This window comes from Brevibacillus agri, from assembly GCF_004117055.1.
Classification (GTDB): domain Bacteria; phylum Bacillota; class Bacilli; order Brevibacillales; family Brevibacillaceae; genus Brevibacillus; species Brevibacillus agri.
Genome location: NZ_CP026363.1, coordinates 3471213 through 3586555, shown reverse-complemented (window position 1 = coordinate 3586555; position 115343 = coordinate 3471213). Strand labels below are relative to the sequence as shown.

Here is a 115343-nt window from a genome sequence, read left to right as displayed (position 1 = left end):
GCGCACTGGAGCTTTTGTACAACCTGCAAGAAGAGCTGGCTGAAATCACCGGAATGGACGCAGTTACGCTGCAACCGGCTGCGGGGGCAGCAGGCGAGTGGACAGGTCTGATGATGATCCGCGCGTACCACGAGAGCCGCGGCGAAGGCCACCGCACAAAAGTCATCGTGCCAAACTCCGCGCACGGTACGAACCCGGCTTCTGCAGCGGTAGCAGGACTGGACACCGTCACGATTGCCTCTGACGAGCGCGGCCTGGTCGATATTCAGGCGCTGCGCGATGCCGTAGGCCCTGATACAGCGGCACTCATGCTGACCAACCCGAACACGCTCGGTCTGTTCGAGGAAGACATCGTGGAAATGGCGAAAATCGTCCACGAAGCAGGCGGCCTCTTGTATTACGATGGAGCGAACGCGAATGCGATCCTCGGCATTGCCCGTCCAGGCGACATGGGCTTCGACGTGGTGCATCTCAACTTGCACAAAACGTTTACAGGCCCTCACGGCGGCGGCGGACCAGGTGCTGGCCCTGTCGGCGTGAAAAAGATTCTCGAACCGTTTTTGCCAACGCCGATCGTGGCGAAAAAAGAAGACGGCAGCTTCTACTGGGACAGCAACCGTCCGGCTTCCATCGGCCGCGTAAAAGGCTACAACGGAAACTTCGGCATCCTCGTGCGCGCTCACAGCTACATCCGCACCATGGGTCCGGAAGGCTTGCTGCAAGTGTCGCAAAATGCGGTGCTCAGCGCGAACTACATGATGCGCCGTCTGGCTACGGCTTACCATCTGCCGTATGACCGCGTCTGCAAGCATGAGTTTGTTTTGTCTGGCGTGATCCAGAAAAAGCTGGGCGTACGCACGCTCGACATCGCCAAACGCTTGCTCGACTTCGGTTATCACCCGCCAACTATCTACTTCCCGCTGATTGTCGACGAGTGCCTGATGATTGAGCCAACCGAAACCGAAACGAAAGAAACGCTCGACGAGTTCATCGACGTTATGCTGCAAATTGCCCGCGAGTGCGAGGAAACGCCTGAGCTTGTACAGGAAGCGCCGCATACAACCGTGGTCAAACGTCTGGACGAAGCGACAGCGGCGCGCAAGCCGATTCTGCGCTACCAGCCGCAAGCACAATAGCTCTCTTTTGGAAAAGCCGCCTTTTTACAGGGCGGTTTTTCTTTCCGAATGATGCTATCATGAACAGATGGGATTGATCCGACATTTCGGGGAGAGAGAACCAATGATGAACAAACGGATCGTATTTACAGGCGGCGGCTCCGCGGGGCACGTCACCGTCAACCTCGCGCTCATCCCGCGTTTTTTGCAGCAAGGCTGGGAGGTCGCCTACATCGGCTCGACGACAGGGATCGAGCGGGAGCTGGTCAGCAGGCTCGACGGCGTGCGCTACATCGGCATTGCGACAGGCAAGCTGCGCCGTTATTTCGACTGGAAAAACTTCACCGACCCGCTGCGCGTAGGCAAAGGCGCCTGGCAAGCTTACCGCTTTCTCGCAGCCTGGAAGCCGGCTGTCGTCTTTTCCAAAGGAGGATTCGTCTCCGTGCCCGTCGTCTTTGGCGCCTGGCTGAATGGGCTGCCTGTCGTCCTGCACGAGTCCGATCTGACGCCGGGACTCGCCAACAGGCTGTCGCTGCCTTTTGCCGCTAAAGTGTGCGCGACGTTTCCCGATACGCTCCAGCATTTGCCCAAGGGCAAAGGGACACATGTAGGGGCGATCGTTCGCGACGAGCTGAAAACAGGCCGGAAGGAAGCGGGGCTTGCGCTGTGCGGCTTTTCCCCGGACAAACCGGTGCTGCTCGTCATGGGCGGCAGCCTGGGGGCGAGGCGGTTGAACGAAGCCGTTCGCGGCACGCTCGACGCGTTGACCAAGCGTTTTTCTGTCGTGCACATTTGCGGCAAAAATCAGTTGGACAACAGCCTGAAGCGGGACGGTTATCGGCAATTCGAGTACGTCCAGGACGAGCTGCCTGACCTGTTGGCGATGACCGACCTCGTCGTCTCGCGCGCAGGCTCCAATGCGATTTACGAGTTTTTGCAACTGCAAAAGCCGATGCTTCTCGTGCCGTTGTCGCGGGCGGCGAGCAGGGGAGACCAGATATTGAACGCCCGCTCTTTTGAGCAGCAAGGCTTTTGCGAGGTGCTCGAAGAGGAAGCGTTGAGCGCAGACAGCCTGATCCGGGCGCTGGACCGTTTGCAGCAAAAGCGTCCGGCGATTACGGAGAAGCTGCGCGCCGCAAGCGAAAAGCAGCAGGACGCGCTGGCGCAGGTCATGGCGATCATCGAGGAGACGGCTCGTTGATGCAGCCGATCCAAGCCTTGCCGTCCTATGGGGAGAAGCGTAAAATGAAGGTGTTGTGAGTAGGGAGGTACATACGATGGAACAGTGGCGCTATATCGTGACGGAAGCGATGTCTCCGGCGATGAACATGGCTGTGGACGAGGCGATTTTGCAGTTGCACAGCGAGGGCAAGGTGCCCCCGACCGTTCGCTTTTACACGTGGGACCCGGCTACTTTGTCGATTGGCTATTTTCAAAAGGCGATCAGGGAAATCAATCTGGAGGAAGTGCAAAAGCGCGGGCTGGGCTTTGTCCGCCGCGCGACAGGAGGACGTGCCGTTTTGCACGATCAGGAGCTGACCTACAGCGTGATCGTGTCGGAGGAGCATCCGCGGATGCCGTCCGGCGTCACCGAGGCGTACAAAATCATCAGTCTCGGCCTTTTGCACGGCTTTCAAAACCTCGGCCTGGCAGCAGAGATGGTGTCGCTTGCGAGCGAGGAGGAAAAAGAAAAGTACACCTCTCCAGGCTCGTCCGCTTGCTTCGACTCGCCATCGTGGTATGAGCTGGTCGTGGAAGGGAAAAAGGTCGCAGGCAGCGCGCAGACGCGCCAAAAGGGCGTCATCCTCCAGCACGGCTCCATTTTGCTCGACATGGACGTCGAATTGCTGTTCTCGCTGCTGCACTTCCCGTCGGACCGCGTCAAGCAGCGGATGATGGACAGCTTCCGCCAAAAAGCGGTGACGATCAACGAGGTAAGCCCGCGGCCTGTGAGCTTGCAGGAAGCGATTGAAGCGTTTTCCAAAGGCTTCGCCACCGGACTGGAAGTGGAGCTGGTGCCGTCCGCGTTGACAGACGAGGAACTGGCATTGGCGGAGGAGCTCGCCCGGACGCGCTATGCGACGGATGAGTGGAATTTGCGCCGCTAGGCTGTTTGTTGGCGAACATACGCGAAAAGCTCTCCTGGGCGTACTGCCAGTCAGGAGAGCTTTCTTTATGGAATCAATCGAATTAGACGAGCACGCTGTCGTGAATGTGCTGTTCAAACAAAGCTTGCAGCCTCGCTGTGACAGGACCGGGCTGTCCGTTGCCAACGGCCTCGCCATCGACGGATACAAGCGGCATGATTTCCGCTGTCGTGCTGGTGAGGAACAGCTCGTCGGCTTGCTTCAGGAAGGCGATGTCAAAAACCGTCTCGTGGGCGACGATGCCGTTTGCCTTCGCCAGATCAAGGACGACCTGGCGGGTAATGCCGTGCAGGATCAAGTGGTCAGCCGGATGCGTGTACAGCTCGCCGTTTTTTACCGCAAACAGATTGGCCGAGCTGCACTCTGTAATGATGCCGTTGCGGTGCAAAATCGAATCTTGCGCTCCGGCGTCCTTCGCGTACTGCTTGACCAGTACGGCTCCCAGCAGGTTCAGCGTCTTGATGTCACAGCGCAGCCAGCGGATGTCTTCGACGAGTTGGGCTGTCCAGCCTTTTTTCAAGTCCTCTACAGGTCGGGCTTTGGGGCGGACAAAAGCCATGATGACAGGCTTGATGCCGCTCGGGATATCGTGAATGCGCGGAGCTGCGCCGCGAGAAATTTGCAAGTAGAGAGTCGCATCGTCCTGCTCGGTGATGTTGTTTTTCAAAAGCAGTTCTTTGGCCAACTGGGTCAGCTCTTCAGCGCTCCACGGCAGCGCAAGCTTGATCTCGCGGGCGCTGCGGAACAGCCGCGTCAGATGCGCGTCCCACTGATACAGGCGCCCTTTGTAGATTCGTACGACTTCGTAAATGCCGTCCCCAAAGTTGTAACCGCGATCTTCCGGTTGAACGGCCGCTTGCCCCTCTTCAACCCATTTGCCATCGACATATAGCATGGTGAGTCCTCCTCTAGTGGTTCCATCCGCTTTTTTCCAACGGTTTTATGATTTTGATACAACAGTAGCAAATCGCACCGCGCAGGGTCAATTTGAAAACGGAAAATCCGCTATCAATTATTTAGCGGGGAGAAGCGCTACTCTATTAAGTTTTCATATAGGCGCCGCCGTCTCGACAAATCGACGCGTTCGGCGAAGACCAGATGTGCCTGCGAGCCGATTTGGGCAGAAGGAAAACGAAAGCTGTCCGCCGCTGACGGCGCGTGCCGGTATTTGACTAACTATTCTGACTAGACGCTGTTTGGCAGGGCGGCCCATAATAAAGGCAAACCGCATCAGGAAGAAGGGAGAATGCCATGCGATCCGCCGGTCATTACGCACTAGGAGCACTGCTTGTTTGGGGAAGCCTGTTGCCGCTGTCTTTCGCGCTGCCGCAGGCATATGCGAATCAGGCGCGCACAGGGATGGATGCCGAGCTGTTGTACAGCCATGTGGAGCGCCTGGCGAAAACAGCGAGACCAGCCGCGACCGAGACGGAATTTGCCGCAGGGGTATATGTGGAGAATGCCTTGCGCTCATACGGTTATGAGACTGCCTTGCAGCCTTTTTATTATCATACGTACCAAAAGCCCGCGAGCCTGTCTCTGGCGATCGAAGGCTGGGAGCGGAGCTGGGCGGCGCTGCCATTGACGTTTGGACAAAACGGCGCGCAGACGGCAGAGTTGGTCGATGCGGGCTATGGCCGGGCCGCTGATTTTGCCAGCGGCGCGGCGAGGGGGAAAATTGCACTGGTCAAGCGCGGGGAAATTCCGTTTGGCGAAAAGGTCAGACAGGCCGCTGCCGCCGGAGCCGTAGCGGTCATCGTCTGGAACGATCGCGAGGGGGAATGGCGGGCGTCGCTGGGCGAGCCGCTGGACATGTCAGTTCCGGTCATCGGCCTGTCGCGGGAGGAAGGGCAACTGCTCCGGCAGCGGGCGCTGAAACAGCCGCTGAGAGCCACTGTGAAGGTCGAGGGCGGCGTGACAAGGCGGCATACTGCCTACAACATCATCGCGACGAAAAAGCCGACAGAGGCGGCAACAGGCCAGCGCGTGCTCATCCTCGCCCACCACGATTCAGCCGCTTCGTCGCCAGGGGCTAATGACAATGCCTCCGGCGTGGCAGTCATGCTTGAGGTCGCCCGCAAGCTGTCCGAGAGCCAGCTCGATACCGAGGTGCAACTGGTCAGCTTTGGCGCCGTGACAGCGGGCCAGCGCGGGCAGCGGGCCTTTAGCGAATCGCTGACCGAGCAGGACAGGCAAAAAATCGTCGCCGCCTACTACGTCGATGCGGTGGGGCGGAGCGGAGACGTAACGGCCTTCGCCGGGCGCCGGGAAGCCGTTCTGGCGACTGGCTTGCTGGCGGAAGCGGGAGCACAGCAGTCTGCGCTGGAAGTCGCGCGTGCAGAGCAGCAAAGGGAGCTTGCGCCGTTGACCGTGGCAGGCATTCCCGCTGTGCTCGTCACGCGGCAAAAAGCGGCGGGTGAGGCAGACAGAGCGGGAGATGTGCCCGCCACTATAGAAAAAGAGCAGCTCGCCGAAGCGGCGCAAATGATTTTTTCCGCGGTCGGAAACATAACGGACACGGCGACTCCGGCCTATCCGATCCGGTCAGGACAGACGACCGGACAGGGCGAGCCGGAGGAAGATTTTCAGTAGTGCGCTGCTGCGTGTTGAGCGATGGAACAAGTGCGGGAAATGAAGAGGTGGAGCGTCCTCGGGAGGGCGCTTTTTTTGCTGAAGAGCAAGCGAACACAAGGGGATGTGCCCTGAGATTTCTGGCCGCACCGCGAACTTTAGCCATGAAGGAGTGTTTTGTTGGGGTTTTGCCTGCGTTTTGTCGTAATATGTCGAATGACAAGGAATAGCCACACATTGGAAAAAAGTTTATAATTTTTAAGAATCCTAAAAAAGTTCGTCCAGTCTATATTGTTGTTTTTACATATTTCTGAAAATTATATTCAATCCAATCCATGCTAGTTACGACAGTCCATACTACTCAGCAAAGAACAGCGGAGGTTGTGATGATACCAATAGGCTCAAGTAGTTTTATGCTTTCGTTAACACTCATCATCGGCTGGATTCCAGTCAGCGTACTGTTGCTGCGCCACTATCCCGAGAGAATTGATTTGTGGTCTTTCTTTTCGCTGAATTTACTGTACGCGCTGCTGCTGACGATTCCGTGCTACCGCATGTACAAACAGGCGAGGGAAGGAGGGCAGCACACGCGGGAACAGGAAGAGCTGGCGCGGCTGAGAAGAGAGCTGGATAAAGCCAAGGAGCTACTTGATGCATTTTTGCAGCAGACTCCGGATGCAGTCTCGATTCTGGATCTGGACGGAAAATTCATTCACGTGAACCAGGCGTCCGTGGAACAGTTCGGCTACAGTACGTCTGACCTGCTCGGCAAAACGATTCCGTGTGTGCCCGAAGAATATCGCGCGGAGATGGAGCATTACCATGCGGAAGTTTTGCGGGGAAAGGCGATTGTCGGCTATGAAACAGTCCGTCGGCACCAGAACGGCTCGCTCATGCATGTCTCGCTGTCGTACGGCCCTGTTTTGGACAAGCAGGGACGAGTAACAGGGATCATTTGCTGCTCCCGGGACATTACCCAGCGAAAACAGATCGAACAGGAGTTGCAGGAGAGCCAGGCCCATTTTCGCCTGATTACGGAAAACATGAGCGAAATGATCTATTTGGTAAAGCGGGACGGAAGCGTCGCGTATGTGTCCAATGCGCACGCGACGTTTTTGGGGTATTCGTGCGAGGAAATGACCAGAATGGGTCCTGCCGTCATACATATGATTATTCATCCGGAAGACCAGAAGAGAGTCACCGAGCTTTTCAAACAGTGCTGGCGCAAGGAAGAGGAAGCGACGACCTTTTATCGGCTGAAGCACAGCCAGGGGCATTGGGTCAATGTGGAGTCGCGCTTCAAACCTGTGGGCAACAGTGACGGAGTGGGCGACAGCATGCTGATCGTCTCGCGCGATGTGTCTGAGATCACGAAGACAAAAGAGATGCTGCGCCAATCAGACAAGCTGTCTGCCATCGGCCAGTTGGCGGCAGGCATTGCGCACGAGATCCGCAATCCGCTGACGTCGCTGCGCGGATTTATCCAGTTGCTCGACGCTTCGGTGGGAGGCGCGCAGCGCAACTACTGCCAGATCATGCTCTCTGAGCTGGACCGGATCAATCTGATTGTCAGCGAGCTGTTGGTTTTGGCCAAGCCGCAAGCGGTGCGTTTTCAGCCAAAAGATTTGTCCGAGCTGATTCGCAATGTGCTCTCGCTTCTGGAAAGCCAGGCCAATTTGAAAAACATCCAGATGCACGCTTCGATTGACGAGCAATTGCCGCTTATTTCGTGTGAGGAAAATCAGATCAAGCAAGTGCTGCTCAATCTATGCAAAAATGCGATGGAGGCGCTCCCCGACGGAGGCGAGATTTACGTGAAGGGCCAGCAGGTGAGCGCGGAGCACATTCAGATCAGCATCAGGGACAACGGCTGCGGAATTGATCCCGAGCGCATCCCGCGTATGGGCGAGCCTTTTTACACGACGAAGGAAAACGGAACGGGCCTCGGCCTGATGGTCAGCCAGCGGATTTTGGAGGACCATGGCGGAAGCCTGCAAATTGAAAGCGAGCGGCAGAAAGGAACGACGGTCAGCATCGTGCTGCCGGTATGCGTGAAAAGCGCAAGTCAGGTCTGACGCTTCCAGACGAACCAGACGATCAAAAATAAGCCGCAGTAGGTGGCTCCGCTCGCCACGACAGAGACGCTCCACGGAAGAACGATCGACAGGACGGCAAACAGGCTGACCGCAAGCAGCATGACCAAGAGCAGCGGCGCCATTTGCAACTGGTGGCGCTCTGTGACAGGGTGGGCGAGCGAATAGAGCAACAAGGCTGACAGCACCCCTCCCTGAATCAGCGCGAGCAGCGCGAAAACAAGTTCGCCGCCGGACAGAAGCTGTACGGAAATCAGCTTTACCGGCAAGAGCGAGGCGTGAATATCATGCCAGTGGGAGAGCAAAACAGCTTGACCGAGCAGCCAAAACAGAGAGACGGCAACCGTACCGACGCCAAGCCCGAGCCGAAACGATTGGGGCTGGCTTGCCCGTCCCGCGAAGGGCAGCAGTACAGCGAGCGTAAGCAAAAAGTGCAGAGCCAGGAAAAAAACGGCGTGAATGAGCCAGTTTCCATTCATTTGATAGCCGAGATTCGGAATCGGGACATGTGGCTGCCGCAAAAAAAGCAAGCCGAAAAACAACAGACCGGCCACGAGGCATATTCCCGTCCCAGTGAAAATCCATTGCCAGCGCTTGAACAGAAAGCTGATCGTGACGATGAGGGACAATAAGAGGACCCAGATCGGAGACAGCCCTGCAATGAGAGATGCGGACTGCTGGCCGAGCATGACGCCGACATACCCAAGCAGGAACAGATGCGTGATGACCGACAGGCTGGAAGCAAACGCTTCGCCGAACAGGCGCAGGTAAAGCTCATAGAGCGAGCGGATATGATGGCGGTGGCAAAAGCCCAACAGTTGCAGGCTGAGCCACCCGATCCCAAGACTAGCGAGCACGATGCCGATTGTCCCCCAGGAGCCGAAATAGGTGAAGAAACGGAGCCACTCATAACCGCCCAGATAGTGTCCTCCGAGTGCGGACCCGGCAAAAAGAATGGCGATTTGCCAAGCGACTTTGTCCATAGGCATCATCCTTATTCCCAACTTGCTACATGTGTATGTCCAGGCAAGGCTTGTTCAGAACAGGGAATATTAAACAGACTTTTTCGTTTACAAAGTATGACGATATGGATTATAATGAAAAACATACCAGTAAAAGCAGAGCGCATGAGGTGACTTCAGAATGAAAATTGTAGGAATCGCAGGAAGCATGAACAAGAGCTCCACGACGAAGCAAGCGGTAGCGATTGTACTCGATGCAGCGAAGGCTGCAGGTGCTGATATTGAAATGATTCACCTGGCAGACTGGAAGCTGCCGATTTACGACGATCGGGAAGACGCGTCGACATATCCGGAAGTAGTCCATCGCTTCGTGCAAAAAATTTCCGAAGCGGATGGCCTCGTGATCGGTTCGCCTGAGTATCACGGGACGATGACCGGGGCATTGAAAAATGCGCTCGACTTTTTGGAAGGCCGCCATCTGCGCGATAAGCAGGTAGCGTTGGTTGGCGTCGCCGGAGGAAGCATGGGAGCTACCAACACCGTCAACACGCTGCAACTGATTATGCGCAATCTGCACGCATGGCCGCTGCCAGCCAGCCCGAGCATTCCGAGCGCGTACAACGCCTTCACGCCGGAAGGCAAGCTGAAAGACGAGCGCTTGCAGGCGCGGATGGAGACGCTTGGCCAGCAATTGGTTGAATTTGTCAATTTGATGAACCAGAAAGCAGAAAAACAATTACAATAGGCAGGTTTCTCTTGCTAATCGTTCTCATTTAAAGGTATTATATTTCTACGTGCCTTTTTTGGACGGAAGAAATATGGTTTGAAATGAGGGGTTCACATGCCGACGCCGAGTATGGAAGACTATTTGGAACGTATTTACAGCTTAATTGAAGAAAAGGGCTATGCTCGTGTCTCCGATATTGCTGAAGCGTTGGAAGTACATCCCTCTTCGGTCACGAAAATGGTTCAAAAGCTGGATAAAGACAAATATCTCGTGTATGAAAAATACCGTGGCCTCGTGTTGACGCCCAAAGGGAAAAAGATCGGGAAGCGTCTGGTGGATCGCCACAGCCTGCTCGAAGAGTTCATGCGGGTCATTGGCGTTGACGAAGAGCACATTTACCAGGATGTCGAAGGGATCGAACACCACTTGAGCTGGGAATCCATTACTTGTCTGGAATATCTTGTGCAATACTTTCAGGCTGACCCGAACCGGATGGAGGAGCTTCGCCGGATTCGGCTGGAAGAGGAGCAAAAAGAAGAATAGGCATCTACAATGCGCAAGCGAATCAGGCTTGCGCTTTTCTTTTGCCTGAAAAACGGACGCGGGCAGGACCGAGTTTGCACAAAAAAAAAAAACGAAAGCGAACCCTGTTTTCTAATCCTAACGGATGAGCTGTCGCCCTATATTTGGTAGTAGAGCGTTTTTGGGGAAGGGGGCGACAGGTTGAAGGCGGACGCGGTTTTTGAAGGCGGAGGCGTAAAAGGGATCGCTTTTATCGGCGCCTTGCGAGTCATGGAGGAAAACGGATATGTGTGGGAGAAGCTGGCCGGCACGTCGGCAGGCTCGATCGTGGCCGCCCTGCTCAGCGCAGGGTACAACAGCCAGGAGCTGAAGCCGATTTTTGACGAGCTGGATTACCTTCACTTTTTGCATCGGGCGGGGATCGGCAGGCTTCCGCTCATCGGGCCGATTTACGAGCTGATCGTGCGGGAAGGGGTGTTTCGCGCCGACCGAATCGAGCTGTTCATTGAAGAGTTGCTGCTGCGAAAAGGAGTGCGCACCTTTGGCGATTTGCCGCCTGGAAAGCTGAAAATCGTCGCTTCCGATGTCACTGCGCAGAAAATGGCGGTGCTGCCTGACGATCTTCCGCGCTACGGCATTGATCCGGACAGCTTTTCGGTTGCCAAAGCGGTGCGCATGTCTTCCTCGATTCCGTTTTTCTTTCAGCCGGCCCAGTTGAAAAGCGGCAACGACACGCACTATATCGTGGACGGAGCGCTGCTGAGCAACTATCCGGTCTGGCTGTTCGACGTGCCGGGGATCCCGCAGTGGCCGACGATCGGGTTCCGGCTCTCGGACGACCAGGACAAACGGGAGCAGAAAAAGATCACCGGCTTGTTTTCCTTTTCCCGCGGATTGTTGGCGACGATGCTCGATGCCCACGACAGGCTGTACGTCGACAAAGCGCACGCGGTCCGGACGGTGTTCATTCATACGCTCGGCGTGCGGACCACGCAATTTCAGTTGTCCAAAGAGATGCGCGAGCGGCTGTACGCATCGGGAGAAGCGGCAGCCCAGCAGTTTTTGCAGCGCTGGGATTTCGAAGAATACGTCAAAGTCTTTCGCTTTTCGTCCCCGAAACACCTGGTCTAGCAAACGGGTACAAAAAACAGGTCGCCGCTTTGGCAACCTGTTTTTGCTTTCAGTGAGAAATGTTGTTTTGCGCTTTCTCGTCCTGTTTTTCTTTCGATTTTCCTTTGTTGCCGTCGATCACGCGGAACGGATGCTCTTTTCTGGAGGCCGTCGATTGCTTTTTGTGCGCTTGTCGCATCACCGGAGGTTTTGCTTTTGCCTTTTGTTGCTTCGGCTTGCCAGGTCCTGCGCTTTTCGGAAAAAAGGAGCCCGTGCGCAAATAGTTGCGGACGATCAAAAACAGAGCCGCTGACAAGCCAAGAATAATCAGCGTATTGATCGGGTCACGGATGAAGGTCAACAAAAATCCGTAAATGGCGAGCAGCACAATAATCAAAATCACGGGTGGAATGCGACGTAACATAGGCCTCACCTCAATGGGAATAAGAATGCCTCACGTTATCCGGTCGTAGCCATTTTCCCCTGAACCTGCTGAAGATCCAGCTCCCGCATCTTCTGGAAAGAAGCGATGGCTACTTCGACCTGACTGTCATCCGGTTCACGTGTCGTAATTTTTTGCAGCCACAGCCCCGGATAGCCAAGGTAGCGCAAAACAGGCGTGTCGCGGAGCTTGTTTGTCCACTGCAGGACCTCGTAGGAAACCCCGATGACGAGCGGCAAGAGGACGATGCGCTGCACGACCCGCTCAGTCAGGGAGTCGTAGCTGAACAGCGAGTAGATCACGACACCGACGAACACGGTGAAAATGAGAAAACTGCTACCGCAACGGTAATGCAAGGTGGAAAATTTTTGCACATTCGCTACTGTTAATTCTACCCCGGCTTCGAAGGCGTTAATCACTTTATGCTCCGCTCCGTGATATTGAAAGAGCCGCTTGATGAGCGGGGCTTGCGCAATAGCTGTGATGTAGCCGAGCAGCAGCAAAATTTTGAAGCCGCCTTCTGCCAACGTTTGCGGAACTCCATCCGGCACCCATCTGCCCAAAAGAAAATCGGCGAGAAAAACGGGAACGAGTGTAAAGACGAATTTACCGAACAGGAAGGAGAGCACACCGACAAGGGCGACCCCCAGAATCATCGTCAGTTTCGAAGGGCCCTCGCTCACTTCTTCTCCGGATTCCATGTTGTAGCGTTCAGAGGCGAAGTTCAGATGTTTGGCCCCGTTGGCGCTGGCTTCGATCAGGCCGACCAGGCCGCGAATGAACGGAATTTTTTTCAGCGGAGTAATCCATTTATATTCCGTGCGCGGGGCTTCAAAATACTCAATCTCATGATTTTTTTTGCGAACAGCCGTTACGGTCATCGTTTTGCCGCCGAACATCACACCTTCGATGACGGCCTGACCGCCGTAGCTGGGTACTTTTTGCTGAGCCAACACAATCACCTTCCTTCCCCTCCATTTTAACGGAAAGCGGGCCTTGAAGCTACAAGGAGTTCAAGCATCGCCAAGAAATGTAAACAGTTAGTGAAAAACATGGGAACAGCACATACTACGTGTGAGGTGATAGGAAATGGTAGCAGGCAAAGCTGCACGAAGGCACAAGGAGCTGTGGGGCAAGCCAAAAGAGCGCGGCAAAGAGGGGCGCAAGCCGGCGGCGGGCGCGAAAATTGTGGAGCTTGCTTTTTGGGGAACGATTGGATGGGGAATCATTCGTCTGCTCGCGCACTTCCTGAATTTGACGCCGTACGGGCTCGGCGCGTTTGCCCGGCCGCTGCTCACCGGGTTCGAGGAGGACAGCCTGACAGGTGTAGCGCTCGGGGCGATTGTGCTGTTTGTGGAAACGGTTCTGGCAAGCTTCCTGTTTTCCTTATTGTTCGGGCAAATGCGCGCCTGGTGGACCGGACTTCTCTACGGCGCGATCTTGCTTGCGATTGCAGGATTCTTCTTTCGCATAGGGAATTGGGAAGTAGGAACCTTGAGCACGGAAGGTGCCTGGTATTTGTCTTACGGGTTGTTCATCGGCATGACACTCGTCCTGGAGCATTCGGACGAGGAGCAGTGACACGGTGTAAAACGCTAGGGGAGCGGATCGCCCCCTCTCGTTTGCCAGAGTCGGAAGATTCGCAATGTTAGCCGATTTTTGCATCCTACTGTTGTGCAGGGAATGGCTTGTGGTAAAATGTTTCATTAGTAAAAAAACTTTTTGCGAAAAAACATATGGGGAGGGATGACAATGACTTCCGTTCTGCTGTTGAACGGTCCCAATCTCAATTTGCTGGGAACGCGGGAGCCAGAAATTTACGGAAAGGAAACGCTGGACGATCTGGTAGCCAAGCTGTCTTCTGTCATGGACGAACTGGGCGGCAAACTTGCGCACTGCCAGTCCAATCACGAGGGAGTCCTGATTGATGCGATTCACCAGGCAAGAGGCGTTCACGACGGCATTTTGATTAACCCTGGCGCATTCACGCACTACAGCTATGCCATTCGCGATGCGCTCGCCAGTGTGGCGCTCCCGACGATTGAAATACATATTTCCAATATTCACGCGCGCGAGGAATTTCGCCATCACTCGGTCATTGCGCCCGTTGCGATCGGCCAGGTGGTCGGCTTGGGCATGGACGGATACGAGTGGGCGCTGCGGGCGCTCGTCCGCAAAATCGAAAAAAAATAACGGCTTCGCATAGACGAAAGGGGAAACGGATTGCCATGAAACAACGTTTGGATAAATTGCGTGAAGCGCTTGCCCAAGTGGGAGCGAATGCGTTCATTACGGAAAAAGCGGAAAACCGCTTCTATCTGAGCGGCTTTACCGGCTCGACCGGCTGGGTGGTTGTCACCGAAACAGAAGCGTTCCTCGTTACAGACTTCCGCTACGTGGAGCAAGCGCAGGAGCAGGCGCCGGATTTTACGGTCGTCAACAACGAGCGCAAAGCCGTCGAGGCGATCGCCAAGCTGCTGCAGGAAAAAGGCGTCAAGCGACTGGCGTTCGAAAGCAGCATCTCCTTCGGCACGTATCAGGAGTGGAGCAAAGGCTTTGACGGCGTAGAGCTCGTCCCGACAAGCGGCCTGCTGGAAAAAATCCGCATGTTCAAAGACGAGGCGGAAATGGTCATCATCCGCGAAGCGGTGGGAATTGCCGAAGCGGCTTTTGCGCATATTCAAGGATATATCCGCCCAGGCGTGCGCGAGGTGGACGTCGCGCTGGAGCTGGAGTATTTCATGCGCAAGCAGGGCGCGACAGGCTCTGCCTTTGACATGATCGTGGCGTCCGGCGTGCGCGGTGCGCTGCCGCATGGACGAGCCAGCGAAAAAGTGATCGAGGCAGGCGAAATGGTCACGCTCGATTTCGGAGCTGCCTACAAAGGCTACAACTCGGACATTACCCGCACACTCGCTGTCGGAGAGCCGAGCGCGAAAATGAAAGAGATTTACGACATCGTGCTGCGGGCGCAACTGGCAGGTCTGGAAGCGCTGAAGCCAGGCGTGACGGCAAAAGCAGCGGATGCCGCAACGAGAGACATCATCACGGCGGCAGGCTACGGCGAAGCGTACGGACACAGCGCGGGTCACGGCCTTGGCATCGAAGTGCATGAGCTGCCAGGTCTGTCTACCGCAAGCACGTTCGTACTGGAGCCAGGCATGCTCGTGACGATGGAGCCGGGCATTTACATTACCGGACTGGGCGGCGTGCGCATCGAGGACGACGTGCTGATTACCGCAGACGGGCATGAGAACCTCAACAAGTCTACGAAAGAGTTGCTCATTTTGCCCGTGTAATTTATACTATTCTACGTTATTGATTGATTTGGGAGGACAACGATGATCTCTGTAAACGATTTTCGGACCGGTTTGACGATCGAAGTGGACGGCAACATCTACACCGTGCTTGAATTCCAACACGTAAAACCAGGAAAAGGCGCGGCGTTCGTACGCTCCAAACTGCGCAACCTGCGCAACGGCAACACCACAGAAATGACTTTCCGCGGCGGTGAAAAAGTAAACCCTGCCCGCATCGAAACCAGCACCATGCAATACTTGTATGCGAGCGGTGACGAGTACACGTTCATGAACACCGAAACCTATGAGCAACTGACGTTCACTCGTAGCCAGATCGAGCGCGAGCTGCGTTTCCTCAAGGAAAACATGAATGTGCAAATCATGCAGTACAACGGCGAAACCATCGGTATCCAGTTGCCAAACACAGTCGAACTGGTTGTAACGGAATGTGAGCCAGGCGTTAAAGGCGATACCGCTTCCAACGTGACCAAAAAAGCAACGCTGGAAACTGGCTTTGTCGTCAACGTTCCCCTCTTCGTAGAAGAAGGCGAGCGTCTGATTATCGACACGCGTACAGAGGCATACGTTTCTCGCGCGTAAGGCGTAACCGACAGAATGGACAAGAAAAAGCTGTGCCCGCTCGGGTGCGGCTTTTTTTTGTACGGACAAGAACCCCCTTTTTCGCCTGAGAAAAAGGGGGGTGCCGTTTACTTCCGATCTTGCCGCTTTTATTGGGGCCAGCGCCCGCCAAACCATTCCCACAGCTTCAGCACGAAAGCGGTAATGCCTGCCGCCATGAGGGGGCCGACGGGAATGCCGCGAAAAAACACGATGCCAATGATCGACCCGATGACGAGGCCGATAATCATGTGCGGCTCGGTGCGCAACAGGTCAAGCCCCTTGCCGTTCATCCAGGTGGCAATCGCGCCACCTGCGAGTGCTGTGAAACCGACGACTGTCGTAAACAGCGGCGTGACATCTTTCCACGATATTTTTTCGCTGGCAAACGGGACCAGTACGGAAATCGTCAAAAAAAGCAGGCCAAGTTCCAGGCCGCGACGCTCGACCGTGGGGAAAAAGCGCTCCAGGGCCGTCAGCTTCAGCACCAAAAGAATGCTCGCTGCCGTCGCGATAATCGGTGAACGGCCAATTAACCCTATGACGATCAGGATGACAAGCATCACTTCTCCAGACATCATCATTGGCATCAAAACCCCTGTCCCTGTTCTCCTTTCACTCTATGAGACAAGGTGGGGGAGTATGCGTTTGTCCTTGACGTAGGGAACGAGCTGGAACTGGTCGACCTGGGAGCAGAAGCGCAAATCCTCGGCAAAATGATGCGAGACGAGCCGCTTTCCCGTCGTCGTTTGCAGCAACTGCTCGCTCAATTTGTCCGCGTAATACAGGTAGCTCGCTTTCAAGGCTTCCCCCAGATCGCAAGTCTGGATGTTGGCCAACGCTTTTTGCGCCTGCACGATCATCAGCCCGGCGGCAAGCCCATCCTCGAGCGCGAACTCGGAGCGCGTGCCCGCGCAGTACAGCGTAATATCGAGATGATAGGTGAGCGCGTGATTGATGCAGGCCGTCGCGTTTAAAAAGCAGCCGATCAGCAGCGCAGAGGCTCGCTCCGCCTTTTGGATCGCGCGCGTTCCGTTCGTCGTCGTGAGCACGAGGCGCTTGCCTGGCTTTTTGGTCGCAGAGATTTCCGTCGGCGAGTTGTTGCAGTCAAAATCCGGAATTTTGCGGCAGTGCCGCTCGCCAGCCAACAGGCAGTCGGCAGCGCGCAACGAGTTTGCCTGCCCGATCGTCTCGACGGGAATGACGCACACAAAGCTGTTTCCGAGCGCGGTGACGATCGTGCTGGAAGCGCGCAGGACGTCGATGACGATGACGACGTGGTTGCTGATCTGGTCAAAGCGAATTTCCTCGACTGTCGGCACTACTTCTATTCGCACGGAGCCGACCTCCCCTCTTCCATAATCAGGGCCGTATCCCCGCGCAGGCCCCGGCGCAGCGTCTCGACGGACAAGACGTCCGTGCAAGCGATGTTGCCGAGGTTGACATCGCTGCCAAGAGCCTGAATCAAGCCCACTTGCTGATCTTTTTGTGGCGCTTCCCAGATGAGCCGCTCCGCGTTGGCCTGCGCTGCCCAGACAATGTCCCGAAGAAACGTGTGATCGACCTTGCCGTTTCCGTCGAAGACGCCGACTGTCCCGCTCTCCCGCGCTTCGACGATGACGTAACTGGCGCCGGCCGTCAGGTCAAAGTCGAGCGTTTCGAGCAGCTCCTGGCGCTGGGCGCGGTAGCCGGCAGCCTTTTTGCCCACCTCTGTATAGACGACAAGCCCGGCGTCCACGCCCAGCGCAATCGCCTCCTTGCGTTTTTCAAAAGGGAGGGGAAAGGTGCCGTCGGAAATTTCCACAGCGGAAAATCCGAGCGAACGAATTTGCTGCATGTACTCCTTGATCGTGCTGTGCCGGATGGCGACCTCGAAAAAGGTTCCGCCAGGCATGATGTGCAGTCCGTGAGCCTTCGCGGCATCGAGCTTTTGCCGGAGCACTTTTGGCGGATAGAGGGCAGTCGTGCCAAAGCCGAGTTTGTATATATCCATATAAGGAGAAGCCAGATCCAGTAAATCGAAGTAAGCAGTAAGTCCCAGTCCTTTGTCAATGACCATGGTCAGCCCCTTCTGGCGGGGCTTTTCGCGCATGCGCCCGGACGGATTCGCCCAGCTTGGGGGCAAAAACGGATGCTCACAGTCTACCATCGCATTTTCCTCATTTCTTCTAGGCGTATGGTTCAGTGTATGCCCATCTGACAACAGGAGTGAAGAAGAAAGGCGGTAGGCGATCGCCCAGCGCAAGTGCTGAAATGAGCGGGTACAGGCATAGAGTGAACGGAGGGGAGGACGAGACGGTATGTGGGAAAAAGCGATTATGGGCATGGCCGCCCTGCGGGTTTTGTCAGGCAGCATCGAAATTTTGGCCGCCCTGCTCATTTTGAAGGTCAATCAGGTCGAAAAGGCGCTGCTCATCAATTCCGGGCTGGCGATTGTCGGACCTGTCATTTTGATTACGACGACGACGATCGGCCTGCTCGGCATGTCGGATCGGGTCAGCTTTGCCAAAATCGCCTGGATTTTGCTCGGCATCTCCTGCATCCTGATCGGGGTGCGCAAGTAGCGATTCGACGATCCAGTTCCTTCCAATGGTAATCCGCGCCGCTCTAGGGAATGCTAGTGTCAAAAGACCAATGGGAGGGAATGGGATGATCGAAGCGATGGCGAATCGAATCGCCTATTTGCGTGGACTGGCTGACGGCCTGGATGTGGGCGAAAAGAGTGCGGAAGGCAAAATCATGGCAGAGATGATCGAGATCATGGACGAGGTGTGCGCCCAGTTCCGCGAGCTGCACGCCCGCGTGGAAGAGGCGGAGGATTATGTCGAGGCGCTGGACGAAGACCTCGAAGATGTGGAACTCTATCTTTTCGAAGAGGACGACGACTTGTACGAAACGATAGAAGACGACGACATAGAGTACGCCACCTGCTACGACCTCGACGATGACGAGGACGCGTATTTGTACGAAGCAGATGGCGACGCATATCTGGCGGGCGGCTACGAATTTTCCTGCCCGCACTGCCAAAAAGAGATTCACTTGCGAGAGGGCCATGATGAGGAAGGCTACACCCACTACGTCATCGAGCAGTCTTCTGGCGAGCGTGAATACCAGCCGATCAACCCTACGTAAAAAGCTTGTCCCCGCGTGCTGCCAAAAGCGCCGGGGCAAGCTTTTTTTGTTTGCAGCGGCACGCGAATGAGCCTGCTGCTTTTTCGCATTTTGCCAAAAGAGTCTTAGCATAAATCTCGTCCATCCGCGCATAGGATGGAGGTAAGTCAATGTGGACAAACGAGAGTCAGCCACAAAAAGGAGGGTACCAGATGTGAGAGAGATCATGGCGATCTTGCCGGAAGCCATACGCTCGATTTTGACTGCTCTTCCCTCCGCAGTCAAAGAGCATTTGGAAGAGATACGGCTTCGGCAAAATCAGCCGTTGGAAGTGCGCTTTGGCCAGCAATCCAGCTATGTGACGCCGACAGGCCAGCTTACCTCCACCGCGAGTAAAGGATGGATTTTTTCCGCAGAGCACGCAGTCAAGCTGTTGAATCAGGTCAGCCAGCATTCTTTGTACGCGCTGGAGGAAGAGCTGAAGCGGGGCTACATTACAGTCGTAGGCGGCCATCGCATCGGCATCGCAGGAAAAGTGGTGCTGGACAAAGGGGATGTCAAAGGCATCAGGGATATCACCAGCTTCAATATCCGGATTGCCCGGGAGAAAAAAGGGGCTGCGCAAAAAGTAATGCCCTATTTGTTTGAAGGCGGCAAAGTGCTGAGTACGCTGGTGATCTCTCCGCCGCAATGCGGGAAGACGACGCTTTTGCGCGATATGGCCCGCTCCCTCAGCTACGGGAGTGAATGGTCGTCCAGTCGCAAGGTAGGGATTGTGGACGAGCGTTCCGAGCTGGCCGGGTGTCTCCAGGGAGTGCCGCAGCGAGATGTCGGCCCCAGGACAGATGTGCTGGACGCTTGCCCGAAAGCCGCAGGGATGATGATGCTGATTCGCTCCATGTCTCCCGATGTGCTGATCGTGGACGAGGTGGGGCGGGCGGAGGACGGGGATGCCGTCTGGGAAGCGATTCATGCCGGAGTCGCGGTCATCTGCTCCGCGCATGGCGCCGACATCCAGGAGGTGGCCCGGCGCCCGATGCTCGGCAACCTGGTGCGACACGGCGTGTTTGCCCGCTATATCGTGCTTAGCCGGGCGAAAGGCGTGGGCACGATCCAGGCGATCTACGACCAAAGCATGAAGCCGCTCGAAAAGGAGAAGGTCGCATGGTCAAGCTGATTGGTGCGGTGCTCATCCTGTTCTCCGCTTCCATGGTCGGCTGGCAGATCGGCAGGTACTACGCCTATCGCCCGGTTCAGCTACGGGCGCTCCTGGTCGCCTTGCAAATGCTGGAGACGGAAATCGTGTACGGCATGACGCCGCTGCACCGCGCTTTTGTCAAAGTGGGTCGCCGCGTCTCCGAGGAAGTGGGCAAAGTGTTTCTGCACGCCGCAGAGCTTTTGGTCAGCGAAAAGGCGCAATCGGCCGAAGATTCCTTGCAGCAGGCGATGGGAAAGCATTGGGCGCAAACGGCCCTGCGCCGGCAGGAGCGGGAGGTGCTCGCGAGTCTCGGACAGGTTCTCGGGTCATCCGACAGGGAAGACCAGCAAAAGCATCTGCGCCTTGCGGTGACCCACCTGCGAGGACTTGAGGAAGAAGCGCGGGCGGAGCAGGCAAAATACGAACGCATGTACAAAAGTCTTGGCTTCCTCGGCGGGCTCTTGGTCGTCATCCTGATGTTCTAAAGGCGAGGTGTTCACAGTGGATTTTGATTTGACACCTGTTTTCCAGATCGGAGCGGTAGGGTTCATCACAGCGATCTTGCACACGGTCCTCAAACAGGCGGGAAAGGAAGATATTGCGCACTGGGCGACACTGGTCGGATTCATCATCGTCCTGTACATGGTGTCCCACTACCTCGGCGACCTGTTTTCTGAGGTGAAACGCGTCTTCCTGTTCAACTGAGGAGGGGCTCTCGATGGAAATCGTACAAATCGTTGGACTTGGACTGGTCGCAACCATACTTGCCCTGGTGATTAAAGAACAAAAGCCGATGTTCGCTTTTCTTTTGGCGATTGCGAGCGGCGTCATCATTTTCTACTTCCTGGTAGGAAAAATCGCCGAAGTCATTCGCATTCTGGAAAGGCTGGCGGTCCAGGCAGATTTGAACCTCGTGTTTCTGGAAACGATTTTAAAAATTATCGGAATTGCCTACATCGCAGAATTTGGGGCGCAAATGACCCGCGATGCCGGACAAGGGGCGATTGCCTCCAAAATCGAGTTGGCGGGAAAAGTGCTGATCCTGGTCATGGCCGTGCCGATTATCCAAATCATCATCGAAACAGTGATCGACTTGCTGCCGGCGTAAGGGAGGGGGGATGTCTGTGGCGCGTACTGGCAAATTGATCCTGTTATGGTTCGCACTCTTTTTCTATCTGTCGCCGGGAATGGTCGATGCAGCCGGGGCACCCGCAGCCAACCCGATCAACCAAATCGTCGAAGAGCAAGTCGATCACCTGCACCTGGAGCGTGTCGAGCAGTATTGGCAGCAGCTTCAGCGGGAGTACAAAGGCTACTTGCCGGACTTGAAATCCCAGGGCTTCATCCAGATTTTGATGCAGCAGGAGGAACTGACGATCTCTGGCGTCCTGCAAGGGATGGGCAAATTCATCTTCCACGAAATCTTGATGAACGGCAAACTGCTCAGCTCGATTATCATCATCACGGTGTTTGCCATGATCCTGGAGACGATGCAAAATGCTTTCGAACGAAACGCCGTTTCTACCGTGGCCTATTCCATCGCTTATCTCGTTTTGATGGTGTTGGCTATCAACAGCTTTCACCTCGCCATCACTTACGCCAAGGACGCGATCAGCAGCATGACGGATTTCATGCTCGCCATGATCCCGCTGGTCATCGCCCTCCTGGCTTCAGTGGGGAACCTCGCGACAGCGACCATGTTTCACCCGCTGATTATTTTCATGATTAACATCAGCGGCATGATGATTACGTACGTCGTGTTCCCGCTCCTGTTTCTCTCGGCGATGCTGTCGATTGTCAGCCTGTTTTCGGAACGCTACAAGGTCACGCAGCTTGCTACGCTGCTCCGAAATATCGCGATGGGCGTGCTCGGTTCCTTCCTGACGATTTTTCTCGCGGTCATCTCGATTCAGGGAGCCACCTCGGCTGTCGCAGACGGCGTCACCTTGCGGACTGCCAAATACATTACCGGCAACTTCATCCCGATCGTCGGACGCATGTTCTCCGATGCGGCCGATACGGTCTTAAACGCATCGCTTCTGGTCAAAAACGCAGTCGGCCTCGCTGGAGTGGTCATCCTCATCATCTTGTGCGCTTTCCCGGCTCTCAAGATACTGGTGCTCGCCCTGATCTACAACGTGTCATCCGCCGTGCTGCAGCCGCTCGGCAACAGCCCGATCATCAGCGCGCTCGGCACGATCGGAAAAAGTCTCCTGTTCGTCTTCGCCGCGCTGGCGACGGTGGGCTTGATGTTCTTTCTGGCTATTACCATCATCATTGCGGCAGGCAACATCTCCATGATGGTTCGGTAGGTGATGACATGACATGGTTAACGCTTTGGCTGAAAAAAATCATCCTGCTCGTCCTCCTGGCAGCCTTTCTCGATCTGATCCTGCCCAATACGACCTTGCAGCGCTACGTGAAAATGGTCATGGGGCTGATCCTTTTGTTGACGATCATCTCCCCGGTGTTCAGCCTGTTCAGTCTGTCGCAGGATGATCTCGCCCTCCGGTTGGATCGCTACCAGCAAGAGCTGAACAAACCGGCCTCTGTCGAATGGAAAAAAATGACTGACAAGCTTCTGGGACAGCAAAACGAGCAGATGACCGCTTACGTGCAGGCGCAGGTAGCAGCCGCTGTGAAGGCGCAAATCAAGGCCGATTACGGTGTGGAGGTCGCGGACGTGGCAGTCGTGATCGAGCAGAAGCAGCAGGGAGAGCCGACCTTGTCCCGCATGGAGCTGGTGATCGGCGAAGCGGACAGCGCCCCGGACCAGAACGGGTTGCAGCAGGTCCAGCCGATCAAGCCGATTACGCCCATCGCCCCGGTGGAGGTCACGATTGGCGAGGCGCAGGAGCCCAAACAGGAAGTCGAGGTGGCGGCGCGCGAGGACAATCCGCTGATGAGCCGGATGGCGAGCGATCTGGCCGCACAATGGGGGCTTTCCAAAGAGCAGGTCATTATCAAAGACGAGTCCAGGGAAAGAGAAAAACAGTAATGGCGCTGTCGACACAAGCGAGGTGAGAAAAATGCTGGAAAAGCTGAAAAAACTGTGGGAAGGAAACGGCAGCAACAAAAAGCTCAAGCCGTTGCACTATTTGATCGTCGTCCTTGGCATCGGGATTGCTGTCATGATCTTGACGGATTTTCTGCACGTCGAAAAAGATCAGCCGCTCGGATTCGCGATAAACTCCGGCGAGACGTCGCCGCAGCCATCAGGCGATGCGACGTCTCCGGTGCTTGGCGGGTCGCCCGCGCCGGACATTATCGCGGAGTACGAAAACATCTACGAATCCCAGCTTCGCGATATCCTCGCGAGTGTAGTCGGCGTGGGAGAGGTGGAAGTCATGGTCAATCTGGAATCGACACCGGAGCTGGTCGTCGAGAAAAACACGAATGTCCGCTCCTCGGTCAACCAGGAGATGGATAAGGAAAAGGCAACCCGGAATCAGAGTGACCAATCACGCGATTCGCAGGTCGTCATTGTCCAGGGCGGCAAGCAAGACCAGCCCGTCATCGTCAAGACATTGAAGCCGCGCGTCCGGGGGGTGCTGGTCGTGGCCAAAGGGGCCGACAACATCCAGGTAAAAGCGTGGATCACCGAGGCCGTGCAAAAGGTTTTGGATGTTCCCGCTTACAAGATATCCATATTGCCCAAAAAAGGGTAGGAGGTAATGGCGAATGATTCTGCGCAAGCAAACAGTTTGGTTGTTGACGATGCTGGCTGTAATGGTGGTACTCTCCGGCTACTATTTGGTGAAGGGGCCGCAAGAGCAGATTCCGACCTCGGGACAAGAGCAGGCAGTCCAGAAGCAAGAGCAGATTTCCGGCGTGGAGGTGGAGACCAAGCAAGTCGAGCAGGCTCCAGGCGCTACTGCGGTCGATGCCAAGGATGGCAAGCAGGAAGCAACGACTCCTGTCGGGCAAACGCCAGCTCCTGAAGAAGCGAAGCAAACTTCTGGCAACGCGGTCGTTCCGGTAGCCGAGACGGCGGCCGAAGTTTTCCAGGGCTTCAAGCTGAATCGGGAAGCGCAAATCCAGCAGCAAAAGGATGAGCAGCTTGCGATTATCAACAATGCCGATGCTACTCCGCAGGCGGTAGCCGAAGCCAAGGCCAAGTACGACGAGCTGTCCACGTTGGAGACGGCTACGATGAACGTGGAAGAAATGCTCAAGGCGAGCGGCTACCAGGATGCGGTCGTCCTCATCAAGAACGACAAAGCCACTGTGATTGTGCAAAAAGACAAACTGAGCGCAAACGAAGTGGTGGAAATCATCGCCCAGGTCAAGCAGCATTTGAACATGCCGGCGACGAACATCAACGTCCAGTTCAAGGCGTCCTGACTGGCGAAAACAAGCTGAGCTACCCGTTATAAGCGGCCCCTGTAGTGGGCATGCTGGTAAGGATTTTCTCGCTTCCTCTCGGCAGGAAGCGGGGAAATCCTTTCTTGACGTGGTATGGGCAACAGGCTACCATGGATTTATGGTTTGCCAAAAAGGATACATATGGGACTCCCTGTTCCGCTATTGAAACAAACGAAGGAGTGCTTTTTCGTCATGAAAATTCATGAAATCCGAGAAATTATTAAGCTGATCGATCAATCTTCCATTAATGAATTTAAACTGGAGACCGAAGGGGCAAAAGTGACTCTGAAGAAATCCAGCGGTACAGAGACAGTAGTAGTGACACAACCAGTCGTACAAGCCCAGGCGGCGGCTCCTGTTGCGGCTGCGCCAGTAGCGGCGGCTCCAGCGCCTGTGCAAGCAGCGCCTGTTGCGGCGGAAGCGCCGAAAGCTGCTCCGAGCGCTCCTGCTGTTGACGACGCGAACCTGCACAAGATCGTCTCGCCGATGGTCGGAACCTTCTACAGCGCACCAGAGCCTGGCAAGCCTCCTTATGTACAAGCTGGCGACAAGGTCAATCCGAACAAGGTCGTCTGCATCGTGGAAGCGATGAAGCTGTTCAACGAAATCGAAGCAGAAGTACATGGCGAGATCGTCAAAGTGCTGGTCGAAGACGGCCAGCTCGTTGAATACGGTCAAGCACTGTTTTTGGTGAAGCCAGAATAAGGTGGGGGAGAGCGAAATGTTTCAAAAAGTATTGATTGCCAATCGCGGGGAGATTGCCGTTCGGATCATCCGGGCATGCTGCGAGCTGGGCATTCGTACGGTCGCTGTCTACTCCGAAGCGGATCGTGAAGCGCTTCATGTGAAAATGGCCGACGAAGCTTACTGTATTGGTCCAAAAGCATCTAAGGAAAGCTATCTGAACATAGCGAACATCATGAGCGTGGCGACCAAGGTGGGCGTAGACGCGATTCACCCGGGCTACGGATTTTTGGCGGAGAACGCTGACTTTGCCGAGATTTGCGCGGCATGCAACATCACCTTTATCGGTCCTGATCCGGAAGCGATCGTGAAGATGGGCGACAAGTCCACGGCAAAAGATACGATGAAAGCGGCCGGAGTGCCGACAGTACCTGGGACAGAAGGGCTGATTGAGGATATCGAGAGCGCCATCCGGACAGCCAACGAAATCGGCTATCCGGTGATGGTCAAAGCGACTGCGGGCGGCGGCGGACGCGGCATGCGCGTAGCGGTCGACGACGAAGATTTGGAAAAGGCGATCCGCCAGGCGCAAAACGAGGCGAAAACCGCTTTCGGCAACCCGGGCGTGTACCTGGAAAAATTCGTCGAAGGTCCGCGTCACGTCGAAATCCAGATCATGGCCGACAAGCATGGCAACGCGGTCTACCTGGGCGAGCGCGACTGCTCCATCCAGCGCCGTCACCAAAAGCTGATTGAAGAAGCGCCATCGCCTGCCTTGAGCGAGGAGACGCGCAAGCAAATGGGCGAAGCGGCTGTCGCGGCGGCCAAAGCGGTTTCCTATCACGGAGCCGGTACGGTCGAATTTTTGCTGGACAAGCACGGACAGTTTTACTTTATGGAAATGAACACGCGGATTCAGGTAGAGCATCCGGTGACCGAGCTGGTTACGGGCTTCGACTTAATCAAGGAGCAGCTCACGGTAGCAGCGGGAGAGCCGCTGTCCTTTACGCAGGAAGACATCAAGCTTGACGGCTGGGCGATCGAATGCCGGATCAACGCAGAGAACCCGGCGAAAAACTTCATGCCGTCACCTGGACGCATCACCGAATACTTGCCTCCGGGCGGTTTCGGCGTGCGGGTGGACAGCGCTGCCTATGCGGGCTATTCCATTCCGCCTTACTACGACTCCATGATCGCCAAGCTGATCGTCTGGGGCAAGGACCGCAACGAGGCGATCGAACGGATGAAGCGCGCACTCGGCGAATTTGTCATCGACGGCATCACCACGACGATTCCGTTCCATCAAAAAGTGCTGGAGCATGAAGTGTTCGTGAGCGGCCACTTCGACACCAAGTTCCTGGAAAACTACGAATTGAACCTGGATGAAGAATAATCAAGGCTGATTTGTAAAAAAACGGTGCGCTTGGTATAATGAATTACAAATCTAAAGGGAGGTGCGAAGCATGGAAGAGTTTACTCCGGATTTAGATAGAACAGAGCTTGGAAAGGTCCAGATCGCTCCCGAAGTACTGGAAGTGATCGCCGGCATGGCTGCGTCCGAGGTGGAAGGCGTAGCACAGATGAGCGGCGGTTTCGTAGGGGAAATAGCTGAACGATTAGGCCGTAAAAATATAGCTCGCGGCGTTCGCGTGGAGGTTGGCTCCCGCGAAGCGGCAGTGGATGTCTCCATCATTGTCAAGTACGGACACCGGATTCCAGACGTCGCTCGTAATATTCAAGATAGTGTGCGCAATGCGATCGAAGGAATGACCGGACTTTCGGTGGTGGAAGTAAACGTACATATCGTCGATGTAGAGCTGAAAGCCGAAGAAAAAGCTCCGGCGACGCCTGTAGTCGAAGATTACCAGCGTGTGCGCTAACATGCACCGGATGGATGCCCCCTACTGACAGGGGGCATTTTCCTCATTCCAAGTCAGTTGTTTTGCCAAGCCTTGGCTAAGGCGGGGAATTAGCCTTTGACCTTGCCCTGTTTGTCTCCTTTCAAACACGGCGAAAAGGAGAGATGCATGTGAATTTGTTTGACCGCTTTATTTTGACGATTTACAGCTTTGCGCTGATTATTTTGTCCTGCATCGCGATAACTGCCACCAGCGGTTTGATTTCACCCGAGTTTTTCCGCCCTTATGTCGAGCAAATGCTGGCGGGAACGAACATCACGTATCTCATCGTCGCGATTATTTTCCTCGTTGTGAGTCTTCGCTTCTTTTTCAGTTCTTTTCGTTCCACGAAGCCAAAAATTGATCGTGGCATTCGCCAGCGCAGTGATCTTGGCGAAGTCCACATTACGATGCAGACGATCCAGACGATTGCCGAGCGCGCTGCCCGGCGCGTAAAAGGCGTGCGCGATATGAAAACGGCAGTCAAAGCGCTGGAGAGTGGGAACATCATCACCTTGCGCGTTTCCGTCGATGGCGAGACCCCGTTGCCGGAGCTGACGCAAAAGTTGCAGGCAGACGTGAAGGAGCAAGTCGAAGGAATTGCTGGCGTCGTGATTTCCGAAGTGTCGGTTGTGGTAACGGAAGTGGCTCAGCAAGAAAACTACGCGGCTCGCAAGCGAGTGGAATAGAAGGTGAAGTCCATGATGTGGGAGTTATTGTGGGAACACAAGGGGAAGCTAATGGGGATTTTGGCCGGAATTTTTTTCGGCATCATCTACCTTCTCGTCGGTTTTTGGAATACACTAGTCTTTGTTGTGTTTGTCGGGACCGGCTATTACATCGGTCGCAAGCTCGACCATAAGGAAGACTTGCGCGAAATACTGGATCGGATTCTGCCTGGCAAGTTTCGGTAGCAGATTAAGAGGGGAAGGAATTTGCTCCCCTGCTGACTTTAATTAGTAGGTGAATGGAATGAAGCGTAGAACAGCACGAGAAAAAGCAGTCCAATGTCTTTTCCAGATCGACATGGCCGAGGTGCCTGTCAAGGAAGCGGTTGATCTGGTCATGGAAGAGTCCGAGGAAAGCTCGCAGTATTTGCGTTATTTACTCGATGGGGTTTTGGCGAACCTGGCAGAGATCGACGCAGAGATCAAAAAGTATTTGCGCGGCTGGCAGTTGGAGCGTATTGCCAACGTAGACCGCGCCATTTTGCGCCTCGCTTTTTACGAGATCATGTTTGAAGCGGATACGCCTGACAAGGTCGTCATGAACGAAGCGATTGAAATTGCGAAGCTGTTCAGCGACGAAGCGTCCCACCGTTATATCAACGGCGTACTGGCGAGCTTCTTGCAGGCAAGAGAAACGCAAAAGGCATAAAACAGGCAGGAGATACAAGCATGAGTAAGGTAATGTTAGGCATTGATACGAGCAATTACCGGACATCGCTGTGCTTGGCTCAGGAAGACGGCCGAATTGTTGCAGAAGCAAAACGCCTTCTCAAAGTGAAGGAGGGCAAACGCGGGCTGCAACAATCCGAAGCCGTCTTTCAGCATGTGATGAACTTGCCGGAACTAAGCGAGCAAATGAAGTGGAACGAATACGAGATCGAGGCGATCTGCGTCAGCGAAAAGCCGAGGCCCGTCGACCGTTCGTACATGCCGGTGTTCAAGGTAGGGGAAGGGCTGGCCAAATCGCTTGCGACCTACTTGCGCGTTCCCTTGCACCTGACCACCCACCAGGAAGGACATATTGCGGCAGGGGAGTACACAGCCGAAGAACGCCCGCAGCAGGACCGCTTTTTGGCCGTCCATCTGTCTGGCGGAACGAGCGAGCTGCTCTTGTGCGAGCGGCAGGCGGCCGGGTATGCGATTGAAAAAATCGGCGGCACGATCGACTTGCACGCAGGACAACTGGTGGATCGGATCGGAGTAGCGCTCGGGCTGGCTTTTCCGGCGGGACCGTATTTGGAGCAGTTGGCCAAGGAGTCGACAGGGGAATTTCGCATCGCCTCTGCGGTGGACGGCTTGGCCTTCAGCTTTTCCGGCCCGGAAGCGTCGCTGTTGCGGGCCATCGAGCGCGGCGAGACGAGCCATGCCGATATCGCCCGCGCAACCGAACAGTGTATCGCCAACACGTTGGAAAAAGTATTGCGTCACGCTGTCGAACAGGGCCATCCACGGGACATCCTGATCGTAGGGGGAGTCGCTGCCAATCAGTACATGCGCGAGCGGCTGATAAAGCGGCTGGAGCACCCTGCGGTCAAAGCCAAGCTGTATTTTTGCGACCCGGTTTACTCCGGCGACAACGCCTACGGAGTGGCGATGCTTGGATGGATGAAGCAAAAGACGAACATTAAATAATGATAAACTTTTTATGATTCGGCTTTACAGTTGCGAGCGAAATCGGTACACTAATGGTATCGACGTTTAAGAAGGAGGCTTTTTCTCCATGACTGCAACCATTCTCCAAGGAAAAGAAGTGGCAAAAAGCATTCGCGAAGAGCTCGCGATTGAAGTGGCGGAACTGAAAAAACAAGGCATTGTCCCTGGTCTGACTGTTGTGCTTGTGGGTGACGATCCCGCATCGCATTCGTATGTACGCGGAAAATCAAAAGGCTGCGAGGAAGTCGGTATCCACTCCGAGCTGATCCTCAAGGAAGCTTCGACGACAGAGGAAGAACTGCTCGCGATCATCCACGAGTTGAACGAAAATCCGAACGTTCACGGGATTTTGGTTCAGCTTCCTCTGCCGGCGCATATTTCGGAGAAGGCAGTCATTGCAGCGATTCATCCTGAAAAAGACGTGGATGGCTTCCATCCGATCAGCGTAGGCAACATGGTACTCGGCAATGAGACGATGCTGCCGTGCACTCCGCATGGCGTCATCGAGCTGATTAAGCGGACGGGAACAGACATCGCAGGCAAGCACGCTGTCGTCATCGGACGCAGCAACATTGTCGGCAAGCCTGTATCGCTTTTGCTGCAGCAGGAAAACGCTACGGTGACCATGTGTCACTCGCGTACGCAAAACCTGGAAGAACATACGAGAAGGGCAGATATTCTCGTGGTGGCGACAGGCCGCGCGCACATGATCGGCAAGGAGCACGTAAAGCCGGGAGCGGTCGTGATTGACGTCGGGGTAAACCGGATCGAAACCGGGAAGCTGGTCGGAGACGTCAAGTTCGACGAAGTGAAAGAGGTCGCCAGCTTTTTGACTCCGGTACCTGGCGGTGTCGGGCCGATGACGATTACCATGCTGCTGAAAAACACGGTCGTGGCAGCACGCAAGCAAGCGCAACTGTAGAAGAAGCATCGCAAGGAATGGATAGGGCCTGTGCTTTATCCATTTCTTTTTGCATCGGAACAAACAAGGGACTGAAAGGAGGAGGAGTGTATGGCTGCACCCAACATTTTGTCTGTCAGCGATCTCAACCGTTATATCAAGCTCGTGCTGGAAAGAGAGACGAATTTGCAGGACGTCTGGGTGAGGGGGGAAATCTCCAACTTCACGCACCATTCCAGCGGCCATATGTATTTTACCTTGAAGGACAAGACGTCGCGGATCAAAGTCGTGATGTTTGCCAGCTACAACCGCTTCCTGCGCTTTTTGCCCAAGGACGGGACGAAGGCGATTGTGCGCGGCTCGATTTCCGCCTTCGAACGCGATGGCGCCTATCAACTGTATGCAAAAGAGATGCAGCCGGACGGCCTTGGCTCGCTCTACTTGGCTTTTGAACAGCTCAAGGAAAAGCTCGCGCAGGAAGGTCTGTTTGCAGCGGAGCGAAAGCGCGTCCTCCCTCGTTTTCCGAAGCGGGTAGGAGTGGTGACCTCTCCGACCGGAGCGGCGATTCGCGATATTTGCACGACGATCCGCAGGCGATACCCGCAGGCGGAGATTGTGTTGTCGCCAGCAGTCGTGCAGGGGACGGACGCTCCGGCTTCGATCGTCTCGGCGATTCGCATTATCAACCAGCAACCCGACATCGACGTGCTGATCGTCGGCCGGGGCGGCGGCTCGATTGAAGAGCTGTGGGCCTTCAACGATGAAAGCGTAGCGCGAGCCATCGCGGCTTCGATGATTCCGGTCATTTCGGCGGTGGGCCATGAGACAGACGTCACGATTGCCGATTTCGTGGCCGATGTCCGTGCGGCGACGCCAACGGCAGCGGCGGAGCTGGCCGTGCCGCACTATCTGGAATGGGTGGAGCGCGTTCGGCAACTGGACATTCGCATGCAAAGGGCGGTGCGCAATCAGTTGGCAGAGGAACGCACCCGCCTGAACCGCCTGAGCAACTCGTATGCGATGCGTCAGCCGCAGCGGCGACTGGAGGAAGCGGCGGAACGGCTGGATCGGACGCATTTGCGGATGCGCCAGGCGATGAAGCATTTGATGGAGCGCAGGCGCGAGCGCTACACGCGGTTGGACGAGCAGATCAAGCGGTATCGGCTGGCGGATCAGGTCGGGGAACGGCGCAAAGCGGTTGCGACGATTCGCGCCCGGCTGGACGAGCGGATGCTGGCGCGGCTCAACCAAAAGCGGATGGCTTTTGCCTCGCGCATCGCGACGCTGGAGGCGCTCAGTCCGCTCGCGGTCATGAAGCGCGGTTTTTCGCTTGTGTACACGGGTGACAAGCTGGTAAAATCCGTGGAACAATTTGCTCCTGGCGACGAGATCGTGGTACGATTAAGTGATGGCAGTGCTACTGCACGAGTGGAACAGTTGAATCGGGAGGAGAAGCGCAATGGCTCGCAAGAAAACGGACCAAGAGACTGACATGCAGTTCGAAGAAGCGATGAAGCGGCTGGAGGAAGTCGTCGGGAAGCTCGAAGAAGGAGACATCCCGCTGGAGGAAGCGATTACGCTGTACCAGGAAGGGGTCACACTCTCGCGGATTTGCGGACAGAAGCTCGATGCAATTGAAGCCAAGATCATTCAGTTGGTAGAAGAAGACGGGCAACTGAAGCAGAAGGCTTTTCGCGTGGAAGGGGAATAAAGACACCGTGGATACATTCCAACAATATTTGGTGGAAAAAACGTCCTACATTGAGCAGCATCTCTTGCCTGCCCTGGAGCAGCAAGGAGTCCCGACCCAGTTGTACGAATCCATGAAGTATTCGCTCATGGCAGGCGGAAAAAGGCTGCGACCGATGCTGGTCCTCGCTGTGCTCGAAGCGCTGGACAAGCCGATGGAGCGCGGAGTCCCGTTCGCGGTTGCCCTGGAAATGATCCATACATACTCGCTGATTCACGACGACCTGCCCGCAATGGACGACGACGATTTGCGCCGCGGCAAGCCGACGAATCACAAAGTGTTCGGGGAGGCGACGGCGATTCTCGCGGGAGACGCGCTTCTGACGCGGGCGTTTGCCTATATCGCAGAGGCGTACCAGGAGCGCTCCGATGTGGCGCCAATCACGACTGTCAAGCTGATTGCCGAGCTGGGCAAACGAGCGGGTGCGACAGGCATGGTCGGCGGACAGATGGCGGATATCGAGGGAGAGGGCAAGCAGCTTGATCTGGAGCAACTGGAGTTCATCCATCGCCACAAGACAGGGGATTTGCTGGTGGCAGCCTTGCGCGGCGGCGGCTATCTGGCGGAAGCGAGCGAAGCGCAGATGGACGCTTTGACCCGCTACGGCGTCTGCATCGGACTGGCTTTTCAAATCCAGGACGACATCCTCAATGTAGAAGGGGACGCCGCGGAGCTGGGGAAAGCCGTTGGCAGCGACGCGGACCGGGAAAAGGCGACCTACCCGTTGCTGCTTGGACTGGCGGAGTCCAAGGACAGGCTGACGGCTTTGATCGCAGAAGCGAAAGCAGCCCTGGCAGATGCCGGAATCGAGCATTCCGCATTAAGCCCGCTGGCAGATTACGTGCAAAACCGGAACAAGTAATATAAAAGCTGGCATCTGCATGGGGATGCCAGCTTTTTTACGTATAGGCCGGTGTTTACAAGCGCTTGTCGTCCACGCTGTTCAACCACGCCTCGATGTCGCCGATGACCGACTGGATGCAGCCATCTTCAAACGGCGAGTACAGCTTCGCGACTTTGACCAGCTCCGTAAACGACTTGCTGCCGCCCTCCCGGCAGAGAGTCAGGTAGTCGTCCCACGCCTGCTCAGGATTTTCCTGAGCCCGCTTCCAGAACTGGAAGGCGCAAATTTGCGCCAGCGTGTAGTCGATGTAGTAGAACGGATCGCGGAAAATGTGCGATTGCTGCTGCCAGAAGCCGCCTTCCTCCAAAAACTCGTTCTCGTCGTAATTGCGGTACGGGAGGTATTTGCGCTCGATCTCGCGCCAGGTGCGCTTCCGCTCGGCCGGGGTCATTTCCGGCTGTTCGTAGACTGCATGCTGGAACTCGTCGACGGCGACGCCGTAAGGGATGAACAGCAGCGAGCTGCTCAGATGCGAGAACTTGTACTTGTCCGTATCTTCCTCGAAGAACAACTCCATCCACGGCCAGGTCAAAAACTCCATGCTCATCGAATGGATCTCGCACGCTTCATACGTCGGGAAGTGGTACTCCGGCACTTCAAAGCCGCGGCTGACGTACACCTGGAAGGCGTGTCCCGCCTCGTGGGTCAAAACGTCGATATCGCCTGAGGTGCCGTTGAAGTTGGCGAAGATGTAAGGCAGCTTGTACTTGCTCATATAGGTGCAGTAGCCGCCTGTCGCTTTGCCTTTTTTGCTCAGCAAATCGAGACATTCGTTTTCGAGCATGAAGCTGAAAAACTCATCGGTTTCCGGAGAAAGCTGCGCGTACATTTTTCTGCCGTTTTCCACGATCCAGTCCGGAGAGCCTTTTGGCGTCGGATTACCCGTAGCGAAATCGAAAGCCAAATCGTAATACTTCATAGTATCTACGCCGATCCGCTCGCGTTGGCGCTCGACCAGCTTGGTGGCGACCGGAACAATCTGTTCCTCGACCTGACGGCGGAAGCGGGCGACCATATCCGCGTCGTAATCGGTGCGGTTCAGCCGGGCATAGGCCAGCTCCACGAAGCTGTTGAAGCCGAGCTTTTTCGCAATGCGGGTCCGCACCTTGACCAGACTGTCGTAGATGCTGTCCAGCTTCTCGGTGTGCTGGCGGAGAAAATCGTACTTGGCTTCGTTCGCCTTTTTGCGCATTTGTCTGTCCGTCGATGTCTGGAAGGGGAGCAATTGCGGAAGCGTGCGCTCTTCGCCTTCGAACATGATTTTCGCGGAAGCCATCAGAGCGATGTACTGGCTGGCCAAACGGTTTTCCTCCTGCAAATCGGCGACGACCTCCGGGGAAAAGGTGGTAAGCGTCGTTTCGGCAATGCGGAAAAGCTGGGCTCCCCATTTTTGCTCAAGCTGGGAGCGGTAGGGAGAGTGGACGATGGCGGCGTAGTAGCGGGAGACGATGCCCTGATACACCGGACCCGCTTCGTCCCAGTAGTCCTGCTCTTCTTTGTAAAAGGGGTCCTCCGTATTGATCGTGTGGCGGATTTGCGCCACTTCTCGCGCGGATTCCACCTCTTGCCGAAGCTCGTTCAGCTTACCCATCACCTGGTCTTGCTCTTCGAAGCTTGCGGCCTGCTGAAACGCTTTCAACAAGCTTGTGAAACGTTCCTCGACATCTGTCATATCAACGCGTGTGTACGGTATTTGCGAGAACTTCACGGGGTCCACCTCTTTTTTCTCGAATGGATTGATCCATTTTATTTTACCAGAAGTTAGCAGCCGTTGCGCACAAGATTGCGAGTGTGGATCAAAAGTGGTGTTTTTATGAAGAAACCGTTATAATGAATCAAGTTGAAATTAAGCGGAGTATAGGCTCCAGGCCACAACGAAGAAGCCTAGTTTTCCATGTGGTGGATTGAATTGCAGCATGCACAATCGCCGGAGAACGAACAGTGGAAAGTGAGGAATACCAATGCTGCTTACTACCATAAATGATCCTCAAGACCTGAAAAAGTGCAATTCGCAGCAGCTTCATACGCTGGCATCCGAAATCAGGCAGTTTCTCGTCGAGACGCTCTCAAAGACGGGGGGACACCTCGCGCCGAATTTGGGCGTTGTCGAGCTGACGCTGGCTTTGCACTACGTGTTTAACAGCCCCAAGGACAAGCTGATTTGGGATGTCGGGCACCAGGCATACGTACATAAAATGCTGACAGGACGCCGGGATATGTTCCCTACGTTGCGCCAGTACAAAGGGTTGTGCGGCTTCCCCAAGATGAACGAGAGCCCGCATGACGTCTGGGAGACCGGGCACAGCAGCACATCCTTGTCCGCTGCGATGGGGATGGCGACCGCCCGCGATCTGAAAAAAGAAAAAAACCACGTCGTGGCGATCATCGGAGACGGGGCGCTGACGGGCGGCATGGCGCTGGAAGCGTTGAACCATATCGGGCACGAGCGCAAAAACGTCATCGTCGTGTTGAATGACAACGAGATGTCCATCGCGCCAAACGTGGGCGCTTTGCATAACTACCTGGGCAAAATCCGCTCCACGGAAAACTACCAGTGGGCCAAGGACGAGGTCGAAGGGCTGCTCAAATCCATCCCGGCCGTAGGCGGCAAGCTGGCCTCAATCGCCGAGCGCTTCAAGGACAGCATGAAGTATTTGCTCGTATCCGGCGTTCTATTCGAGGAACTGGGCTTCACCTACATCGGGCCGATTGACGGCCACAACATGGAGCTGTTGGTCGATACGCTGAAAACGGCCAAGCAGACAAAAGGCCCGGTACTGATTCACGCGATTACGAAAAAAGGCAAAGGCTACGCTCCGGCAGAGGCGGATTCCGTGAAATGGCACGGAATCGGCACGTACAAAATCGAGTCCGGGGATACGCCGAAGTCGGCACCGACCTACACGTCCGTCTTTGCGGAAACGATGATCGAGCTGGCTGCGGAAGACAAGTCGCTCGTGGCAGTGACCCCAGCCATGCCGGCAGGCTCCGGCCTGATTCCGTTTGGACAAAAATACCCGGACCGCCTGTTTGACGTCGGGATTGCCGAGCAGCACGCTTGTACCTTTGCGGCTGGCCTTGCGACACAAGGTTTGAAGCCGGTGCTTGCGATTTACTCGACGTTTTTGCAGCGGGCGTACGACCAGTTGATTCACGATGTAGCGAGACAAAAGCTGAACGTCGTGTTTGCGGTCGACCGGGCAGGACTGGTCGGGGCGGACGGGGAAACCCATCAGGGCATGTACGATATCGCGTTCATGCGCATCATTCCGAACATGGTCATCATGGCGCCAAAGGACGAAAACGAGCTGCGCCACATGATGAAAACGGCGTTGGCCTACAACGAAGGGCCGATCTCCTACCGCTACCCGCGCCTGCCAGCGCGCGGCGTGCCGCTGGATCGGGAGCTGCAAGTGTTGCCGATCGGCAAGGCGGAGATCGTCCGCGAAGGAAAGCAAGTGGCGATCCTCTCGTTTGGCCATGTATTTGAACTGGCGGAGCAGGCAGTCAACCAGTTGAATGCGGAAGGAATCAGACCGATGCTCGTCAATGCCCGCTTCTGCAAGCCGCTCGATGAGGAGCTGTTGTTCAGGCTGGCGAAGGAAGGCTACGACATCGTCACCGTCGAGGAAGGCTGTGAAATGGGCGGATTCGGCAGCGCCGTCATCGAATGTTACAACCGCGCGGGCTACCACGGCGTGAACGTGCAGGTCGTTGCCGTTCCGGATTATTTTGTCGAGCATGGCAGCGTAAAAGAACAGCGTCAAGAGGTCGAGCTGACCGTGGAGAACATCGCTTCCCGGGTACGCGCCTTGATGCCGATATCGAAGGGTGTACTGGAAGCATGAGTGTGAGAAAAGAACGAGTCGACGTATTGCTCGTCGAACGGGGACATTTTGAAACCCGGGAAAAAGCGAAAGCAGCCGTCATGGCTGGGCTGGTTCAGGTGGCGGGAGAGCGCTGCGACAAGCCAGGCACCAAATTTGCCGAGGACGTCGCGATTACGGTCAAAGGCGAGGTCCATCCGTACGTCAGCCGCGGCGGGCTGAAGCTGGAAAAGGCGCTGAAAGTGTTTGGCATCGACTTGCACGACAAAGTCATGATGGACATCGGAGCCTCGACAGGCGGATTCACCGACTGCGCCCTGCAAAACGGCGCCCGCCTCGTCTACGCGATTGACGTCGGCTACGGACAGCTCGCGTGGAGTCTGCGCCAGGATGAGCGAGTCGTCGTCATGGAGCGGACCAACTTCCGCCACATGGACCCGGAAGCCTTCGAACAGGAGCGTCCGGACGCCGCTTCCATTGATGTTTCCTTTATCTCGCTGCGCTTGATCTTGCCCGTCCTGTACCGCTTTTTAAAAGAAGGCGGAGACGTAGTGGCCTTGGTCAAGCCGCAGTTTGAGGCAGGCAAGGACAAGGTCGGAAAAAACGGGATTGTGCGGGAGCCGGAAATACACGAAGCGGTGTTGACGGACATCGGGCAATTCGCCAGCGGCCTTGGATTTGCGCTGAAAGGATTGGACTTTTCGCCGATTACGGGCGGCGAGGGCAATATTGAATTTGTCATGCATGTGGCAAAAAGCGAAGGCGGCATGGACGCCGAAGCGTGGCTGAAGCTCGTCGGCGAGGTTGTCGCGCAGGCCCATGCCAAATTGAAATAGGGACAAAAAACAAAAGCCTCGGGAGTTTTGTTGCAATCGAGGCTTTTTATTTATGCATGAAAAGTTGTATACTTGTATAAGGATTTCCAACCAACCAGTTTGGGGTGGACCATGTGAAAAAGATAGGAATCATTGCAAACAAAGGAAAGCCCGAGGCACGGATCGTGGCGCGGGAGCTCGTCTATCTGTTGGAGGTACGGGGAGCGCACGTATTTTTGGACGAAACGATCGCATCGGATTTGGGGCGCGCCGAGCTGGGTGCTTCCATCGAGCAAATCGGCAGCCACGCTGACCTGGTCTGTGTGCTCGGCGGCGACGGAACGCTGCTCAGCATCGCCCGCAAGCTCGCCGGACGATCGATCCCCATTTTCGGGATCAATCTGGGCACGCTGGGCTTTTTGTCAGAAGCGGAGCCGGAGCACCTGCCTCACGCCGTAGATAATCTGCTTTCAGGCAAGTACAATATCGAAGAGCGCGCCATGCTGGAAGCGTCATTAGTCCGCAAAGGCAGCACGCTGGGTACATATACCGCGATGAATGACATCGGGATCGCCAAAGGCTCTTTTTGCCGGATCATTCAATGCGCTGTCTACTCGGATGACGAATACGTAGCTACGTTCAGCGGAGATGGGGTCATCGTATCGAGTCCGACCGGATCTACCGCCTATTCGCTGTCTGCGGGCGGACCGATTGTGGCCCCGAATGTGGACATGCTATTACTGACTCCGGTGGCGCCCCATTCGCTGACGGCGCGGCCGATGGTGTTGTCGGGCAATCAGACGATTCGCGTAGAGGTCGATGCCATCCACCAGGAGATGGGGCTGTCCATCGACGGCCAGTTCGGTTACCGGCTGGAGGGCGGCGATCAAATCTACATCAAAAAGTCTCCGTGCGTCACTCCGCTCATCAAGTGGAAAAAGGGCAGCTTTTTTGAAGCAATTCGCACGAAACTACAAGGGGAATGGGAGTAATCCATATGAACAAGGGGCAACGACATATCCGTATTCGGGATATCATCAGCAACCAAGAGGTGGAAACTCAGGATGAACTGGTGGAGCGACTGCGCGCTGCAGGGTTCAATGTTACGCAGGCGACAGTATCCCGAGACATCAAGGAATTGCATCTGGTGAAGGTGCCACTCTCTGATGGGCGATATAAATATTCCATGCCTGCTGAACAAAAATTCAATCCGCTGCAAAAGCTCAAACGGATGTTGGTCGACTCGTTTGTCAGCATCGACCAGGCCGATCACTTCATCGTGCTGAAAACACTTTCCGGCCATGCCAACGCCGTAGCGGAGCTGATTGACAACCTGCCTTGGGAAGAGATCATGGGCACGATCAGCGGGGACAACACGATCCTGATTATTTGCCGTTCCAAGGAAAATACAGCGGAAGTCACCAAGCGCTTTATGGAAATGCTGTAGAAGGTGGGCGCAACAGATGCTAGTGGAACTCTCTATCCGTAATTTTGCCATCATTAAATCGGTCACTGTCTCTTTTCAGCGCGGGCTGAATATCCTCACAGGGGAGACGGGGGCCGGAAAATCCATCATTATCGACGCGCTCGGGCTGCTTCTGGGCGGTCGCGCCTCCGCAGATTTTGTCCGCTATGGCGAACAGCGCGCAGAGGTGGAAGGGCTGTTTGAACTGCCGCCTGGCCATCCGGCGCTCGCGGTGTGTGCCAACGTCGGCGTACAAGTCGAGCAAGATGGCATGCTCGTCGTCCGCCGCGACATTTCCAACCAGGGCAAAAGCATCATTCGCCTGAACGGGCAGATGGTGACGCTTGCCATGCTGCGCGAGCTGGGACCGTGGCTGGTCACGGTGCACGGACAGCACGACACGCACATGCTGATGCAGGCGGACAAGCATATCAACTGGCTCGACGCCTACGGCGAGGCCGCGCTCGGAGCGGCGAAAGAGGAGTACGGCAAGCTGTACGCCGCGTACCGGAAAACGAAGCAGGACCTCGAACGGATGGCCCGCAACGAGCGCGAGCTGGTGCAGCGCATTGACCTTTTGCAATACCAGTTGGACGAGATCGAAGCGGCTGCGCTTTCGCCGGGCGAGGACGAAAAGCTGATGCAGCAGCGCAAAAAGTGGATGAACATTGAGAAGGTTTACGCGACCGTCCAGGATGCGTACCGCTCGCTGCACGGCGATCAAAAAGGCATGGACTGGCTCGGACATGCGATGAGCGAGCTGGAGCGCGGGGTGCTGTACGAGGAGCAGTTGGCTCCGATTCTCGAGACGGTGCAGACGGCGTACTACCAGATTGAAGACGTCGTGCACAAGCTGCGCCAGCTCTCCTACCACCTCGACTTTGAGCCGGAGCAGCTCGCGGAAGTGGAGCGCAGGCTCGATCAGATCCAGTCCTTGAAGCGCAAGTACGGAAAAAGCGTGGACGACATTTTGGAGTACGCGGCAACGATTTCCGACGAGCTGGACGAGATGCACCATTACGAAGATCGGCTGCAACAGGTGGAAAAGCGGCTGCAAGAGCTGGCAGCAGACTTGGCCGTAGAGGCGCTGGAGCTGTCCGTCATTCGCCAGGAGTGTGCGACGAAGCTCGCCCGCGAGATCGAGCAGCAGCTAAAAGAGCTGCACATGGAACGGGCGCGCTTCGCCATTGACGTGCGCCAGACCCCTGACGAGGAAGGGGTAGAAATCGAAGGGATCAAGCGGCACGTCGACGCGAACGGCATGGACCAGATCGAGTTTTTGATCTCCCCGAACCCGGGCGAGCCATTGCGCCCGCTGGCAAAGATCGCTTCCGGCGGGGAGCTGTCGCGGGTGATGCTGGCGATCAAAACGATTCTCGCCGGAACCGATCAGGTGGAGACGCTGATTTTTGACGAGGTCGACACAGGGGTAAGCGGAAGAGCGGCGCAGGCGATTGCCGAAAAGCTGGCCCGAGTCGCCCAGAAGCGGCAAGTATTGTGCATTACGCACTTGCCGCAAGTAGCATCCATGGCCGATGCTCATTTTCTCATTAAAAAGGAAATGAGCGAGCACGAGACGAAAACGGTCGTGACGAGGCTCTCGGAGGAGGAGCGGGTGACCGAGCTTGCCCGCATGCTCAGCGGGGCGGAAGTAACGGCGAAAACAGAAGAACACGCGCGCGAGATGATTGTCCTCGGCCGCGAAAGAAAGGCTGTCAACTGATCCGGGTTGGCAGTCTTTTTTTGACGCAAAAAAGTTTGCAAAGACGCTGGCAGGTGAGGGATTTTCCTGACATAATCCGCTTGGCTGGGGGCAACATTAAAAGTACACAAGGTGGAGGTGTCTCTTTGTAGGTGTAGGTAGGGAACGGTAGGAGTGATTGCTGGTGATCCGACAAAACAAAAGAAAATGGATGGGAAGTCTCCTTCTCCTCATCACGGCGCTTGTCGTGAGTTCCACCCCGTTTCGCGATCTGTCCTCCTTTCCCCGTGAATTGCGTTTGATGGAAGGGTCCCTTGAGCAACTCCGGGTCTCCGTGCCGGTGATGGGCACGCTAATCAATAGCAATCCTGACATTTTGCACGTCAACGGGACAGAAGCGCGCGAAGTATCCGTTGATTTGAGCCAGCCGATGTCGGTAGAACCGCGCAGGGCTGGAGAAGCCGAATTGCAGGTAAAATGGCGAAACATTCCGCTGACGGCTGTAAAAGTAAATGTGCTGCCGGACCTGCGGTTGTACCCTGGTGGGCAATCGATCGGGGTCAAGCTGCAAACGGCGGGTGTTCTCGTTGTCGGTCATCACCTCGTGGACAATGGCAAAAGCAAGGCTTCCCCTGGCGAGCAGGCAGGCATTCACGTTGGTGACATGATTGTCAAAATGAATGATCTGTACATCAATGAAATGAACGAAGTAAAGAAGCTGATTAACGAAGCCGGAAAAAAGAATAGCCCGGTGCAGTTGCTCGTCGTGCGCGGGAAAGAAAAGCTGAATCTGACGCTCCATCCCGCCAAGGACCAAAAAGACGGGGAATACCGGATGGGACTGTACATTCGCGACTCAGCGGCTGGCGTGGGCACTTTGACCTTTTACGATCCCAATTCCAAGGCGTACGGCGCGCTGGGACACGTCATTTCCGATGTCGATACGGGCCAAGCCATCGTGGTAGGGGATGGCCAGATCGTCCAGGCGAGCGTGACGTCGATCGAAAAAGGACAGAGCGGCAATCCGGGAGAAAAATTCGCCCGCTTTTACAACGAAAGCGAAGTGCTGGGGAACATCACCAAAAACACGCCGTTTGGCATCTTCGGCAAAATGAAAGACGAGCCAAAGCGCAGCTATTACCGTGAGCCGCTCCCTGTAGCGCTCGCCGAGCAGGTCGTGGAAGGTCCTGCGAAAATCCTCACCGTCGTCGAAGGACAGAAGGTGGAGGAGTTCGATATCGAGATCGCCAACGTCATCAAGCAGCATTTTCCCGCAACAAAGGGCATGATAATCAAGGTGACGGACAAACGTCTTTTGGAAAAGACAGGCGGCATCGTACAAGGAATGAGCGGTAGCCCGATCATTCAAAACGGCAAGATTGTAGGCGCCGTCACGCATGTCTTTGTCAACGACCCGACATCGGGCTATGGCTGCTACATTGAATGGATGCTGCAGGATGCAGGCGTGCAGGTGCGCAACGCCCCGCAGTCGAATGCCAAAGCCGAACAGGCTGCCTGAATACGAAGAGACGAGCCGTCACGCAAACGAAGCGAGGCGGCTTTTTTCCATGGCACCATGCGCGCAAGACCGTAAGCTTCAAACCGTCGCCATAAGCATAACCTTCCACTGGAACGACGTCGGCTTGCATGGTAAAGTCATGGAGGCTTATGACGAATAGATGAAAAATGAGGGGATTCTTTGTCGAAATATCAGTAAAATCATTCAATCTTTCGTCATTGGCAGGAATGAATATGGCTTTGTCGAATTATTTTTCTCAGAGAAAAAGATGGTATGGACTAATCGTTTGTAGAAATGGAACCCCCTAGAACGCCACCTTCTTTCCAAAAGACCGTCCATTGTTAGGAGGAACGACCTTGAGCAAGATTGAAGTGTTGTTGGCAGATGATAACCGAGAATTTGTAAGCCTGTTGGAAGAGTATATCAGCAGCCAGTATGACATGAACGTCATCGGTGTCGCGTACAACGGCAATGAAGTTGTGCGCTTGCTGCAGGAACGGGTACCGGATGTACTGATTTTGGACATTATTATGCCTCACCTGGATGGACTCGCCGTCCTGGAGCAGATCCAGGCCATGCGCTTGAGTCCGCAGCCCAAAATTATTATGCTGACGGCATTCGGACAGGAAGAGATTACGAAGAAAGCGGTTGAACTGGGAGCTGCCTACTACATCCTCAAGCCGTTTGACATGGAGGTCCTCGCGCAGCGCATCCGTCAAATCATCACGACGAAGCCAGCCTCCTCCTTCGTCACATCGGTCAAGCCGCAATCGACTCTGCAAGTGCGCGGCCGCAACCTGGATGCAAGCATCACCAGCATCATCCACGAGATCGGTGTGCCTGCCCACATCAAAGGCTATTTGTATTTGCGCGAAGCCATCACGATGGTGTACAACGACGTCGAGCTGCTCGGCTCGATCACCAAAGTCCTGTACCCGGACATCGCCAAAAAGTTCAACACCACCGCAAGCCGCGTCGAGCGTGCCATCCGCCACGCCATCGAAGTCGCCTGGTCCCGCGGAAATCTCGATTCCATCTCCAGCCTGTTTGGATACACGATTTCCAACACGAAGGCGAAGCCGACCAACAGCGAGTTTATTGCGATGGTCGCGGATAAGTTAAGGATTGAGGCGAAGATTAGTTAGGCGCAATATAACAACGTTTTTAAACAATGGCTGATCGGTCTGTTCCCGTAAATTTTGCGATCATTTGCGGGGACGTTCTGACAAACTCGATTCCTGCCATTCCGAAAACGTGTGAGGAGTTCACTTCCGTAAATCGTGAACTTCACGTGATGTATCGTTGAGCCGAGTCTAACCGAATACACGTTCGAAAGCAAACGTTGCCTGAATGGGATGACGTTTGCTTTTTTGTCTCTGTACTTTAGTATGTGAAAGCGCGGGGCACACGCCATCGCGTCTGCGGAAGAAAATGCGAACGCTATCTCGTTTTAATGCAGCAAAGTGGCGGTGTGGGCAAGCGCGATCCCTTGGTACAAATTCGGGCGAATGCCGTGATTTCATCCGCAGTAAACTCGACGAGCGAAACATACCGCACGAAGTTACAACGTTACCGGAGGCGCTCAGCTTGCGGTGATGCTTTCCGGACTTGCTGCCAAGGTTGTGCGGTCGGGTGTGTAGTTCATTGACTGCCGATCATTCTCGCCCGCATGGTATCATAAGGAAAGGAATACAAATGGAGGTTTGCCATGAAACGTGCATGGTACATACTCGCAGCTTTTGCGGTATGTACACCCACCGAGCGGAGTGAAAATCCGATTAGGGGGTGTTTTTTTATAAGCGCAAAGTTATCGAAGGAAAAAGAACGGTGGGAAATGAAAAACGCCATTAGGCCGTGCTAGCCTCGCACTTGGATAGCCAGCAAATAGAACGTTCCTTTGAATCAAGTCGATTCATTGGGGGTTTTTCGTTGTAAACAAGGAAGATTGGACAGTGGGCAGTACAGTATAGGCAGCGCCGCTTCGCACGAGTCAATAAACATCATGAACATGAACCTTCGAAGACCACACTGCAATGCCCGAGCGAATTAAAAGGAAGATGTTGACAATGACAAAATCAACGTAATAATATTTAGTTACGTAAAAATATAATTTTATGTAGGCCCGATACAATGGAAATTTTCAAGGGAGTAGAAATGCTACACCTAGACTATCATGGATACGAGATTCACCCCGTCCTTTTGTCGGGCCAAGACATGGCTGTCCTGATAGACACGGGCTTCCCGGGACAAATAGAAGAATTGCGTACGGCCATGGAAAAAGCGGGAGTCCCGCTTACCAAACTGAAAGCCGTCATTTTGACGCATCAAGATGTCGATCATATCGGTTGTCTTCCTGAGATTTTGCAGGAGTGCGGTCATCGTGTGCAAGTTTACGCGCACGCACTCGACAAGCCGTATATTCAGGGAGAAATCCCGCTTGTCAAAGACGCGCACCTTGAAAATCCGCCGAAGGGCAGGGTAGATCATACGGTGGTGGACGGCCAGGAGCTGCCGTTTTGCGGCGGGATTCGCGTCATTCATACGCCGGGTCACACGCCCGGGCACATCAGCCTTTACGTCAGGCAAAGCAAGACGCTCATTGCCGGGGATTCGCTGTACAGTGTAAATGGGACGCTCGCAGGGATTCACGCCCCGACGACCCTGGATATGCACGCAGCTCGCCTCTCGTTGAAAAAGTATGTAGACCTCGACATTGCGTCTGTGGTTTGTTACCACGGGGGAGTGAGCAGGGGGAAAGTGAAGGAGCAGATCGCAGGAATGATCCAGGGAGAATGACGGGGAAGGAACGAAAAGCCGGTGACACAGCAAAACCATCTCACAAGGATGGTTTTTTGTTTTGCTATTGTCGAAACATGTCGTGGTTATTTGCTTGTTGCAGGCATCGCGTTTGGAATTTTGCTGGGACTTGCAATGGGAATCAGATTCTGGATTGATTCCATTGCCCAAGAGAAACTGCGACGCTCCGGCATTGCGGAAATAGACAAAATGGACGGCAGGCAGTTTGAACATTACCTTGGACTGCTGTTTCACTCACAAGGATACAAAACGACCGTAACAAGGGCAGCAGGCGATTACGGCGCTGATCTCATTCTGGAACAGAATGGACGGAAGGTAGCGGTCCAGGCGAAGCGATATAGTAAAAACGTCGGGATCGATGCCGTTCAGCAAATTGTGGGGGCACTTGCTCACTATGGAGCAAATGCAGCATGGGTTGTCACTAACAGAGATTTTACAGACGCCGCCTACAAGCTGGCCGCTTCAAATGGCGTTCGATTGATAAATCGCGAGGCGCTGATTGAAATGATCCAGCGCATGAATCCTGCGGCAAAACCAAACCCGAAACAGGTGAGGGCGCAGTTCCCGCAACAAAAGCTGCAATGCGATCGCTGCGGTAGTCAAATGGTCGTACGCAAAAGTACAAAAGGCGAGTTTTACGGATGCAGCAGTTTTCCAAAGTGCAGGAATACGAAGGCAGTTTAAAACGATAGCGATTATGGAGCAGGCGATATATAACCATAACTGAGTGGCTAGGGTTCAACCATGAAGGTGCTGATATCAATCGCCAAGAGGTTTAGCCAAACAGCAGCCACGTATAGCAGACCATCGTCTTCTGCGCGATTGAGGTCTGCTGCGTCAGATAGTAATTTCTGCTCCATCTTCAGCCAGTACCAAAATATTCGCCATGAAAATTCCGCCTACGGTCACCTCTTTTGCCTAACGCAGAAGTCCGTCCCAGTGTCACTGATTTCCACCCCCCTCACCTATCATTGTAAAAAAATAAAAACATAGCAAAATCTCGCCGCCAATGTGCCCCAGTCGCTTGAACGATGCCAATAAGTATGTACAATAGAGAACATACTCCTAATTAAGAGCGAGGAAGGTGTTGCAACATGCGCAATTTGGATGAAATTCTCGCATTTAACCGTGAATTTGTAGCGAATCGTGAATATGAAAAATATCAAACGACCAAGTTTCCCGACAAGCGCCTGGTTGTTCTCTCCTGCATGGACACGCGTCTGGAGGAGTTGCTGCCCAAGGCGATGAACATGCGCAACGGCGACATCAAGCACGTAAAAAGCGCCGGAGCCATCGTCTCTCACCCTTTTGGAAGTATCATGCGCAGTATTCTCGTGGCGATTTATGAACTGAATGCCGAGGAAGTGATCGTCGTCGGCCATTACGACTGTGGGATGAGCGCCATTGACAGCAAGCGGACGATGGCGAAGATGCTGGAGAAAGGCGTCTCTGCCCAAACCTTCTCCACCCTCCAGCACGCAGGGATCAATTTGCACAAATGGCTGCACGGCTTCGACCGGGTGGAGGAAAGTGTGCGCAACAGCGTGGAAACGATTAAAAAACACCCGTTGCTGCCGGCTAACGTCGACGTTCACGGCCTGTTGATCGATCCGGAGACAGGGCGCCTGGATGTCGTCGTAAATGGCTACGAGCGAACGGAAGCTAGTGAATGATCCAAAGCTTGTCACAGTCTCACGTCGAACCTTTTTGCATCGTTCGATGAAGTGGCTGGGAGGATTGGTGGGGCTCGGGCTTGTGGCAGGTACATACGGCTATGCATGGGAGCGCACCTGGCTGCAAATCGAGCGGGTGACGCTTTCGCTGCCGCGACTTTCGAAAAGCTTCGACGGCTGCAAGCTGGTACAGTTCAGCGACGTCCACCTGGGGCACTATTGCAAGCCCGAGCAACTGCAAGGCATTCTCGACTTGATTCAAAACGAGCAGCCGGATATGATCTGCTTTACCGGCGATATCGTGGACCTGGAGACACAGTCGTTTTCCGCGGCTGTTCCGATGCTGGCCGAGTTGCAGGCGCCGCTTGGAAAATTTGCGGTGCTGGGCAACCACGACTACCGGGCGGGCCAGCAGCATGCGATTCGCCAAGGCTGGGCTGCCGCTGGTTTTGAGGTGTTGGACAACCGACATGTGGCGGTCGGCAAAAATGGCGACAGTTTGTACATAGCCGGAATCGACGACGCGCTGAACGGCGTGCCTGATCTGCCGAAGGCGCTGGTCGGGATTCCGGAGGCGGCCAGCGTCATCCTTTTGGCGCACGAGCCGGACTTTGCGGATGAAGCGGCTCGCTATCCTGTCGATTTGCAACTGTCCGGGCACAGCCACGGCGGGCAGGTGCGGTTGCCGTTTGTCGGGCATGTCCTGACGCCCAAGCTTGCGGCGAAGTACGTCAAAGGCTTGTACCGCGCAGGCGACAACCAGATGCCAGTGTACGTGAACAGAGGGCTGGGGACGACGATTTTGCCTGTCCGTTTTTTGTGCCGACCCGAATTGACAGTCTTTACTTTGCATCAATAAGCATCTTTGATCCATTGGACGAATTGCTGAAAAGCTTCGTCCTCTTTTTTTTGATGCAAATAGGCGATGAGAGTTGGGCGCTGCAGCGTGCCTTCCGCGATGTCGTGGGCGACGAGCCTGCCTTCCGCCAGTTCGCGCAGGATCGTTCGTTCCGGCAGCATTGTGATCCCGAGCTGGCGTTCCACCATTTTTTTGACCGCGCTGAAGCTGTCCAGCTCCATGATGACGTTGGGAAACACGCCGTTTCGCGCGAGAAAATGATCGATGCGCTGGCGGTAGGGGGCGGTATGGTTGCCGAACAAAATCATTTCCTGCGCGCCCCAGCTCGCAAAGCCCGGAAAGCGGCTGGCCCAGGGATGCTCGGGTGCCATGACGAGCAAGATGCGGTCGCTTGGCAAAAATTCCTGGTGGATGTGCGGATGGTACATCTCGCTGCCGAGAAAGGCGATATCGGCGGTGCCTGTCAACAGGGCGCTGAGCGACTCCTCGTACAGTGTCGAGCGGACGTAACAGGTAAAGCCGGGGTTCGCCTGGCGGTATTCGCCGATCAGGCGGGGCAGCTCGTAGGCGACAAACGCTTTTCCGGCGACAATCGTCATGGATTTCACCTGTTCTTTTTGCTCCATGAACGAACGCATCTGCTCCACGATGTTCGCCGCGATCGGCAGCAGGCGGCGTCCTTCCCCCGTCAAGCTCACACCGGAGGCGGTCCGCACAAACAGCGGGCTGCCGATTTGCCGCTCCAACTGCTTGAGCCGATGCGTCAAGGTCGATTGGGCGAGAAACAACGCCTGTGCCGCACGATTGATCGACCCGTGATGAGCGATCGTCAAAAAAACTTCCAGGCTTTCTTTGTCCACAAGAAACCCTCCTATTCAAAAACTCGATAACTGGTTAACCATATTCTATAACAAAGCCAACAAAAATTGGCATAAAATACGAGCAGGAGGTGGGAGTATGGACAAAAATCAGGAAGTAAAACAGGCCGTGCAGCAGCAATTCGGGAAAAACGCACAGGAGTACGTGCAGAGCAAAACCCACGCGCAAGGAGCGGATTTGCCGCTTATGATCGAGTGGCTTTCGCCGCAAACAAGCTGGAAGGTGCTCGATATCGCCACGGGGGGAGGGCATGTTGCCCGCACGCTGGCACCGCTTGTCGAGCTTGTGGTCGCGACCGATCTGACCCGCCCGATGCTTGCGGCGGCAGCGCAGGCGAACGAGCAAGCGCCGAACATTTTGTACGTCCAGGCCGACGCAGAGGCGCTGCCGTTTCTGTCCGAAACGTTCGATCTGGTCACTTGCCGGATTGCGGCGCACCATTTTCCAGATCCGGCCGCCTTTGTCCGTGAGACGAGTCGCGTGCTGCGCCCGGGCGGACGGTTTTTGTTCATCGACAACGTAGCGCCGGAGGAAGAACAGCTCGCGGACTTCGTGAACCAGGTAGAGAAGCGGCGCGACCCAAGCCACGTGCGCTGCCTGTCGGTGAGCGAGTGGAGAGCGCTGCACGCGGCTTGCGATTTGCAGGAGCGGCAGGCACGGCTGCGGAAAAAACAGTTTGCCTTTTTGCCCTGGGTACAGCGGATGTCCGAATCACCGGAGCAGGAGCAGGCAGTCGAGCGAATGCTCCTGGAGGCGACTGCAGAGCAGCAACACTATCTCGGCGTGAAAATCGAGCAAGGAAGAGTTGTGGCGCATCAGATTGATGAATGGATGGTAATGTGCCAAAAAAAGGGAGGAAATGACGATGAGTAACCAGTTTGAATGGATCGGCTTGGATCACGTCCAGTTGGCAGCCCCGCCAGGAGCGGAAGAGGAGGCACGGCGCTTTTTCACAGGCTTGCTCGGCATGCCGGAAGTGCCCAAGCCGGAAAAGCTCCGGGCGCGCGGCGGCGCATGGTTCCGCTGCGGCGCCCAATTGATTCACCTCGGAATCGAGCAGGGCTTTGTTCCGGCGAAAAAAGCGCACCCTGCCTTTGTCGTGCAAAACATCGAGGCGCTGATCGCGCATTTGGAGCAGGCGGGCGTACCGATTCGGCTCGACGATGAAATCCCCGGGCTTGTCCGCTTCTTTACCGAAGACCCATTCGGAAACCGTCTGGAGTTTATGGAGGCGAAGTAGCATGAAAATGGATTTTCACGCCAAGGAAAACGAAGACAGCTACACAGGTCGAGCGGCAGACGCCACGTGGGCGAGCACCATGCTGTCTGTCGTCGATCCGCGCGACAAGCGCGTGGTCGATATCGGCTGCGGAGGCGGCATCTACAGCAAGGCGTGGGCGAAGCTGGGCGCTGCAAGCGTCACCGGAGTCGATTTTTCCAGCGTGATGCTGGCAGCGGCGCAAAAGCAATGCGCAGACGAGCCGCGCATCTCGTTCGTGCAGGGCGATGCGCTGGAAACCGGGCTGCCTGACGGCTGTGCCGATATCGTCTTTGCCCGGGCGCTGATTCACCATCTCCACGATCTGCGCGGATTTTTTTCCGAAGTAAAACGACTGCTCGCTACCGGCGGCATTTGTCTGATTCAGGATCGAACGATTGACGACTGTGCCGTCCCGGCTTCCCAAACGCATCTGCGGGGCTATTTTTTCGAGCAGTTTCCGCGATTGCTTGAAGTCGAGGCCAAGCGTCGCCCGGCTGATCGGACGGTCCGGGCAGCGATGCAGCAGGCTGGACTTGCAAAAATCGAGCGGTTGTCGCTCTGGGAGGTCAGGCGCGTCTATGGCACTCTCGATGAGCTGGCGCGTGATTTGCGCTCGCGCAAAGGGCGTTCTTTGCTCCACGAGCTGACGGACGCCGAGCTGGAGCAGTTGGTGGACGCGATTTGCCTGAAGCTGTCCGGACATGAGACGATCAGCGAGCAGGATCGCTGGACGATATGGATAGGCAAATAAGTTTGTGGCACAATAAAAATAAACGTAATTGTGAATTTGTTTGTCACAAATTTGGATATGCTTGTCTCTTAATACGCGAGGATATATAATAATATTGCCATTGTATTATCGGTTAGCGTCATCATGTTGAAGGAGTTGTCGTACATGAAGATTGTGTTGTTTGATATTTTGATGTTCGTCTTCACGTTTTTTATCGCTTGGGGCTGTTTGAACTCGATTAAGGCGAAAAACAAATTCGCAATCGGATTTGGCTTGCTTTCGCTGGCGGTTTTCCTGTTTGCTGACGGTTTGATTATTTACTACATAACAAAGGGAGCCTAGTCAACAAGGCTTTCCGTCCGGCCAAAAAGAGGTTGTGCGATTCCTGCACAGCCTCTTTTTTGCATGCTCCAAGGAAATTTTTAGCATACTATTCCTGGAGGTGGAAAAGATGGGCAAGCGAAAACGTCTCGATTTTCTTACCTATACGGGAGTGATTGCTGCTGACCGCAAGACGAAGCAGCTTTGCAAACGGCTCCACCCCCACCATATCGCCGTCATCGATCATCCCGATGTGGATGAGATGGCGGCCAGGTCCTTGCTGGAAGCGGGGACGAGGGTAGTTGTCAACCTGTCCGCTTTCATGACAGGACAGTATCCAGCCGAAGGAGCGCGGCTCTTGCTGCGAGCGGGCGTCGCTTTGTACGAGGCAGAGCGCGAGCCGGCAGAGCCGACCGCGTTGGAAGCGTGGAACGGCCAATTTGCAGCCATCCGGGAAGGCAGTCTGTACTTGAAACGAAAGGCGCAATGGGAGCTTGCCCTGTTGCTTCGCCACGTCACAGTGGAGGCGGTGCTCGGGAAGTGGGCCGAGGCGCAGAGCAGGCTGGATGATACGCTGTCCTTATTTATTGATAACACGCTCATGTACGCCAATAAAGAAAAAGACTTGTTTTTAAAGCCGCTCTGTCCCATGCCGCTGCGGACCAGACTGGAAAAACGGCACGTCGTCGTCGTCGTCCGCGGCAAGCATTACAAGGAAGATTTGCAGACGCTCTCCTCCTACATACGCGAATGCCGGCCCGTGCTCATCGGGGTCGACGGGGGAGCGGACGCTCTTTTGCAAGCGGGGTACAAGCCCGACCTGATCGTCGGCGACATGGACAGCATCTCGGACAAGGCGCTCTTGTGCGGGGCCGAAATCGTCGTCCACGCCTTTGTCGACGGGCTTGCTCCCGGAAAAGCCAGAGTCGAGCAGCTCGGGGTGGCGCATCACGTCCTGCCTGCGCCTGGCACGAGCGAAGATGTGGCGATGCTGTTGGCCTATGAGAAAAAAGCAGAGCTGATCGTGACGATTGGTGCCCATACGAACATGATTGATTTTCTGGAAAAAGGCCGCAAAGGGATGGCCAGTACTTTGCTGGTGCGCACGAAGATCGGCCCCAGGCTGATTGACGCCAAAGGAGTCAGCCAGCTCTACCAGCCGACTGGCTCGTGGAAGCTGTGGGGCTGGTGCATGGCGGCGATGCTGTTGCCTGTCACCGCTGCGCTGATGATTCATCCGATCGCCCGTCACGCGGCGCAAATGCTCTGGACGCAATGGCGGATCTGGGCTTTTTAAGGAGGCGCTATGATTTCTTTTCGGTATCATCTGATTACGTTGGCAGCCGTATTCGTTGCGCTTGGCGTCGGCATCCTGCTGGGAGGAACGGCGGGTCATCCGTGGTTTTCTGAGGGCGCCCAGGAAATTTTGGCGAAAATGGAGGCCAAATACGACCGGGCGCTGAAAAGCAACCACGATTTGAAGCAGCAAATCAATCGGCTGCTGCAGGAAGTGGAGCAACGCAACCAGGAAGTCGTCCACATGATGGCGATGCGCTACGGCAATGATCTCGCAGGGAAAAAAGTGTACGTCTGGCAGGATACAGACAAGGAAGCCAAAGAGATTACCCGGCTGATGCATTCGGTAGGCATCAACGTCGTCGCCTATGAACGGGGCGGGACTTGGGAGGACGGCTTGCTGCTTGTGGTCGCGGGCCAGCCGCCGCCATGGCTGGAGCAGCGGACGGGTACGGGCAAATGGCTGCTGGTGGAGCAGGTGCCGGATTCGTTGGCCAAGCAATGGGCCTTGCTGGAAAAGGTGCAGCAAACCATGACAGAAATGAGGGTCGCGCGTGAAAAAAGTTAGCGTCATCATTCCTGCCTACAACGAAGCCGACGCGATCGGAGCGACGCTGCGAGCGATTCGCGAACGGCTTTTCTGCCATGAGCTGATTGTCGTCGACGACGGCAGCGAGGACGAGACGGCTGCTCTCGCCAAAAAGTGGGCCGATCTCGTCATTACCGTGCCGCGCAACCGGGGCAAAGGCGCTGCCGTCCAACTCGGCTGGCAACGGGCAAACGGCGATGTCGTCATGCTGCTGGATGGCGATTTGCGCGAGAGTGCGGCAGAGGCCGAGCATCTGCTTGCCCCTGTGATGGAGGATGCCTGCGATATGGCGATCGCGATTCTGCCTTCCCCGAGGCAAAAAGCGGGAATGGGTCTGGCAAAAGGGCTGGCTCATCGAGGGATCAAGTGGCTGACGGGCTTTGAGGCCAGCGCGCCCTTGTCCGGTCAGCGGGCCATTCGCCGCGACCTGTTGCAAAAGCTGGGGAAAATCGACAAAGGCTTCGGCATCGAGGTAGGTCTTACGGTAGATGCCTTGCGTGCAGGCTATCGCATCCGGGAAGTGCCCGTCGGGTTTTTTCACCGGGAAACGGGCAACGACTGGCGAGGCTACTCTCATCGCGGCAAAGAGTTTGTCGCCATCGGCCGGACGCTGTGCACAAAGTGGTGGGAGGGAAAGCCGTGGCTGCACACGCCGTGATACTCGCGCTTTTCAGCGCACTCGTGTTGCCGCTCGTCCTGCAGCGTCCCATGCTCAGTTTCTGCTCGCAGATTCTCGCCAAAAAGCGCATGACCCGGCCCAATTATCGCGGCGAGCCAGTGCTGACTGCAGGCGGTCTGGTGCTTGTGGCGAGCATGGCCGTGACGATTCTCGTCCAGCTTCTGCTTCTCGCGCTTGCAGGCGCTCCGCGCGAGGTGCTGGTGCAAGGCTTGCTGCTCGCCTGCGGAATGGCGGCGATGGCGTGCTGGGGCTGGATCGACGACAAGGCTGGTGACCGGATCACGAAAGGATTTCGCGGCCACTTCGGCGCGCTTTTGCGCGAGAGGCGCGTGACGAGCGGGATGGGCAAGCTGATTGGCGGCGGGCTGACGGCTGTCAGCGTATCGCTGTTCGTTTCGGCCGGCTTCTGGCCGTGGCTGGTCGCTTGCGGCTTGCTGGCGATTTCCCCGAACATCCTGAACCTGTTTGATTTAAGACCGGCGCGCGCGATCAAAGTGTTTTGGCTGCTCGTGTCGCTGGCTGCCATCGGGAGCGTTTCGGGGGGGACAACGGGGGAGCCGTCTGCGGTCTGGCTGTTTCTTCTGCCGGTTCTCGTCGCGACGGTTTTGTTTTTTCCGCACGATGCAGGCGGCCGGATCATGCTCGGGGATACCGGAGCGAATGCGCTCGGCTTTGCCATTGGCTATACATACGCGACGGCGACGCCGCTGTCTTGGCAAGCCGCCTTCCTGTGCGGCTTCGTCGCGCTTCAGGTCGCGGCCGAGTTCGTCTCGTTTTCGCAGGTCATTGAACAAAAAGCGTGGCTCAAAAGGCTGGACGAGTGGGGAAGATGAGCGCAATCAAAAACAGGCAGATTTTCACCTGCCTGTTCTACTCGTCGTCTTCTGCCTCGCGAATCATGAAGCGGGGTTGTACCCGATTTTTTTTGCGTTCGTGGTGCAAAATGAACCCGGCAATAAACAAGACGGGAATGGCGAAAGCAAGGACGCCGAGAATGAGCTTTCCCCACAGGAAGCTGACATCGGGTGCCGTCGAATAAAAAAAGGCGTCGCGGATCAGCTTGATCCCGTACATGGCAATCGCAGCCGGAATGACCATGATTAAGAGGGCAATGACTTTCTGTACGATCACTGGTGGTTCACACCTTTCTCTCTCATTCTTTCATCATATCGGATGCCAGTATGCTTGTCCACCGTCCGTCCCTGTGCACACGAGCGAGCGCACGTTAGGGAAGAGAGCCTGTCCATCAACGGTTTGTTGCAGTACAATGGTAACGAGTAAGATGAAAAGCGAGGGGTCTAGCGCATGCACAAGCTGCTTATAGTAGGTGCTGGACGAGGCGGTACGGCTCTGCTGCGGACGCTGAACCAGATGGACAGGCTGAAAATTGTCGCCGTGGTCGATCGGCGGCCAGACGCTCCCGGAATTGAGCTGGCGAGATCGCTGGGCATCAAGGTCGATTCGGATTACCGCCCTTATTTGGACGACGAGCTGGACGTGATTTTGGAAGCGACAGGGGACATGGAAGAATACGAGCAGCTCCGCCAGTTAAAGCGGGAAAAGACGGTGCTCATTCCGGGCACTTTCACGCGAATTGTCATGCGGCTCATCCGCGAGCGCGACAAGCTGATCGCGGCGATGATGCAAAACCAGCGCGAGCGCGAGACGATGCTCGACTCTACGCACGATGCCATTATCGGCGTCAATCGGCAAGGAGTCATCACGTTGTTCAACAAGGCGGCCGAACGCCTGATGGACATCGAGGCAAGCGAAGTGCTGGATACAAAAGTATCCGAGCGCATCCCCAACACCAGACTACATATTGTATTAGAGACAGGCTGCCCTGAGCTGAACCAGGAGCAGATTTTGCCGAACCAGACGCGCATTATCACGAACCGCGTCCCCGTGCGCAACGACAAAGGGGAAGTGGTCGGAGCCGTGGCGATTTTCCGCGACATTACCGAGGTGATGGCGCTCGCTGAAGAAGTGACCAATCTCAAGGAACTGCAGAGCATGCTGCAAGCGATCATTCAATCCTCGGACGAGGCGATCTCGGTCGTGGATCAGAACGGCATCGGCTTGTTAATCAATCCGGCGTACACGAGACTGACGGGGCTGACGCCGGACGATATTATCGGCAAGCCGGCTACGGTCGACATTTCCGAAGGCGACAGCATGCACATGCAAGTGTTGAAAACGAAGCGGCCTGTCCGGGGCGTCCCGATGAAGCTCGGGCCGAAGCGCAAGGACGTGGTCGTGAACGTCGCTCCGGTCGTCGTCGATGGCGAGCTGAAAGGCAGCGTCGGCGTCATTCACGACGTTTCCGAGTTCAAGCGGCTGACAGAAGAGCTGGAAAAAGCCCGGCGCATCATCCGCACGCTGGAGGCGAAGTACAGCTTCGCGGATATTATCGGCTACAGCGAGCAGATGAAAAGCGCCATCGAGCAGGCGAAAAAAGCGGCGTTGACGCCAGCGACCGTGCTGCTGCGCGGAGAGTCCGGGACGGGCAAGGAGCTGTTTGCCCACGCCATTCACAACGCGAGCGAGCGCAAGTACAACCAGTTTATCCGGGTCAACTGCGCGGCGATTTCCGAGAGCCTGTTGGAGAGCGAGCTGTTCGGCTACGAGGAAGGCGCTTTTACGGGAGCGAGGCGAGGCGGAAAGCGCGGCTTGTTCGAGGAAGCGAGCGGAGGCACGATATTTTTGGATGAAATCGGTGAGCTGTCCATGGGGATGCAGGTCATGCTTTTGCGCGTCCTGCAGGAACGGGAGGTCGTCCGGGTCGGGGGCACAAAGCCGATCAATATCGACGTCCGGGTCATTGCCGCAACCCATGTGAACCTGGAAGCGGCGATTGGCGCGGGACGTTTTCGCGAAGACTTGTACTACCGCCTCCACGTCGTCCCCATCCATATCCCACCGCTCCGCCAGCGGCTGGAAGATATCAAGCCGATTGCGATGTACCTCTTGCGCAAGGCGAATCTGGAATACGGCAGAAACGTCGAGGAGCTGCATGAGGAAACGTTGCAGATGCTGTTGTCCTACCATTGGCCGGGCAATGTGCGCGAGCTGGAGAACGTCCTCGGCAGGGCGATGATACATATGCGCATCAACGAACGCACGATCATGCCTGAGCATTTGCCTCCTTTGGAACGAAAAATCAGCAAGGCCCCAAAGGAAGCAGAGACGACGGCAGGCTCCACGGGGAAAACATTGAAGCAGGCGGTGGAGGAAGCGGAACGTCAACATATTATGCGCGAACTGGCTGCGGCCAAAGGCAATCGGACCTTGGCGGCCAAGCGGCTCGGAATTGCGATCCGCAGCCTGTACTATAAGATGGAAAAATTGGGAATCATGGATCAGCAGGAAGATGTAAAATGAATGCGCAAAAATTTGCGTGCAAATAATTGCGCGTTTGTGCAAAAAACTGCACACTTGACGAATGGAGAATTCATCCACATCCCCTCAAATAAAGCGCTTTCAAAAAACGATTGCGTTGGCATGACTTTTGCATAAACTACTTGGCGGGAAATTCTCCACACGGAGCCCACTGTTAACCCAGAAGAATGATACTAGGGAGGTTTCTTCATTGAACATCTTTGACTACATGCAAAAGTACGATTACGAGCAACTGGTATTTTGCCAGGACGAAAATTCCGGCCTGAAAGCAATCATTTGCATTCATGATACGACACTTGGACCAGCATTGGGCGGCACGCGCATGTGGCCGTACAAAACAGAAGAAGAAGCGATCATCGACGTACTGCGCCTCGGTCGCGGCATGACCTACAAAAACGCGGCAGCAGGGCTTAACATCGGCGGCGGTAAAGCCGTTATCATCGGCGACCCGCGCCAGCACAAGAGCGAAGAGCTGTTCCGCGCGTTTGGCCGCTACATTCAAGGGCTGAATGGCCGCTACATCACGGCAGAGGACGTAGGTACGACTGTCGCGGACATGGATATGATCCACCTGGAGACAGATTATGTGACAGGCGTTTCTCCTGCATTCGGCTCCAGCGGCAACCCGTCCCCGGTAACAGCTTACGGCGTGTACCGCGGAATGAAGGCAGCGGCGAAGCTCGCTTTCGGCTCTGACTCTCTCTCCGGCCGGGTCGTTGCTGTACAAGGCGTCGGGAACGTGGCCTACAACTTGTGCCGCCATCTGCATGAAGAAGGCGCACATTTGATCGTCACCGATATCAATGAAGAAAACGTAAACCGCGCTGTCAACGATTTCGGGGCAAAAGCGGTTGGCGTCAACGATATTTTCGGCGTCGAGTGCGACATCTTCTCGCCTTGCGCACTGGGTGCGATCATCAACGACGACACCATTCCGCTTTTGAAAGCAAAAGTAATCGCAGGTGCGGCGAACAACCAGTTGAAAGAAGAGCGCCACGGCGACCTCATCCACGAAATGGGCCTGATCTACGCGCCAGACTACGTTATCAACGCGGGCGGCGTCATCAACGTGGCTGACGAGTTGCAAGGCTACAACCGCGAGCGCGCCCTGAAAAAAGTAGAAACAATCTACGACACGATCCTGAAAGTGTACGAAATTGCCGAGCGCGACGGCATGCCATCCTACAAGGCGGCTGACCGCATGGCCGAAGAGCGCATTGCCAGCGTAGGCAAATCCCGCAATACGTTCCTGCAAAACGGCAAGACCGTCTACCATCGCTAATCATTGTATAGCGAAAAACACTCCCCTGCTCCCGCTCTTTCCCGTCGACTGGGCAGTCAGGGGGTACATATCCTTTGTTCTTAGAATATTCTCATTCTCAGAAAAACGTAGGCAAGCGACACGAAAAATCAGCAGCCAGCTTTTTCGACTGTCTACACCCATGTGGGAAGACGCTTCGTATGAAAGGGGAGATCCAGCATGTCTCAAGAATTCGATCTGGTCGTTCTCGGTGGAGGGACCGGCGGTTATGTAGCGGCGATTCGCGCTTCTCAGCTCGGAATGAATGTCGCGATTGTAGAAAAGGAAAAGCTCGGTGGCACATGCCTGCACCGCGGCTGCATCCCGTCCAAGGCGCTGTTGCGCAGCGCAGAAGTGTTTTCGACCTTGAAGGAAGCAGACAAGTACGGTGTTTCGGCAGGCGCTGTCGGCTATGACTTCGGCAAAATTCAGGATCGCAAGCAGGGCATTATCGACCAGCTTCACAAAGGGATTCAGTTTTTGATGAAAAAAGGCAAAATCACCGTCTTTGAAGGCTTCGGGCGCGTGATGGGGCCATCCATCTTTTCCCCGCAGGCAGGCGCTGTCCGCATCGAAAAAGAAAACGGCGACCAGGAAATGATCGTGCCGCGCTTTTTGCTGCTCGCGACCGGATCTCGTCCGCGCACGCTTCCAGGGCTGACGATTGACGGGTCCTACGTCGTGACCAGCGACGAGGCGCTGCAATGGGAAAAACTCCCTGAGTCGGTCGTCATCGTAGGCGGCGGTGTGATCGGCGTCGAGTGGGCGTCCATGCTGAACGATTTTGGCGTCGAGGTTACGATTGTCGAGTACGCGGATCGGATTTTGCCGTTCGAAGACGAAGAAGTGAGCAAGGAACTGGCCCGTTTGCTGAAAAAACGCAAAGTCAACATCGTCACTGGCGCGAAAGTTTTGCCGGAGACACTGGAAAAAGGCGAAGGCAAAGTCGTCATTTCCGCGGAGACGAAAAACGGCGTGGACACGTTTACGGCCGAGAAAATTCTCGTATCCGTAGGGCGTCAAGCCAATGTGGAAAACCTCGGCCTGGAAGCGACGGACATCAAGGTCGAGCGCGGCGTCATCGTCGTCAACGAACATTTCCAGACGGCTGAATCGCATATATATGCCATTGGCGATGTCATTGGCGGCTTGCAGCTCGCTCACGTCGCTTCGCACGAAGGAATTTTGGCGGTCGAGCACATGGCAGGGCTGAATCCGCATCCGCTCGATTACACAAAGGTTCCGAAATGCACGTACAGCCGTCCGGAAGTGGCGAATGTCGGCTTGACGGAAAAAGAGGCGCGCGAACAAGGCTTTGACGTGAAGGTAGGCAAGTTCAGCTTCAAGCCATTGGGTAAAGCGCTGATCCACGGCGAAAATGACGGCTTTGTGAAGCTGGTCGTTGATGCCAAGACAAACGACCTGTTAGGAGTACACATGATCGGCACGCATGTGACCGATATGATTTCCGAGGCGGGCCTTGCCCGGGTGCTGGATGCGACTCCGTGGGAGATTGGACAGACCATCCACCCGCATCCTTCGCTCTCGGAGGCCATCATGGAAGCGGCCCAGGCCGTAGATGGAAAAGCGATTCACAATTAGCAAGGAGGGTATCCACGATGACAACCAAACGGCATGAACAAGTTGGTTTGACTGATGCGCAAGTCTTGGATATGTACTATTACATGCTGCTCGCGCGAAAAATTGACGAGCGCCAGTGGCTGTTGAATCGAGCGGGCAAAGTGCCGTTCGTCATTTCTTGCCAGGGGCAGGAGGCGGCTCAGGTAGGGGCGGCTTTCGCGCTGGAGACAGACAAAGATTTCTTGTGCCCGTACTACCGCGACCTCGGTCTGGTGCTCGTATTCGGCCAGACGGCGCGAGACTGCATGCTCTCCGCTTTTGCCAAGGCAGAAGACCCGAACAGCGGCGGACGCCAGATGCCAGGGCACTTCGGCGGTAAAAAATACAACATCCTGACAGGCTCCAGCCCGGTAACGACACAAGTTCCGCACGCAGTCGGCATGGCGCTGGCAGGCAGAATGCAAAACAAAGACTTTGTCGTGTACACCTCCTTCGGCGAAGGCTCCAGCAACCAGGGGGATTTCCACGAGGGAGCCAACTTCGCGGGCGTGCACAAGCTCCCGGTCATCTTTTTCTGTGAAAATAACAAATACGCGATCTCCGTTCCGCTGAAAAAGCAGCTCGCTTGCGAAAGCGTAGCAGACCGGGCGATTGGCTACGGCTTCCCGGGCGTCAGCGTAGACGGCAACGATCCGATTGAAGTGTACCGCGTCATGAAGGAAGCGGTGGACCGCGCTCGCCGCGGCGAAGGGCCGACATTGATCGAAGCGGTGATGTATCGTCTGGTACCGCACTCCAGCGACGACGACGACCGCGTGTATCGCACGCGGGAAGAGGTAGAAGAAGCGAAGAAAAAAGATCCGCTGATCGTTTTTGCCGCTTATTTGCGAGAAATCGGCTTGCTTGATGAAAATACAGAAGCGGATATGCTGGCGCGTGTGCAGCTCGAAGTAGACGAGGCGACCGAGTACGCGGAAAACGCTCCGTATCCGACACCTGAATCGACATTGACACACGTCTACGGGAACTAAGGGGGGAACTTTCATGGCAGTCATTTCGTTTATTGATGCGATTACGATGGCGATGCGCGAAGAGATGCGTCGCGATCCGAATGTATTTGTCCTCGGTGAAGACGTCGGGGTGCGCGGCGGCGTGTTCCGTGCGACCAACGGATTGATTGAAGAGTTCGGCGAGGCGCGCGTGATTGATACGCCGCTCGCAGAATCCGCGATTGTCGGAGTAGGGATCGGGGCGGCGGCTTACGGCATGCGCCCGATTGCTGAAATCCAGTTTGCCGACTTCATCATGCCGGCCGTGAACCAGATTGTCAGCGAAGCGGCGAAAATGCGCTATCGCTCCAACAACGACTGGAATTGCCCGATCACGATCCGCGCTCCGTTCGGCGGCGGCGTACACGGCGCGCTCTACCACTCGCAGTCGGTTGAGGCGATGTTTACGAATGTTCCCGGCTTGAAGGTCGTGGCGCCTTCCACTCCGTACGATGCAAAAGGTCTGCTCAAGGCGGCCATTCGCGACGAGGACCCGGTGCTGTTCTTCGAGCACAAGCGCTGCTACCGTCTCATCAAAGGCGAAGTGCCGGAGCATGACTACGTGCTGCCGATCGGAAAAGCAGATGTCAAACGGGAAGGTACGGACATCACCGTCATTTCCTACGGCCTTGCCCTGCACTTCTGCCTGCAAGCAGCCGAGAAGCTCGCACAGGAAGGCATCAGCGCGCACGTTCTCGATTTGCGTACGCTGTACCCGCTGGACAAGGAAGCGATTGTCGAAGCGGCGTCCAAGACCGGAAAAGTGCTGATCGTGCATGAGGACAACAAGGAGGGCGGCGTCGGCGGAGAGGTAGCGGCAATCGTGGCTGAGCATTGCCTGTTCGATCTGGATGCGCCGATCAAGCGTCTGTGCGGACCGGATGTACCTGCGATGCCGTACAGCCCGCCGATGGAGAAATTTTTCATGCTCAACCCGGAAAAAGTATTGGAAGCAATGCGCGAGTTGGCCAACTTTTAAAGGCGAGGAGGACCAAAGATCATGGCAACGAAAGTACTTATGCCCCAGCTCGGCGAGAGTGTGACCGAGGGGACCATCAGCAAATGGTTGGTCAATGTTGGCGACACCGTCAAAAAATACGATCCGTTGGCGGAAGTGACGACAGACAAGGTGAATGCGGAGGTTCCTTCCACCGTATCCGGACGAGTCGCGGAGATCGTCGTTCCCGAAGGAGAAACGGTAGCGGTCGGGACATTGATCCTATATATAGAAGAAAGTGGTGCAGCAGGCGAGTCTGCCAGCCCGGCAGCAGCAGAGGCGCCAGCACCAGCTTCTGCGGCGATTCAGGCGAGCACCGCACCGAGTGCCCCGGCAGCAGCACCCGCTGTACCATCCGCTCCGGCAGCCCGGCAAGCGGCTGGAAACGACGGGACGAAGCAGCGCTATTCGCCTGCCGTCGTGATGCTCTCGCAGCAGCATGGTATTGATCTGTCCCGCGTCGTGGGAACAGGCGCAGGCGGACGGATTACGCGCAAAGACGTGCAAGCGATCATTGACGCGGGCGGCCAAAAGCCGGCTGAGCCAGTGGCAGAGGCAGTTGCACAACCACCTGTGGCAGCGACTCCTGCTCCAGCGGCTGCAACTCCGGCTCCGACAGCAGCTCCGGCTCCGACAGCGCCTGCTGCGACGCCAGCACCTTCCGTCGACATTCCGGTTGCGACTGGCGATCAGCTCGTTCCGGTAACGCCAATTCGCCGGACGATCGCCAACCGGATGGTGCAAAGCAAGCACGAGGCGCCACATGCCTGGACGATGATCGAGGTGGACGTGACCAATCTGGTCAACTTCCGCAACCAGGCAAAAGCCGAGTTTGCGAAAAAAGAAGGGCTCAACCTCACCTTCCTGCCGTTCTTTATCAAGGCGGTTGTCGAAGCGCTGAAAGAATACCCGATGATTAACTCGACATGGGCGAACGACAAAATCATCGTGAAAAAAGACATCAATATTTCCATTGCGGTCGCGACAGAGGACGCGCTTTACGTTCCGGTCATCAAGGACGCCGACCAGAAGTCGATTCTCGGCATCGCCAAGGCTGTCGACGATCTGGCTGCACGCACACGCGCCGGCAAGCTGACGATGGACGACATGACGGGCGGTACGTTTACCGTCAACAACACTGGCTCGTTTGGCTCCGTTTTGTCGCAGCCGATCATCAATTCGCCGCAAGCGGCAATTCTCAGCGTGGAATCAATCGTGAAGCGTCCGGTCGTCATCAACGACATGATCGCCGTGCGTTCCATGGTGAACCTGTGCATGTCTTTGGATCACCGCGTGCTCGATGGACTCATTTGCGGACGCTTCCTGCAAAGCGTCAAGCAAAAGCTGGAGAGCATCGGCCCGGATACGAAGCTGTACTGATCGCTCGCCAAAAAGCGAGCAACGCCAACCAGGTCGGGTCCGGCCTGGTTTTTTTATGGCTGCCGAAGAGAGGGGCATTCGCCAGCAAAAAAATTTTCCGATGAACGATTTTTACATGTAACTTTTTCGCGGGTGAATGCGTCTTAGCAATAGTAGCCAAGGAGTCTCTTATCTTCCATAGAAGAGATTCCCTCCAGATATCATTTATGGTAGACTGGTAGCGACCTGCTAGAGAATGATTTCCAGATTATAGGTAAATGTGGGAGGAAAAACATGAAGAAGAGTAAAAAAGCACTGCCAATAGTGCTGGCATCAGCGCTGGCCGCTACACCTTTTGTCGCTGTACCGAAAGAAGCCCATGCTTTGAAAAAAGTGACCGTCAAAGCGGACAACGATGGGGCTGACAAGGATAGCTCTTACGACATCAGCTTCACGCTGGAAGACGATCTATCCAAAGGAGATACCATTACGGTTGAGTTTGACTCCGAATATACCGTGAGCAAAAATATCAGTTCTAGTGATATAGATGCGGATTTCAAAATCAAAAGCGCGAAAGCAAGCGGTAAAAAAGTTATCATTACCGTGAACGAAGACTTTGAAGATGGCGACAAAATTTCGTTCACTATTGAAGACGGAATCACAAACCCTGAAGACAAGGGAACCTATGATGTATATGTTTCAACCAGCAATGAAGATGAAGAATCCACCGAAGTCACGATCAAAAGCAGCTCCAGCAGTTCCAGCTCCAGCAAGGACTACTCCGTATCGCTCAGCAGCAAGGCAGCGGGCGAAGCGACAAGCGTCAAGCTGGGCAAAATCTCGCTGAAAGGCAGCGACGAGCTGGAAACCAACGAGTACATCACCGTCATTTTCCCGGATGAAGACATGCTGCCGTCCAAAATCGACGCGGGCGATGTCAAGTTGAACGGCTACTCGGTGAAAACCGTCAGCGTAAAAGATGACGAGGTGGAAATCAAGGTTCCAAGCTCCGTTGCCGGCGATGATTACATCACCCTCGAATTCAGCAAGTCTGCTGGCATCGAAAACCCTAGCGCTGGCAGCAAATACACGTACAAAGTCAAATACGATGGTGTTACATACGAATCTGAACAGTTCGAAATCACCAAATCCGGTTCCAGCACCAGCACAGCGACCAACAGCTTTACGGTCAACCTGTCCGACCCGTCTGCGGGAGCGCGTTCCAGCTACACCTTTGACGCCGACTTCGGCAGCAAACAGTTGAAAGCGGACGAAGAGCTCGTTCTGGAATTCCCGTCTGCCGATATGGTTCCAGGCATTCTGTCTGCCTCTGATTTTACCTTGAACGGCAAAACGGCCAAGCGAGTCAGCGCTTCCGGCAACAAGGTGTACATTACGGCTCCGTCCAACTTCTCTGCCACCAGCGAAGTAAAAGTAGTCGTTTCCTTCTCTGCCTGGATCACCAACCCGAAAACAGCGGGCAGCTACACCTTGAAGGCGACAGCCGCTGGCCGGACTTTGGAGTCCAAGTCGTTCACGATTGGCGGTTCTGTTGTCAATCCGACACCGAACCCGGCGCCAACACCTACTCCGACACCAACACCGAACAACACGGTGAATAACAGCACAGCGACCATCGCGCTGACCTCGACAGCGCTTGGCAAGCCGACAGGTGTCAATGTGGCGATCAAAGGTCTCGGCGTAGGACTTGTGAAGCAGCGCGACTTCGTGGAGCTTGTGTTCCCGGCAGGTTACAAGGTTCCGGCGTACATCGCTCCGGCAAACGTAACCGTGAACGGCGTAGCCGCCAACTACGTAGCGGTGCGCGGCCAAAACGTGCTGATTTACCCTTCGCAAGACATTCCGGCAGCGACAGCGGCAAACATCAGCATCAATGCTGCTGCCAACATCGTAAACCCTGCTGTGAAAAACACATACAGCATCAGCGTCTTTACGTCTGAAGAAAAAGGATTGCTGTTTGCGCGCGCAGTAGGCGTCGGAATGCCAGCTCCGGCTCAACCAGCGCCGCAGCCGACACCACAGCCGCAACAGCCAGCCGTGACCGTGCCGACGAATGCAGCGCTGTTCAAGGTGAATACAGCGAACTTCACCTTGCACGGTAAAACCTATCCATTGCAAGTAGCGCCTTATATCGCAAACGGCAATACGACAATGGTACCAGCGCAATTCTTCAAGGAAGCGCTCGCGCTGACCACCCAATGGAACAATTCCACTGTGGCGATCATCAGTGGAACAAAAGTGATGAAGTTCACCGTTGGCTCCAACAAAGCAAGAGTGGGCAACCAGGAAATCACCCTGCCTACGCCTGTCGTGCTGAAAAATGGAATGCCAATGATCCCGGTTCGCACCGTAACCGACAACCTCGGCTACAAAGTAGGCTGGGATGCGAAGACATCCAGCGTCTTCGTTTACAAGTAAAAACAGGCAAGCATTACTGTAGAACGGAAAAACCCCCTGCGCAGCATGTTGGCTGCGGCAGGGGGTTTTTGGCGTACCCGCAGGCGTTTACAGGTAGTAAAAAAACGTAGGCACAACGAGGGAGAGAATCAGCAAGCCAATTAGGATTTTCGCAAACAGCGACTGAAATTTCACGGTGGAAAAACCTCCTTTCAGATCGGAAAATGACCAAATGAGAGGAAAATATCAGGTAATTTCGACTCTAGCTATGCTAGAATGAAAAGAGAACAACCTTGATTGTTTTTTTAGCTTTAACACGAATGCGTGACCTCAACAGGATTGTACCGAAATGTAGCCGAAGAGACAACCATTTGCGAAAAGGATGATGGCTGTGAGCGCACCAAACAAGATTGCCCATATCGGAATTGCGGTAAAAAGTCTGGAGCAGTCGCTCCCTTTTTACACCGAGCAGTTGGGCTTGACATTGGTTGGGACGGAAAAAGTCGAGAGTGAGCAAGTAAACGTAGCGTTTTTGGCGATCGGAGAAAGCCGGATCGAACTGTTGGAACCGCTTTCGGCGGACAGCCCGATTGCCAAGTTCATCGAAAAGCGGGGCGAAGGGGTGCACCATATCGCGTTCGACGTAGATGACGTGGCAAGCCGATTGCAGCAGTTGAAGGAGCAGGGAGTGGCGCTCATTCACGAAGTGCCGAAAGCCGGTGCGCACGACGCTCTGATCGGATTTTTGCATCCGAAGGCGGCGGGCGGCGTCCTGTACGAGCTGTGCCAGTATCCAAAAGCGTAAAAGAATCGCGAGCGATTTCGTAGTAGAAAAAATTTTTTTGCGGTATACTGGAACTTGTGAATATGTACCAAAATCGGGCAAGTAATCGGGAGGTAACGAGTGTGAGTGCGATCAACGAAGAACGTTTGCTAAACGAGTTTCTGGAGCTCGTGCAGATTGACAGCGAAACGAAAAACGAGGCAGCCATCAACAAGGTGCTGAAACAAAAGCTGATCGAGATGGGCTTTACGGTCGAAGAGGATGACGCAGCAGCGAAGACAGGCCATGGCGCCAACAACTTGATTGCGACCTTGGAAGGCACAGGAAACGGTCCGGCGATTTTGTTCAGCAGCCACATGGATACCGTTGTGCCAGGTAACGGCATCAAGCCGCAAATCCGCGATGGCTACATCTACTCTGACGGTACGACCATTCTCGGAGCGGATGACAAGGCGGGGATTGCTGCTATTTTTGAAGGCATTCGCACGCTGAAGGAACAAAACTTGCCCCATCCAACGATCCAGGTTGTCTTGACCGTAGGGGAAGAATCCGGTCTGGTCGGTTCCCGCGCGTTGGACGCAAGCTTGCTCAAGGCGGAGATGGGCTTCATTCTCGACTCTGAAGGCCCTGTCGGCAAAATTACGGTGGCAGGTGCGGGTCAGTACCGGATCGTCACCAAAATCCATGGGAAAGCCGCTCACGCTGGCGTCAACCCAGAGGATGGAATCAGCGCGATCACCGTTGCTAGCAAGGCGATTTCCCGCATGTCGCTGGGACGCATCGACGCGGATACCACCGCGAATATCGGGCGTTTCGAAGGCGGCAAGGCGTACAACATCGTCAGCGATTACGTGGAAATCTGGTCCGAAGCGCGCAGTCTCGTGATGGACAAGTTGGAAGCGCAAGTGAAGAAAATGACGACAGCGTTCGAGGAAGCGGCAGCCGAGATGGGCGCTACTTGCGAGAACAACGTCATCTTCATGTACCACGGCTACAAATTCAATGAAGAAACGCCAGTCGTGCAAAAAGCGATCGGCGCAGTCAAGCGCATTGACCGCAATCCGGAGCTTGTCGCAAGCGGCGGCGGCAGCGACGGCAACGTGTTCAACGGCTACAACATCCCGAGCGTGAACTTTGCCATCGGCTACGAGGAAATTCATACGAAAAACGAGCGCATGCCAATCGCTGAACTGAACAAAGCAGCCGAGCTGGTGCTCGCTATCATCGCAGAAGTACAAGAACAGTAGGAACAGGCTGGCGGAATCCCGATGGGGGTTCCGCTTTTTGCTTTTTTGCGAATGGATGATTGGGACAAACGTTGTCTGTCATAGACTGTAGGAAGGAGCGGGACGAGGGGGAGGAGCATGCTGTATCTGGTGACGGGCACGGTCATTCGTATAGGAGAAAAGCACGCGGGAATGCAAGTGCTGGAGGTCGAGTTGGCTGCTTGCGCCGGGGAGGAAGCTGGCCCGCAGAAGGCACTTTCGTTTGCCCAGGAGGACTACCGCATCGGCGATACGCTCCTGCTCAATACGACGGCGCTGCGCCTGCAACTCGGGACGGGCGGGTTTCATCTGGTCGTCGGCAAGACTGGGGAAGAGGCAAGCCGCGACGTCATGCCGAGCAAATGGGGACATATTATGAAAATGCGCTATTCGCCCTGGCAGTTGGCAGTGGATGCGGTCGAAGAACAGGCCAGCCCTTTTCACGACTTGTTTCGGCAGCCGGACCTGTCGCTGGACGGTACGCCTGTGCTCATCGGCGAGCTGCACAGCCTGCTGCCGCCGGCAATACTTGCGCTCAAAGAAAACGATCCGCAACTGCGGTTAGTCTATGTCATGCCCGATGCGGCTTCGCTGCCGATTGCGCTTAGCCGTCACGTCCAACAGTTGTCCCGGTCGGGCAACTTGACGGCGACGATTACGACGGGACATGCGTGGGGCGGCGATCGCGAGGCGGTGACGATTCATAGCGGCTTGCTGGCCGCGCGCCATGTGGAGCGGGCCGATGTCATCGTCTGCATGCTTGGCCCGGGCGTTGCGGGAACGGGCACTTCCTACGGTTTTTCCGGCGTCCAGTTGGCAGAAGTGATTCACGCCGTGTCGGCACTGGGAGGCACGCCTTTTTTTATTCCGCGCATCAGCTTTGCCGACCAGCGCAGTCGCCATTACGGCATCAGCCATCATACGACTGCGATCCTCGGCAGATTTGCCCTCTGCCCCGTGCTGGTGACGTTGCCGCGGCTTGGCGACGAGCGCGATGCGATTATCGAAGAGCAGCTCGCAGCGATTACAGACAGCCGGGCCGGACACAGGCTGGCATATGGACCAGCGCCGTCTGTCGCGCGCCTCGATGCGCTGGAAAAAGGCTACGGCTTGTCCTTTTCCACAATGGGCAGAAGCTGGAGAGAGGACCCGGTTCCGTTTCAGACGGCTGTTTTGGCCGCCGATCTTTTGGGGAAAAGCCTGTCGTATCCGGCGGAGGCGCTCAGCGGCGAGCAGCGTTTGTCCGCTTCGTCAAATACTCTTGAAGCGTTAGCTCTTTATTTGACCAGGAGCGGAGAGCGGCCTTGATTTCCCATGCTTTTCCAACCATCCGCAATTGCTTTTCGCTGACATAGGTTTTCATTCACAATCTCCTCCGATACAATGAGTGTGGACAAGCTTTATGCTCCCAACTTATGGAGCGAGGAATCGAATTAGAACGACCAAGCTGAAAAAAAGGATGATGAATGTGAGCAAGCAAGACCACTTGTACGAAAAAACGATTGCCAGCCAGCCGATTTACGAGGGACGGATTATCAGTCTGAAGGTCGACGAGGTGCTTTTGCCAAACGGACATACAGCGAAGCGGGAGATCGTCAATCACCCGGGAGCGGTTGCCGTCATGGCGCTGACGGATGACAACAAGCTGGTGGCGGTGCGGCAATTTCGCAAGCCGCTGGAGCAGACGATTGTCGAGATTCCCGCAGGCAAGCTGGAGCCGGGAGAAGAGCCACTGACTTGCGCCAAGCGCGAATTGGAAGAAGAGACAGGCTATGTGGCGAGCCACTACGAGCCGCTCAGCTCGTTTTACACCTCGCCAGGCTTCGCCGACGAGATTTTGCATGTGTTTGTCGCGACAGGGCTGAAAAAAGGCGAGAGCAAGCCGGACGAGGATGAGTTCGTGGACGCGCTTGAGCTGACACTGGAGGAAGCGCACGCCTTGCACCGCAGCGGGGAGATTCGCGATGCGAAAACGGTAGTGGCGCTGTTTGCCTGGGAGAACATGCTGCTCCGAAAGCAGTTGAACGGGTAATGCAGACTTATTTTTGCGACATGCACATCCACATAGGCGGAACGTGGACCGGAAAGCCCGTGAAAATTACCGCGTCGCGCCAGATGACCTTGACGAAAATTTTGGAGGAAGCTTCGGAAAAAAAGGGAATGGATGTCATCGGGATTATCGACGCGCATTCGCCGGAGGTGCAGGACGAGCTAATGTCTCTGTTGGAGGCGGGAGCGGCGACGGAGCATGCGGACGGAGGGATTTTATACAAAGGGACGATGCTGATTCTCGGCTGCGAGCTGGAAATCAAGGAGCCGGGGCGGGGAGCGGCTCACTTCCTCGTCTACTTGCCGAGGCTGGCTAACATGCAGCAATGGACCCGCTGGCTTGCCGAGCGCTGCAAAAATGTCCAGCTCAGCTCCCAGCGCGTGGCTGCCCGGATTGGCGAGCTGCAGGATGCCGTGGAACAGTTGGGCGGGATGCTCATTCCGGCGCACATTTTCACCCCGCACAAAGGGCTGTACGGAAGCTGTACAGATCGGCTGGCGGATGTGCTCGACCCGTCCCGCATCTACGCTGTAGAGCTTGGGCTGAGCGCGAATACGGACATGGCGGATCGGCTGTCCGAGCTGCACGCCAAAACGTTTCTCACCAATTCCGATGCGCACTCCCTCGGCAAAATCGGCCGAGAGTATCAAAGCATCGCGATGGAAGCGCGTTCGTTCGCCGAGTGGGCAAAAGCGATTCGCCGCGAGGGCGGCAGAGGGGTGACGGTGAATTACGGCCTGCATCCGCAACTGGGCAAATACCACCAAACCGCTTGCCAGGGCTGCCAGTCGCTTTTGCCAGCAGACGCAAAAGGGAGATGTCCCGAGTGCGGACACAAGCGGATCGTGCGCGGCGTGGCTGCGCGCATCGACGAGCTGGCAGACCGGGAAGCCGGAGCGCACCCTGCGTTTCGCCCGCCTTATATCGAGCAGTTTCCGCTGGAATTTATCCCGGGAGTCGGGCCGAAGCTGCTCGCCAAGCTGTATCACGCGTTTGGCACGCAGATGAATGTCGTGCACCGAGCGACAGAGGAAGAACTGGCACATGTCGTCGGCGAAAAAATTGCCAAGCTGATCGTGGCAGGCAGGGCAGGTTGTTTGAACGTGCAAAAAGGCGGCGCGGGAACTTACGGAAAGGTGATCTTGTCCTAACTGTCATAGCCCCCGTCTCCGGCGCATAAGCTGTACAGTAATCAGCGAAGCGGGAGGGGACGAACCGTGCGTTCACGAGTCGGACAAACTATCCAATCCTATATGAGAGAACATCAGTCGCTCTATTGGTTTACGATTGTCCTGTTTACCATGGGGATTATTTTCGGTGCCGTGCTCGTCAACTCGCTGCCACTTTCGCAAAAGCAGGAGCTGTACGGTTTTCTGCAATATTTTTTTAACAGCCTGAGCACGAGCGGCATCCCGGAGACGAGCGCCCATTTTCAGCAGTCGTTCGGGCATTATGCGAAAACGGTCGCGATCATGTGGGTGCTGGGCTTATCCATTATCGGCCTGCCGATGATTTTGCTGATGCTGTTTCTCAAAGGAGTCGTCGTCGGATTTACCGTCGGCTTTTTAGTCAGCCAGTTGCAGTGGAAAGGCGTGACGTTCGCCATGCTCGGCGTACTCCCGCAAAATTTGCTCGTCGTTCCGGCTCTGTTCATCATCGGCGTGAGCGGAATTTCTTTTTCTCTCCGGCTGATCCAGACCCGGCTGTTGAGCAAGCGCGATGTCATTGCCCCGCATTTCATGGGCTATACCGTGCTGGTCATTTCCATGCTGGGCGTGCTGACGCTGGCCGCTCTGTTCGAGACGTTTGTGTCGCCGAGACTGATGCAGCTCGTGCTCAATTAAGAATAATTATCAGGTAAGAACTCATGCATTTGACTTATTCGACGCCCCTCTACTATAATAGGAACAGGTTTCATGCGAGCGGGGAGGGGCATTAATGTTGGAAGAAAAATTAGAGAAGATCAAGCAACAGTTGCATTCACAAAACTACAAGCTGACACCACAGCGTGAAGCCACTGTTCGCGTCTTGCTGGAAAATGAAGAAGATCACTTGAGTGCGGAAGATGTTTATTTGCTGGTGAAGGATAAAGCGCCCGAAATCGGGCTTGCGACTGTATACAGAACTCTTGAGCTTTTGAGCGACTTGAAAATCCTTCATAAAATGAACTTCGGCGATGGGGTAGCCAGATACGACCTTCGCGATGACAATGCGGCTTACCACCACCATCACCTCATTTGCCTCAACTGCGGCACTGTGGACGAGATTTTTGAAGACTTGCTTGTCAGTGCAGAAGAAAAGGTCAAGAATGTTTACAACTTTGCTATTACCGACCACCGTCTTACCTTTTACGGGATTTGCGGTCGCTGCATTGACAAAGTAAACGTGGAGGACTTCAAATAAGCCAACTTCTCTGGGAACGGAGAAGTTTTTTTCTTTTCTCTTTCGGCGCTTTTGTAATGGCCGACGTTTTCCTGTGGCATCCTAGAACAGTACATGGAGACAGGAGGCGAGATGGCTTTTGATTATTGGCGTACCGAAAGAGATCAAAAATAACGAAAACCGCGTCGGGCTTACTCCTGCTGGCGCCAGCTCCTACAGGCAAGCAGGACACCGCGTGCTGGTAGAGACGCAGGCGGGAGTAGGCTCCGGCTTTACCGATGAAGACTATGCCGCAGCAGGGGCGGAAATTCAGCCGTCGGCAGAGGAAGTGTGGAAAAACGCCGACATGATCTGCAAGGTCAAGGAGCCGCTGCCTGACGAGTACCCGTACTTCCGGGAAAACCTGATTCTGTTTACGTATCTGCACCTCGCGCCGGAGCGGGAGCTGACCGAGCAGTTGCGGGCGAAAAAAGTGGTGGCAATCGCCTACGAGACGATCCAGACCGACAGCGGGGCACTGCCGCTGCTCATGCCGATGAGCGAAGTGGCGGGGAGGATGTCCGTTCAGATCGGGGCGCAGTTTCTGGAGAAGCCACACGGCGGAAAAGGCGTCCTTTTGGGCGGGGTCCCCGGTGTTTTGCCTGGGCGCGTCGTCATTGTAGGCGGGGGCATCGTCGGGACGAATGCGGCGCGAATGGCGATCGGGCTTGGGGCCAATGTCAGTTTGCTCGACATTAACGCCAACCGGCTGCGCGAACTGGATGAAATGTTTGGCGGCAGGCTGCAGACGCTGATGTCCAACTCCTACAACATCGCCGAAGCGGTAAAAGACGCGGATTTACTGATTGGAGCCGTGCTCATTCCCGGCGCCCGCGCTCCGCGGCTGGTCACGGAGGAGATGGTCAAGACGATGTCGCCTGGCTCGGTCATTGTCGACGTGGCAATCGATCAGGGCGGCTCCATCGAGACGGTCGACCGCATATCCACCCACAGCGACCCGACGTATGTCCGGCATGGCGTCGTCCACTATTCGGTGGCCAACATGCCAGGGGCGGTACCGCGCACCTCGACGATTGCGTTGTCCAACGTGACGCTGCCGTACGGGCTTTTGCTCGCCAACAAAGGGTATCGGGCGGCGATTTCCCAGCATCGGGCCTTGGCGCGCGGGGTCAACGTGCTAAACGGACATATCGTTTACGAGGCTGTCGCCCGTTCGTTGAACTTGCCGTACACGCCGCTCGACGATGTGCTGCAGGAGCTTCCGCTGTAGAGCCGCATGGGCGAAGAGACAAGTGCATACATATGAAGAGAGCAGGGAGGTGGACAGATGGGGTTCCCGTATCGCCGGATGATGGAGGCGCTTCGCTTTTTGCTGTTATTCGTGACGTGCTCATTGCTCTCTTACGGTATCATCACGTTGCTTGCGGAAAAATTGCTGCCGGCCGACCCATACCACGAGCCGCACGGGAATGCCGTGAAGGTCGTGAAACTGATTAATTCCCCGCAAACACAGGACCTGGACGGCTACCTCGCGCGGTTGCAGTTGTTTTATTTGACGGGAGAGTAAATGCACTTTTTTGTGTGCGGGCAGCAGGAGATTTTTACTCGATGTGGAAAGCAATACAGGATACTTATCACCTGAAGGGGACAGCTTCATGGACAGTCTGATTGATCTATTTATCCATTTCCTCGCTGTGGAAAAGGGGCTATCGCGCAACACCCTGGAATCGTATCAGCGGGACATGGTCGCCTATACCTCGTATTTGCACGAGCAGGGCGTGACCCGGATCGAGGAATCAACGCGGACGCACATCATCGGCTACTTGCTCGTCCTGCGGGAAAAGGGGCGGGCAACCGCGACGCTTTCGCGCAATATGGCATCCATTCGCGCTTTCTACCAGTTTCTCGTTCGGGACAAAATCATCGACAAAGATCCTTCGATCCACCTGGAGACGCCCAAAATCGAAAAGCGCTTGCCAAAAGTGCTCTCGGTTGACGAAGTGGAGCGGCTTCTGGACAGTCCCCCTGTCAATCACCCGGCCGGGCTGCGGGACAAGGCGATGCTGGAACTGCTGTATGCGACAGGCATCCGCGTCTCTGAGCTGGTCAATCTGGACAAAGCGGATGTCAATCTGGATATGGGCTTTGTCAAATGCATGGGAAAAGGCTCCAAGGAACGGATTATTCCGCTTGGCTCCGTCGCCATTCAGATGGTCCGGCACTATTTGCAGGCAGGACGTCCCAAGCTGGTGAAGGGGACGGGCGAGTCAGCCTTGTTTCTCAATCATTTGGGCAAGCAGATCACGCGTCAGGGCTTTTGGAAAATTATCAAGCGCTATGCCGCGAAAGCGAATATCCGGGCGGAGATTACGCCGCATACCTTGCGTCATTCTTTTGCCACCCACCTGTTGGAAAACGGGGCGGACTTGCGCTCGGTACAGGAGATGCTCGGGCATGCGGATATTTCCACGACACAAATCTACACGCATGTGACCCGGACGAGGATCAAGGACATTTATGCCAAAACGCATCCGCGAGCGTAATGCCGATGCGGCTTGGGATACGATGAAGATACCCCCGACAACGCTAGACAAAAGAAACACAGATGACTCCGCCCGAGTCCGAGGCGGAGCAAGCTTATCTCCATCAGGTCAGACGTCTGACGACCTGGGATGAAACTTTATCCATTTTTTGAACTGGAGGCGTTAACATTGCGTTATTCACGTGTATTTCTGATCGTTATGGATAGCGTGGGAATCGGCGAACAGCCAGATGCTCCCAAATTCCGCGATGAAGGAGCCAACACGCTCGGCCATATCGCGGAGCGCGTCGCAGGCTTTGCTTTGCCGAACCTGCAAAAGCTCGGGCTCGGAAATATTGCCCCGCTAAAAGGCGTCCCTGCTGCGGAAGCTCCAGCCGCCCACTATGGGAAAATGCAGGAAATTTCCATGGGAAAAGATACGACGACAGGCCACTGGGAGATTATGGGCTTGCACGTCGCAACGCCGTTTCGGACGTATCCGGACGGTTTTCCAGCCGAGCTGATCGCGGAATTTGAACAGCGCATCGGGCGGAAGGTGCTTGGAAACAAAGTCGCTTCCGGTACGGATATTCTCGACGAGCTGGGCGAAGAGCACATGAAAACAGGGGCTGTCATTGTGTACACGTCTGCTGATAGCGTTTTCCAGGTGGCTGCCCACGAGGAAATCGTGCCGTTGGAGGAGCTGTATCGCATTTGCCAGGTGGCGCGCGAGCTTACTTTGCGGGATGAGTTTGCCGTGACGCGCGTGATCGCCAGACCGTTTGTCGGAGAGCCGGGCAACTTCACACGCACCGCCAATCGCCATGACTACTCCGTCAAGCCGTTCGAGCCGACCGTGATGAACCGTTTGCAGGATGCCGGACTGACCTCGATCGCGATCGGCAAAATCAGCGACATTTATGCCGAGGAAGGAATCACGCAGTCGATCCGAACCAAAGATAACATGGATGGCGTAGACCAATTGATCGGCACGATGAAGCAGTCGTTTACAGGTCTGTCGTTCGTCAACCTCGTCGACTTTGATGCGAAGTTCGGACATCGCCGCGATCCGGAAGGGTACGGCCAGGCGCTGATGGAGTTCGATGCCCGCATTCCGGAAATTTTGGCCGCCATGCAAGAAAACGACCTGCTCGTGATTACCGCTGACCACGGCAACGATCCGGTCCACCACGGAACCGACCATACGCGCGAATACGTTCCGCTCCTGGTGTACCACAAAGGCATACGCACAGGGGAAAACTTGGGCATTCGCGAAACATTTGCCGATCTCGGCGCGACGATTGCGGACAATTTTGGCGTGGCCGCTCCGGCAATCGGAAAAAGCTTCCTGAATCGTGTATAAAGGTTAAGTAATTATAAACATTTATATAGAAGAAACGTAACCGAAGAGGAGTGTTCACATATGGCAAATTTGCAAGAAGCAGTAGCGTTTATCGAACCAAAACTGGCGGAAAAGCCGACGATCGGGCTGGTATTGGGTTCCGGGCTGGGCGTTTTGGCCGATGAGATCGAAAATCCGGTCGTCATTCCGTACCACGAAATTCCGGGCTTCACCGTGTCCACGGTAGTCGGACACAAAGGGCAGCTCGTCATCGGCAAGCTGCAAGGCAAACAAGTAGTGGCGATGCAAGGCCGTTTCCACTTCTACGAAGGCCACGGGCTGGATGCAGTCGTTTTCCCGATCCGCGTGATGAAGCTTTTGGGCGTGGAGACGATCATCGTGACCAATGCGGCGGGCGGCATTAACGAAGGTTACGATCCGGGCGATCTGATGCTGATTTCCGACCATATCAACATGACTTTCCGCAACCCGCTGATCGGGCCAAACGACGACGAGCTGGGCGCGCGTTTCCCTGACATGTCCGAAGCGTACTCCAAAGAGCTGCGCCAACTGGCGCATCAAGTAGCGTCCGAGCAAGGCATCAAGCTGCGCGAAGGCGTGTACGTAGGATTGCTTGGCCCAAGCTACGAGACGCCGGCGGAAATCCGCATGCTCCGTCTGCTCGGCGGAGATGCCGTAGGGATGTCGACTGTTCCGGAAGTGATCGTCGCGCGCCACATGAAAGTAAAAGTGCTGGGCATTTCGTGCATCAGCAACATGGCAGCAGGCATTCTCGAACAGCCGCTTTCGCACGATGAAGTAATGGAGACGACCGAAAAAGTAAAAACGCAGTTCCTGGCATTGGTCAACGGCATCGTAGCCAAACTGTAAAGAACAAGGCGGAGGGGATTTTCTATGCGGATGGTCGATATGATTGCCAAAAAGCGTGACGGCGGCGAGCTGACAACCGAGGAAATACAGTTTCTCGTAGACGGATATACAGACGGAACCATTCCTGACTACCAGATGTCCGCCTGGGCGATGGCGGTTTTTTTCCGCGGCATGACAGCGCGCGAGACAGCAGATTTGACACTGGCTATGGCAGGCTCGGGCGAGCAGCTCGACTTGTCCTCGCTGGCAGGCATCAAGGTGGACAAGCACAGCACGGGGGGAGTAGGCGACAAGACGACGCTTGTCGTCGCCCCTCTGGTGGCAGCAGCAGGCATTCCCGTAGCGAAAATGTCGGGCCGCGGCCTGGGCTACTCGGGAGGAACGATCGACAAGCTGGAGTCGTTTAGCGGCTTTCAGGTAGAGCGCACACGCGAGCAGTTTTTGCAGCAGGTGCGCGATATTGGCGTGTCCGTCATCGGGCAGTCCGGCAACCTGACTCCGGCAGACAAAAAACTGTACGCGCTGCGTGACGTGACAGCGACCGTAGAAGCGGTTCCGCTGATCGCAAGCTCGATCATGTCCAAAAAGATTGCGGCGGGCGCTGACGCCATCCTGCTCGACGTAAAAGTCGGCAAGGGTGCGTTCATGAAAAGCCTGGAAGAAGCGGAAACGCTGGCAAACGCGATGGTCGCAATCGGCAGCCAGGTCGGACGCAAAACGGTGGCGGTCATCAGCGACATGAACCAGCCGCTCGGCTTTGCCGTGGGCAATGCGCTGGAAGTGAAAGAAGCCGTAGAGACGCTGGCTGGCAGAGGGCCAAAAGATTTGACCGAGCTTGCCCTCTCGATTGGCTCGCGCATGCTTGTTTTGGGTGGACTCGTTTCCACTGTTGAGGAAGGCCGCGTCAAGCTGGAGGAACTGATGACGAGCGGCAAAGCCGTGGACAAGCTGGCCGAGATGGTGGAAGCGCAAGGCGGCGACAAACAGGACGTGTACGACCTATCCCGTTTGCCGCAGGCGAAAATCATTCATCAGGTTGTCGCAGAGCAGGATGGCTATGTGGAGGCGATTGACGCCGAAGCGGTAGGGCATGCCTCTGTCGTCCTGGGAGCTGGCCGTCTGACGAAGGAAATGCCGATCGATCTGGCGGTAGGCTTCGTGCTGCACAAAAAGCGGGGAGACGAAGTCCGGGCCGGCGAGGCGCTGATGACGATCCACGCCAACGACGAGCAGCTTTTGCAAAGCGCGCTGGAAGAATTGCGGAATGCCTTCTCTATTTCGACAACAATTCCGTCCGCCCAGCCGCTGATTTATAAAATCATCGAGGCGTAAATCGCGCCTTTTTCTTGAAGGATCAACAAAGGAAAGAGTGTGCCTGCCTGGGGTGCGCACACTCTTTCTGTGTGTAAAAATACAGTTTTTCGAGAAAATATAGTTGATTAAATTGTCATTTTCCTTTTCAATATGAGATAGGAAGTGCTTGTTTGATAATATAAAAAAATTTTTACTGTTCGGCTACACTTTATAATGTTTTATAATTCTACTTGTCAAATTTCGTTGACACCGCTATCATTTCAGATTACTTTTAATGTAACAGACAAATTATTAAAGATTTTTTCGAGTTTCGTAAAAAAAGGATGGAGGTTCCCGGAAAAACGTATTTATGAGAAAGTTGGACCATGTTGACAAGCAGATTCTGCAAATCCTCCAGGAAGACGGACGAATCCCGTACACAGAAATCGCGCATCAACTTGGCGTGAGCGAGGGAACCATTCGATCTCGCATTACCCGTCTGTTGCAAGATGGAGTCTTTCAATTCGTTATTCATCCCGACCCGGCAAAGCTTGGGCTGAAAGTACAAGCAATCATCGGGTTGACCACCAAACTCGGTTCACAGAAAAATGTGGCAGAAGAGTTGAGCAAATTCTCTGCAGTCCGGTTTGTGGGTGCATTTAGCGGTAAGCACGACTTGATTATCCAAGCGTGTTTCCATAGCAATGACGAGCTGATCACTTTCGTCAATGAACGACTCTCTCAAATTGAAGGGATTGTAGGCGCGGATGTTTCGTTGGAACTGAAGCAGTACAAAGATTCCTTCTCTATCGTTCACGATGACGAGGTGACCCTGCAGTGAAAGGGGTTGATGCCTTCTAGCCGAAGTCAGGAAGCTTCGGGCCATGTTCGTTTTTTTCGTCCTTTATTTTCTGAAAAAAGACAAAAAAGAAAACGTACGGGGGGTTATTGCGTTGAAAAAGAATGTATTTGCACTTGTAAGCTCGATTGCAGTTTTGGGTACGGCATTGGCCGGTTGCGGTGGCCAGCAAGCTTCCACTCCAGCACAACCGTCAAACAATTCGAGCACCGAACAGCCTGCGGCAACACCAGAGGCAGAGAAAAAACCACAAGTTCTGAAACTGAACCTGCACTCTGAGCCACCTACGGCTGACCCTGGCCTTTCGGAAGACACTACTTCCGCAGCGATTATCCGCGCTACCTTTGACGGTCTCACCCGCATCGGAGAAGACGGAAAGCCTCATGAGGCGGCTGCCGAGAAAGTGGAAGTCTCTGAAGACATGCTGACCTACAAGTTCACCATTCGCGACGCAAAATGGAGCAATGGCGATCCGGTAACAGCGCACGACTTCGAGTACGCCTGGAAGCGGGCACTCGATCCGAAAACCGGAGCAAACTACGCTTATCAGCTCTACTACATTAAGAACGGTGAAAAAGCGAACAAAAACGAAGCTAAGCTTGATGATGTTGGTGTGAAGGCACTGGATGACAAGACTTTGGAAGTAAAGCTTGAAAATCCGACTCCATTCTTCCTGGAGCTGACTGCTTTCCCAACCTACTTCCCTGTTAACAAAAAAGTGATCGAAGCCAACGAGAAGTGGGCTGGCGAAGCGAAAACCCACGTGGGCAACGGCCCGTTCAAAATGGAATCCTGGGAGCACAAAAGCAAGCTCGTGCTCGTGAAAAACGAAAACTATTGGGACAAGGATGCCGTGAAGCTCGATCGCATCGAGTTCTCCATGGTAGAGGACGAGAACACCGAATTGTCCATGTTTGAAAACGGAGAACTGGATTGGGCGGGTGCTCCAATGAGCGCGCTGCCGACAGATGCGATTCCTGCGCTGAAGGAGCAAGGCAAAATTACGACCCAGCCAATCGCGGGTACGTACTGGTACAAGTTCAACGTGGAAAAACCTCCGTTCGATAATGTGAAGATTCGGAAAGCTTTTGCTTACTCGATTAACCGCCAAGCCCTGATTGACAATATTCTGCAAACCGGACAAATCCCGGCAACAGGGGCAGTACCGCCATCCATGGTCCTGAACCCGAACGGCTACTTCAAGGACAACGACCTGGAAACAGCGAAAAAGCTTTTGGAAGAAGGCATGAAAGAAAAAGGCCTGACAAAGCTGCCGCCAATTACCTTGTCGTACAACACTTCCGAAGGTCACAAAAAGATTGCGGAAGCGATCCAAGACCAATGGAAGAAAAACCTCGGAGTAGAAGTGAAGCTGGAAAACAAAGAGTGGAAAGTGTACCTGGAAGACATGCATGCGGGTAACTTCCAAGTAGGCCGTATGGGCTGGTTGGGCGACTTTAACGATCCAATCAACTTCCTGGAGCTGTACAAGGACAAACTGGGTGGAAACAACGATACGCGTTGGGAAAATCCGAAGTTCAAAGAGCTCCTGAACCAATCTGCTCTGGAAGCTGATCCGGAGAAGCGTAAGAAAATTCTCGCAGATGCCGAGCAAATCTTGATGGACGAAATGCCGATCATGCCAATTTACTTCTATACCAACTCTTGGGTACAGAAAGAAAACGTCAAAGGCGTTGTCATTGGCGGTCTGGGAGACGTCGACTGGAAATGGGCATACGTAGAGTAATCTAACTGAAGGAATCGGGTATTGCGGCAGAGGGTATATGGAAACCCATATACCTTCTGCTATGCAGTCCCTTCCCATAAATACCAGCTCGCAAACAAGCTGGAAAAGAAAAATATAGAGAGAAAAGTTTCAACGCAAGAGATCATTTTTGGGTTATTTACACAGCCGATTTTTGCACTGTGTCGGTAACGTCCGCAGTGTAAAGATGGGACGTGAAAGCAATCAAATCTGTCAAGGGGGTAAATTAGTTGATCCGTTATCTTGGTAAGCGCATCATCTTCATGCTCATCTCGCTCTTCCTGATTGTAACGGCCACCTTCTTCATCATGAAAGCGGTACCGGGTGGACCATTTACATCAGAGAAAAACGTTCCTGATGAGATTAAAGCGGCACTCGAGGCCAAATACAAGCTGAATTTGCCGCTGCACGAGCAGTACTTCGAATATTTGAAGGGTGTCGTTACTTGGGATTTGGGCCCGTCGTTTACAGAAAAATCTTCGACGGTAAACGAAATGATTAATCGCGGTTTCCCTGTATCAGCGCACTTGGGAGCACAAGCATTGCTCTTGGCAATCTTCGGAGGTATTATCCTTGGGGTGGTTGCAGCACTGAAGCATAACAAGTGGCAAGATTATTCCGCTATGGTGATAGCAGTTTTGGGGCTATCCGTTCCAGGTTTCATCTTGGCATCATTTTATCAGTATTTCTTCGCGATTCAATGGGGTCTTTTGCCTATCGCAAAATGGGAAGGCTTCGAGTACACGATTTTGCCATCTCTCGCACTCGCCGCGTCGCCAATGGCTTTTATCGCTCGTTTGACGCGTTCCAATATGATTGAAGTCCTTGGACAAGACTACATCAAAACGGCAAAAGCAAAAGGTCTGCACACCTTTACGATTACCGTGAAGCATGCAATTCGCAACGCGCTCTTGCCGGTTATTACTTACCTCGGTCCATTGATTGCCAACATCCTGACTGGTGCATTCGTTATCGAGCGTATCTTCGGGGTTCCTGGTCTGGGTCGTGAATTCGTATTGTCCATCACCAACCGCGACTACACGGTTATCATGGGGACAACGGTCTTCTACTCCATCATTCTCGTAGTGATGATCCTGATTGTGGACATCGCGTACACCTTGGTAGACCCACGAATTAAACTCGCAGACGCAGGAAGGGAGTAATGTGAAAATGCAGCAATTGACAAAAGAGCATTTTGAACCGATTTCGGTCGATCTTCGCCAAGCAGAAGCGATCAAGCGTCCGAGCCTCTCTTTCTGGGCGGATGTATGGCGTCGCTTGAAAATGAATAAAGTCGCGATGGCTTCCTTGATCTTTATCGTCGCGCTGATGGTATGTGCTGTCGTCATTCCGATGGTGTCTTCCAACGACTATTTCACAACCGATTTGGCTGGCAAAAACAAAAAGCCATCCGCTGAGCACTGGTTTGGTACGGATGACCTTGGACGCGACATGTTCGTGCGGATTTGGTACGGAGCTCGCATTTCCTTGGAAGTTGGTCTGGCTGCTGCCTTCATCGACTTGATTATCGGGGTCATCTGGGGCTGTATTGCCGTTTTCTATGGCGGTAAAGTAGACGAGATCATGATGCGTTTCGCTGATATTTTGTTCGCTATTCCGTACTTGCTTGTCGTTATTTTGCTGATGGTTGTCTTAGCCCCCGGGGTCGGCACGATCATTATCGCCTTGACGATAACGGGGTGGATTGGGATGGCCCGGATTGTGCGCGGGCAAATTTTGCAGCTCAAATCGCAAGAATTCGTGCTGGCAGCGCGCTCCCTTGGTGCTGACAGCGGCCGTTTGATCTTTAAACACCTGATTCCAAACGCTTTGGGTCCAATCATCGTTACGCTCAGCTTGACTGTACCGTCCGCGATTTTCGCAGAGTCTTTCCTGTCCTTTATCGGTTTGGGGGTAGCGGCGCCTGTTGCTTCCTGGGGCACGATGTCCTCAGAAGGTTTGCCTGCCATGAAGTACTATCCGTGGCGGTTGATGTTCCCGGCCCTTTTCATCTCCGTGACCATCTTGGCATTTAACTTGTTTGGTGACGGTCTGCGCGATGCAGTAGACCCACGCCTGCGTAAATAGGAGGGATCATCGTTATGGAACGCATTCTCGAAGTAAAAGACCTGCATGTCTCCTTCCATACGTATGCAGGTGAAGTCAAAGCAGTACGAGGCGTTAATTTTCACGTAAATCGCGGGGAAGCAGTAGCGATTGTAGGGGAGTCCGGTTGCGGTAAATCCGTAACCGCTCAAACCCTCATGAAGCTGATCCCGATGCCGCCAGGCGAGATCAAAAAAGGCGAAATCCTCTTTAATGGACAGAACATTGTCAAAAAGTCGAATAAAGAAATGGAATCCATCCGCGGAAAAGACATCGGGATGATTTTCCAGGACCCGATGACATCGTTGAACCCGACGATGACCATTGGCAACCAGATTACCGAGGGACTTATCAAGCACCAAAACATGAGCCGTGCAGCCGCTCGCGATCGCGCGATTGAGCTGTTGACCATGGTAGGTATCCCGCAACCGGAAAAACGTGTGGAGCAATATCCACACGAGTTTTCCGGCGGGATGCGCCAACGGGCGATGATCGCCATCTCTCTCGCCTGTTCGCCCAAGCTGTTGATAGCGGATGAGCCGACAACAGCTTTGGACGTAACGATTCAGGCTCAGATTTTGGATTTGATGAAAGACTTGCAAAAGAAAACGGGTACTTCCATTATCCTCATTACGCATGACCTTGGTGTTGTTGCTGAGATGTGCGACCGCGTAATCGTCATGTACGCTGGGAAAGTGATTGAAACGGGCACAGTAGATGACATTTTCTACAACCCGCAACATCCGTACACGAAAGGTCTGCTGCGCTCTGTGCCGCGTCTGGACTTGAACCGTGATGAGCCGTTGACTCCGATCTTCGGAACACCGCCGGACCTTCTGCGTCCGCCAGTGGGCTGTGGCTTCACCGCTCGCTGCGAATCGGCTATGCGTGTTTGCCAGGAGATCGATCCTGAGTTGAACGAAATCAGCACGACCCAACGAGCAGCATGCTGGCTGCAGCACCCGCTCGCTCAGAACCGCGCAGGATCGTAGGAGGAGGGTAAACAGTGGATAACCGTGAGACACTCATTGAAGTACGCAACTTGAAAAAGTTCTTTTCCATTGGCGATAATACTCTGAAAGCTGTGAATGATATCTCGTTTGAAATCAAACGGGGGGAAACTCTCGGGGTAGTAGGGGAGTCCGGCTGTGGGAAGTCCACCGCGGGTCGTACGATTCTTCGTTTATATGACGCGACTGGCGGGGACGTCCTCTTTGAAGGCAAAAGCATCATGAATTTGAATCATCAGGAAATGAAGGCCATGCGCCGCAACATGCAGATGATTTTCCAGGACCCGTACGCTTCCTTGAACCCGCGTATGACTGTTGGGGATATCATCGGCGAGGCGCTTGACATTCACGGCCTTGCTACCGGGCAAAAGCGCAAGGAACGCATCCAGGAGCTGCTTTCTTTGGTCAGCTTGAACCCTGAGCACATGAACCGCTTCCCGCACGAGTTTTCGGGCGGTCAGCGCCAACGTATCGGGATTGCCCGTGCGCTGGCTGTAGAACCTAAGTTTATTGTTTGTGACGAGCCGATTTCCGCTCTCGACGTATCCGTTCAGGCACAGGTTGTCAACCTGCTTGAGCAGCTTCAGGAAAGAATGGGCCTGACCTACATGTTCATTGCCCATGACCTGTCGATGGTGAAATACATCTCCGACCGCGTTGCCGTTATGTACCTGGGCAAAATGGTCGAGCTGGCCGAAAGCGACGCTTTGTATGAAAAACCGCTCCATCCTTATACGCAAGCCCTGTTGTCTGCGATTCCGATCCCAGACCCAGAGGTGGAGCGCAACCGCGAGCGCATCGTGCTGCAAGGTGATGTACCTAGCCCAATGAACCCGCCAAGCGGCTGTCATTTCCGCACGCGTTGCCCGAAAGCAATGCCGGAGTGCGCTGCATCTGTACCAGTATGGAAAGAAGTCGAGCCCGGACACTTCGCTGCTTGTCACTTGTACAATTAATCTTTTCATGAAGAAAGCGAGTTCTCGGATGCATCAGACCCGGAACTCGCTCCTTTCATAAAGGGAGGTTTTACCACTTGGAAAACAGGGTATAAGTACAGTTGATAACCTTTTTCAAGGGTATTTTTTTCAAAACCATCACTAGAAAATGTAGGGTATGAAAAGGAGGCAGCATCATGAGCCGATTTTTGTCGCCGAAATGGAAAAAGAAAGGGGCTGGGTTTTCGTTTTCTGGAAAAGGAAAGATCAAGAGCCTGCTCGCCACAGAAAAACTGCGGGGCTCCCTGGCAACAAAGATGATTGTCTTTGGCTTGATTCTCGTACTTATCATTATTGGCTCGTTGCAATACATAGCGCTTTCTTTTTCAAAATCTACTTTGCTCTCCATTACTTCCAAGCAAGCGAAAATGCTGGCGGAGCAGCACGCGGCCAGCATGGAAGACTGGATTCAAACAATCGTGAAGTCGACAGAATCGGCTGCCGCCAAGCGCGTCATGATGACAGAGCTGGAGCCGTTGATTATGGAGCAGTTCACGCTGATGCGGCAATCGCATAAAGAAATATCCAAAATTTATTTGATAGACAGCAGCAGCGGGAGGTCGCTCTACTCCCTGACCGGGAAAAACGAGATTGACTTCAAGCAAAAGCAGTATTACCAACGGGTCATGAGTACCGGGAAAACGGTCATTTCAGACGAGGAAATTGTTGAGGGCATTAATAAGAGTTTTCTTTATATTGCGACACCTGTCGGGGAGAAAAACAGCGATACGAGCCGCATGTTCGTCGTCGGATTTACGATTGACCAGATGACGGAAAAAATTCCGGAAATCTCCTTCATGCAAAACGGATATGCGTTTGTCGTTCGGCAGGACGGGCTGGTCGTTGCTCACCAAAACCCGCAAAACAACAACAAGCTGGTGCTCGCAGGGCAGTCGGACTACGAGGAAATGCTGGAGTTGATGAAGCATGACATGAGCAACAGCCTGTTGTACTCCGATCACGGCAAAGATTCCTTCGCTGCCTTTGCGCCGATCCACCTGTTGAAGTGGAACGTCGTCCTGTCGACGGGCAGCGATGAAGTGTACGGCGAAGTGAATGGCATGTGGCTGTACTTTGTCCTGTTCAGCCTGCCGATTATTGCGCTGTCGGTATGGGCGATCTGGTGGTTCGCCAAGCGGATTCGCCTCTCGCTGTTTGCGATTGCCAGAGACATGGATCGCATCGGCTCAGGCCACTTCGACGTCCATGTCAACGTAAACGGCAATGACGAGCTGGCGATGGTAGGCCGCAAAATGAACGAGATGGCTGCCGAGCTGCGCAAGCTGATTGCGCTCGTGCAAGGACAAGCAACCCAGTTGAACGTGGCGACAGACGAGCTGACGCAGTTCGCCCAGGACAACAAAGGGGCGATCAGCGTCATCACTGACAACATCTCGACGATCGCGCAACGGGTTTCCACGCAGACGAACGAGGTGCAGGCGACGGCGACGACCGTCTCGGAAATCTCGCAAGGCGTCGAGCAGGTAGCGATCGCGGCGGAGTCCACTTCGATTGCGACGACGCGGACGTTTGAGCGCGCCCAGGGCGGTATGCAACTGGTCGAGGACGTCATTGACACGGTACGCCGCGCGACAGGCGAGGTGGAACGCACAGCCGCGCAAATGCACAGCTTGCGCGAGCGGGCCCGCGAGATTACCAGTATCGTCGAAATGATTACGAGCATCGCCTCACAGACAAATTTGCTCGCGTTGAACGCGGCGATTGAGGCGGCGCGCGCAGGCGAAGCAGGACGCGGCTTCTCGGTCGTGGCGAGCGAGGTGCGCAAGCTGGCAGAAGAGAGCAGCTCCTTCTCCGAGCGCATTGCCGCTATCGCTCACTCGATTAACGATGAAGCGATGGATATGAGCAAGCATATGGACGAAATCGTCACGATGGTAGGCGGCGGCTTGAAGTCTGTCGAGTCTGTGGGCACGACGTTCCAAAACATCGTGGCGGAGATTCAGTCGGCTGCGGAGCAGAGCGAGTCCATGACGGCGACCTCCGAGGAAATGGCTGCGGGCAATCAGGTTGTAACCAATTCGATGCAGCGTCTGGCCAGCATGTCCGACGAAATCAGCGAGTCGATCTCCGGGGTTGTCGAGACGGTAGACGAGCAGTTGAATTCGATTGCGCGCATCAACGAAAATGTGGAACAATTGAAAAAGATGGCAGACGAATTGACGGAAAATGTCAGCCGTTTTGTGATCTAAAACGAATCCCTTCTGCGAAATGCGGAAGGGATTTTTTTTGTGAATATTTTCCTACCCCCTTGGTGAGAATAAAACCATGAATGGAGGGAAGGGACTGCTATGAAACGGATAGGATACTTGGCTTCTTGCTTCATCATGTGTGTGACCATCTTTTCTCCGATGGGTGCGTTGGCAAAAGAAAAAGCAGCTCCGCCAAACAGCGAGATGAATTTTGCCCCGCACGCCTCGTCTGCGATCATGATTGAAGCAGACACGGGAACGGTGTTGTACGAAAAAAATGCAAACGAAAAAATGCCACCCGCCAGCATCACCAAGGTGATGACGATGCTCTTGATTATGGAGGCGGTGGAGCGGGGAGAGCTTAAATTTACCGATAAGGTTAGAACCAGCGAACGAGCAGCGTCGATGGGCGGCTCGCAAATCTTTTTGCAGCCCGGCGAGGAAATGACGGTAGAGGACATGATAAAAGGCATCGCGATCGCCTCGGGCAACGACGCTTCAGTCGCCATGGCAGAGCATCTCGCCGGAACGGAAGAGAGCTTTGTCAACCGGATGAACGAGCGGGCGAAGCAGTTGGGGATGAAAAACACGCATTTTGTCAACTCTAACGGCTTGCCTGCGGAAAATCACTACTCCTCTGCGGCAGACATCGCGATCATGTCGCGTGAGCTGCTGAAGCACGAAGGGATTACGAAGTTTACCGGGACGTACCAGGATTATTTGCGCAAAGACTCGGCAAGCCCGTTCTGGTTGGTCAATACGAACCGGCTCGTCCGTTTTTACGAAGGCGTAGACGGCTTGAAGACCGGCTTTACAGGCGAGGCCAAGTACTGCCTGACCGCTACCGCCAAACGCAACAATATGCGCATCATCGCGGTCGTTATGGGCGAGCCTGACGTCAAGACGCGCAACAACGAAGTGTCCACGATGTTCAACTACGCTTTCACCCATTTCCAGGTGATGCCGATGTACAAAAAAGGCGAGACGGTGGAGTCGCTCACGGTGGATAAAGGGCAGACGCCCAAAGTCAACGTGGTGACGCCACAAGCCGTCAGCCTGCTGATGAAAAAAGGCGAGTCGGCGGACACGTACACGAAAGAAGTCGTCATGAACCGCTCCGTCAACGCTCCACTCTCGAAGGACCAGGTCGTCGGCCATATTTTCATCCGCACGAAAGACGGCCGCGAAGTAAACCGGATTGACCTGTTCCCGGAGCAACAAGTGAATAAAGCAAGCATGTGGGAGATTCTCAAGCGAACCACCAAGGGCGTTTTGATTAGTTACTGACAGACAGCAAAGAAGCGCGAAAAGAATCGAGTTGCCTCGAATGCGATGGCGCGGCTGCTCGATTTTTTTGTTCTTTTGTCGCCTGGCAGGAATTGGTTTGGGCGAAGCAGAAAGAGAGGGTTATTCAAGGGAGAAGGAGTGAGTCAGCCATGAGTTTACGGATTGCGATGGAGACCCGGCAGGACGTGCTGGTGATCCGCTTGCAGGGAGAGCTGGACCATCATACAGCCGAAGAGCTGCGCAGCAAAGTGGATGATATTTTGCGTACACCCAACATTCGTCATATCGTACTGAGCCTGGCTGATTTGGCTTTCATGGACAGTTCCGGTATCGGCGTGATTTTGGGGCGCTACAAGCAAATATCCGCCCGCTCGGGGGAAATGTACGTATGCTCGATCAACCCCACCATTTACCGGATCTTTGAAATGTCTGGCCTGTTCAAAGTAATCAAGTTCCGCGAAAATGAAGCAGATGCTCTGCTTGTTCTGGGGGTGGCGTAAATGAAGGTACAGCGCAATTTTATGTCCGTATCGTTTGCTGCACTGAGCCAAAATGAGGCGTTTGCGCGAATTGCGGTCGCTTCGTTTATCTCGCAGCTCGACATCACGATGGATGAGCTGGAGGAGATCAAGACGGTTGTATCCGAGGCTGTCACGAACGCCATCATTCACGGCTACGACGAAAATCCAGAGGGCGTGGTACATATCTCTGTGCGAATCGACGAGGGAGCTGTGGAGCTGGTCGTGGAGGACAACGGAAAAGGAATCGAGGATGTGGAGCAGGCGATGCAGCCGCTTTATACGACCAAGCCTGAGCTGGAGCGCTCGGGAATGGGCTTTACCATTATGGAGAATTTCATGGATTCTTTGGAAGTCGCGACGGCTGTTGGTAAAGGGACAACCGTTCGTCTGACCAAACGCCTGTCGTTTGCCAAAGCCTTGCAAAATTAGGGGTAGTGCCAATGGGTGCCGATATCAAAAATGCGAGTCAACCATTTCTGACCAATGACCAAGTGAAAGAGCTAATCGCCAAAAGCCAGGCTGGAGACACCGAAGCGCGCGAGCTTCTTGTGAACAGCAATATCCGGTTGGTCTGGTCCGTCGTCCAGCGCTTTATCAACCGAGGGTACGAAGCGGATGATTTGTTTCAAATTGGTTGTATTGGCCTCTTGAAAGCTGTGGACAAATTCGACCTTTCCTATGACGTCAGGTTCTCGACGTATGCCGTGCCGATGATTATTGGCGAAATCCAACGGTTTTTGCGTGATGACGGCACAGTCAAGGTTAGTCGATCGCTCAAGGAGACCGCGAACAAGGTGCGACGAACAAAGGATGAGCTGTACAAGCAATTTGGCCGCGCACCCACGATTGCCGAGGTGGCAGACGCCGTCGGAATCACGCCGGAGGAAGTGGTGTTTGCCCAGGAAGCGAATCGGGCGCCTTCCTCGATTCACGAGACAGTCTTTGAGAATGACGGAGACCCGATTACGCTGATCGACCAGATCGCCGACGAAGGCGTGAACAAGTGGTTTGAAAAAATCGCGCTGAAGGATGCGATCAGTCGGTTGAGCGAGCGCGAGCAGCTCATTGTCTATTTGCGCTACTACAAAGACCAGACCCAGTCTGAGGTGGCGGAGCGGCTCGGAATCTCCCAGGTTCAGGTGTCCCGTCTGGAGAAGCGCATTTTGCAAACGATCAAGGATCAGATCGAACACTGATAGCCGAATAGAAGGATGGAAAACACCGAAGCCTGGCGCTTGGGTGTTTTTGGTTTGCCTGTACATGGCAGCCGCAGCCTTTTTTAGGGTATGGATTTTGGCTGCGGGCACATACTACGGGATAAATGAGCACGTTTTAGGCAGGGAGGAGTTTTCATGAAAGACGCGCTGTTTCTCCGTCTGAGAAAGCGTCTGGCAGTCAAGCCGGAGGCGATGATTACGCTAGGGGATATTTGCCAGCTTTTTTGGGATGGGAAACGCGAGGATGCGTTAAAGCGAATGCCAATCTATCAGGTCAAGCCGACGGACGGCAACTTGATCGTCATCGACATCATGCAGGTTATCCAGAGAGTCCGCTCCGTCTATCCGGAAGTCGAGCTGGAAATCCAGGGAGCGCCGCAAATCATTGTGGAAGTGCTGAACCCGCGGAAAAAAGCGAACCCTGTGCTGGTTGCGCTCGTCTGGCTGCTTTTGTTCATCGGCTCGGGCCTGGCGATTATGAACTTCCACACGGACGTCAGCATGCGCGAGGTGCACGAGCGCATTTTTTATCTCATCACGGGTGAGCAGAGCAAGCAGCCGCTCTGGCTGCAGATTCCGTATTCGATCGGGATCGGCATGGGGATGATTTTGTTTTTCAACCATATTTTCGAGAAAAAAATCAACGAAGAGCCAAGCCCCCTGGAAGTGGAGCTGTTCATGTACCAGCAAAGCCTCGACCAGTACTACATCCAGAACGAGAACAAAGAAAACCAGCGAACGAAGCTATGAGCGTATGGGCATGCGGCTTGCTGGTCTTGATTGGACTGGGCGGCGGGCTTGCGGTGGGGAGCGGGCTTGTCGCCTTCATTACCGTGCTGGACATTATCCCGAGGCTGACGCAACTGACCAACGCTCACCGTCATATTCGCGCACTGGAATGGGCCTTGGTGATGGGGGCGCTTTTTTTTACGCTGATTGACTTTTTTCACGTCAAAGCTCATATGCCAGTCGTCGTTACCTCGCTTTACGGGCTGTTTGCGGGCGTATTTGTCGGCACACTGGCTGCCGGCTTGACCGAGGTGCTGAACGTCTTTCCGATTTTGGCGAAGCGGATCAGCATGGATGGCAGTCTGCTGTTTCTGTTGATGGCGGTCGTGTTCGGCAAAGTCACCGGCTCGCTTCTGCAATGGCTCTTGCATCTGTGAATTGGTAAATACCGCTATTCATAGGCAAAGTTTGAAGAAGGAAAGATAGAGGTAGGGGACCTGGCAGGATCTATGGACTTACAAAGGAGTGAAAGGGCATGGCAACCAAAACGAAATCGAAATCGCTCGGATCGATGCAGATGACGAAGCAGCTTTACCAGCAGCAGGCTTCCAAGTATCAGCCGAAGCGCAATGTCCTCTTGAACTCGTTGCGGGCGTTTTGGGTCGGGGGAACGATTTGTCTTTTGGGACAGGTTATTCAAAATATGTATATCCATTTTTTCGGCTTTACCGAGAAGACCGCGAGCAATCCGACAGTTGCCACGCTGATCTTTTTGTCTGTGCTGCTGACGGGGCTCGGCGTCTATGACAACATCGGCCAGTACGCCGGGGCGGGCTCTGCCGTTCCGGTAACGGGCTTCGCCAACTCCATCGCGTCGGCCGCTATCGAGCATCGCAGCGAGGGACTGGTTCTCGGAGTGGGCGGCAACATGTTCAAGCTCGCAGGCTCCGTCATTGTGTTCGGGGTGGTGGCGGCCTTTGTTGCGGGCGTTTTAAAAAGCCTGTATCACATGTTCTTTTGACGGGAGGGCTGTCTGTGTCAAGCAATCCACAACAGAAACGCGTGAGCCGCCAGACCTGGCGCTTCGACCAAAACGTCCGCCTGCAAAGCTCGGCGGTCGCAGTAGGGCCGAAGGAAGGCGAAGGGCCACTGGCCTCCTTGTTTGACGTGATTCACGACGACATGTACGCAAGCCAGGATACGTGGGAGAATGCGGAGCGGAAGCTGATGGAGGACGCCGTCTCCACCGCGCTGAAAAAAGCGGGCGTGACGGGCCAGGACGTCGATGTCATTTTGGCAGGCGATCTGCTGAATCAGAACATCACGACCAACTTCACGGCCGAAAAGCTGGAGATTCCGCTGTTGGGGATGTACGGGGCGTGCTCGACCTCGATGCTGACACTGGCTACGGCGACGGCTCTGGTAAACGCAGGCTACGCAGACAGGGCAGTAGCTGCCTGCAGCAGCCATAACGCCACGGCAGAGCGACAGTATCGCTATCCGACCGAATACGGCGGGCAAAAGCCGCCGAGCGCGCAATGGACCGTGACGGGAGCGGGAGCCGGGCTGATTGGAATTGGGGGGACGGGGCCGCGGATTACGTATGCGACGCTGGGAAAAGTGGTGGACATGGGCATAAAAGACCCGTTTGACATGGGCTCAGCCATGGCACCTGCGGCGGTATCGACCTTTTTGACCCATTTTCAGGATACGGGACGAGAGCCGAAAGACTACGATCTGATCGTGACAGGCGATTTGGCGTCTGTCGGCTATCCGATCGTCAAAGAGCTGATGCTCGCAGAAGGCTACGATATGGACGGGGTGTACAACGACTGCGGCCTGATGATCTACACGCCGGATCAGGACGTATTCGCAGGCGGCAGCGGCTGCGCCAGCAGCGCCGTTGTGACCTACAGCTACATTATGGACCAGTTGAACCGCGGCTTGCTGAAAAAAGTGCTGGTATGCGCGACGGGGGCTCTGCTCAGTCCGGTCAGCACGCAGCAAGGCAATTCGATTCCGTGCATCGCCCATGCGGTTGCGCTCGAAGGAGGACAATGATGGAATATGTAATTGCATTTGTCGTCGGAGGGCTTGTCTGCGTCATCGGGCAACTGCTTCTCGATGTCGGCAAGCTCACCCCGGCTCACGTGATGAGTACGTTGGTAGTGTCAGGGGTTGTGCTCGATTTTATCGGCGTGTACGACAAGTTCATTGATTTTGCCGGAGCAGGTGCCACGGTGCCGATTACGAGCTTCGGACATGCGCTGTATCACGGAGCGATCAGCGAAGCGGAGCAAAACGGCCTGATCGGGGTCGCTACCGGCATTTTTGAAGTCACCAGTGCAGGGATATCGGCTGCGATTGCGTTCGGCTTTTTGGCTTCGCTCGTCTTCAAACCGAAAGGCTGACGCAGCAGGGACGGTGAGCAAATGAGGGAGGATCAGCGGCGCAAGGTCATCCTGGTGACAGACGGCGACCATATCGCGCAAAAAGCAGTGGAGAGCGTCGCGAAAGAGCTGGGAGGCAGGTGCATTTCGCTGTCTGCGGGAAATCCGACTCCTGTTTCCGGCAAGCAGGTGGTGGAGCTCATCAAGATGGCGCCCCACGATCCGGTCATCGTCATGTTCGATGACAACGGCGATTTTGGCAAAGGGCGCGGGGAGCGGGCGATTGAATACGTCGCCAGCCACCCGGACATCGAAGTGATTGGCGCGCTCGCAGTCGCCTCTCATACGAACTGGGTACACGGTGTGACGGTTGCCTATTCCGTCGACAACCAGGGGCAGATCGTAGAGGGGGCGGTCGACAAGGACGGATATGCGGATCAAGAGCTGCAGCATCATATTTACGGCGACACCGTCGATATTTTGAACACCTTGAAGCTGCCCAATGTCATCGGCATCGGAGACATCGGGAAAATGGACGGGCGCGACAGCTTGCAAAACGGCTGCCCGATCACCAAAAGGGCGGTGCAATGGATCATGGAAAGGAGCGGTGCCTATGGCGACAGTGACGGAGAAAAGACGCCCCATCTCGGACCGAATTGAGGAAAACAAGGAGTATCTAAACGACAGGCTCGGGGTAGGAAAAAGCTTTGACATCGGCGTCCACGAGTTTTTTGTGGGCAACACGAAGCTGCTTATGTACTACATAAACGGGTTTGTGGAGAGTCAGCTCGTCACGCAAATCATGCGGGAGATCAACGACTTGCGCGGCAGGGACGTCGCGGACAATTTGTTTGATACGCTGTTTTACAAGTTCATTCCGTTTTTTCAGCTCGTCAAAGTCGATACAACAGACGAGTTTATGGACAAGCTGCTGGTCGGGCAGGTCGGGCTGATTATCGACCACTCTCCCCATGCGATCATTATGGATGCGAAAGTGTTGCCCACGCGTACGCCGCAGGAGCCGGACACGGAGCGGATTGTTCGCGGGGCGCACGATGGCTTCACCGAGGCGATCGTGACGAATACGGTGCTGACGCGCAGGCGGATACGCGACGAGCGGTTGCGATTCGAGATCATGCAGATTGGCGAGCGCACCAAAACGGATGTCGCCGTCGCGTACCTGCAAGATGTAGCGAACCCGGATCTGGTGGACGAATTGAAAGAACGGCTGCAAAATATCCAGATCGACGGGATTCCGATGGCGGAGAAGACGATTGAGGAGTTCATCATCGGGAAGACGCTGAATCCGTTTCCGCTGGTCCGCTATACCGAGCGACCCGACGTGGCGGCGGTACACCTTTTGGAAGGACATGTGCTGATTTACGTAGACACATCGCCGAGCGTCATGATTACTCCTGCGACTTATTTTCATCACGTCCAGCACGCAGAGGAATACCGCCAGACTCCTGTCGTGGGAGCGTACTTGCGCTGGGTGCGTTTCTTCGGAATTTTGGTTTCGGTGTTCGTTTTGCCGATCTGGCTGCTTCTGGTAATGCATCCGTCGATGATTCCGGAGCCGCTTCATTTCATCGGCATTAAGGATAAAGGCAACATTCCACTGCTGGCGCAATTTATTATGGCGGAGCTGGGGCTAGATTTGATGAGAATGGCCGCGATTCATACCCCCACACCGCTTTCGGTCGCGATGGGGCTTTTGGCGGCGATTCTCGTGGGGGATGTCGCGATCAAAGTCGGGCTGTTTGCGCCGGAGGTCATTTTGTACCTCGCCGTGGCGGCAATCGGCATGTTTGCGACGCCAAGCTACGAGCTGAGCCTAGCGAATCGGCTGGTGCGCATTTTCCTGATCTTGATGGTCGGCTTCTTCTCGACGCCGGGCCTGATGATCGGCTTCCTCGCTGTCCTGGTCGGCCTGGCTGCGACGCGCTCGCTCAACACGCCTTATTTGTGGCCGCTCATTCCTTTTAACTACAAGGCGATGAAGGATGTCGTCGTCCGCCTGGCGGTTCCAAGCAAAAACCGGCGTCCGAGTATCGTTCGCTCCCAAAATTCCTCTCGTCAATAATATTCAGAAAACGGATGTCATCACCCATTGTCAAAAGCACAGGCTTGTAGTAAATTGATGGGGAAGCCTTACGATGCTTGTTATGTATGGCAACTGACGCATTGGGGTCAGTTGCCTTTCTCTATAGGATCTGGGCTGTTAGAATCGGCGGGTTTAGACTGGGAGGAGCCAATTATGTTTTTACACGGGACAAGTCGAGTGAACGAGCAGGGACATCTGGAAATCGGGGGCTGTGATACGACCAGCCTGGCAGCTACGTACGGCACGCCGCTGTACGTATATGACGAGGCACACATTCGCACAAAGTGCCGCAGCTTTGTAGAGGCGTTCAGGCAAACGGGCTTCTCGTTTCAGGTCGCGTACGCCAGCAAAGCGTTTTGCACGATGGCGATGTGCAAACTGGTAGAGGAAGAAGGGCTTTCTCTCGATGTCGTATCGGGGGGTGAGCTGTACACAGCGCTGCAGGCAGGTTTTCCGGCAGAGCGCATTCACTTCCACGGCAACAACAAGTCGATAGACGAAATCAAGATGGCGCTGGATGCGAAAATCGGCTGTTTTGTGGTAGACAATTTTTATGAGCTTCACGTGCTTGCCGATCTGGCCGAGGAGCGCGGCGAAAAGATTGCGGTTCTCCTGCGCGTGACGCCAGGTGTGGAAGCTCATACGCACGAATACATTTCCACGGGGCAAATCGACTCCAAGTTTGGCTTTGACGTGCAAAACGGTCAGGCGCTGGAAGCGATCCGCTATGCACACGAGAGCAATCATCTGCACTTATTGGGCGTTCATAGCCATATCGGCTCGCAAATTTTTGAAACAGACGGCTTCCTCGTCGCGGTAAGGCGGTTGACAGAGCTTTTGGGCGAAGCAAAAGAACAGTACGGCTTCCTGCCAGAAGTATTGAACGTGGGCGGAGGCTTCGGAATCCGCTATGTGGAGGGCGACACGCCGCAGCCAGCCGAAACGTACATCAAGGCGATTACCGATGTCGTTCGCGAAGAGCTGACTGCGCGCGCAATTCCGCTCCCTGAGCTGTGGATCGAGCCAGGCCGCAGCATCGTGGGCGACGCGGGCACTACTTTGTACCGAATCGGCTCCCAAAAAGAAATTCCGAACGTCCGCAAATACGTCGCGGTGGACGGAGGCATGACGGACAACTTGCGTCCTGCCCTGTACAATGCGCAGTATGAAGCGGCGATTGCCAACAAGATGAACCAGCCTGCCAGCGAAGTCGTTTCGATTGCAGGCAAATGCTGCGAGTCTGGCGACATGCTGATTTGGGACGTGAAGCTGCCGCCAGCGGTTGCGGGCGATATTTTGGCTGTGACCAGCACAGGGGCTTACGGCTATTCCATGTCCAACAACTACAACCGCATCGCTCGTCCGGCTGTTGTGTTCGTGAAGGACGGAGAGGCCGAGCTGGTCGTCAAACGCGAGACGTACGCGGATGTAGTCGGCCACGACCTTTTGCCAAAACGGGCGCAGTTGCAACGCTAAGCGAATCAATAGACCAAACCCTTCCGACCATGCTGCGGAAGGGTTTTTATATTACCTTCACTCCGCATTCACGAAAAATTAAACCTTCCCTGCCATAATGGAGGTGGCGAGGAGGATCCAGCATGCTGTCGACTCTCATCAGACGATTTTGGCGCTTTCCTTATTTTTCCTTAGATAAGCGTCAATGGATGAAGACCGTCATTCGGCAGGAAATTAACAAAGGCCGCAATGTCGTCTTGTTTTACGTAGACATCGTAAAAATGACCGAAGTGCAGCAGCGCTATGGCGATACGAGCGCCAAGCGGGTGCTGCACATTTTTGAAGGCATACTGCCGGCGGTGGCCCGCCAGGCGTTTGAAATCAAGGGGAGGATTTTGGCGATTCAAAAGCTGTGGGGCGACGATTTCGCCATTTACGTTTCGTTTGGCGGGCAAGTGAGCGACGAAGATTGCCGCATGCTCTCCATTCATTTTCAGGAAGTGGCGGAGCGGCAGCTCAATCGCCAGGTCAGCTTCGTCAATCGGGAGGACTTGCGCGTCCATATCGGGTACGCCCCGATTGCAGGTCACGATATCGTGCGCGAGATGTACACCTCTGTCAAACACGCCGTCCACATGGCGAAGTACGGGATCACCTCGGAAAAATATACGCACATGACGCAGTTTCACAAGCTGCTTGCCGAAGAAAATGTACACATGCATTTCATGCCGATCGTTCATCTGCCCGACGGTCACGCCCTGGGCTGGGAGGCGCTGGCTCGCGGCCCGCAAAACAGCCCGTTTGCCACGCCTGCGACGTTGTTCAGCTATGCGGAAGAGACGGATACGGTTTTTCGCCTGGAGCACATTTGCCGCAAACGGGCGCTGGAGCAACTGCGCTACCTGAATCCGAACGAAAAGCTGTTTATCAACCTGGACCCGCGGGCGATTGACGATCCGTTTTTGCTGCGCGGCAAAGTCCAGAGCCTGCTTGCCAACTACGGACTCAACCCGCACAACATCGTCTTCGAAATTACCGAGCGCCACGCGATCACCAACTATGCCGTTTTTCGCAAAATTATCGAGGAATATCGCAAAAAAGGCTATTTGATCGCGGTAGACGACGCCGGAGCGGGGTATTCCAGCCTGGAATCCATTGCGGAGATTTACCCCGACTTCATCAAGCTGGACATGTCGCTCATCCGCAACATTGATGTCGACCCGATCAAGCAGGCGCTTCTGGAGACGTTCGTGTCGTTTGCCGAGAAGGTCAACTGCAAAATTATTGCGGAAGGCATCGAAACAGAGCGCGAGCTGGAAACGCTGATGGACGTAGGCGTCGTCTACGGCCAAGGCTATTTCTTGGGCAAGCCGGACAAGGGGATGGCGCAAGTGTCTGGCCAGGCGATGAACTTTTTGCGCTACATGCAGGAAAAACGAAGGAACGGCGAGCGCGAGGCGCTGATTGTAACGCCGGACATGACGGAGATTTTGGCGAAGACGATCTGTGTGGAAAAGCACGTCCGCGTCCGCCGGGTGCACGAAATTTTTGAGCAAAACCAGCGAATCGAAAGCGTCGTCGTGCTGGAGGAGGGGCGGCCGATCGGGCTGGTCATGCGCTTTTCCCTCTATCAAATTCTCGGCGGCCAGTACGGGATTGCGCTCTACTACGAGCGGCCTGTTTCGCACATCATGAACACGAATCCGCTCAAAGCCGGCAAAACCGACAGGCTGGACGAGGTAGCCAAGCGGGCCATGGCGCGGGACGCCTACCATCTGTACGACGTCGTCATCATCGTCGGCGAGCAAAATGAATACCTCGGCATCGTGACCGTGCAAAACCTGCTCGACAAGATGGCGTCGATCAAGCTGGAAATGGCCAGCTCCGCCAATCCGCTGACGGGACTTCCCGGAAATGTGCAGATTGAGCGCGAGCTGAACTTGCGAATCAAGCAGCGCGAGGCGCAGATGGTCATCTATTGCGACCTCGATCGGTTCAAATGGTTCAATGACCGCTACGGCTTTGAGGTCGGGGACCAAATTATCGTCCGGACGGCGAATTTGCTGCGTGAAGCGTCCCGGCGGTTCGGGAGCGGAAACGATTTTATCGGCCATATCGGCGGCGACGATTTTATTCTCATCACGTCGGCGCACGGGGTGGATGCGCTCATTGCTTTTCTGATTGATTCGTTTTCGTCGTACTTCGCGGACATTTATGAAAAGTGCCGGATGGGCGAAGAGGTGCAACTGTCGATGTCGATGGCCGGAGTGGATCTCGGCCCAGACCTGTACACGAGCGCGGAAGCAGTGGCACGGCGGGCGGCAGATGTGAAAAAAACGGCCAAGTCGCATCCCGGCACGGTGTTTGTCCACGACCGCGAATGCGAGCAGCAGACGGGCGTGGAGGTATAAATTGGACGGGGACCTTTGCGCGTGGTAAAATAGGAACGTTAACTTTACAAGGTCTGGAGGCTCATCCATGAAAAAAGCGCACATCACCATGGAAAATGGTAGTCAAATCGAGCTGGAGCTGTTCGATCAGGAAGCTCCGGGAACCGTTGCGAACTTTGAAAAACTGGCAAACGAAGGCTTCTACAACGGTCTTTCGTTCCACCGTGTCATTCCTGGCTTCGTAGCTCAAGGCGGGTGCCCGTATGGAACAGGAACAGGCGGGCCAGGCTACACCATCAAATGTGAAACAAAAGGAAACCCGCACAAGCATCTGCGCGGTGCGCTCTCCATGGCGCATGCAGGCAAAGACACAGGCGGCAGCCAGTTCTTCATCTGCTACGATTCCTTCCCGCACCTCGATGGCGTACATACTGTGTTTGGCCGCGTGACTTCCGGCATGGAGCATGTCGACGCGATCAAGCAAGGCGACAAAATGGCAACCGTAAAAGTCGGAGCCGAATAATCAGCGTTTTGCAGCACCGGCGGGCACAGGCTTGCCGGTGCTTTTTATTGCGCCGCGAATACACTTGTAAGCCTATCCATCTGCTGGTATCCTATAGGGTAGACGATTTTTTGCCGAGCATAGCCGATGGACTTTTCACAAGCTGCGTAAACAAGCTGCCTCGACATAGCATGATATGCTGGCTTGGGGGGAACGGCTTTGCCTTAGAGGCTGTTAAGGGGGAACCAATGGATCTTTTTCACTTTGATTGGAAAACGGTACCGTTTCGCATGATTGCATTCGTTATCGCTTTCAGTTTGCACGAATGGGCGCACGCCTTTGTCGCCTGGAAGTTGGGCGACGATACCGCCAAAAATGAGGGCCGTTTAACGATAAATCCAATCCCGCATATCGATCCGTTCGGTTTGATCCTCATTCTGTTTGGACCGTTCGGCTGGGCCAAGCCTGTGCCGATCAACCCGCTGCATTTTCGCGGGAACAAGCGGTTGGGCATTGTGTACGTGTCAGCGGCGGGGCCACTGATTAACCTGGTGCTGGCGATTCTTTTCTGCGTCATTTACATACTCGTAAGCCTTTTCGGCGTGATGGACGGCATGAGCGACAAAGCGGCGTTTGCGCTGGAGACGACGCTCCGATTCTGTATCATCATCAATATCGGTCTGTTTGTGTTCAACTTGCTGCCGGTTCCACCGCTCGACGGGTACAAGATCGTGCGTTTCCTGTCGCCGAGACGCTGGGATGGCGCTTTTTACAACTTTGAAATTTACGGCCCGTGGCTTTTGCTGCTCTTGATCTTTATCCCGGGGGTTAGCTCCATGATCTTCGGAGTTCCTATGGGCATGATGCTGAACTTTGTGCAACAGATTGCAGCGGGCATCGTGAGCGTGTTCATTTAAAGGAAACGAGGGGACGTCTTTTGGCATACAGCATCAAACTTGATTCCTTTGAAGGGCCCCTTGACCTTTTGCTGCACCTGATCGACAAGGCGGAAGTGGACATCTACGACATCCCGATAGCGGAAATTACCGAGCAATACCTTGCGACGATCGATCAAATGCAAGAGCTGCAATTGGACGTCGCCAGCGAGTTTGTCGTCATGGCGGCGACGCTTCTCTCGATCAAGAGCAAGATGCTGTTGCCAAGAAAAGAGGAGCACGTGTTTCAGCCGTTTCTCGATATGGATGTCGAGGAAGTGGACCCGCGCGAGGAACTGGTGGCGCGGCTGTTGGAGTACAAGCGCTACAAGCTATTGGCCGAGCAGTTGCGCGAGATGGAAATCGGCCGCAACCAGGTGTTTACCCGGCCTGCGGAAAGTCTGGCGCCGTACGTGCGCGAGGAAGATCACACGGTCAAAAACGTGACCTTGTACGATCTGATTAACGCTCTGGAAAAGCTGGTGCAAAAAGCAAAAGACAAGGAGCCGATGACAAAGGTTTCCCGTGACGAAATCTCGATCAAGGACAGGATGACGCAAATTCGCCAGCTAGTGCGTGTCGGCGGCGGAATGGTGCGCTTTTCCCAGCTTTTTTCCAAAGGGGCGACCCGTTCGGAAATCGTGACGACATTTCTCGCTTTGCTGGAGTTGATGAAGGCAAAGCACATTACATGTATTCAAAATCAACTGTTTCAGGACATCATGATATGTGATGCGGAAGGAGCCCAAAACGATGGACTATGACAAGCTGAAAGGCGTGATCGAAGGCTTGCTGTTCATCTCGGGGGATGAAGGCATTGATGCCAAGGAGATCAGTGAAATCGTCGAGGTGTCGGAAGAAGAGGTCATTGATTTGATCGAGGACATGAAAGCGGACTTTCGCCGGGCAGGGCGCGGCGTGCAAATCGTGGAAGTGGCCAAGGCGTATCAATTGACCACCTTGCCCGAGCATGTTCCGTATTTCGAACGACTGGCAACCTCGCCGGGACAGTCGACGCTGTCCCAGGCCGCATTGGAGACGCTCGCCATCATTGCCTACAAGCAGCCTTTGACGCGTTCGGAAATCGAAGAAATCCGCGGCGTGAAGTGCGAAAAGGCACTTAATACGCTTTTGTCGAAACAGCTCATTCGCGAAGCGGGCAGAGCCGAGGGGATCGGACGCCCGATTTTGTACGCCACGACCAAAGAGTTTCTCGAGCATTTTGGCCTGCGCGAAATTTCCGATCTGCCGGAGCCGCCCGTCAATCTGGATATCGAGGAAATCCGCATGGAAGCATCCGCGCTATTTGGCAAGCAGGAAGAAAAGACAAACGATTAGTCAGTTCGGACAGTTTTTCGTACTACCTCCCGACTCGTCCCCATATATATGTACAAACCTGTGTATCGTTGTACTTTTGGGATGGGGAGGACGTTTATGAACGTGCGAAAACTTCTGTCCGGCGGACTCGTCGTTTTTCTTTTTATACAGCTCCTGTTGGCTCCGGTATCAATCGCAGAAGCCCAAGCGCCGCCGAGCCTGTCTGCCGAGGGGGCGGCCCTGATTGACGTTGCCAGCGGGCGGATTCTCTACTCGAAAAACGGCACGAAAAAAATGCGGATCGCCAGCCTGACGAAGACGATGACGGCGATTGTCGCGATTGAGACCGGGAAGCTGGACGATGTGGTGACCGTACCACCGGAAGCGGTAGGCGTAGAAGGCTCGTCCATCTACCTGAAGCGCTCCGAGAAGCTGACGCTGGAAGAGCTGCTCTACGGTCTGATGCTGCGCTCCGGAAACGACGCTGCCGTCACGATTGCCACCCATATCGGCGGCTCTGTCCCCGGCTTTACGTATCTGATGAATGAAAAAGCCGCCTTGATCGGGATGGAGCATACGAATTTTACCAATCCGCACGGGCTCGATGACAGCAACCAGCATTACTCCACGCCGGAAGATATGGCGAAGCTGTCCGCCTATGCGTTGCGCAATCCCGTCTTTCGCCAGATCGTGTCCACCAAAGTCAAGGATATCTCCTGGGAAGGGGAAGAGTGGGACAGACGGCTTTTGAACAAAAACAAGATGCTGCACCTGTACAACGGAGCGGACGGCGTCAAAACAGGCTATACGAAGCTGGCGAAGCGTTGCCTCGCAGCATCGGCCACGCGCGACGGGCGACAGTTGGCGACGATTACGTTGAACGCTTCGGATGACTGGAACGATTCGGCGAAGCTGTTGGACTACGGATTTGCCCAGTTCCCGCTGAAGCAACTGGTCGGGGAAGGGCAGGACGTCCAGCCGGAGATGCCGCTCACGATGGAAGCAGGGACCCATCTGGTGACACAAAACGCGTTTCGCTATCCGCTCCAGACTGCGGAGGAGGCGGGGATTAAGCAGCGCGTGGTAGTGGGCCAATCGACGATTACCCCGAAGATGGATGGGCAGCTTGTCGGCTTTTTGCAGCTTTATTTGAAGGACCAGATGATCGGGCAGGTTCCGCTGCTCGTTCGCGCGGACGCCCCGACGAGCAGCCAGCCGCTGACGGGCGCGCATGCGTTTTGGAAGCAACTCTGGGACATCGTGGCAGGGGGGCTGTGGAGTGCTTAATGTCATATGGCTCGGACTGATTGTCATTAGCATCGTGGTGGCAGCCGTCACCGGGCGGATGGAAGCGGTCAACGCCGCTGCCTTTGAAGGAGCAAAAACGGGCGTCACGGTATGCTTTGGCCTGCTGAGCGTGCTTGCCTTCTGGATGGGCATCATGAAAGTCGCAGAAAAATCAGGGCTGCTCGCGCTGTTGTCCAAAGTCTTGGCGCCGATCATCCAACTGCTGTTTCCCGACGTGCCAAAAGGGCACCCTGCCATGGGCTATATTTTGTCGAACATGAGCGCCAACCTGCTCGGACTTGGCAACGCGGCGACGCCGATGGGACTGAAAGCCATGGAAGAGCTGCAAAAGCTCAACCCGGATAAGCAGCACGCCTCCCCGGCGATGTGCACGCTACTTGCGATCAACACCGCGAGCATCACGATCATCCCTACCACGATGATTGCCATCCGGATGCAGTACGGCTCGGTCAATCCGGTGGAGATTGTCGGTACGACGCTTGTCTCTTCCTTTGCCGCAACGATCGTGGCGCTTTTCATCGACCGCTGGTATCGCTATCGTCACTTACGACGTCACAGTTAGGGGGAAACCGTATGTACCAATGGGTGTCCCTGCTCTCGCTATGGGCGATTCCCGTTACGATCGCGTTTGTCCTTTTATACGGGTGGAAGAGAGAGGTCCCGGTTTACGAAACATTCGTCGAAGGGGCAAAAGGGGGGCTGACCACGACCATTCGCATCTTGCCCCATTTGATCGCGATGATGGTCGCAGTCAGCATGTTCCGCGAGTCGGGTGCGCTGGACTTGCTCTTGCGGGGAATCAAGCCTGTGCTCGACATGCTGCATTTTCCCGAGGAACTCGTGCCGCTCGCCCTGCTGCGTCCGCTGACCGGGACGGGCTCGCTTGCGATTGCGACCGATCTGATCGCCCAGTACGGGCCGGATTCGTTTTTCGGCCGGTTGGCTGCCACGATGCAAGGCAGCACGGACACGACGCTGTATGTCTTGACCGTCTACTTCGGGGCTGTCGGGATTCGCAATTCGAGCTACGCGCTGAAAGTAGGTTTGTGGTCTGACCTGGCAGGGGTCATTTTTTCCTTGCTGATCGTCTCGTATGTGTTCTCCTGAATCGAAAACAGACATGTCGGATGAGAAAACTTCCTCGAACGCCGGGGAAGTTTTTCCCTTTTTCTTGTCCACACTGGTAAGAATGGGTATGATGTTGTAGAGGTGATCCAACAATGGAACGTTTGCAAAAGGTATTGGCGCATGCTGGAGTCGCCTCTCGCCGGCATTGTGAGGAACTGATCGCACAAGGACACGTGCAGGTGAATGGACAGGTCGTTCGCGAGCAAGGGATGAAGGTCGATCCAGCGACTGACCGGATTACGGTAAAAGGCCGGGAAATCGCGCTGGAAGAGCACGTCTACTATTTGCTGTACAAGCCGACAGGCGTCATCACGAGCGTCACCGACCCCCGCGGACGGCGGGTAGTGACCGACTTGCTGACAGGAGTAAAAGAGCGCGTCTATCCGGTAGGACGTCTCGACTATGATACGTCAGGCTTGCTGCTCCTGACGAACGACGGCGATCTCGCCAACAAGCTTGCCCATCCGAGCTATGAAATCGACAAGGTGTACCGCGCCTGGGTAAAAGGCGTGCCAAGCCAGGAAAAGCTGAAAAAGCTCGCGACCGGGATTCGCCTGGAGGACGGCATGACTTCGCCGGGGGCATCCAGACTGGTGAAGGCAGAGCCAGGCAATGCGAAGGCGCTTATCGAGCTGACCATCCACGAAGGACGGAATCGGCAAGTCCGGCGGATGTGCGACGCGATTGGCCATCCCGTTTTGACGCTGGAGCGCATTCGCCTCGGCTTTTTGACGCTGGAAGGCTTGCGGCCAGGCCAGTATCGTCCGCTGTCGCGGCAGGAAGTAGACAAGCTCAGGCAGGGACTGATTCAAAACAGGCGGGGCCGAGGGGCAAAACTGTGATTCGTTCAAAATCTGTTCATAAGTTATGCGCTGGCGGAAAATCTAGGAACGCTATAATAGAATGGATAATGCCTGCAATTTATTTGTAGTAGATGGGAGTATGGGCAACATGAACAAAAGCAATCGTACATATGTCAGGATCGCGGTATTGGGTCTGCTGCTTGTCGCCCTGGTTTTTGCACTCTACTCCAGCTTCGTGAAGGACCCGAATGCGGTAAAAGTAGGGAGAGACGCTCCGAATTTCAGCCTGGAGCAGCTCAATGGACCAGAATTGGCCCTTGACGATTTGAAAGGGAAGGGCGTCGTGCTCAACTTTTGGGGGACGTGGTGTGAGCCCTGTAAAAAGGAAATGCCCGCCTTGCAGGAACAATACAGCAAGTTCAAGGACAAAGGACTGGTTGTACTCGGCGTGAACATCGGCGAGTCGCCGGTTGCCGTAGAGCCATTTGTGAAGCAGTTCGGCGTCGAGTTTCCGATTTTGCTGGACCGCCAGTCGCAAATTACGAAGCTGTACCGGATCGGTCCGATTCCGACGACCTTTTTCATCGCGCCTGATGGAGAAGTGAAGGAAATTTTTATCGGACAACTAAATGAAGCGATGATTGCGGACAAACTGTCCAAAATCTTGCCGTAAGCGAGGAGCAATATGGATCAGCGAAAATGTGAATGTGGACATACGAATCCCGTCGGAACGCTGCTCTGTGAATCGTGCGGGAAGCCGTTGAATGTGGAAGTGTTCGAGCAGATACAGTTTCCCGACATGCGCTACGAAGGGATGGCACGGCGTTCCCAGACGTACACGAAAAAGTGGATCGACCGAATCTGGAATACTTTTTCCTCGGTCAAAATTGCAATCGGTATCATTATCGTTATTCTGGTTGCCTCTGCCGTCGGAACGGTGTTTCCGCAGCAGCAATACATACCTGTTCCGGTGCCGACAGAAGCCGATGTGGCGCGCTTCTATACCGATACGTACGGGACGCTCGGAACCGTTTACTACGGGCTGGGCTTTCACAATCTGTACTCCTCCTGGTGGTTCGTGACGCTGCTCGTGCTTTTGGGAACTTCGCTGGTCATCTGTAGTCTCGACCGGGTCGTTCCGCTCTACAAGGCGCTCAGCAAGCCGCGGCTCAATCAGCACAAGTCGTTTTTGAAGGGGCAGAAGCTGTTTGGCGAAGGAGAGCTTGCGCCGGACGCAGATCAGGCGGAGCTTCTGGAGCGCTCGGCCGCCGTCCTGAAGAAAAAAGGCTACCGGATTTTCCGGGCAGAGCGGGCGATCATGGCCGAAAAAGGCCGCTTCAGCCGCTGGGGCCCATACATCAACCACATCGGTTTGATCCTGTTTCTGATCGGTGTGCTCATGCGCAATATCCCTGGCTTCTACTTGGACGAGTTCGTCTGGGTGCGCGAGGGACAAACCGTTGCGATCCCGGAGACGCCCTACTACATAAAAAGCGAGAACTACCAGACGACGTACTGGTCGGAGGAAGAAATGCCGGAGAAGCTGGAGTTGAACGGGGGCGTAATCCCGAAAAGCTTCCAGACCGATGCCGTCCTGTACTTGAACAAAAACGCGGACGTACCGGGCAAGAAACCCGATCTGGTCGAAGTGCAAAAAGGCCCGATTATCGTCAACCACCCGATGATCGAAGGAGATATTGCGATTTATCAGTCAGGGGTACAGGAGATGCAGCTCGGCGCTCTCAACTTTGTGCTGGTCGACGTGAAAAACGGAGACAAGGAGCTGGGGGCGTTCAAGGTCGATCTGTACAATCCGGCAGTAGAGCAAGAAGTCGCCGCCGGAATCAAGGTGCGAGTCCTGGATTACTTCCCGGATTTCATAATGGGCAGCGACGGCAAGCCTGCTACGAAAACGAACCTGCCGAAAAATCCGATGGTCGCGCTGGAGATTGTGGATGAAGCTACACAGCAAAGCGAGAAGCTGGTCTATTTGCAAGGCTCGGTTTTGACGCAAAAATCGGATGCCCGCTTCGGCCTGACCTTCCACAAGCCTGATCTGATCGACATCTCCGGCTTGAACGTGCGGATCGACAAGGCCGTGCCGCTCATTTACTTCGGGGCGTTTATCTTTATGATCGGTGTCGCGATGGGCTTCTTCTGGCAGCATCGCCGCATCTGGGTGCAGACACAGGATGGAACGATTTTGCTGGCAGCGCATACGAACAAAAACTGGTTCGGGCTTCGCAGGGAAGTGGACGGTTTGGTTGAGCAGTTGCAGCTCCCTGTAACCATGGAAGAAAAAACGAAGGCGTAAAAGCTCCAAGGGGGTACTCTCGACGTGCAGCTCATACAATTGAGTGACTGGTTACTGGATATCGCGTTTTTGCTGTACGTGATCTCGTCGATTGTGTTTGTGGTGGCGATGACGGGGAAAAACTGGGCGGGACGCGATCCGAAGCAACATGAGGAACGCTATGGCCGGATTGCCTATTGGCTTGCGGTCATTGGCTTTCTGGCGCAGACAGGGTATGTGATTGCCCGCTGGATTGGCGGAGGGCACAGCCCGACGAGCAACATGTTTGAGTTTATGGCCTTTTTGGATTACTGTATTATCCTGGCCTATCTGATTATTTATCGCATCTACAAGCTGACGGTAATCGGGGCGTTTGTGCTTCCGCTCGGGGTCATCATGCTGGCGTATTCGTACGTGTTCCCCAAAGAAGTGACGCCGCTGATTCCATCGCTGCAAAGCTACTGGCTGCACATTCACGTGACGACAGCGGCGCTCGGGGAAGGGATTCTCGCAGTCGGTTTCGCAGCAGGGCTGATGTATTTGATTCGTACGGTGCCGCAACATATTTCTACGCGCAGCACCAAGTGGCTGGAGTTCGTGCTTGCTGTCGTTCTCATGCTCGTCGGGTTCATTTTGATGGAATCCACATTTGCCAGAATGGAACAAAAGACCGTTTTTGAAATGAACATGGAGGAGATGAACGCGGCCGGGCAGATGGAAAAAGTACAGGTGGAGTACACGATGCCCGCGATCGTCGCCCCAGCCGATTCGAAAATCGTTCAGGCCGGGCCGATGAACCCGTGGTTCGAAGCGCCGACCTGGATGGAAGGGAAGGACGCCGCGCGCAAACTGAACACGATGCTCTGGTCGATCATCACCGGGACCGTTTTGTACGGCGGGCTGCGCCTGATTTTCCGCAAGCGTCTCGGCGCTGTGATCCAGCCTTCGCTGGAAGGCATCGAGCCTGACCTGCTGGATGAAATCAGCTACCGGGCCATCAGTATCGGCTATCCTGTGTTCACCCTGGGCGCCTTGATTTTTGCGATGATTTGGGCGCAGGAAGCTTGGGGACGATTCTGGGGCTGGGACCCGAAAGAAGTATGGGCGCTCATCGTCTGGCTGTTTTACAGTGCGTATTTGCACCTGCGCCTATCGCGCGGCTGGATCGGTGCGAAATCAGCCTGGATGTCCGTCATCGGATTCGTTATCATTTTAATTACACTGGTCGTGGTCAATCTGGTCATTGCCGGTCTGCACTCCTACGCAGGCGTGTAGCATACCCCTTCAAAAAGCTGGTGATTTTGCCAGCTTTTTGGACTATCTTCAAACCGTTGTACGATATCATGAGGCCAAGAGGTGTTAAACATGGAAAAAATGGCACGTATTCTCGTAGTAGACGATGAGGAGCGCATTCGCCGCCTGCTGAAAATGTACCTGGAAAGGGAAAACTTCCTCATCGACGAGGCTGACAATGGCGAACAGGCTGTCGAGATGGCTGTCGGCAGCGATTACGATATTATTTTGCTCGACCTGATGCTTCCCGGGATGGACGGGATCGAAGTATGCCAGCGCATTCGCGAGTTCAAGGCAACCCCGATCATCATGCTCACGGCAAAAGGCGAAGAAACAAACCGTGTGCATGGCTTTGAGGCGGGAGTCGATGATTACGTTGTCAAGCCGTTCAGCCCGCGCGAGGTCATGTACCGGGTCAAAGCGATTCTGCGCCGTTCCTCCGCTACCGCTTACTTGAAGACGGAGACGTTCAACAGCCACTCCGTGCTTGTTTTCCCCGAGCTGACGATCGACCACGACGCGCACAAAGTCATCGCGAGCGGCCAGGAAGTGAGCCTCACGCCGAAAGAGTACGAGCTGCTGCACTACCTCGCCCTGTCGCCGGACAAAGTGTTTACGCGCGAGGAGCTGCTCAAAGACGTTTGGCATTACGAGTTTTTCGGAGATTTGCGCACGGTAGATACGCACATCAAGCGGCTGCGCGAAAAACTGAACCGGGTTTCTCCGCAGGCGGCCAACATGATTGCGACCGTCTGGGGAGTCGGCTACAAGCTTGAGGTGCCGAAATAAGTGGACGTTATTTTTCGCAGCGTTGTTGGAAAGCTATGGATGACGATTATTGCGCTGTTTGCGCTCGTTTTGACGATCTTCAGCCTGCTGCTCGTGCAGTCGTTTGACAGCTTTTACAGCAATCGGCAGACGAAAAATTTGCAGGAGCTGGCAGAGGGATTGTCCAAGGGGCTGGCAGCGAGCGCGGACAAGCGGGAAGCATTGGAGATGGCTTCGACCTTTGGCCTTGTCCACCACACCGGGATGGTGGTGCTGGATGAGAACAGCCAGGTCATCGGAAAAAGCGAAGGCAACGGCTTGCCAGACATTCCCGTCGAGCAGTTGCTGAAAGACCAGGCGTTGCATCTGTCCGAGGCACTGGCCGGAAAGCATCCCGCCCCGCAGCGAATATACTTGCAGGTGGCCTCGAACAATCCGAACGACCATATGAGCAGCGTGCAAATGCTCGCGGTGGCGGTGCCGTTGGAGGTCGCGCCGGGCAAGCAGGGCGCTGTGGTGATGTACCAGGCGATTGAGGATTTTGACGATACCGTAAACGAAGTGCGGTTTTTAATTTTTGTCGTCGGCGTGATTGCATTCGTTTCTACCACGGTGTTTGCCTTTTTCCTGTCGTCGCGGATCACGATTCCGCTCAGGCAAATGAAGGAGACGGCGCACCGGATCGCGGAAGGCGATTTTCACGCGGAAGTTCCGATCAAAACAACGGACGAAACCGGCGAGCTGGCGGCCTCGTTCAACACGATGGCGAGCAAGCTGAATCAGCTTGTCGACGCCTTGTCCAAAGAAAAGGAGCAGCTCGCAAGCGTCTTGCGCTCGATGGTGGACGGGGTGGTCATGATCGACGTCAACGGGAAAATTGCCGTCACGAATCCGCCCGCAGAGCGCTTTTTGCGCGATTGGGAGTTCGAGCACAAGGACGAGCAGGTTCCGCTGTTCGCCTTTTACCAGCAGGTCGTGCAAACCGGGCAGGAGGTCACGGAGGACATTCCGGTACAGGGCCGCATCTGGGCGCTTGTCATGGTGCCGCTCAATGACCGCGAGCAAATTCGCGGGGCTGTAGCCGTCCTGCGCGACATCACCCAGGAGCGAAAGCTGGACAAAATGCGCAACGATTTCGTGGCGAATGTGTCGCACGAGCTGCGCACACCGTTGTCCATGTTGCAAGGCTACAGCGAGGCGATAGTCGACGATATCGCGACGACGCCGGAAGAGCACAAAGAACTTGCGCAAATCATTTACGACGAGTCGGTGCGCATGACCAAGCTGGTCAACGAGCTGCTCAGCCTGGCGCGGATGGAAGCCGGGCATGTGGAGCTGTTTCAGGAGATTGTGGAGCTGCGTCCGTACCTGGAGCGAATCCAGCGCAAGTTCACGAACCTGGCCCGGGAGCGCGGGATTACACTGCTTTTGGATGTGACGACGTCGCACAGCGAGGTCTACATCGACCCGGACCGGATGGAGCAGGTGTTGACCAACCTGATCGACAACGCGCTCAGGCACACGCCGAGCGGGGGCAGCGTCACCATCCGCGCGCGCGGCGACAAGACTTTGCTGATCGAGATCAGCGATACAGGCAGCGGGATTCCGCAGGAGGATTTGCCGTTTGTGTTCGAGCGCTTCTACAAGGCCGACAAGGCCCGGACACGCGGGCGCGTAGGCGGGACCGGACTGGGTCTTGCCATCGCGCGCAACATCGTCGAAGCGCACGGCGGGACAATCGGCGTGCAAAGCAAGCTGGGAGAGGGTACGACCTTTACGATCGCGATGACCGTACAGGCGAAAAACAAATAGGAGTGTAGAGAGAGATGATAAAAACGATCTTGTTTGATGTGGATGGGGTTATGCTCAGCGAAGAACGCTACTTCGATGCTTCCGCGCTGACAGTCTGGGAGCTTTTGTTCAGTCCGGGGTACGTCGGTTTGCAAGGGGATACGTTTACTCCGGCTCCCGAGGAAGCGCTGATTCGGCGCGTCCGTGAGCAAGTGTTCGCGCATGATGAAGTGCTGGATTTCATCAAATCCCGCGGCATCAATTCCAACTGGGATATGGTTTTCCTCGCGTTTTCCTACCAGTTGATTCGTTTGATCGAAGCGCTCAAGCCACACGTGCCGGAAGCGGCAAGCCTGCTCACCGCTCCGCTTGAGCGGCAAGAGCTCGCCCGGCTGCGCGACTGGGCAACCGTCTACGCTCCTGATTTTCAGGTCGACTACGCTGCTTTTCTCCCTGACTTTGCGCGAAGCTCGGCGCAAAAGGCCGACCTGCTGTTGTATTTGAACGAGCTGGCCCGCGAACGTTGCGGAGTGGAAACCGACATGTTTTCGCCGAACTGCGCCCTGTGGCAGTTGGTGCAGGAGACGTTTCAGGAATGGTACTTGGGCGATGAGCGAGTGGCTGCCTCTATCGGACGGGAAACGATGCAGCCAGGCAAAAAAGGCTTCCTGACTGACGAAATCCCGATTGTGCCGACGAAAGACATGGTCGAGCTGTTCCGCACGTTAACAGAACGTGGGTACACATTGGGCATTGGAACAGGTCGTCCGAGCATCGAGACACACGTTCCTTTGCGCGAGATGGGCCTGTTGGATTGGTTTGACCCTGAGCGTGTAGTGACCGCCACTCATGTGCTCGAAGCAGAAGCGAACTTCCCGAACTACGTGCCCTTGTCCAAGCCGCATCCTTTTTCGTATGTAAAAGGTTTGCTCGGCTTGTCCACACCGGACTGTGACGTGCTGCAATACCCGCTGCCGATCGCGAACGGCGCCGAAGTACTGGTCGTGGGAGATTCCTTGGCCGATTTCCTCGCGGCTCGCTCCATCGGCTGCCGGTTTGCGGCGACACTGACCGGATTGTCAGGCCAGGAGGCCCGCAGCAAATTTGAAGAAGTGCAAGCCGACTACATTTTGGATGATGTTCGCGGCCTTTTGGACATCTTGAAGTGAAGCCAAGCGCACGGCGTACGAAAAAGACTCCACCGCAATGAAAAGCGGCGGAGTCTTTGTGATTTTGTCCAAACGTGTGTGCAAGCTCAAGCCCAGCGCAAGGAGGTCAAACATTTGCAGCGGAAGGCGTGAATGAGAAACGCGTGCTTTTGATCGTGGCGGACGATCACTTCGTAGGTTCCGTCCTGGCGCGAGTAAAACAGCACATCGGTGTAATCTTTGTTTTCCTCAAAAAAATGGCGAACCTGCTTCAGCCGCGTTCTCATTTCCTCGGACTTGACCGCAATCGTAAAAGTAGTGTCCTGCGCTGCGCTTTTCTCCGTGATCTCGATTTCATTCTCAGCAAATGTGTAGTGGAGCAAACCATTTCCTCCTTACCAGACAAAATAGCGTAAGTAAACGTACAGATGGGAGACGACAATCGACATAATCATCAGCGGGAAAGCCACCTTCATAAAGCTGACAAAGCCGATATGATGCCCTTCCTTGGCGGCGAGACCGGCGACGATGACGTTGGCACTGGCACCGATGAGCGTGCCGTTTCCGCCCAGGCAGGCGCCGAGAGCGAGGCTCCACCAAAGCGGCTCCAGGTTGGTAATGCCCAGTGCCCCCATCTCTTTAATCATCGGGATCATCGTCGCGACGAACGGGATGTTGTCCACAAACGCCGAAGCAATCGCACTCATCCACAGAATGAGCAGCGACGTTTTCAACGGATCGGCCCCTGTCAGGTTGATCGCCTGGCTCGCCAGCTTCGCGATGACGCCTGTTTCGACCAGACCCGATACAAGGACAAACAAGCCGATGAAAAAGAAAATCGTGTTCCACTCGACTTTGCTGATCGCGTCCTCCAGGTAATGCTCTCCGGTGATGAGGAGAAGCAGAAAAGCGCCAGTGAGCGCGATGGTCGCGGATTCCAGATGCAGGGCCCCGTGCAGCATGAAGCCGATAATCGTCAAAGCCATGACGGTCAATGATTTTTTCAGCAAGGTCGTATCGGTAATTTCGTCGCGTTCGTTCAACTGCATGATCTTCGCGCTCAGCTCCGGAGAAGTATGCAGTTGTTTCCGATAAATGAAAACGAGGCACAAGATGGTCAGCGCCATGATGATGGCAATAACCGGACTCAAATTCAGCAAAAACGCCATAAAATCAAGCTCGGGCACGGAGCTGCCAATCATGATATTGGGCGGGTCGCCGATCAAGGTTGCGGTACCGCCTGCATTGGAGGCAATAATTTCGCTGATTAAAAAAGGAATCGGATTCAGCTCAAGCTGTCTGGCGATGCTGAACGTAACGGGGACGATCAGGAGCACCGTCGTGACGTTGTCCAGAAAAGCAGAAGCGAGCGCGGTGATGATGCTCAAGTAGACGAGAATGCGGACTGGCTTGCCTTTTGCCAGCTTGGCGGCGCGAATCGCGACGTATTTGAACACGCCGGTTTGCGCTGTCACAGCTACGAGAATCATCATCCCGATCAAGAGGCCGAGCGTGTTGAAGTCGATGTGATGAATCGCCTGCTCCTGGGTGACGATGCCAAACAGCACCATGAGAATCCCGCCGCACATGGCGACGATCGTTCTGTGCAATTTTTCGCTAATAATAAATGCGTAAGTAACTAAAAAGATGCCAATGGCGAACAGCGCCTGGTTCGTCATAAGAAACTCCTTTCTTGGTGTAAAATCATCTTGTCCCATTATAGCGCTAACAAAATGGAGGGTAAAGCAAAAGACCCGGCGCGCAGCCAGGTCTTTTCGGCGAAAAATGAAGCGGGAAAAACCGCCTACAGTTCAATTTGCGTGACGCTTTTCACTTCGGCCAGCTCGCCCATCGTATCGAGCAGCTCGGGGGTCAGCGGTTTGTCTACAGACAGCATCATGATCGCGTCTCCGCCGACATCGCGGCGCCCTACTTGCATCGTCGCGATGTTGACGCTGTTTTCGCCAAGGATGGAACCGACGCGTCCGATGACACCGGGGCGGTCGTTGTGGTGAATATAGAGCAGATAGCCTTCTGGCGCCACGTCGATGGCGAAGTCGTCAATTTTCACAATCCGCGCGCCGTAGCCGTTGAGACGCGTACCCGCAACGGTGCGAGTTTCTTGCGTCGTCTTCAGGGTAACCGTCAGCAGGTTGGTAAAGCCTTTGTTTTGCGCCGCCTTTTGCTCGGTAACGGTGATGTCGCGCACTTTTGCCAGCAGCGGCGCATTCACGTAGTTCGCGACTTCGCCGAGGCGGAAGGACAAGACGCCCTTCAGGACGGTACGGGTCAGTGGCGACGTATCCACGTCGGTCAGCTCGCCGCTGTATTTGATTGCCACCTCGGAGATCGAACCGACAGTCACTTGGGCGAGGAAATGGCCCAGCTTCTCACCGAGCTGGAAGTACGGCTGCACCTTTTCCATCACGTGTGCAGGGATGGACGGCAGGTTTACGGCGTTTTTGAACGGCTCGCCGCGCAGTACCTTCAAAATCTCCTCGGAAACGTCGACCGCGACGTTTTCCTGCGCTTCCACTGTCGAAGCGCCCAGGTGAGGGGTCGTGACCACTTGCGGCAGGCCGACCAGGGGGTTGTCGACAGGCGGCTCTTCCTCGAATACGTCCAGAGCGGCTCCGGCGACTTTGCCGCTTGTGATGGCTTCGTACAACGCTTTCTCGTCGATGATGCCGCCGCGCGCGCAGTTGATGAGACGCACGCCTTCCTTCATCTTGGCAAATTCACGCGTGCTGATGATGTGGCGTGTTTCTTTTGTCAGCGGGGTGTGAACGGTGATGAAATCGGCCTGACGGCAAATCTCATCGACAGTCGCGTGGATGACGCCCATTTTTTGCGCGCGTTCTTCCGTCATGAACGGGTCGTAGCCCATGACGCTCATCCCAAACGCTTTGGCCCGTTTGGCGACCTCGGAGCCGATCCGGCCCATGCCGATGACGCCGAGCACTTTTTTGTTCAACTCCACTCCTTGGAAGCTTTTGCGGTCCCAAGTGCCGTCGACCAGCTTTTTGTGCGCCTGCGGGATGTTGCGAGCGACTGCCATCAGCATGGCGAAGGAATGCTCGGCGGTGGAAATCGTATTGCCGTCCGGCGCATTGATGACCGGGATACCCGCCTGAGTCGCTGCGGCGATGTCGATATTG

Annotated in this window: 119 protein-coding genes (2 of these 119 cut by a window edge); 106 read left to right on the top strand and 13 right to left on the bottom strand. The window is 54.9% G+C overall.

The features are described 5' to 3' along the window. From gcvPB to BA6348_RS17585, 3 genes are all read left to right on the top strand, one after another. Window positions 1–1136: the 3' portion of an aminomethyl-transferring glycine dehydrogenase subunit GcvPB gene (gcvPB, locus tag BA6348_RS17595; RefSeq protein ID WP_005827216.1), read on the top strand. 337 nt of this gene lie to the left of the window's left edge; the window shows 1136 of its 1473 coding nt (coding positions 338–1473); its start codon lies off the left edge, out of view; it ends in the stop codon at window positions 1134–1136. A gap of 106 nt (window positions 1137–1242) precedes the next feature. Then, complete coding sequence (locus BA6348_RS17590) at window positions 1243–2316, top strand: undecaprenyldiphospho-muramoylpentapeptide beta-N-acetylglucosaminyltransferase (RefSeq protein WP_026557057.1); 1074 nt, start codon at window positions 1243–1245, stop codon at window positions 2314–2316. Window positions 2317–2392: 76 nt separating this feature from the next. Next, window positions 2393–3223 (top strand): lipoate--protein ligase family protein, encoded by an 831-nt coding sequence (locus BA6348_RS17585; protein ID WP_122953118.1) that lies wholly within the window; start codon window positions 2393–2395, stop codon window positions 3221–3223. A gap of 82 nt (window positions 3224–3305) precedes the next feature. On the opposite strand, the gene dat is transcribed toward BA6348_RS17585, so the two are convergent. Beyond that, the gene (gene dat, locus BA6348_RS17580; RefSeq protein ID WP_007785303.1) at window positions 3306–4157 is read right to left on the bottom strand and encodes a D-amino-acid transaminase; all 852 of its coding nucleotides are present in this window, start codon (window positions 4155–4157) and stop codon (window positions 3306–3308) included. Window positions 4158–4513: 356 nt separating this feature from the next. On the opposite strand from dat, the gene BA6348_RS27700 reads away from it, so the two are divergent. Together BA6348_RS27700 and BA6348_RS17570 are read left to right on the top strand one after the other, a co-directional pair. Next, window positions 4514–5854 (top strand): M28 family peptidase, encoded by a 1341-nt coding sequence (locus BA6348_RS27700; protein ID WP_122953119.1) that lies wholly within the window; start codon window positions 4514–4516, stop codon window positions 5852–5854. A gap of 392 nt (window positions 5855–6246) precedes the next feature. Beyond that, window positions 6247–7908, top strand: coding sequence for a PAS domain-containing sensor histidine kinase (locus BA6348_RS17570; protein WP_242507367.1), 1662 nt, complete (start codon window positions 6247–6249; stop codon window positions 7906–7908). Here BA6348_RS17570 and BA6348_RS17565 read toward each other — a convergent pair. Beyond that, a complete protein-coding gene (locus BA6348_RS17565) occupies window positions 7899–8909 on the bottom strand; it encodes a membrane protein (protein WP_026557061.1) in 1011 nt (336 codons plus the stop codon). The two genes, BA6348_RS17570 and BA6348_RS17565, sit on opposite strands and share 10 nt — an antisense overlap. Window positions 8910–9069: 160 nt before the next feature. On the opposite strand from BA6348_RS17565, the gene BA6348_RS17560 reads away from it, so the two are divergent. The 3 genes from BA6348_RS17560 (at window position 9070) to BA6348_RS17550 (ending at window position 11268) form a co-directional block, all read left to right on the top strand. Then, window positions 9070–9633: an NADPH-dependent FMN reductase gene (locus tag BA6348_RS17560; protein WP_005827230.1), complete on the top strand. Its 564-nt coding sequence runs from the start codon at window positions 9070–9072 to the stop codon at window positions 9631–9633. Between the two features lie 96 nt (window positions 9634–9729). Continuing rightward, the gene (mntR, locus tag BA6348_RS17555; RefSeq protein WP_005827231.1) at window positions 9730–10158 is read left to right on the top strand and encodes a transcriptional regulator MntR; all 429 of its coding nucleotides are present in this window, start codon (window positions 9730–9732) and stop codon (window positions 10156–10158) included. Between the two features lie 180 nt (window positions 10159–10338). Next, a complete protein-coding gene (locus tag BA6348_RS17550; protein ID WP_005827233.1) occupies window positions 10339–11268 on the top strand; it encodes a patatin-like phospholipase family protein in 930 nt (309 codons plus the stop codon). Between the two features lie 49 nt (window positions 11269–11317). Here the strand turns inward: BA6348_RS17550 and BA6348_RS17545 are convergent, their stop codons facing one another. Both BA6348_RS17545 and BA6348_RS17540 read right to left on the bottom strand, forming a co-directional pair. Continuing rightward, entirely contained in the window at window positions 11318–11671 is a 354-nt protein-coding gene (locus BA6348_RS17545; protein ID WP_005827235.1) for a hypothetical protein, read from the bottom strand. Between the two features lie 35 nt (window positions 11672–11706). Further along, window positions 11707–12642, bottom strand: a complete 936-nt coding sequence (locus BA6348_RS17540; RefSeq protein WP_025843718.1) for a DUF1385 domain-containing protein — start codon at window positions 12640–12642, stop codon at window positions 11707–11709. A 136-nt stretch (window positions 12643–12778) separates the two neighbouring features. Between BA6348_RS17540 and BA6348_RS17535 the strand changes: the two genes are divergently transcribed. From BA6348_RS17535 to efp, 4 genes are all read left to right on the top strand, one after another. Next, window positions 12779–13270: a YqhR family membrane protein gene (locus BA6348_RS17535; protein WP_122953122.1), complete on the top strand. Its 492-nt coding sequence runs from the start codon at window positions 12779–12781 to the stop codon at window positions 13268–13270. Window positions 13271–13441: 171 nt separating this feature from the next. After that, entirely contained in the window at window positions 13442–13882 is a 441-nt protein-coding gene (aroQ, locus tag BA6348_RS17530; protein WP_005827241.1) for a type II 3-dehydroquinate dehydratase, read from the top strand. Between the two features lie 35 nt (window positions 13883–13917). Next, window positions 13918–14988 (top strand): M24 family metallopeptidase, encoded by a 1071-nt coding sequence (locus BA6348_RS17525; RefSeq protein ID WP_005827243.1) that lies wholly within the window; start codon window positions 13918–13920, stop codon window positions 14986–14988. Between the two features lie 42 nt (window positions 14989–15030). Next, entirely contained in the window at window positions 15031–15588 is a 558-nt protein-coding gene (gene efp, locus BA6348_RS17520; RefSeq protein WP_005827245.1) for an elongation factor P, read from the top strand. Window positions 15589–15716: 128 nt separating this feature from the next. Here the strand turns inward: efp and BA6348_RS17515 are convergent, their stop codons facing one another. The 3 genes from BA6348_RS17515 to comA are packed head-to-tail and all read right to left on the bottom strand — an operon-like array spanning window position 15717 to window position 17755. Continuing rightward, entirely contained in the window at window positions 15717–16187 is a 471-nt protein-coding gene (locus tag BA6348_RS17515; protein ID WP_025843720.1) for a DUF441 domain-containing protein, read from the bottom strand. Between the two features lie 39 nt (window positions 16188–16226). Then, the gene (locus BA6348_RS17510; RefSeq protein WP_122953123.1) at window positions 16227–16943 is read right to left on the bottom strand and encodes a 2-phosphosulfolactate phosphatase; all 717 of its coding nucleotides are present in this window, start codon (window positions 16941–16943) and stop codon (window positions 16227–16229) included. Then, on the bottom strand, window positions 16934–17755 hold the full coding sequence (gene comA / locus BA6348_RS17505) for a phosphosulfolactate synthase (protein WP_007785612.1): 822 nt from the start codon (window positions 17753–17755) through the stop codon (window positions 16934–16936). The genes BA6348_RS17510 and comA overlap by 10 nt, the downstream gene beginning before the upstream one ends. Before the next feature lie 151 nt (window positions 17756–17906). Between comA and BA6348_RS17500 the strand changes: the two genes are divergently transcribed. The 21 genes from BA6348_RS17500 to BA6348_RS17400 all read left to right on the top strand — a co-directional run bounded on the left by BA6348_RS17500 (window position 17907) and on the right by BA6348_RS17400 (window position 32756). After that, the gene (locus BA6348_RS17500) at window positions 17907–18170 is read left to right on the top strand and encodes a YqhV family protein (RefSeq protein WP_005827253.1); all 264 of its coding nucleotides are present in this window, start codon (window positions 17907–17909) and stop codon (window positions 18168–18170) included. A gap of 85 nt (window positions 18171–18255) precedes the next feature. After that, window positions 18256–18738, top strand: coding sequence for a CD1247 N-terminal domain-containing protein (locus tag BA6348_RS17495; RefSeq protein WP_005827255.1), 483 nt, complete (start codon window positions 18256–18258; stop codon window positions 18736–18738). Between the two features lie 193 nt (window positions 18739–18931). Further along, the gene (gene spoIIIAA, locus BA6348_RS17490) at window positions 18932–19894 is read left to right on the top strand and encodes a stage III sporulation protein AA (RefSeq protein ID WP_007785609.1); all 963 of its coding nucleotides are present in this window, start codon (window positions 18932–18934) and stop codon (window positions 19892–19894) included. Beyond that, window positions 19882–20400, top strand: coding sequence for a stage III sporulation protein SpoIIIAB (gene spoIIIAB, locus BA6348_RS17485; RefSeq protein WP_005827261.1), 519 nt, complete (start codon window positions 19882–19884; stop codon window positions 20398–20400). The genes spoIIIAA and spoIIIAB overlap by 13 nt, the downstream gene beginning before the upstream one ends. 16 nt (window positions 20401–20416) lie before the next feature. Next, window positions 20417–20620, top strand: a complete 204-nt coding sequence (spoIIIAC, locus tag BA6348_RS17480) for a stage III sporulation protein AC (protein WP_005827263.1) — start codon at window positions 20417–20419, stop codon at window positions 20618–20620. 13 nt (window positions 20621–20633) lie between these two features. Further along, entirely contained in the window at window positions 20634–21023 is a 390-nt protein-coding gene (gene spoIIIAD, locus BA6348_RS17475) for a stage III sporulation protein AD (RefSeq protein WP_005827266.1), read from the top strand. 16 nt (window positions 21024–21039) lie between these two features. Beyond that, window positions 21040–22227 carry a stage III sporulation protein AE gene (spoIIIAE, locus tag BA6348_RS17470; RefSeq protein WP_122953162.1) on the top strand — a complete coding sequence of 396 codons (1188 nt, stop codon included), beginning with the start codon at window positions 21040–21042 and terminating at the stop codon, window positions 22225–22227. 8 nt (window positions 22228–22235) lie between these two features. After that, a complete protein-coding gene (gene spoIIIAF / locus BA6348_RS17465) occupies window positions 22236–22913 on the top strand; it encodes a stage III sporulation protein AF (protein WP_005827270.1) in 678 nt (225 codons plus the stop codon). A gap of 31 nt (window positions 22914–22944) precedes the next feature. Continuing rightward, a complete protein-coding gene (gene spoIIIAG / locus BA6348_RS17460; RefSeq protein ID WP_005827272.1) occupies window positions 22945–23583 on the top strand; it encodes a stage III sporulation protein AG in 639 nt (212 codons plus the stop codon). Window positions 23584–23596: 13 nt separating this feature from the next. Further along, window positions 23597–24259 carry a SpoIIIAH-like family protein gene (locus tag BA6348_RS17455; RefSeq protein ID WP_005827274.1) on the top strand — a complete coding sequence of 221 codons (663 nt, stop codon included), beginning with the start codon at window positions 23597–23599 and terminating at the stop codon, window positions 24257–24259. 213 nt (window positions 24260–24472) lie between these two features. After that, complete coding sequence (accB, locus tag BA6348_RS17450) at window positions 24473–24985, top strand: acetyl-CoA carboxylase biotin carboxyl carrier protein (RefSeq protein WP_005827276.1); 513 nt, start codon at window positions 24473–24475, stop codon at window positions 24983–24985. Window positions 24986–25001: 16 nt separating this feature from the next. After that, window positions 25002–26357, top strand: coding sequence for an acetyl-CoA carboxylase biotin carboxylase subunit (gene accC, locus BA6348_RS17445; RefSeq protein WP_007785602.1), 1356 nt, complete (start codon window positions 25002–25004; stop codon window positions 26355–26357). Between the two features lie 70 nt (window positions 26358–26427). Next, window positions 26428–26844: an Asp23/Gls24 family envelope stress response protein gene (locus BA6348_RS17440; protein ID WP_005827279.1), complete on the top strand. Its 417-nt coding sequence runs from the start codon at window positions 26428–26430 to the stop codon at window positions 26842–26844. A gap of 149 nt (window positions 26845–26993) precedes the next feature. Continuing rightward, window positions 26994–27551 carry an alkaline shock response membrane anchor protein AmaP gene (gene amaP, locus BA6348_RS17435; protein ID WP_007785599.1) on the top strand — a complete coding sequence of 186 codons (558 nt, stop codon included), beginning with the start codon at window positions 26994–26996 and terminating at the stop codon, window positions 27549–27551. Between the two features lie 12 nt (window positions 27552–27563). After that, a complete protein-coding gene (locus BA6348_RS17430) occupies window positions 27564–27776 on the top strand; it encodes a DUF2273 domain-containing protein (protein ID WP_005827283.1) in 213 nt (70 codons plus the stop codon). 58 nt (window positions 27777–27834) lie between these two features. After that, entirely contained in the window at window positions 27835–28239 is a 405-nt protein-coding gene (nusB, locus tag BA6348_RS17425) for a transcription antitermination factor NusB (protein ID WP_005827285.1), read from the top strand. A 20-nt stretch (window positions 28240–28259) separates the two neighbouring features. Next, the gene (locus tag BA6348_RS17420) at window positions 28260–29222 is read left to right on the top strand and encodes a Kae1-like domain-containing protein (protein ID WP_025843727.1); all 963 of its coding nucleotides are present in this window, start codon (window positions 28260–28262) and stop codon (window positions 29220–29222) included. An 88-nt stretch (window positions 29223–29310) separates the two neighbouring features. After that, a complete protein-coding gene (folD, locus tag BA6348_RS17415; RefSeq protein WP_005827289.1) occupies window positions 29311–30165 on the top strand; it encodes a bifunctional methylenetetrahydrofolate dehydrogenase/methenyltetrahydrofolate cyclohydrolase FolD in 855 nt (284 codons plus the stop codon). A gap of 90 nt (window positions 30166–30255) precedes the next feature. Then, entirely contained in the window at window positions 30256–31635 is a 1380-nt protein-coding gene (xseA, locus tag BA6348_RS17410) for an exodeoxyribonuclease VII large subunit (RefSeq protein WP_007785592.1), read from the top strand. Next, complete coding sequence (xseB, locus tag BA6348_RS17405) at window positions 31604–31855, top strand: exodeoxyribonuclease VII small subunit (RefSeq protein WP_005827293.1); 252 nt, start codon at window positions 31604–31606, stop codon at window positions 31853–31855. Before xseA ends, xseB begins: the two co-directional genes overlap by 32 nt. Before the next feature lie 7 nt (window positions 31856–31862). Next, window positions 31863–32756, top strand: a complete 894-nt coding sequence (locus BA6348_RS17400; protein ID WP_122953124.1) for a polyprenyl synthetase family protein — start codon at window positions 31863–31865, stop codon at window positions 32754–32756. Window positions 32757–32811: 55 nt separating this feature from the next. Here the strand turns inward: BA6348_RS17400 and BA6348_RS17395 are convergent, their stop codons facing one another. Next, complete coding sequence (locus BA6348_RS17395) at window positions 32812–34506, bottom strand: M3 family oligoendopeptidase (protein ID WP_122953125.1); 1695 nt, start codon at window positions 34504–34506, stop codon at window positions 32812–32814. A gap of 253 nt (window positions 34507–34759) precedes the next feature. Here BA6348_RS17395 and dxs point away from each other — a divergent pair, with 253 nt between their 5' ends. From dxs to BA6348_RS17340, 11 genes are all read left to right on the top strand, one after another. After that, the gene (dxs, locus tag BA6348_RS17390) at window positions 34760–36646 is read left to right on the top strand and encodes a 1-deoxy-D-xylulose-5-phosphate synthase (RefSeq protein WP_026557065.1); all 1887 of its coding nucleotides are present in this window, start codon (window positions 34760–34762) and stop codon (window positions 36644–36646) included. Next, on the top strand, window positions 36643–37461 hold the full coding sequence (locus tag BA6348_RS17385; protein ID WP_005827298.1) for a TlyA family RNA methyltransferase: 819 nt from the start codon (window positions 36643–36645) through the stop codon (window positions 37459–37461). Before dxs ends, BA6348_RS17385 begins: the two co-directional genes overlap by 4 nt. 113 nt (window positions 37462–37574) lie before the next feature. Beyond that, a complete protein-coding gene (locus tag BA6348_RS17380) occupies window positions 37575–38432 on the top strand; it encodes an NAD(+)/NADH kinase (RefSeq protein WP_005827300.1) in 858 nt (285 codons plus the stop codon). 5 nt (window positions 38433–38437) lie between these two features. Next, window positions 38438–38887: a transcriptional regulator AhrC/ArgR gene (gene ahrC, locus BA6348_RS17375; RefSeq protein WP_122953126.1), complete on the top strand. Its 450-nt coding sequence runs from the start codon at window positions 38438–38440 to the stop codon at window positions 38885–38887. A gap of 16 nt (window positions 38888–38903) precedes the next feature. Next, window positions 38904–40628, top strand: coding sequence for a DNA repair protein RecN (gene recN / locus BA6348_RS17370; RefSeq protein WP_005827302.1), 1725 nt, complete (start codon window positions 38904–38906; stop codon window positions 40626–40628). Between the two features lie 163 nt (window positions 40629–40791). Continuing rightward, window positions 40792–42126, top strand: a complete 1335-nt coding sequence (gene spoIVB / locus BA6348_RS17365) for a SpoIVB peptidase (RefSeq protein ID WP_122953127.1) — start codon at window positions 40792–40794, stop codon at window positions 42124–42126. A 356-nt stretch (window positions 42127–42482) separates the two neighbouring features. Continuing rightward, entirely contained in the window at window positions 42483–43271 is a 789-nt protein-coding gene (gene spo0A / locus BA6348_RS17360) for a sporulation transcription factor Spo0A (RefSeq protein WP_005827306.1), read from the top strand. A gap of 985 nt (window positions 43272–44256) precedes the next feature. Beyond that, the gene (locus tag BA6348_RS17355; protein ID WP_007785582.1) at window positions 44257–44922 is read left to right on the top strand and encodes an MBL fold metallo-hydrolase; all 666 of its coding nucleotides are present in this window, start codon (window positions 44257–44259) and stop codon (window positions 44920–44922) included. Window positions 44923–44943: 21 nt separating this feature from the next. Next, entirely contained in the window at window positions 44944–45627 is a 684-nt protein-coding gene (locus BA6348_RS17350; RefSeq protein WP_122953128.1) for a restriction endonuclease, read from the top strand. 410 nt (window positions 45628–46037) lie between these two features. Further along, entirely contained in the window at window positions 46038–46616 is a 579-nt protein-coding gene (locus BA6348_RS17345) for a beta-class carbonic anhydrase (RefSeq protein ID WP_005827311.1), read from the top strand. A gap of 67 nt (window positions 46617–46683) precedes the next feature. Beyond that, the gene (locus tag BA6348_RS17340) at window positions 46684–47475 is read left to right on the top strand and encodes a metallophosphoesterase (protein ID WP_007785578.1); all 792 of its coding nucleotides are present in this window, start codon (window positions 46684–46686) and stop codon (window positions 47473–47475) included. Here BA6348_RS17340 and BA6348_RS17335 read toward each other — a convergent pair. Then, window positions 47469–48335 (bottom strand): LysR family transcriptional regulator, encoded by an 867-nt coding sequence (locus BA6348_RS17335; protein WP_025843752.1) that lies wholly within the window; start codon window positions 48333–48335, stop codon window positions 47469–47471. The genes BA6348_RS17340 and BA6348_RS17335 overlap by 7 nt on opposite strands. Before the next feature lie 97 nt (window positions 48336–48432). On the opposite strand from BA6348_RS17335, the gene BA6348_RS17330 reads away from it, so the two are divergent. From BA6348_RS17330 to BA6348_RS17295, 8 genes are all read left to right on the top strand, one after another. After that, complete coding sequence (locus BA6348_RS17330; RefSeq protein WP_122953129.1) at window positions 48433–49227, top strand: class I SAM-dependent methyltransferase; 795 nt, start codon at window positions 48433–48435, stop codon at window positions 49225–49227. Beyond that, a complete protein-coding gene (locus BA6348_RS17325) occupies window positions 49220–49594 on the top strand; it encodes a VOC family protein (RefSeq protein WP_005827320.1) in 375 nt (124 codons plus the stop codon). The genes BA6348_RS17330 and BA6348_RS17325 overlap by 8 nt, the downstream gene beginning before the upstream one ends. A gap of 1 nt (window position 49595) precedes the next feature. Then, window positions 49596–50366, top strand: coding sequence for a class I SAM-dependent methyltransferase (locus BA6348_RS17320; protein WP_122953130.1), 771 nt, complete (start codon window positions 49596–49598; stop codon window positions 50364–50366). Window positions 50367–50510: 144 nt separating this feature from the next. Then, window positions 50511–50687 carry a DUF2759 family protein gene (locus BA6348_RS17315; RefSeq protein WP_005827324.1) on the top strand — a complete coding sequence of 59 codons (177 nt, stop codon included), beginning with the start codon at window positions 50511–50513 and terminating at the stop codon, window positions 50685–50687. Window positions 50688–50796: 109 nt separating this feature from the next. Further along, window positions 50797–51963, top strand: a complete 1167-nt coding sequence (gene steA, locus BA6348_RS17310; RefSeq protein WP_122953131.1) for a putative cytokinetic ring protein SteA — start codon at window positions 50797–50799, stop codon at window positions 51961–51963. A 9-nt stretch (window positions 51964–51972) separates the two neighbouring features. Continuing rightward, on the top strand, window positions 51973–52530 hold the full coding sequence (locus tag BA6348_RS17305; RefSeq protein ID WP_005827327.1) for a copper transporter: 558 nt from the start codon (window positions 51973–51975) through the stop codon (window positions 52528–52530). Then, window positions 52517–53209 carry a glycosyltransferase family 2 protein gene (locus BA6348_RS17300; protein WP_005827328.1) on the top strand — a complete coding sequence of 231 codons (693 nt, stop codon included), beginning with the start codon at window positions 52517–52519 and terminating at the stop codon, window positions 53207–53209. The genes BA6348_RS17305 and BA6348_RS17300 overlap by 14 nt, the downstream gene beginning before the upstream one ends. Further along, window positions 53191–54063, top strand: coding sequence for a UDP-N-acetylmuramyl pentapeptide phosphotransferase (locus BA6348_RS17295; RefSeq protein ID WP_122953132.1), 873 nt, complete (start codon window positions 53191–53193; stop codon window positions 54061–54063). Before BA6348_RS17300 ends, BA6348_RS17295 begins: the two co-directional genes overlap by 19 nt. 37 nt (window positions 54064–54100) lie before the next feature. On the opposite strand, the gene BA6348_RS17290 is transcribed toward BA6348_RS17295, so the two are convergent. Further along, window positions 54101–54361, bottom strand: coding sequence for a DUF2627 domain-containing protein (locus BA6348_RS17290; RefSeq protein ID WP_005827332.1), 261 nt, complete (start codon window positions 54359–54361; stop codon window positions 54101–54103). Between the two features lie 174 nt (window positions 54362–54535). Here BA6348_RS17290 and BA6348_RS17285 point away from each other — a divergent pair, with 174 nt between their 5' ends. The 54 genes from BA6348_RS17285 to BA6348_RS17015 all read left to right on the top strand — a co-directional run bounded on the left by BA6348_RS17285 (window position 54536) and on the right by BA6348_RS17015 (window position 112206). Next, the gene (locus BA6348_RS17285) at window positions 54536–56611 is read left to right on the top strand and encodes a sigma 54-interacting transcriptional regulator (protein WP_005827333.1); all 2076 of its coding nucleotides are present in this window, start codon (window positions 54536–54538) and stop codon (window positions 56609–56611) included. Between the two features lie 208 nt (window positions 56612–56819). Then, window positions 56820–57911, top strand: coding sequence for a Glu/Leu/Phe/Val dehydrogenase dimerization domain-containing protein (locus BA6348_RS17280; RefSeq protein ID WP_005827335.1), 1092 nt, complete (start codon window positions 56820–56822; stop codon window positions 57909–57911). Between the two features lie 198 nt (window positions 57912–58109). Next, window positions 58110–59531 (top strand): dihydrolipoyl dehydrogenase, encoded by a 1422-nt coding sequence (gene lpdA, locus BA6348_RS17275; protein WP_026557073.1) that lies wholly within the window; start codon window positions 58110–58112, stop codon window positions 59529–59531. Window positions 59532–59548: 17 nt separating this feature from the next. After that, window positions 59549–60541, top strand: a complete 993-nt coding sequence (locus tag BA6348_RS17270; RefSeq protein WP_005827338.1) for a thiamine pyrophosphate-dependent dehydrogenase E1 component subunit alpha — start codon at window positions 59549–59551, stop codon at window positions 60539–60541. A 13-nt stretch (window positions 60542–60554) separates the two neighbouring features. Then, window positions 60555–61538 (top strand): alpha-ketoacid dehydrogenase subunit beta, encoded by a 984-nt coding sequence (locus BA6348_RS17265; protein ID WP_005827340.1) that lies wholly within the window; start codon window positions 60555–60557, stop codon window positions 61536–61538. A gap of 21 nt (window positions 61539–61559) precedes the next feature. Then, window positions 61560–62936: a dihydrolipoamide acetyltransferase family protein gene (locus tag BA6348_RS17260; RefSeq protein WP_026557074.1), complete on the top strand. Its 1377-nt coding sequence runs from the start codon at window positions 61560–61562 to the stop codon at window positions 62934–62936. Window positions 62937–63209: 273 nt separating this feature from the next. After that, complete coding sequence (locus tag BA6348_RS17255; protein ID WP_122953133.1) at window positions 63210–65354, top strand: copper amine oxidase N-terminal domain-containing protein; 2145 nt, start codon at window positions 63210–63212, stop codon at window positions 65352–65354. A 370-nt stretch (window positions 65355–65724) separates the two neighbouring features. Continuing rightward, complete coding sequence (mce, locus tag BA6348_RS17250) at window positions 65725–66138, top strand: methylmalonyl-CoA epimerase (protein WP_007785548.1); 414 nt, start codon at window positions 65725–65727, stop codon at window positions 66136–66138. A 101-nt stretch (window positions 66139–66239) separates the two neighbouring features. Beyond that, on the top strand, window positions 66240–67364 hold the full coding sequence (locus BA6348_RS17245) for a M20/M25/M40 family metallo-hydrolase (RefSeq protein WP_122953134.1): 1125 nt from the start codon (window positions 66240–66242) through the stop codon (window positions 67362–67364). A gap of 117 nt (window positions 67365–67481) precedes the next feature. Further along, window positions 67482–68690 (top strand): DUF3866 family protein, encoded by a 1209-nt coding sequence (locus BA6348_RS17240; protein WP_007785545.1) that lies wholly within the window; start codon window positions 67482–67484, stop codon window positions 68688–68690. Window positions 68691–68850: 160 nt separating this feature from the next. After that, window positions 68851–69414, top strand: coding sequence for an NUDIX domain-containing protein (locus tag BA6348_RS17230; RefSeq protein WP_005827350.1), 564 nt, complete (start codon window positions 68851–68853; stop codon window positions 69412–69414). Continuing rightward, entirely contained in the window at window positions 69414–70583 is a 1170-nt protein-coding gene (locus BA6348_RS17225; RefSeq protein ID WP_005827351.1) for an endonuclease Q family protein, read from the top strand. The genes BA6348_RS17230 and BA6348_RS17225 overlap by 1 nt, the downstream gene beginning before the upstream one ends. Before the next feature lie 66 nt (window positions 70584–70649). Beyond that, window positions 70650–71276 carry a stage II sporulation protein M gene (gene spoIIM, locus BA6348_RS17220; RefSeq protein ID WP_122953135.1) on the top strand — a complete coding sequence of 209 codons (627 nt, stop codon included), beginning with the start codon at window positions 70650–70652 and terminating at the stop codon, window positions 71274–71276. Between the two features lie 94 nt (window positions 71277–71370). Further along, window positions 71371–71835: a ferric iron uptake transcriptional regulator gene (gene fur, locus BA6348_RS17215; RefSeq protein WP_005827355.1), complete on the top strand. Its 465-nt coding sequence runs from the start codon at window positions 71371–71373 to the stop codon at window positions 71833–71835. Between the two features lie 118 nt (window positions 71836–71953). Next, window positions 71954–73084 (top strand): alanine dehydrogenase, encoded by a 1131-nt coding sequence (gene ald, locus BA6348_RS17210; RefSeq protein ID WP_122953136.1) that lies wholly within the window; start codon window positions 71954–71956, stop codon window positions 73082–73084. A gap of 57 nt (window positions 73085–73141) precedes the next feature. Further along, window positions 73142–73381, top strand: coding sequence for a YqzK family protein (locus BA6348_RS17205; RefSeq protein ID WP_005827357.1), 240 nt, complete (start codon window positions 73142–73144; stop codon window positions 73379–73381). An 88-nt stretch (window positions 73382–73469) separates the two neighbouring features. Beyond that, on the top strand, window positions 73470–74357 hold the full coding sequence (xerD, locus tag BA6348_RS17200) for a site-specific tyrosine recombinase XerD (protein ID WP_005827359.1): 888 nt from the start codon (window positions 73470–73472) through the stop codon (window positions 74355–74357). A 168-nt stretch (window positions 74358–74525) separates the two neighbouring features. Continuing rightward, window positions 74526–75698: a phosphopentomutase gene (deoB, locus tag BA6348_RS17195; RefSeq protein ID WP_122953137.1), complete on the top strand. Its 1173-nt coding sequence runs from the start codon at window positions 74526–74528 to the stop codon at window positions 75696–75698. 60 nt (window positions 75699–75758) lie between these two features. Further along, window positions 75759–76568, top strand: a complete 810-nt coding sequence (locus tag BA6348_RS17190; RefSeq protein WP_005827361.1) for a purine-nucleoside phosphorylase — start codon at window positions 75759–75761, stop codon at window positions 76566–76568. A 24-nt stretch (window positions 76569–76592) separates the two neighbouring features. Continuing rightward, on the top strand, window positions 76593–77900 hold the full coding sequence (locus BA6348_RS17185; protein ID WP_005827363.1) for a pyrimidine-nucleoside phosphorylase: 1308 nt from the start codon (window positions 76593–76595) through the stop codon (window positions 77898–77900). Window positions 77901–78231: 331 nt separating this feature from the next. Continuing rightward, window positions 78232–78702 carry an Lrp/AsnC family transcriptional regulator gene (locus BA6348_RS17180; protein WP_005827364.1) on the top strand — a complete coding sequence of 157 codons (471 nt, stop codon included), beginning with the start codon at window positions 78232–78234 and terminating at the stop codon, window positions 78700–78702. 112 nt (window positions 78703–78814) lie between these two features. Then, complete coding sequence (locus BA6348_RS17175; RefSeq protein WP_007785533.1) at window positions 78815–80467, top strand: peptide ABC transporter substrate-binding protein; 1653 nt, start codon at window positions 78815–78817, stop codon at window positions 80465–80467. A 248-nt stretch (window positions 80468–80715) separates the two neighbouring features. Further along, on the top strand, window positions 80716–81648 hold the full coding sequence (locus tag BA6348_RS17170; RefSeq protein WP_005827367.1) for an ABC transporter permease: 933 nt from the start codon (window positions 80716–80718) through the stop codon (window positions 81646–81648). A 7-nt stretch (window positions 81649–81655) separates the two neighbouring features. Further along, the gene (locus BA6348_RS17165; protein WP_122953163.1) at window positions 81656–82573 is read left to right on the top strand and encodes an ABC transporter permease; all 918 of its coding nucleotides are present in this window, start codon (window positions 81656–81658) and stop codon (window positions 82571–82573) included. A gap of 14 nt (window positions 82574–82587) precedes the next feature. Further along, a complete protein-coding gene (locus tag BA6348_RS17160) occupies window positions 82588–83583 on the top strand; it encodes an ABC transporter ATP-binding protein (protein WP_005827369.1) in 996 nt (331 codons plus the stop codon). Window positions 83584–83597: 14 nt separating this feature from the next. Further along, window positions 83598–84557 (top strand): ABC transporter ATP-binding protein, encoded by a 960-nt coding sequence (locus BA6348_RS17155; protein WP_005827370.1) that lies wholly within the window; start codon window positions 83598–83600, stop codon window positions 84555–84557. Between the two features lie 176 nt (window positions 84558–84733). After that, on the top strand, window positions 84734–86806 hold the full coding sequence (locus tag BA6348_RS17150; RefSeq protein ID WP_122953138.1) for a methyl-accepting chemotaxis protein: 2073 nt from the start codon (window positions 84734–84736) through the stop codon (window positions 86804–86806). 99 nt (window positions 86807–86905) lie between these two features. After that, entirely contained in the window at window positions 86906–88093 is a 1188-nt protein-coding gene (locus BA6348_RS17145; protein WP_005827372.1) for a D-alanyl-D-alanine carboxypeptidase family protein, read from the top strand. 149 nt (window positions 88094–88242) lie between these two features. Further along, window positions 88243–88593, top strand: coding sequence for an anti-sigma F factor antagonist (spoIIAA, locus tag BA6348_RS17140; RefSeq protein WP_005827373.1), 351 nt, complete (start codon window positions 88243–88245; stop codon window positions 88591–88593). Then, window positions 88594–89043, top strand: coding sequence for an anti-sigma F factor (spoIIAB, locus tag BA6348_RS17135; protein ID WP_005827374.1), 450 nt, complete (start codon window positions 88594–88596; stop codon window positions 89041–89043). 11 nt (window positions 89044–89054) lie between these two features. Next, window positions 89055–89810 (top strand): RNA polymerase sporulation sigma factor SigF, encoded by a 756-nt coding sequence (gene sigF / locus BA6348_RS17130; protein ID WP_005827375.1) that lies wholly within the window; start codon window positions 89055–89057, stop codon window positions 89808–89810. A 156-nt stretch (window positions 89811–89966) separates the two neighbouring features. Further along, window positions 89967–90581 (top strand): stage V sporulation protein AA, encoded by a 615-nt coding sequence (locus tag BA6348_RS17125; RefSeq protein ID WP_005827376.1) that lies wholly within the window; start codon window positions 89967–89969, stop codon window positions 90579–90581. Then, window positions 90578–90997, top strand: coding sequence for a stage V sporulation protein AB (locus BA6348_RS17120; protein ID WP_007785524.1), 420 nt, complete (start codon window positions 90578–90580; stop codon window positions 90995–90997). The genes BA6348_RS17125 and BA6348_RS17120 overlap by 4 nt, the downstream gene beginning before the upstream one ends. A 98-nt stretch (window positions 90998–91095) precedes the next feature. After that, window positions 91096–91581, top strand: a complete 486-nt coding sequence (gene spoVAC, locus BA6348_RS17115) for a stage V sporulation protein AC (protein ID WP_005836019.1) — start codon at window positions 91096–91098, stop codon at window positions 91579–91581. Window positions 91582–91595: 14 nt separating this feature from the next. Then, the gene (gene spoVAD / locus BA6348_RS17110) at window positions 91596–92621 is read left to right on the top strand and encodes a stage V sporulation protein AD (protein ID WP_005836018.1); all 1026 of its coding nucleotides are present in this window, start codon (window positions 91596–91598) and stop codon (window positions 92619–92621) included. Next, window positions 92621–92971, top strand: a complete 351-nt coding sequence (gene spoVAE, locus BA6348_RS17105; protein WP_005836016.1) for a stage V sporulation protein AE — start codon at window positions 92621–92623, stop codon at window positions 92969–92971. Before spoVAD ends, spoVAE begins: the two co-directional genes overlap by 1 nt. Before the next feature lie 21 nt (window positions 92972–92992). Continuing rightward, window positions 92993–93610, top strand: coding sequence for a stage V sporulation protein SpoVABEA (gene spoVAEA / locus BA6348_RS17100; protein WP_005836014.1), 618 nt, complete (start codon window positions 92993–92995; stop codon window positions 93608–93610). Then, window positions 93564–95033, top strand: a complete 1470-nt coding sequence (locus BA6348_RS17095) for a spore germination protein (protein ID WP_005836013.1) — start codon at window positions 93564–93566, stop codon at window positions 95031–95033. The genes spoVAEA and BA6348_RS17095 overlap by 47 nt, the downstream gene beginning before the upstream one ends. A 174-nt stretch (window positions 95034–95207) precedes the next feature. Then, window positions 95208–96530 carry a diaminopimelate decarboxylase gene (gene lysA / locus BA6348_RS17090; RefSeq protein ID WP_122953139.1) on the top strand — a complete coding sequence of 441 codons (1323 nt, stop codon included), beginning with the start codon at window positions 95208–95210 and terminating at the stop codon, window positions 96528–96530. A gap of 122 nt (window positions 96531–96652) precedes the next feature. After that, a complete protein-coding gene (locus BA6348_RS17085) occupies window positions 96653–98920 on the top strand; it encodes a GGDEF domain-containing protein (RefSeq protein ID WP_122953140.1) in 2268 nt (755 codons plus the stop codon). A gap of 67 nt (window positions 98921–98987) precedes the next feature. Further along, entirely contained in the window at window positions 98988–99422 is a 435-nt protein-coding gene (locus tag BA6348_RS17080) for a peptidylprolyl isomerase (protein ID WP_005836006.1), read from the top strand. A 227-nt stretch (window positions 99423–99649) separates the two neighbouring features. Further along, window positions 99650–100318, top strand: a complete 669-nt coding sequence (locus BA6348_RS17075; RefSeq protein WP_005836004.1) for a site-2 protease family protein — start codon at window positions 99650–99652, stop codon at window positions 100316–100318. Between the two features lie 20 nt (window positions 100319–100338). Further along, on the top strand, window positions 100339–101100 hold the full coding sequence (locus BA6348_RS17070) for a segregation and condensation protein A (protein ID WP_005836001.1): 762 nt from the start codon (window positions 100339–100341) through the stop codon (window positions 101098–101100). Continuing rightward, window positions 101090–101674, top strand: coding sequence for an SMC-Scp complex subunit ScpB (scpB, locus tag BA6348_RS17065; protein ID WP_122953141.1), 585 nt, complete (start codon window positions 101090–101092; stop codon window positions 101672–101674). Before BA6348_RS17070 ends, scpB begins: the two co-directional genes overlap by 11 nt. A gap of 96 nt (window positions 101675–101770) precedes the next feature. After that, entirely contained in the window at window positions 101771–102940 is a 1170-nt protein-coding gene (locus BA6348_RS17060) for a D-alanyl-D-alanine carboxypeptidase family protein (protein WP_005835997.1), read from the top strand. Beyond that, window positions 102933–103523: a nucleoside recognition domain-containing protein gene (locus tag BA6348_RS17055; protein WP_005835995.1), complete on the top strand. Its 591-nt coding sequence runs from the start codon at window positions 102933–102935 to the stop codon at window positions 103521–103523. Before BA6348_RS17060 ends, BA6348_RS17055 begins: the two co-directional genes overlap by 8 nt. 11 nt (window positions 103524–103534) lie before the next feature. Next, window positions 103535–104068: a spore maturation protein gene (locus tag BA6348_RS17050; RefSeq protein ID WP_005835993.1), complete on the top strand. Its 534-nt coding sequence runs from the start codon at window positions 103535–103537 to the stop codon at window positions 104066–104068. A 113-nt stretch (window positions 104069–104181) separates the two neighbouring features. Beyond that, complete coding sequence (locus tag BA6348_RS17045) at window positions 104182–104931, top strand: pseudouridine synthase (RefSeq protein WP_005835992.1); 750 nt, start codon at window positions 104182–104184, stop codon at window positions 104929–104931. A gap of 109 nt (window positions 104932–105040) precedes the next feature. Next, the gene (gene resA, locus BA6348_RS17040) at window positions 105041–105565 is read left to right on the top strand and encodes a thiol-disulfide oxidoreductase ResA (RefSeq protein WP_005835990.1); all 525 of its coding nucleotides are present in this window, start codon (window positions 105041–105043) and stop codon (window positions 105563–105565) included. Between the two features lie 12 nt (window positions 105566–105577). Beyond that, window positions 105578–107206, top strand: coding sequence for a cytochrome c biogenesis protein ResB (gene resB, locus BA6348_RS17035; RefSeq protein ID WP_122953142.1), 1629 nt, complete (start codon window positions 105578–105580; stop codon window positions 107204–107206). A gap of 24 nt (window positions 107207–107230) precedes the next feature. Beyond that, window positions 107231–108460, top strand: coding sequence for a cytochrome c biogenesis protein CcsA (gene ccsA, locus BA6348_RS17030; protein WP_026557081.1), 1230 nt, complete (start codon window positions 107231–107233; stop codon window positions 108458–108460). A 90-nt stretch (window positions 108461–108550) separates the two neighbouring features. Further along, window positions 108551–109267, top strand: coding sequence for a response regulator transcription factor (locus BA6348_RS17025; protein WP_005835983.1), 717 nt, complete (start codon window positions 108551–108553; stop codon window positions 109265–109267). Next, entirely contained in the window at window positions 109268–111058 is a 1791-nt protein-coding gene (locus BA6348_RS17020; RefSeq protein ID WP_005835982.1) for an ATP-binding protein, read from the top strand. Window positions 111059–111072: 14 nt separating this feature from the next. Further along, entirely contained in the window at window positions 111073–112206 is a 1134-nt protein-coding gene (locus BA6348_RS17015; RefSeq protein ID WP_122953143.1) for an HAD family hydrolase, read from the top strand. An 86-nt stretch (window positions 112207–112292) separates the two neighbouring features. Here BA6348_RS17015 and BA6348_RS17010 read toward each other — a convergent pair whose 3' ends face one another. The 3 genes from BA6348_RS17010 to serA all read right to left on the bottom strand — a co-directional run. Then, entirely contained in the window at window positions 112293–112568 is a 276-nt protein-coding gene (locus tag BA6348_RS17010; protein ID WP_025843778.1) for a hypothetical protein, read from the bottom strand. Between the two features lie 12 nt (window positions 112569–112580). After that, complete coding sequence (locus tag BA6348_RS17005; RefSeq protein WP_005835975.1) at window positions 112581–113864, bottom strand: ArsB/NhaD family transporter; 1284 nt, start codon at window positions 113862–113864, stop codon at window positions 112581–112583. A gap of 125 nt (window positions 113865–113989) precedes the next feature. Then, window positions 113990–115343 carry the 3' portion of a phosphoglycerate dehydrogenase gene (gene serA, locus BA6348_RS17000; protein WP_007785496.1) on the bottom strand. It continues 230 nt past the right edge of the window, so the window shows 1354 of its 1584 coding nt (coding positions 231–1584); its start codon lies beyond the right edge, outside the window — the gene reads right to left on this strand; the stop codon is at window positions 113990–113992.

Coding starts and splice junctions, on each gene's coding strand:
- dat (WP_007785303.1), bottom strand. CDS start 4,157: ATGCTATATGTCGATGGCAAATGGGTTGAAGAGGGGCAAGCGGCCGTT.
- lysA (WP_122953139.1), top strand. CDS start 95,208: ATGTTTTTACACGGGACAAGTCGAGTGAACGAGCAGGGACATCTGGAA.
- dxs (WP_026557065.1), top strand. CDS start 34,760: ATGCTGCTTACTACCATAAATGATCCTCAAGACCTGAAAAAGTGCAAT.
- accC (WP_007785602.1), top strand. CDS start 25,002: ATGTTTCAAAAAGTATTGATTGCCAATCGCGGGGAGATTGCCGTTCGG.
- BA6348_RS17500 (WP_005827253.1), top strand. CDS start 17,907: ATGTGGGAAAAAGCGATTATGGGCATGGCCGCCCTGCGGGTTTTGTCA.
- BA6348_RS17150 (WP_122953138.1), top strand. CDS start 84,734: ATGAGCCGATTTTTGTCGCCGAAATGGAAAAAGAAAGGGGCTGGGTTT.
- BA6348_RS17045 (WP_005835992.1), top strand. CDS start 104,182: ATGGAACGTTTGCAAAAGGTATTGGCGCATGCTGGAGTCGCCTCTCGC.
- recN (WP_005827302.1), top strand. CDS start 38,904: ATGCTAGTGGAACTCTCTATCCGTAATTTTGCCATCATTAAATCGGTC.
- BA6348_RS17015 (WP_122953143.1), top strand. CDS start 111,073: ATGATAAAAACGATCTTGTTTGATGTGGATGGGGTTATGCTCAGCGAA.
- spoIIIAG (WP_005827272.1), top strand. CDS start 22,945: ATGCTGGAAAAGCTGAAAAAACTGTGGGAAGGAAACGGCAGCAACAAA.
- BA6348_RS17385 (WP_005827298.1), top strand. CDS start 36,643: ATGAGTGTGAGAAAAGAACGAGTCGACGTATTGCTCGTCGAACGGGGA.
- BA6348_RS17565 (WP_026557061.1), bottom strand. CDS start 8,909: ATGGACAAAGTCGCTTGGCAAATCGCCATTCTTTTTGCCGGGTCCGCA.
- BA6348_RS17570 (WP_242507367.1), top strand. CDS start 6,247: ATGCTTTCGTTAACACTCATCATCGGCTGGATTCCAGTCAGCGTACTG.
- BA6348_RS17585 (WP_122953118.1), top strand. CDS start 2,393: ATGGAACAGTGGCGCTATATCGTGACGGAAGCGATGTCTCCGGCGATG.
- BA6348_RS17320 (WP_122953130.1), top strand. CDS start 49,596: ATGAAAATGGATTTTCACGCCAAGGAAAACGAAGACAGCTACACAGGT.
- scpB (WP_122953141.1), top strand. CDS start 101,090: ATGGACTATGACAAGCTGAAAGGCGTGATCGAAGGCTTGCTGTTCATC.
- BA6348_RS17315 (WP_005827324.1), top strand. CDS start 50,511: ATGAAGATTGTGTTGTTTGATATTTTGATGTTCGTCTTCACGTTTTTT.
- BA6348_RS17265 (WP_005827340.1), top strand. CDS start 60,555: ATGGCAGTCATTTCGTTTATTGATGCGATTACGATGGCGATGCGCGAA.
- BA6348_RS17285 (WP_005827333.1), top strand. CDS start 54,536: ATGCACAAGCTGCTTATAGTAGGTGCTGGACGAGGCGGTACGGCTCTG.
- fur (WP_005827355.1), top strand. CDS start 71,371: ATGTTGGAAGAAAAATTAGAGAAGATCAAGCAACAGTTGCATTCACAA.
- BA6348_RS17345 (WP_005827311.1), top strand. CDS start 46,038: ATGCGCAATTTGGATGAAATTCTCGCATTTAACCGTGAATTTGTAGCG.
- BA6348_RS17025 (WP_005835983.1), top strand. CDS start 108,551: ATGGAAAAAATGGCACGTATTCTCGTAGTAGACGATGAGGAGCGCATT.
- BA6348_RS17260 (WP_026557074.1), top strand. CDS start 61,560: ATGGCAACGAAAGTACTTATGCCCCAGCTCGGCGAGAGTGTGACCGAG.
- BA6348_RS17430 (WP_005827283.1), top strand. CDS start 27,564: ATGATGTGGGAGTTATTGTGGGAACACAAGGGGAAGCTAATGGGGATT.
- BA6348_RS17095 (WP_005836013.1), top strand. CDS start 93,564: ATGGCGACAGTGACGGAGAAAAGACGCCCCATCTCGGACCGAATTGAG.
- BA6348_RS17560 (WP_005827230.1), top strand. CDS start 9,070: ATGAAAATTGTAGGAATCGCAGGAAGCATGAACAAGAGCTCCACGACG.
- BA6348_RS27700 (WP_122953119.1), top strand. CDS start 4,514: ATGCGATCCGCCGGTCATTACGCACTAGGAGCACTGCTTGTTTGGGGA.
- BA6348_RS17160 (WP_005827369.1), top strand. CDS start 82,588: ATGGAACGCATTCTCGAAGTAAAAGACCTGCATGTCTCCTTCCATACG.
- BA6348_RS17420 (WP_025843727.1), top strand. CDS start 28,260: ATGAGTAAGGTAATGTTAGGCATTGATACGAGCAATTACCGGACATCG.
- spoIIIAF (WP_005827270.1), top strand. CDS start 22,236: ATGACATGGTTAACGCTTTGGCTGAAAAAAATCATCCTGCTCGTCCTC.
- sigF (WP_005827375.1), top strand. CDS start 89,055: ATGGGTGCCGATATCAAAAATGCGAGTCAACCATTTCTGACCAATGAC.
- accB (WP_005827276.1), top strand. CDS start 24,473: ATGAAAATTCATGAAATCCGAGAAATTATTAAGCTGATCGATCAATCT.
- BA6348_RS17120 (WP_007785524.1), top strand. CDS start 90,578: ATGAGCGTATGGGCATGCGGCTTGCTGGTCTTGATTGGACTGGGCGGC.
- BA6348_RS17145 (WP_005827372.1), top strand. CDS start 86,906: ATGAAACGGATAGGATACTTGGCTTCTTGCTTCATCATGTGTGTGACC.
- comA (WP_007785612.1), bottom strand. CDS start 17,755: ATGGTAGACTGTGAGCATCCGTTTTTGCCCCCAAGCTGGGCGAATCCG.
- BA6348_RS17180 (WP_005827364.1), top strand. CDS start 78,232: ATGAGAAAGTTGGACCATGTTGACAAGCAGATTCTGCAAATCCTCCAG.
- BA6348_RS17495 (WP_005827255.1), top strand. CDS start 18,256: ATGATCGAAGCGATGGCGAATCGAATCGCCTATTTGCGTGGACTGGCT.
- ahrC (WP_122953126.1), top strand. CDS start 38,438: ATGAACAAGGGGCAACGACATATCCGTATTCGGGATATCATCAGCAAC.
- BA6348_RS17060 (WP_005835997.1), top strand. CDS start 101,771: ATGAACGTGCGAAAACTTCTGTCCGGCGGACTCGTCGTTTTTCTTTTT.
- BA6348_RS17190 (WP_005827361.1), top strand. CDS start 75,759: ATGGCAAATTTGCAAGAAGCAGTAGCGTTTATCGAACCAAAACTGGCG.
- BA6348_RS17005 (WP_005835975.1), bottom strand. CDS start 113,864: ATGACGAACCAGGCGCTGTTCGCCATTGGCATCTTTTTAGTTACTTAC.
- BA6348_RS17075 (WP_005836004.1), top strand. CDS start 99,650: ATGGATCTTTTTCACTTTGATTGGAAAACGGTACCGTTTCGCATGATT.
- BA6348_RS17590 (WP_026557057.1), top strand. CDS start 1,243: ATGAACAAACGGATCGTATTTACAGGCGGCGGCTCCGCGGGGCACGTC.
- BA6348_RS17255 (WP_122953133.1), top strand. CDS start 63,210: ATGAAGAAGAGTAAAAAAGCACTGCCAATAGTGCTGGCATCAGCGCTG.
- BA6348_RS17515 (WP_025843720.1), bottom strand. CDS start 16,187: ATGATGTCTGGAGAAGTGATGCTTGTCATCCTGATCGTCATAGGGTTA.
- xseB (WP_005827293.1), top strand. CDS start 31,604: ATGGCTCGCAAGAAAACGGACCAAGAGACTGACATGCAGTTCGAAGAA.
- nusB (WP_005827285.1), top strand. CDS start 27,835: ATGAAGCGTAGAACAGCACGAGAAAAAGCAGTCCAATGTCTTTTCCAG.
- xerD (WP_005827359.1), top strand. CDS start 73,470: ATGGACAGTCTGATTGATCTATTTATCCATTTCCTCGCTGTGGAAAAG.
- efp (WP_005827245.1), top strand. CDS start 15,031: ATGATCTCTGTAAACGATTTTCGGACCGGTTTGACGATCGAAGTGGAC.
- BA6348_RS17355 (WP_007785582.1), top strand. CDS start 44,257: ATGGAAATTTTCAAGGGAGTAGAAATGCTACACCTAGACTATCATGGA.
- spoVAE (WP_005836016.1), top strand. CDS start 92,621: ATGGAATATGTAATTGCATTTGTCGTCGGAGGGCTTGTCTGCGTCATC.
- spoVAEA (WP_005836014.1), top strand. CDS start 92,993: ATGAGGGAGGATCAGCGGCGCAAGGTCATCCTGGTGACAGACGGCGAC.
- BA6348_RS17080 (WP_005836006.1), top strand. CDS start 98,988: ATGAAAAAAGCGCACATCACCATGGAAAATGGTAGTCAAATCGAGCTG.
- BA6348_RS17050 (WP_005835993.1), top strand. CDS start 103,535: ATGTACCAATGGGTGTCCCTGCTCTCGCTATGGGCGATTCCCGTTACG.
- BA6348_RS17330 (WP_122953129.1), top strand. CDS start 48,433: ATGGACAAAAATCAGGAAGTAAAACAGGCCGTGCAGCAGCAATTCGGG.
- resB (WP_122953142.1), top strand. CDS start 105,578: ATGGATCAGCGAAAATGTGAATGTGGACATACGAATCCCGTCGGAACG.
- BA6348_RS17305 (WP_005827327.1), top strand. CDS start 51,973: ATGATTTCTTTTCGGTATCATCTGATTACGTTGGCAGCCGTATTCGTT.
- BA6348_RS17525 (WP_005827243.1), top strand. CDS start 13,918: ATGAAACAACGTTTGGATAAATTGCGTGAAGCGCTTGCCCAAGTGGGA.
- BA6348_RS17440 (WP_005827279.1), top strand. CDS start 26,428: ATGGAAGAGTTTACTCCGGATTTAGATAGAACAGAGCTTGGAAAGGTC.
- spoIIIAB (WP_005827261.1), top strand. CDS start 19,882: ATGGTCAAGCTGATTGGTGCGGTGCTCATCCTGTTCTCCGCTTCCATG.
- xseA (WP_007785592.1), top strand. CDS start 30,256: ATGGCTGCACCCAACATTTTGTCTGTCAGCGATCTCAACCGTTATATC.
- mntR (WP_005827231.1), top strand. CDS start 9,730: ATGCCGACGCCGAGTATGGAAGACTATTTGGAACGTATTTACAGCTTA.
- BA6348_RS17165 (WP_122953163.1), top strand. CDS start 81,656: ATGCAGCAATTGACAAAAGAGCATTTTGAACCGATTTCGGTCGATCTT.
- lpdA (WP_026557073.1), top strand. CDS start 58,110: ATGTCTCAAGAATTCGATCTGGTCGTTCTCGGTGGAGGGACCGGCGGT.
- BA6348_RS17535 (WP_122953122.1), top strand. CDS start 12,779: ATGGTAGCAGGCAAAGCTGCACGAAGGCACAAGGAGCTGTGGGGCAAG.
- spoIIAB (WP_005827374.1), top strand. CDS start 88,594: ATGAAGGTACAGCGCAATTTTATGTCCGTATCGTTTGCTGCACTGAGC.
- BA6348_RS17225 (WP_005827351.1), top strand. CDS start 69,414: ATGCAGACTTATTTTTGCGACATGCACATCCACATAGGCGGAACGTGG.
- BA6348_RS17270 (WP_005827338.1), top strand. CDS start 59,549: ATGACAACCAAACGGCATGAACAAGTTGGTTTGACTGATGCGCAAGTC.
- spoIIAA (WP_005827373.1), top strand. CDS start 88,243: ATGAGTTTACGGATTGCGATGGAGACCCGGCAGGACGTGCTGGTGATC.
- folD (WP_005827289.1), top strand. CDS start 29,311: ATGACTGCAACCATTCTCCAAGGAAAAGAAGTGGCAAAAAGCATTCGC.
- BA6348_RS17205 (WP_005827357.1), top strand. CDS start 73,142: ATGGGGTTCCCGTATCGCCGGATGATGGAGGCGCTTCGCTTTTTGCTG.
- BA6348_RS17240 (WP_007785545.1), top strand. CDS start 67,482: ATGCTGTATCTGGTGACGGGCACGGTCATTCGTATAGGAGAAAAGCAC.
- BA6348_RS17455 (WP_005827274.1), top strand. CDS start 23,597: ATGATTCTGCGCAAGCAAACAGTTTGGTTGTTGACGATGCTGGCTGTA.
- spoVAC (WP_005836019.1), top strand. CDS start 91,096: ATGGCAACCAAAACGAAATCGAAATCGCTCGGATCGATGCAGATGACG.
- BA6348_RS17185 (WP_005827363.1), top strand. CDS start 76,593: ATGCGGATGGTCGATATGATTGCCAAAAAGCGTGACGGCGGCGAGCTG.
- spoIIIAD (WP_005827266.1), top strand. CDS start 20,634: ATGGAAATCGTACAAATCGTTGGACTTGGACTGGTCGCAACCATACTT.
- BA6348_RS17085 (WP_122953140.1), top strand. CDS start 96,653: ATGCTGTCGACTCTCATCAGACGATTTTGGCGCTTTCCTTATTTTTCC.
- resA (WP_005835990.1), top strand. CDS start 105,041: ATGAACAAAAGCAATCGTACATATGTCAGGATCGCGGTATTGGGTCTG.
- steA (WP_122953131.1), top strand. CDS start 50,797: ATGGGCAAGCGAAAACGTCTCGATTTTCTTACCTATACGGGAGTGATT.
- BA6348_RS17125 (WP_005827376.1), top strand. CDS start 89,967: ATGAAAGACGCGCTGTTTCTCCGTCTGAGAAAGCGTCTGGCAGTCAAG.
- BA6348_RS17325 (WP_005827320.1), top strand. CDS start 49,220: ATGAGTAACCAGTTTGAATGGATCGGCTTGGATCACGTCCAGTTGGCA.
- BA6348_RS17545 (WP_005827235.1), bottom strand. CDS start 11,671: ATGTTACGTCGCATTCCACCCGTGATTTTGATTATTGTGCTGCTCGCC.
- aroQ (WP_005827241.1), top strand. CDS start 13,442: ATGACTTCCGTTCTGCTGTTGAACGGTCCCAATCTCAATTTGCTGGGA.